This is a genomic window from Pseudomonas sp. MYb118 (assembly GCF_040947875.1).
GTDB lineage: Bacteria > Pseudomonadota > Gammaproteobacteria > Pseudomonadales > Pseudomonadaceae > Aquipseudomonas.
The window spans coordinates 793803-909145 of the sequence record NZ_JBFRXN010000003.1; the positions used below are offsets into that span (position 1 = coordinate 793803).

Consider the following 115343-nt stretch of genomic DNA (forward strand, 5'->3'; position numbering starts at 1 on the left):
GACGGCCTGAGCTACGCGCAAATCGCCCGGGAACTGGGGATCGGCGAACGGTCGGTCAAGCGCCACATGGCCAGCGCCTTTGAAGCCTGCATCCTCAACGACGTGACGCTGTGATGCACGCGCAAGCCCCGATCAGTCGTGAAATCGCCCGTCAGGCCGCCCAGTGGCTGGTGCTGATGCACGAGCAGCCGCTCAGCGCCACCCAACAGCAAGCCTGTGCGCGCTGGCGGCAAACCGACCCGGAGCACGAGCGCGCCTGGCAGCGTGTGGTCCACGTGCAGCAACAACTCGGCGGCCTGCCACCAGGCATCGCCATCGGCACACTGAACCGCCAGCGGCGTCAGGCGCTCAAGGCATTACTGGTACTGGCAGCCATCACACCGGCCGGTTACCTCGGTTACCGCATCAGCGCACAACAGGGCTGGATGGCCGACTTCCATACCGCCCTGGGCGAACGTCGACAAATGACACTCGCCGACGGCACGGTGCTCAACCTTAATACCGATACTGCCGTCGACGTCAGCTACGACGACAGCCAACGAATGATCCGCCTGATCCGCGGCGAGATCCTGGTGACCACCGCGCCGGATCCTGCCGGCCGGCCGATGCGAGTGACAAGCGCACAGGGGCTCATGGAGCCCTTGGGCACCCGTTTCAGCGTTCGCCAGTTCGATGGCACCACCCAATTGGCCGTGTTGCAGGGCAGGGTGCGCGCCACGCCTGTGCACGCGACGGCGCAGATCGTCGAGGCCGGCGAACAACGCTCGTTCAGCGACACCTCATTCGGGCCGTTACGCATGACCAGCGCACTGAACGCGTCCTGGACCCAAGGGCAACTGGCGGTCGACAACATGCCGCTGCGCGATTTCTGCGAGGAATTGACCCGTTACCGTCCCGGCCGGCTGCGCTGTGACGACACTGCCGCCGACCTGCGCATCAGCGGCGGCTTCCAACTGGATGACACCGACGCGATCCTGGCGGCGCTGCCCAACACACTGCCGGTCAACGTGGCTTATCGAACCCGCTATTGGGTCACGGTGAGCAAGGCTTGAAAATTTTTGGCCCGTTTTTTCAAGGCGTCCGTCCTTAGTAGTAATCGGTCATCTCCTAAGGACACCTCGCTCCATGGCTCATCCTCGTTTCCCGCGCACAGCATTGAGCTGCGCGCTCGCCGTATCCCTGTTGACGCTGGCCCTGGCTGCCCAGCCGCAAGCTGCCCACGCAGACCAAGCCACCCATCATTACAGCGTCCAGCCCACCAGCCTGAGCCAGGCCTTGACCGGTTTCAGCGCCCAGGCCGGCATCACCGTGCAGTTCACCCCGGCCATGGTCCAGGGCTTGAATTCCAAGGGCGTCGAGGGTGACTACAGCGTAGAGCAGGGGTTCGCCGTGCTGTTGGCCGGTTCCGGGTTGCAAGCGGTGAAACTCTCGGAACGGATTTACGGACTGGTGCAAGTCAGCCCCGACTCGGCAGGTTCAATGACACTGCCGGACATCAATATCAATGGCCAACGCGCAGCAGACGGTTCGGAAGCGGCGGGGTACGTGTCTGAAAACATCAGCAACGTCGGCGCCCTGGGCGGCATGAAGCTGCAGGACACGCCGTACTCCATGAGCGTGGTGCCCCAGGCCCTGCTCAAAAACATGCTGGCGACCTCCACCGACGATGTACTCAAGCGCAATCCGTTCACCCAGCTGTACTCGCCCAAGAGTGCCGGTTACGCCAGCGCCGTGACCATCCGTGGTTTCGGCAGCTCCGCCAGCCTGAACATCGCCAACGATGGCCTGCGTTTCAGCACCCTGGCCGATGCCGGCAACTTCATCGAAGACACCGAGCAGCTGGAAGTGGTGACCGGGCTCACCGGTTTCCTCTACGGCCCGGCGTCCCCGGGCGGTCTGGTCAACTACGTGCTCAAGCGCCCGACCTATCAGCGCTACAACAGCGTCACGCTTGGCAATGCCGGCGGCGAGAACTACTACCTGCACGGCGATTTCGGCGGCCCGATCGACAGCGAAGGTAAATTCGCCTACCGCCTCAACCTGCTGACCCAGGACGGCGAGACCGCCATCGACCTGCAAAAGCGCCGTCGGCAGATGATCAGCCTGGCCCTGGACTGGAACGTCAGCGACGACCTGCAAATCCAGTTCGACGCCTCGCACAAGGAAAGCCAGACCCGCGGCCTGACCAGCTACTGGTACTTCGCCAACCAGGCCTATCGCCCAAGCGCTTCCTCGCTGGACACCGACAAGCTGTACAGCCAGAAATGGGCCTTCGCCGACAACGAAACCGACAAGGCCGGCGTGCGCGCCAAGTGGCGCCTGAACGACACCTTCAGCCTGCGCGCAGCGTTCGCGGCGCAGCAATACACCCAGGAATACACCTACACCGGCCCACAAGTGGATGCGCCTGGCCGCTACACGCAACCGCTTTACGCCTTTGCGCCGCTCGATACCCAGGAGTATTCCGGCTACCTGTTCCTCGATTCACAGTTCGCCACCGGCCCGATCGACCACAAGGTGACCCTGGGTTACCAGGGCAACACCGCGCGCAGCCTGATGTACGAGGACCATATCCCGTCGCAACAATACGTCTCGGTGACCGGCCCGGCCATTCCCCTCGATGATCAACCGCAGGTCAGCAAGCCAGGCTACTCGGTCGGCCACGGTGCCCGGCACATCTCCAGCACCACCGACACCCACAACCTGTTGATCGGCGACATCATTACCTTCAACGAACAGTGGTCGACGATCCTCGGCGCCACCCATACCCAGATCAAGGCGTACAACAACGACTTCGTCTATTCAGCCGTTGCCCGCAAGACCGAGTACGACAAGAGCACCACCTCGCCGAGCGTGTCGCTGATCTACAAACCCGTGCCCTGGCTGACCACCTACGCCACCTATATCGAAGGCCTGCAAAGCGGCGGCGTCGCCCCGGCACGCGCCATCAACGCCGGCACGGCATTGGCACCGCAGATCAGCGAGCAGTACGAAATCGGCGCCAAGGCCACCCTCGGCGACACGCTGGTCACACTGGCGCTGTTCAACATCGACAAACCCAATGCCTACACCAACAACGCCCGGGTATTCGTCCAGGACGGGCGCCAGGAGAACAAGGGCCTGGAATTCAGCGTCACCGGCAAGGTCACCTCGCAGCTGACCCTGGTCAGCGGCTTCACCTTGCTCGATCCGGAAGTGAAGAAGGGCGCAACCGCCGCCAACGACGGCAATGCGCCGATCAACGTGGCCAAACAACTGGCCAAGGTCTACGCCGAATACGATATCGCCTCGGCACCGGGTTTTGCCGTCACTGGCGGGGCGTTCTACACCGGCAAGCAATACACCGACGAGGCGAACAACTACGAGTTGCCGTCGTTCACCACCTATGACGCAGGTGCCCGCTACCGTCTGCCTATGGGTGAAAACACCCTGACGCTGCGGATGAACGTGAGCAACCTGACTGACAAGAAGTACTGGCTCAACAGCAGCTACCTGGGAGACCCGCGCACGGTGGCGTTCTCGGCGCAGTTGGAGTTCTAAACAGTCAGAACCGCCAGGTCGCGCCGCCCCCGATGATGTGCAGCGCGGCATTCTTGTAGGTGCCCGACAAGGTGGTGCCCGAGCGCGACTTGGTCTGGTCGACGTCCATGTCACCCAGCCAGACCAGGGTGTACGCGGCGTGCACGTCCAGGCCTTCGTCGACCTGGTAATTCACCCCGGTCGCCACACGCCAGGCTTCACCCATGGGGTTATCGACCGTGCGGTCCTTGTCATCGACGGCCGAGCTGTCGTAGCCCAGGCCGACGCTCCAGCGCCATTGTTTGGTGGCTTGATACTGGGCACCCACCGAGGCGTGCCAGGTGTCCTTGTACTTGCGGTCGGCGGTGCGGCTGACATCGGCGGCGCCGGCGTCGACTTCTACGCCGATGTCGCCAAACTCACTCCAGTCCTGCCAACCGAGGCTGCCGAGCAATTTCCATTGCGGGTCGAGGTCGTGGGCGATGCTGAGCAACACGGTTTGCGGCACCGACATATCCAGCTCCAGCGAATCGACGTCCAGGCGGCGCAGCGCGGCGTTGATGATCGGGTTGTCGACCTTGCGCACGCTGGGGCTGTCCTTGAATTCCAGGTCGATCTTGCTGGTGTACGCCAGGCCGATCTGCGTGCGCTCGCTCACGCGGTAGAGCAGGCCGAGGTTGATGCCGGCGCCGACGTCGGTGTCCTTGTATTCGAGCTGGCCATCGGGGCTGTCGCGCAGGCCGAGCAGATTGTTGTTGATCGCCGTTTCGTTGCGGTAATAGGCGTACATGATGCGCGGGCCGATGCCGACAGACAGATCATCGGTGAACTTGTGCGCCAGGGTGGGCTGAAACGACACACCAATGATCGCCGCCTCCTGGTTGAAGTAGCGCCCGGCCCAGTCGTCGTCATAATCCAGGGCCAGGCCGAAGTTGCCATACATGCCAAAGCCGATGGCCGAGCGTTCGTCGATCTGATGGCTGACGAACAAACTGGCACCCGGCAGGTATTGCAGGGCATTGCCACCTTCGTTGCCGTCAAACTGGTTGTTGCTGTCGCGGGAGAAACGCATGTCACCGAGGATCACCTGGGCGTTGGCACTGATCTGCGTGCCCTTGAGTTCGGTGAGCCCGGCGGGGTTGCTCATCAGCACGCTGGGGTCGGTGGCCAACGAAGCGGCCCCGGCGTTGGCCAGACCGTTGCCTTCCTGGCCAGCCTCGTAGATCAGGATGCCGCCGGCCCAGGCGTTGCCGGTCAGCAGGCCCAGGCCGAGCGCCAGGGAAGATGCATGGAGTTGGCGAACGTAGTGGCGTGTGTGCATGACGCGTCCTCTGCGAAACCATCAACCCATCGACTGTCTGGAAACACGGCCACACGCCAGGCAAAGCACGGTGGCCGTGGCGCGGGTTACTTCTTCAATTGCTGGTAGGACTTGACCATGTCTTGCGCCCAGACATCGAGCACCGCCTTGAAGTCCTTGGCCTGCAGCACCTGATCGGAATTTTCGAGGTCCGCACCGGCGCCTTTGCGCACCACTTGCGCCACCAGTTTATTGTTGCTGCCATCGAGGAACGCCGCTTCGGTGGCGAGGCTGGTGTCCTGGTCGCGAATACCGGTGGCGGCACTGACGCCGGCGGCGACCAGCGCGATCGGAATCACTTCATACGGGGCCAGCCCCTTGGTCTTGGCGCTGGCCGCGGTGATGGCGGGGCGCACCACCAACACTCCCGGGCCAGGACCGGTGGCCAGGGGCAGGGCCTTGACGAAGGCATTCTTCAAGGTCTGGTCGTAATAGGTCGTGATGCCGTTAAGCGTGCTCTGCGGGATTTTCTCGGTGGGTTGCGGCTTGGGGTACAACTGGCTCGGTTCGACGTAGACGCTGGTGAATTTGCGGACATCCACCTTCGGATCGATCCAGCGCATCACGTCGGCACCCGAAGGCGATTTCTCTTCCTTCAGGTTGCTGTAGTCCTTGAGAAACCCGGAGTACTGCGCGGGGTCGACATACTTGCTGGCGCAACCGGAAAGCGCCAGGGACAACACACACAACGGTACAGCCAGTGCTTTTAATTGCATGGGAACGCTCCATTGTCGAAACCTGGGTAAAGCCGACCTTGGGCAGCATCGGCGGACACCGCCCAAGGCCGGCCTGACTCGAACCGTTACGGCGTGACGATGTTGAACCAGAAGTCGAAGTCATCCATGTAGGACACCAGCTCTTCGAGCTTGCCCTGCGTGCCATCGACCTTGATGTCGCCTTTGGCCAGCGCATCCTTCAGGGTGGTTTCCTTCAGCACGATCTTGTTCAGGGTGTCGCGGGTCAGGGTCACTTTGCCGTCGGCTTCCTTGGCTTCCACGCCTTCGGTGTGGTTGAGCACGCCGTTCTCCATTTCCACCGCATACTTCTGGTTCAGATCGGTGAAGTCGAAGTTCAGCGACAAGCGCTTGCCATCGGCTTTCGGACCGTTGAGGCGCATGGCCAGGAAGTCGAAGAACAGGTCCAGGTCCATCGCCCGCACCGTGTCGGGGCTGGCGGTGTCCGGGGTCGGCAGTTTTCTCACGCCATCGCGCAGTTCCTGTGCGCCGGTGAGGTAGAAGTTGCGCCAAGGGCCGCTTTCGGCTTGATAGCCCATTTGCTCGAGCGCATCGGCTTGCAGATTCTTCGCCGCCTGATTGTTCGGGTTGGCAAACACCACATGGTTGACCACTTCGGCGACCCAACGGAATTCGCCTTTGTCCATGTACTCTTTGGCTTTTTTCAGCACGGCGTCTTCGCCGCCCATCATTTCCACGTAATGCTTGGCGCCTTCTTCCGGTGGCAGTTCATTGAGCGTGGCCGGGTTACCGGTGAACCAGCCCATGTACAAGACGTAGGTGGCCTTGACGTTGTGATTAACCGAGCCGTAGTAGCCGCGGTTGGAGAACTTGTTGGCGATCTCCTTGGGCAGTTTGAACTGCTCGGCGATCTCCACCATGGTGTAACCCTTGTTGATCATGCGCAGGGTTTCATCGTTGATGTAGCGGTACATGTCGCGCTGCGAAGACAGTTGCTCACGCACTTCCTTGTTGCCCCAGACCGGCCAGTGGTGCATGGCATACATCACCTGGACATCGTCACCCCACAATTTCAGCGCCTCATTGAGGTACTTGGACCATGGCAGCGGCTCGCGGATCTTCGCGCCGCGCAATGAGTAGGTGTTGTGTAGCGTGTGAGTGGAGTCTTCGGCGGTGTTGAGGGCTTTTTTCTCCTTGATGTAGTAGAGCATTTCCGCTGGTGCTTCACTGCCCGGCGCGTACAGGAACTGGTAGGTCAGGCCGTCGATGATGTGGGTTTCACCGGTGGTCTTGATGATGTCCGTCGGCGGGATCAACGTCACCGTACCGGCTGACGTGGTGGTGCCCAGGCCTGCGCCCAACTGACCAGTTGCCGAAGGTGGCAGCAGGTTGCCGTACATGTAGCTGGCGCGACGGCTCATGGCGGTGCCGGCCATGACGTTTTCCGCCACCGCGTGCTCGACGAAGCCCAGCGGCGCATACACCTTGACCTTGCCAGCCTTGACGTCGTCTTCGTTGATCACGCCGCGTACGCCGCCGTAATGGTCAACGTGGCTGTGGGTGTAAATCACCGCCACCACCGGTTTTTTCGGCCGATGCTGGTAATAGAGGTCGAGGGCAGCCTTGGCGGTTTCAGTCGAAATCAGCGGATCGAAGATGGTGATGCCGTCCTTGCCTTCGACGATGGTCATGTTCGACAGGTCGTAATTGCGCACCTGGTAGATGCCTTCGGTGACTTCAAAAAGCCCGGAAATGTTGATCAGTTGCGACTGACGCCACAGGCTCGGGTTGGTGGTGTCCGGCGCGGCTTCGCCTTCCTTGATGAACGCATACTTGGCCGGGTCCCAGATCACATTACCCGAGGCTCCCTTGATGACTGCGGAGGGCAGGGGAGCAATGAAACCCTTGTGCGCGAGCTCAAAGGACGTCTTGTCGTCGAACGGCAGCTCCTTGAGCAGCGCGTTATTCGCCGATTTGGTGGCGTCCGATGCGGGTTTGGCTTTTTCCGCCTCGGCGGCGATGGCCTGGGTGGCTATCGCCACGGCCATCACCAACGAGCAAATCCCGCCTGCCACCTTCAGGATTTTCGATTTACGGGTTGGGAAAGTTTGTGCTGTCGAAGTCATTTCCAAAGCCATCTTTCACGCTCCTTCATAGTCGGAAATGCGCTAGAGCAAAAGCGCTAATACCAAGCTCAGGTAACGGTAGACGTGTTTAAGAATCAGTCTAAAAAATACCGCTACAGAACTATGAAGATGGCTAATAGTTAGGTGGATAACGACATCAGAAAAATCGAAAATCCTAGATAGATATTGTTCGGTGGGCGTTGACGAAAAGAATGGAAAATCTGCACAAATACAATCGTTTGATTCTGCTTGTACGACCTTTATACAAACTGGAAACCGTGGTGAAAGTTTTGGTCGCCATCGACTCGTGAAACCCCGCATGCCCCGGCCAGCATGGCCCGGTGAGGCGACGAGCGGTACTTAGCCGATGTAGATAACAGTAAATTTGGACGCTGGAATTGATTGCACTTCGCCAGCAGTGACAACTTCCAGGGAGGTCGGCCTATGTATAACGAGACTCGAGTTTTTGAACGTACGGATTAATCAACGCTGGCTGGGGATACTGACTAGTCAATCTCATCACAAGCATTCGAACCGTACTGAGGTTGCTGAGCCTGACGAATTAGTGTTTAACGCTTGGCGGGACTCCCAGTAACTGTTCGTGCAATATGCGACTGAGCGTGTTGTGCGCCAATGTCCAGACGTTTTCAACGGATGCGGTGTACAGATCATGTCGATGCCTTTAGCTGGAGGATCCCGAGGAAGAGACACGAGTGCCCGTGGAAAACTGATTCATGGGACCGACACGGAAGGGTCGATTTGGTCGATTGAGCTTGGAGCGAGGTAGGAGATGATCCAGGTGAGTCATTACTTAAACATCCTGTTTAACATAATATACATTACACGTAACAACGTATTACCAAATCCCCCGGTTACCCACGGCTTTTCACACAGCAAATCACCGCTCCAACCTCAATCCTCAGTCATCCGTTCAATCAACCCTCGATGCTGCACAAACGCCTCAATCAACGTTTCCCTGTCACCCATCTGCATATCCGCAAAATCAAAACCCGGTGTGACCGCTTCACTGATCAAACCGAATCCTGCCGAACCCTCCATCAACAGCGAAGCCTTCCACACGCCACCCGGCACATGCAGCTGCAAACATTCGCCAGCCATCACGTTGTTGCCCATCACCACAGTCTTCAATGTGCCGTCCGCCAATATCAGGCTGTACTCGATGGCGTCGCCCAGTTGGTAGTAATGCACGATGTCGGATTTGTTCAGATGAAAACGTCCGATCGGCGATTCGGCAGTCAGCAGGTAAAAAATCGACGTCATTGCGTAGCGTGATCCGCCCGCGGTTTCGACCAGGGGCTGTTGGTCGGCCTGGAATGTTCGTCTGTAGTAACCACCTTCAACGTGCGGTTCCAGGTTCAGCGCCGCGATGACGTCTTCACTGTTTGGCTGCATGGACGACTCCCGTCGTAATGATGGCTCAGAGCTATACACCATAGCGCTTCAATTAGTTTATTCAATAAAACCGGCATGCCCGGTTTGAGGCTGGCAAGTCTGCAAGCCGTCTATGCTCCTTTGAACTCAATCCACTGGCATACACGCATGCACCTGACGCGACCGGGCCGATTGCTTTTGCTGGGTGTGCTGGGCCTGACTGGCTGCGTGCGCCTGGGGCCGGATTTTCAGTCGCCGAAACAGCCGTGGATTGATCAGTGGAAGTCCCCTGCCCTTGAACATTCCAGCCAGCGCGCCAGCGATCCGGATTTGCAGCGTTGGTGGCAGGTGTTCGGCGACCCGGTGCTGGATCGCTTGATTGCCGACGCCGATGCCAACAATTCGGACCTGAAGATCGCCGGCCTGCGGGTGATGGAAGCCCGGGCGCAGTTGGGTATTGCCTTGAGTGGGCGTTATCCGCAGGTGCAGCAGGCCAGTGCCGACAGCCTCTACGTCAACCGCCGGCAATTCGGCGGTAATAACCCGCAGGACGCGCATTTCTGGCAGTACAGCGCCGGTTTCGACGTGGGCTGGGAGCTGGATTTCTGGGGGCGTTTCAGTCGGGCCATCGAGTCGGCGGACGCCAGTTATTTCGCCGCGCAGGCCAACTATGAAGACGTGCTGGTGCTGCTGCGGGCCCAGGTGGCGGACACCTATTTCTCCCTGCGCACCACCGAGGCGCGTTTGCGGGTGGCGCAGGCCAACGCCAAGCAACAGAAGCGCAATTTCGAGATCACCGAGAAGCTGTTCACCAGTGGCCAGCAGGCCGAACTCGATTTGCAGCAAGCCCGGACTCAGTACCTGGGCACCTTGAGCACCATCCCCAACTTCGAGGACCAGGTGCTGCGCCTGCGCAATGCCTTGGCGGCGTTGATCGGGCAGCCACCAGGGGCTTTGCCGCAGTTGCTGGAGAACCAGGGGCTGATACCGCTGGTGGATCGTGCCGTGTTGCAGGATGTGCCGGCCAATCTGTTGCTGCGCCGGCCCGATGTGCGCGCCGCTGAATTGAATGTCGCGGCGCAGTCGGCGTTGATTGGTGTCGCCGAGACCGATTTCTACCCGTCACTGACCTTGCTCGGCAGCATCGTCTGGTCCGCCGATACGCTCAATGGCACCTCGCGCAACCTGGATTTTGTCGGTGGGCCGAGCCTGCGCTGGAACCTGTTCGACCACGGCCAGATCAGCAACAACGTGCGGGTCCAGGATGCGCGCCTGCAACAACTGATCGAGGCCTATCGCGACAAGGTACGCCAGGCCGCCCGCGAGGCCGATGATGCCGCCAGCGGCTTGATCAAGTCCCTGGAGCGCGAACGCATCCTGCGTGAAGCCGAGGTCGCGGCGAAACGCTCGCTGGTGCTGGCCGACGCGCAATACCTGGAGGGTTACTCGGACTTCCAGAGGGTGCTGGACGCCCAGCGCGCCTTGCTCGAGCAACAGGACAATTACCTGGTCAGCCGCAGCAACGCGGTCAGCAACGTGATTGCCCTGTACAAGGCCCTGGGCGGTGGCTGGTACAGCCCGCAGCCGAAGGTCGACGCGGCGACCCGCGAGCAAATGGAGCAACGCACGGACTGGGGTGATCTGCTGGCAGAACCCAGGCCTGCCCACGTGAAAAAGGTCGAGTCCCATGAGTGAAGCGCTACCCCCCTCCCCCAAACCCGCCAAGGCAGCGGCGGATCCGGCAAAAAAAGGCATCCGCTGGGTGTTGCTGGTGATCCTGCTGAGCCTGGCCTGGTACCTGGCGGCGGACCGCGTCACGCCCTACACGCAGCAGGCGCGGGTCGGGGCTTTTGTGATTCCGGTGGCGGCTGAGGTGGCAGGCCGGGTGGTGCGCGTGAACGTACGCAACAACCAGGACGTCAAGGCCGGTGACCTGCTGTTCGAAGTGGATCCGCAGCCGTACCAGATCGCCGTCGACCGCGCCCGTGCCGACCTCGAATCGACGCGCCGGCAGATCGGCGCCAGCACCGCCGGCATCGCCTCGGCGCAAGCCAATTTGCGCGCAGCCCAGGCCAACGAACTCAAGGCGCGCCAGGACAACCAGCGCCTGGAAGGCTTGCATCGCAACGACCCCGGGACGATTTCCGTGCGCCTGCTGGAAGTGTCCCGCGCCAATCGCGAACAGGCGGTCAGCCAGGTCGCCGCCGCCCGCGCCGAAGTGCAGCGCGCCCAGGAACAGGAAGGCGGCAGCGCGGAGGACAACGCCCTCTTGCGCAGCGCCGCCACGGCCTTGTCGAAAGCCGAACTGGACCTGGCCAACACGCAGATCCGGGCGCGCTCGGCGGGCTTGATCACCGACCTGCGCACCGACGCCGGGCAGTTCGCGGCGGTGGGCAGCCCGGTCATGACCCTGATCGCCATCCATGACATGTGGATCAGTGCCGACATGACCGAGAACAACCTGGGGCGAATCAAGCTCGATACGCCGGTGTCGATCGTGCTCGATGCGCTGCCGGGCCAGGTGTTCGACGGGCGGGTGCGCAGCATTGGCTATGGGGTCAGTGTCGGCCAACCCACCCAGCCCGGTAGCCTGCCCACGGTGCAGAACAGCCGCGACTGGCTGCGTCCGGCCCAGCGTTTTCCAGTGATCATCGAGTTTTCCGCAGAGGCCGAGGCGCGCCTGCGTGACAGCCGTGCGGTGCGCGCCGGCGGCCAGGCGGAAGTCATGGCGTTTCCGTCCGAAGGCAGCCTGTTGAACCCGTTGGGTCGGCTGTTCTTCGCGCTGATGAGCTGGCTGTCGTATGCCTACTGAGCGCTCGCCACGGGTCCAGCGCGCCCTGCGCCTGGCGACGGGCACGGCGTTGTGCCTAGCGGCGAGTTTTGGCCTGGCGTTGCCGATTCCGTTCCTCGCGCCGGTGCTGGCACTGGTGCTGCTGGCCAGCGTCAATCGCCCGTTGCCGCTCAAGGCCGGCCTGGTGTTGGCACTCGCCGCCCTGTTGACCACCGGTGTCGGCCTGCTGTTGATCCCGGTGCTGCGTTATTACCCGGTCAACGGCGTGTTGCTGGTGGGCGTCTGCCTGTTCCTGTTGTTTGGTTATGGTCTGCGCGGCGGCAACAACCTGATCGTGACCTTCCTGGTGATCGGCCTGACCATGATTCCCGCCGCCGGCGTCGCCGATTTCGACCTGGCGGCAACGATCATCGGCGCGCTGGTCAAGGGTTTGCTGCTGGTGGTGCTGATCGTCGCCGTCAGCCACTGGCTGTTTCCCGACCCGCCCAACGCGCCCTCCCCACCCTTTGCCCCGCCGCTGCCGCCTGAGGAAACCGGGCGGGTGGCGCTGCGGGCGACGTTGATCGTGCTGCCGACCTTCCTGTTGGTGCTGGTGGACCCGGCAAGCTACCTGCCGATCATCCTCAAGGCCGTGAGCCTGGGCCAGCAAAGCTCCACCACCGCCCGCCACGCCGGGCGCGAACTGGTGGGCTCGACGTTATTGGGCGGTGTACTGGCCGTACTGTTCTGGTGCGCGCTCAGCCTGTTCGTGCATCTGTGGATGTTCTTTCTGTGGATGCTGCTGTTCGGGCTGGTCCTGGCGCGCAAGCTCTACGCCCTGAGCCCGAGCCGTTTCAGCCCGGGCTTCTGGCTCAACACCTTCATCACCCTGATCATCCTGCTCGGCCAGTCGGTGCAGGACAGCGCGGCAGGCAAGGACGTCTATACCGCGTTCGCGATCCGCATGGGCCTGTTCCTGCTGGTGACGTTATATGCGTGCCTGATGGTGCGCCTGCTGGACCGTCGAGCCACGCGCCCCGCTCACGGATTGACCTGATAGCCCTTGCCTTGCAGGCAACTGCTGTAGGCCGTCGCACTGGCCGCTTCATTGCTGTTGCGCTGGGCACGACGCTCCTGGCGCTGGCGTGAACCACCGACTACCGCGCCCGCCGCGGCCGTCTGTTTGGCGCGGTCCTGGCGGTAATCCTGTTTGCGATCGTCATCGACACGATCATAGATCTCGTCATGCTGGTTGCCACGAATCTGCGCCGCCGTCGCCCCGGCCGCAGCACCGGCCGCCGCCCCTTTGAGCCGGCCGCCGGAAGGTGTCGAAGTGGTGGTTTGACCGGCCGCGATGTTCTGGCACTCAGCCATGTCGGACTGGGTCTGCTGCGAACTCTGGCCCTTCATCGGCACCACGGACTGGGCCGCTGCCTGGGTGGCGACCAGCGAGAGCGCGACACACAGGCCAAGGGAAGACAATCTGCACATGATGACCTCCGGGCATTGGGGAGCCATCAAGAGTTTAGATCAGCGCGTCCGCCCTCTCTCGACAGGTGACTGACGGCCATTGGCGCGCTTGAGGGTTTCGCTCGGCAGTTCCCGGAACAGCGCGTGATAGCTGCTGGAAAAGCGCCCCAGGTGCCAGAACGACCACTGCATCGCCACCTCGGCCACCGTGGTTTGCAGCGGCGAACTGCTGAGCAATTGACGGTGGGCGCTGTTGAGGCGGCGCAGGCGCAGCCAGTGGGTCGGGGTCATGCCGGTGTAGGCCTTGAACGCGTGTTGCAACTGGCGCAGTGACACGCCCGCGACCTGGGAGAGTTCCAGCAGGTTGAGGGTTTCTTCCGGGGAATCCGCCGCCCATTCGCCCACACGTTTCATCACCGCACGCTCTTCGGTACGACGCTGCAAGCCGCCACGATCCAGGCAGATGCACGCGTTATCGAGGATGTACAGGCAGTCTTCGAGCAACTGCTGGGTCAGGGCTTCGCGGCTTGGCGGGTCGATGGTCTGCGCCAGTCGGGTCAGGGTCCCGCTCAGCCAGCGACTGAACAGCGCGTTCTGCCCGGAATTCAGTGGCGCCATGAACAACCCTTCCAGCCGGGCGACGTTCAAGCCATGACGCTGAACAAATTCCGGGCCGAACACCACGGCGATTTCCTGGTAGTTCTCCGGGGTGATCCAGATGTTGCGGCTTTCTTCATTGAGCACGTACAGCGCGTCATCGCTGCGATCGAAACAGAACGCCAGGGCGCCTTCCGGCGCACCGAAATTCTGCTCGACCCGGGTGTTCATGTGTTCTTCGTAGATTTCCACGCCTTGCAGGTCGAGGTAACGCACCCGCCCGGCGAAATGCCCTGGCGACATCTGCTGGTAATGCTGGACCCAGCCCGGTGTGGCGCGGATCTGCTCGGCTACGTCGGTGGTGTCGAACGCCTGGACCTGTAACGAATTGCACGCTGTCATGGGTGACCTTTCGCACTCTTTTGGTGCGTTTTGGTGCTGCTGAAAGTGGATAGATGGAACCTCGGGGCTCGACCAAGATAGTCGTCAACGCGTCTCAGGGGAAGTGTGCGGCGGATGAAACCGGCCTCCCCGGCGTTAATAAAACCAACAACGAGGTCTTTATGAATGTCCCTTTCGATCAGCTGCTGACGTGGCTGAAAGATCACAAGATTACCGAAGTCGAGTGTGTCGTCAGCGACCTGACCGGCATTGCACGCGGCAAGATTGCACCGACCAACAAGTTCCTGCATGAGCGAGGCATGCGCCTGCCGGAAAGTGTGCTTTTGCAAACGGTAACCGGGGACTTCGTCGTCGACGACATCTACTACGACCTGCTCGACCCGGCCGACATCGACATGGTCTGCAAGCCGGTGTCCGATGCCGTGTACGTGGTGCCGTGGGCCATCGAACCGACCGCCATCGTGATCCACGACACCTTCGACAAGTTCGGCAACCCCATCGAGCTGTCGCCGCGCAACGTGCTGAAGAAAGTCTTGCAGCTGTACACCGACAAGGGTTGGAAGCCGATTGTCGCGCCGGAAATGGAGTTCTACCTGACCCAGCGCTGCGAAGACCCGGACTTGCCGCTCAAGGCGCCGCTGGGCCGTTCGGGCCGCGCGGAAAGTGGCCGGCAGTCGTTTTCCATCGACGCCGCCAACGAATTCGACCCGCTGTTCGAGGACGTCTACGACTGGTGCGAACTGCAAGGCCTGGACCTCGACACGCTGATCCACGAAGACGGCCCGGCGCAGATGGAGATCAACTTCCGTCACGGCGACGCCCTGGACCTGGCAGACCAGATCACCGTGTTCAAGCGCACCATGCGTGAAGCGGCGCTCAAGCACAACGTCGCGGCGACCTTCATGGCCAAGCCGATTGGCGACGAGCCCGGCAGCGCCATGCACATTCACCAGAGCGTGGTGGACATCGCCAGCGGCAAGCCGATTTTCGCCAATGAAGACGGGCAGATGAGCGAGCTGTTCCTGCACTACATCGGCGGTTTGCAGAAGTACATCCCGAAAGTGCTGCCGATGTTCGCCCCCAACGTCAACTCGTTCCGCCGCTTCCTGCCGGACACCTCGGCACCGGTGAACGTCGAATGGGGCGAGGAAAACCGCACCGTGGGCCTGCGCGTGCCGACCTCCAGCCCGGAAGCCATGCGCGTGGAAAACCGCCTGCCCGGCGCCGACGCCAACCCGTACCTGGCGATTGCCGCCAGCCTGTTGTGCGGCTACATCGGCATGGTCGAGGGCATTACGCCAAGCGCGGCGGTCCAGGGCCGGGCCTATGAGCGGCGCAACCTGCGGCTGCCGATCACCATCGAGGAAGCGTTGACCCAGATGGAAGAATGCACGGCCATCGAGCGCTACTTGGGCAGCAAGTTCGTGCGCGGCTATGTCGCGGTCAAGCGCGCCGAGCATGAGAACTTCAAGCGGGTGATCAGCTCGTGGGAGCGGGAGTTTTTGCTGCTGAGCGTCTGATATCTGCGGTGTCTGCTATCGCGAGCAGGCTCGCTCCCACAGTTCTGGATTTGTGAACACCTGACCATTGTGGGAGCGAGCCTGCTCGCGAAGCGGCCGCCAGAACAACAAACAATCACCTGAAGAACTCCAAAAAATCCAAGAGGTGTCGAAATGCGTCTACTCAAATCCCTGGTCCCCACCGCCCTGGTCGTGCTCTGCAGTACCCTGGCCCACGCCGAACCCACCGTCAGCGTCTACAACTGGACCGATTACATCGGCGAAACCACCCTCGCCGACTTCCAGGCGAAAACCGGGATCAAGGTGATCTACGACGTCTTCGATTCCAACGAAACCCTGGAAGGCAAGCTGCTCGCCGGCCGTACCGGCTATGACGTGGTCGTGCCGTCCAACCACTTCCTCGGTCGCCAGGTCAAAGCCGGTGCGTTCCTCAAGCTGGATCGCGAACAGCTGCCAAACTTCAAGAACCTCGACCCGAAACTGCTGAAATTGCTGGAACAGAACGATCCGGGCAACCAGCACTCCGTGCCGTACCTGTGGGGCACCAACGGCATCGGCTACAACGTCGACAAGGTCAAGCAGGTGCTGGGCGTCGACCACATCGACTCCTGGGCCGTGCTGTTCGAACCGGAAAACATCAAGAAGCTCAGCCAGTGCGGCGTGTCGATGATGGACTCGCCGGATGAAGTGTTCCCGGCCATCCTCAACTACATGGGCATGGACCCGCGCAGCGAGAAGGCCGACGACTACAAGAAAGCCGAAGCCAAGCTGTTGAGCATTCGCCCGTACGTCACCTACTTCCACTCCTCCAAATACGTGTCGGACCTGGCCAACGGCGATATCTGCGTGGCCTTCGGTTACTCCGGCGACGTGTTCCAGGCCGCCAACCGCGCCAAGGAAGCCAAGAACGGCGTGAATATCGCCTACGCGATCCCCAAGGAAGGCAGTAACCTGTGGTTCGACCTGCTGGCCATTCCCGCCGACGCCAGCAACGCCAAGGAGGCCCACGCCTTCATCAACTATCTGCTCGACCCGCAGGTGATCGCCAAGGTCAGCGCCTACGTCGGTTACGCCAACCCGAACCCGGCAGCCAAGCAGTACATGGACGCCGAGCTGGTGAACAATCCCGAGGTCTACCCGCCCCAGGAAGTGCTCGACAAGCTGTACATCTCCACCACCCCGCCCCAGGCGATCATGCGCTTGATGACCCGTTCCTGGAGCAAAGTGAAGTCGAACAAATGAATCAGTACACCCAAGAACATGCCCGCTCCTACTATGCCGCTTCGGCCAACGGGCTGGCACCCTTGCCTGCCCTGTCCGGCGACCTGACGGCGGATGTCTGCGTGATCGGCGGTGGGTTCACCGGGGTCAACACCGCCATCGAACTGGCGCAGCGCGGGCTTTCGGTGATCCTGCTGGAGGCCCGGCGCATTGGTTGGGGCGCCAGCGGGCGCAATGGCGGGCAGTTGATTCGCGGTATTGGCCATGACGTCAGTGGCTTTGCCAAGCATGTCGGCGTTGAAGGCGTGCGTTACATGGAACGCGCCGGGGTCGAGTCGGTGGAATTGGTGGGCCAGCGCATCCGTGAACACGGCATCGACTGCGACCTGCGCTGGGGGTTTTGCGAACTGGCCAACACGGCGGCGCAGTTCGCTGCGTTCAAGGATGAGCAGCAGCATTTGCTGGAAAGTGGTTACGCCCATGAAACTCGCCTCGTTCCGCCCGAGCAGATCCGCGAACAAGTGGTGAACTCCGGGGTGTACGCCGGCGGGCTGATCGACATGGGCTCCGGGCATTTGCACCCGCTGAACCTGGTACTGGGCGAAGCGCACGTGGCGCAAGGCCTTGGCGTGCGGATTTTCGAGCAGAGCGAGGTTTTGGAGCTGATCCATGGCAGCACGGTGCAGGTCCGTTGCGCTGCGGGTACGGTGCGTGCGGGTAGCCTGGTGCTGGCGTGTAATGCGCACCTGGATGAACTGGAGCCCAAACTCAGTGGCAAGGTGCTGCCGGCGGGAAGCTACATCATTGCCACCGAGCCGTTGGCGGCCGATGTAGCGGCCAGCCTGATTCCGCAGAACCTGGCGTTGTGCGACCAGAAAGTCGGTCTGGATTACTACCGGCTCTCGGCTGACCGGCGTCTGTTGTTCGGGGGTGCCTGCCATTACTCCGGGCGCGATCCGGCGGACATCACTGCCTACATGCGCCCGCAGATGCTCAAGGTGTTTCCGCAATTGGCGAATATGCGTATCGACTACCAATGGGGCGGCAAGATCGGCATCACCGCCAACCGCTTCCCCCAGGTCGGCCGCTTGCGCCAGCAGCCGAACGTGTTCTACGCCCAGGGCTATTCCGGCCACGGCCTGAACGTCACGCACTGGTGCGCGAAATTGCTGGGTGAAGTGATTCACGCGGGGCAAAGCCAGGGTTTCGACGTCTTCAGCGCCGTCCCGCACATGACCTTCCCCGGCGGCCCAATGCTGCGCTCGCCGCTGCTGGCCCTCGGTATGCTCTGGTACAAAATGCGCGAAGCCTTCGGCTGATCCCCTCCCGCGTCATCGTTGACGACCATCGCGAGCAAGCTCGCTCCTACAGGGACCCCGCCAAACCTGTGGGAGCGAGCCTGCTCGCGATAACGACCCAGACAACGCAGACATCCAGGCAGACTTTCGCGCGGGATGTCGGATTTAACGCGTGATCGGGCCCAACACCGGGAAACGTCCGACACCTTTTTAAGGTTGCCGGTCAGAAACCCAAAGTTTAGCGTGGTGCCTTCCTTCAGCGACGGCCTCTCACCATGAACGACCTGTGCGAAATCCCCGCCCGGCAGTCAGGGCAACCAAGACAAGATTCAACATCACGAATAGACTGGCGGGCACCCATTCTGGAGATTTCCATGTGCCCCCAACGCCCTACATTTGATCCATCGCTCGATACCGAGGAACAGGTGGCCAGCTATGACCGCTGGTTCCGTGCAAAGGTCCAGTCCTCCATTGACGATCCGCGCCCGAGTATCCCGCACGATCAGGTAATGGCCGAAATCCGCGCACTCATCGAGTCCAAACGTAACAGGAGCGATGCGGATTAAATGGCGGCCCGAAGCGCGGGCTGGATTACTGGAAATACTCGACTACATCAGCGAGCACGATATCACCGCATCCAGCAAGCTGAGCCAAACCATCGACACTGCTATCTCCGCACTGTCACAACACCCTTTTCTGTATCGACCCGGCCGGGTATCCGGCACCCGTGAAATCGTTGTGCATCCCAATTACCTGGTGGTTTACCGCGTGACGGACCGGATAGATATCCTCAACATCCTGCACGCCAGACGTGAATACCCCTGAACGAATACGCCCCATTGCGCCTTTCGATTTGCTCAATCGCAAGGCACTTCTATATTGAGGAAGTGCTCTGAACTTCCTGTCTCCCGGCGAGAGCGGCCTATGGCTTCGACCGATCAACTGATCATCTGCGAGCACTGCGACGGCGTGTACCAGAAAGCCATGCTCGCCAAGCATCAGAAAACCCTCTGTGTGCGCTGCGGTGGCGTGCTTCAGCGCTATAACGGGCTGACGGTGCAGCAGCGTCTGGCGTTGACGCTCACGGCGTTGATGCTGTGGATCTTCGCCAATTTCTACCCGGTCATGAGCATCAGCCTCCAGGGCCTGAAAAACAGCGCGACGCTGTGGGATTCGGTGCTGGCCTTGAGCCTGGGGCCGATTACCTTCATTGCCCTGGTGGCGGCGATTTCCATGATCATCGCGCCGATCTTCCAGTTGGTGCTGCTGTTCTGGGTGCTGGTGCATGCCCTCGTCGGTCGTCGTTCGCCAGGGTTCAGGTTCTGCATGCGCTGGCTGGAGACGTTGCGGCCCTGGAGCATGCTGGAAGTGTGCCTGCTCGGGGCGATGGTGGCGGTGATCAAGCTGGCCGGTTTTCTCGATGTGCTGCCGGGCATCGGCCTGATCGCCCTGGCCATCCTCAGCCTGATGATGATCCGCATCGCCGGGCGCGATGTGCGTGATTTGTGGGAGTTGCCATGAGCACACCCCCAAGCGCCAGCGAACTCAACCTGTGCCTGTGCCACACCTGCGGCCTGGCCTGTGACATGACCCACGAACCCCACGAATGCGAGCGCTGCGGCGCGCCGTTGCATCGGCGCAAGACCAACGCGCTGACGCGGACCTGGGCCTACCTGATTACCTCTCTGGTGTTCTACGTGCCGGCCAATCTGTTGCCGGTGATGAACACCAAGATGGTCGGCAACGGCGCCGACAGCACCATCATGAGCGGCGTCATCGACTTCTGGTCGCATGGGGCGTGGGATATCGCCCTGATCATCTTCATCGCCAGCATCGCGGTGCCTGGCATCAAGTTCATCGCCCTGGGCATGCTGCTGGTGACCGTTCAGCGCAATAGCCAATGGGCGCGCAAGGAACGTTCGAAGCTGTACCGTTTCGTCGAGGTGATCGGCTACTGGTCGATGCTCGATGTGATCGTGGTCGCGCTGGTGGCCTCGCTGGTGAAGTTCCAGGCCTTGGCCGACATCGAACCGCGCACCGGCATTCTGTTTTTTGGCCTGGTGGTGGTGTTCACCATGCTGGCGGCGATGAGTTTCGATCCGCGGATGATCTGGGACAATCCAAACAACGAGGAGGTCATGGATGAAGTCGCAAGCCACTGACGGGCCGCAGGCCCCGGGACAGGCGCCGATCAAGACCCGGCGCTTCAGCGTCTCGCTGGTGTGGATCGTGCCCATCGTCGCCGTGCTGGTGGGCATTTCCCTGGTGGTGCACAGCATCATGCAGGAAGGCCCCACCATCGTCGTGACCTTCAAGACCGGCAGTGGCCTGATCGCCAACAAGACCGAAGTCAAATACCGCAACGTGGTGATCGGCCATGTCTCCGACGTCGAATTGAGCGACGACCAGAAGAGCGTCAACGCCACCATCAAGCTGTCCAAGCAGGCCGAGAGTTTTACCCGCAAGGATTCGCAGTTCTGGGTGGTGCGCCCGCGTATTGGCGCCGGCGGCGTCTCGGGTATCGACACCTTGCTCTCCGGTGACTACGTGGGCGCCGATATCGGCGCCGACAACGCCCGCGCCAAGCATTTCACGGGGCTGGAGAACCCGCCGCCCATCACCTACGGCGAGCCCGGCAAGCGCTTTACTCTGCACACCGAGGACCTGGGTTCGCTGGATATCGGCTCACCGGTCTACTACCGCAAGATCCCGGTCGGCCAGGTGGTTGCCTACGCCCTGGACGCCGACGGCAAAGGGGTGAACATCGAAGTGTTCGTTCAATCACCCAATGATGCCTACGTCACCGAAAATACCCGTTTCTGGAACGCCAGCGGCATTGACGTGAATGTCGGCGCCAACGGTTTTGCGGTGAAAACCGAGTCATTGTCGTCGATGCTCGTCGGTGGCATCGCCTTCCGCGCCCCGGAATTCAGCCCCAACGATGTGGCGGCCGCGGAAGGTAAATCCTATGACTTGTTCGAAGACCAGCAGACCGCCCTCGCCCCTCCCGCCGGGAAAGCGCAGTACCTGGTGCTGCGCTTCGATCAGGCATTACGCGGGCTCAAGGTCGGTGCGCCGGTGGAATTCCTCGGCGTCGAATTTGGCCGGGTGGTTTCGGTCAACCTGGATTTCGACGCCGAGAAACGCAGTTTTCCCATCAACGTCGGCATCCTGATCTACCCGCAGCGGCTCGGTCAGGCCCACGTCAAAATGCTCAAGGTCCTGAAGCACGATCCGGAAGACGAAGCCGCCGGCATCCGGCTGATCGGCACCTTCATCGACAACGGCCTGCGCGCCCAGGCCCGCAGCGGCAACCTGCTGACCGGTCAGTTGTATATCGCCCTCGATTTCTACCCCAAAGCCGAGAAAGTCGCGTTCGACCCCACTGCGCGTCCGCCGTCGATCCCCACCATCCCCGGCAGCCTGGAGCAATTGCAGGAGAAACTCGAAGGCATGGTCAACAAGATCAATGCGCTGCCGATCGAACGCATCGCCAGCAACCTGGACGGCAACCTGGTCGAATTGCGCAAAGGCCTGGTGCAGTTCAACGCCAAGACACTGCCCGGCGTGCAGACCACCCTGGGCGATGTCAGCAAGACCCTGCAATCGGCCACCTCGACCCTGGCCGAGGACTCGCCGCAACGCGAACAGTTGACCCGCACCCTGGACGAACTTGGCCGTATGTCGCGCTCCCTGCGTGAACTCTCGGATTACCTGGGCCGGCATCCGGAGTCGCTGATCCGCGGTCGCCCCGACAATGCCGCACCGCTGGACCTGAAAGCGCCGCCGCGCAACTGACCACAGGAGCTTCACCCATGGCTGCTATGCCCAAGTTCATGCTGCTCGCTGTGTTGGCGCTGCTGGCTGCCTGTCGCAGCGACCCGATTCAATTCCATACCCTGACCCCGGCGCAAATGAACGGTGCAACACGGGGGCACGGCGCAGACATCCAGATCGAAGGCCTGAGTGTGCCGCCCCAGGTGGACCGGCCGCAGATCGTCATTCGCCAGGGCAACAGTGGCCTGGCCATTCTGGAAACCGACTGGTGGGCCGCCAGCCTGGTGGACGAGTTGCGCAGTGCGTTGGCCGATCAGCTCGCCAATAGCGCCCCCAGGCAGAAAGTGTCGGTGCGCCTGGACGTGCAGCGTTTCGATTCGATTCCCGGCCAATATGCGCTGATCGACGTGCAATGGCGCCTGCGCAGCGCCGGTGATGGCGACAACACCCTGTTGAGTTGCCACAGTACGTTGCGGACACCGTCGGGGCCGACCGTAGACGAGTTGGTGATCGCCCAACAGGGCAACGTCAAGCGCCTTGCCGAGCTGATCAGCCAGGCGGCCAACGGCAACCGCAAAACTTGCCCACCGGCCTCATGAATTCACGTTTTTTTCGCATTTGGCCGATTACATTTGCCGGCGTTTGAGCTGCAAACGATTCGCATTGACCTACACTCATTGACGACCCTCTTTGGTCTGTCCGTGCACGATTCCAAACATAACTGGAGCTGCCGCCGCATGAATCACCGCATCCCCGCAATCCTCAAGCACACCCTGCTGGCCACTGCCCTGCTCGGCGCTGGCCACGTCTACGCCGCCGACGCCGATGGCATCGTGGTCTACAACGCCCAGCACGAAAGCCTGACCAAGGCCTGGGTCGAGGGTTTCACCAAGGAAACCGGCATCAAGGTCACGGTGCGCAACGGCGATGACACCGAGATGGGCAACCAGATTGTCCAGGAAGGCGCCGCCTCCCCGGCGGACGTGTTCCTCACCGAGAACTCTCCGGCCATGGTGCTGGTCGACAACGCGGGCCTGTTTGCACCGGTGGCACCGACTACCCTGGAACAGGTGGATGCGGCCTACCGCCCGGCCCACGGCAAATGGGTAGGGATTGCGGCGCGCTCCACGGTGTTTGTCTACAACCCGAGCAAGTTGCCGGAAGCCGAGCTGCCGAAATCGCTGATGGACCTGGCCGATCCGAAATGGAAAGGTCGCTGGGCCGCTTCGCCGGCCGGCGCCGACTTCCAGGCGATCGTCGCCGCCGTGCTGGAGCTCAAGGGCGAAGCGGCCACACTGGAATGGCTCAAGGGCATGAAAGCCAACTACGCCCCTTACCGCGGCAACAGCTCGGTGCTCAAGGCGGTCAACGCCGGGCAGGTCGACAGCGGCGTGATCTATCACTACTACCGTTTTGGCGACCAGGCCAAGACCGGTGAAAACAGCAAGAACACTGCCCTGTACTACTTCAAGCACAAGGACCCGGGTGCGTTCGTGAGTATCTCCGGTGGCGGCGTCCTCGCGTCCAGTCAACACAAGGAACAGGCCCAGGCCTTCCTCAAGTGGGTGACCGGCAAGGACGGCCAGGCGATTCTCAGGACCGGCAACTCGTATGAGTACGCGGTCGGCAAGAACGTTGAATCCAACCCTAAACTGGTGCCTTTGCAGCAGCTCGATGCGCCGAAAGTCGACGCGTCCAAACTCGACAGTAAAAAAGCCGTGGAGCTGATGACTCAGGCCGGATTGCTTTGAATTGATGCCTGAAACACTGCCGGCGGGGGTCGCCGCACCGATCCCCGCACCATTGCGCCGCCACGCCCGGGGTTTGTTTGCCGGGCGTGGCGGCGCGTGGGTGATTGGCCTGTCGGTGCTGGTGTCGGTGCTGTCGCTGCTGCCGATCGCCTTTGTCGTGGGGGTGTCGTGGCAAACCGGTTGGGTCCGGCTGGTGGAACTGGTGTTCCGCCCGCGGGTGGGCGAGCTGCTGCTCAACACCGTGTTGCTGGTGGTGATCACCCTGCCCCTTTGCGTGGCGCTGGGTGTGACACTGGCCTGGCTGACCGAGCGCAGCAATTTGCCGGGTCGTCGTGTCTGGTCGTTACTGGCCATCGCGCCGCTGGCAGTGCCGGCGTTCGTGCACAGTTATGCCTGGGTGAGCCTGGTGCCACCGATCCATGGGCTGTTTGCCGGCGTGTTGGTGTCGGTGATCGCCTACTTCCCTTTTCTCTACTTGCCGGTGGCCGCAACCCTGCGCCGTCTCGACCCGGCCATCGAGGATGTCGCGCAGTCGATGGGGCTCAAGCCATGGGCGGTGTTCTTCCGGGTGGTGGTGCCGCAATTGCGCCTGGCCATTTGCGGCGGCGCCCTGCTGGTTGGATTGCACCTGCTGGCCGAATACGGCCTGTATGCGATGATCCGCTTCGATACGTTCACCACGGCGATCTTCGATCAGTTCAAATCCACCTTCAACGGCCCGGCCGCCAACATGCTCGCCGGTGTGCTGGCGCTCAGTTGCCTGGCGATGCTGACGGTCGAATCGGCGGCCCGTGGGCATGCGCGTTACGCCCGGGTGGGCTCGGGCAGTGCGCGCGAACAGCGCCTGGTCAGGCTCAAGACTGGCCAGACGCTCCTTGCCCTGACCTTGCTGATGCTGACCTGCGCCCTGGCCCTGGGCGTGCCGTTGATTACCCTGGGCAAGTGGCTGGTCGCCGGTGGCGTGCAGGTCTGGCAGATGGCCGAGTTGCTACCCGCGTTGCAACAGACCCTGCTGTTGGGTGCCGCGGGTGCCGCGCTCACCACCCTGGCGGCGATCCCGATTGCCTGGCTGTCGATCCGCTCGCCGGGGCGCTTGCAGCGGGTGCTGGAGAGCTGCAACTACATCACCAGTTCGTTGCCGGGGATTGTCGTCGCCCTGGCGCTGGTGACCGTCACGGTGCATTTCGCCCGGCCGATCTACCAGACCACCATTACCGTGCTGCTCGCCTACTTGCTGATGTTTCTGCCCCGCGCGCTGGTCAGCCTGCGGGCCGGTATCGCCCAGGCGCCGATCGAGCTGGAAAACATGGCGCGCAGCCTGGGGCGTTCGCCCGCCAAGGCGTTGTGGCTGATCACCCTGCGCCTGGCTGCACCGGGTGCCGCGGCGGGCGCGGCGCTGGTGTTTTTGGCGATCACCAATGAATTGACCGCCACCTTGCTGCTGGCACCCAACGGCACTCGCACCCTGGCCACCGGCTTCTGGGCGCTGACCAGCGAAATCGACTATGCAGCGGCCGCGCCCTACGCGCTGCTGATGATTGTGCTGTCCCTGCCGTTGACCGGCCTCCTCTACCACCAATCCAAACGCACGGCGGGCCGATGAACGCGCTTGAACTGCAGTCGATCAGCAAATCCTATGGCTCACAACGGGTCCTGCATGACATCAGCCTGGCGGTGCCGACCGGCAGTCGCACGGTGATCGTCGGCCCTTCAGGGTCGGGCAAGACCACCTTGCTGCGGATGATCGCCGGTTTTGAGTTTCCCGACGCCGGCAGCCTGTCGCTCAATGGCCAGACCCTGGTCGACGACACCCGTGAAGTGCCGGCGCATCAACGCCAGATCGGTTACGTGCCACAGGATGGCGCGCTGTTTCCGCACATGAGCGTGGCGGCCAATATCGGTTTCGGCCTCGCAGCCAAGGGCACGGACAAGCGCGAGCGTATCGCCCAGTTGATGGACAGCGTGGCATTGCCGCTCAACATGGCCGAGCGCTGGCCCCACGAACTGTCCGGCGGGCAGCAGCAACGGGTGGCGCTGGCCCGGGCGTTGGCGCAGCAGCCACGGTTGATGTTGCTGGATGAACCTTTCTCCGCGCTCGATACCGGTTTGCGCGCGGCCATGCGCAAGATGGTCGCGCGTTTGCTGGCCGATGCAGGCGTGACCACCATCCTGGTCACCCATGACCAGAGCGAAGCGTTGTCGTTTGCCGATCAGTTGGCGGTGATGCGTGACGGGCGGCTGGTGCAGTCCGGGCACCCGTTGGACCTGTATCGCTACCCGGACGATGAGCAAACCGCGCTGTTCCTCGGCGACGCCGTGGTCATGCCCGCCAGGATCGAGGCCGGCTGGGCCCATTGCGAGCTGGGGCGGATCCCGGTCAACAACCATCGCAACAACAGCAGCGCCCAGATCATGCTGCGCCCTGAGCAATTGCAGGTGGTGGGCGTGGTCGCCAACAGCCTGGAAGTCGCCGGCTGCCGCGCCGTGGTGACCGACCGGGACTTCAGCGGCAACACCTGCACCCTGACCGTCGAACTCGACCCCCAACCCGGCCGCTCCCTGATGGTCCGCAGCTCCGGCCTGTACGCCCCACCGACCGGCAGCGCGGTGCACGTCACCACCATCGGCCATGCGCACGTGCTGAGTGGCCCATAACCCCGCCCCCTGTAGGAGCGAGCTTGCTCGCGATGCGGTGTATCAGGTACCCCGCGTCATCGTTGACGACCATCGCGAGCAGGCTCGCTCCCACAGAGACAGCCCCAATCCTGTGGGAGCGGGCTTGCCCGCGATGAGCCTGAGGGCGCCGAGGGGTGTCAGGTGCCCCGCGTTATCGTTGGCCTCCATCGCGAGCAAGCTCGCTCCTACAGACACAGCGCCAACCCTGTGGGAGCGGGCTTGCCCGCGATGAGCCTGAGAGCGCCGCAGGGTGTCAGGTACCCCGCGTCATCGTTGACCTCCATCGCGAGCATGCTCGCTCCTACAGACACAGCGCCAACCTGTGGGAGCGGGCTTGCCCGCGATGAGCCTGAGGGCAGCGCGGGGTGTCAGGTGCCCCCCCATACAGATGACCGCAATCCTTGTGGGAGCGAGCCTGCTCGCGATGAGCCTGAGGGCGCCGCGGGGTGTCAGGTGCCCCGTATTATCGTTGACCTCCATCGCGAGCAAGCTCGCTCCTACAGGGGGATGTGGTTGTCGTTTGATTGGATATAAACCAACTAACAACTGAAATATTTCTCATATAACGCGGGCAACTTCCGTAGGACTTTTCTGGATGAACGGCAGAAGTCTGAACATAGGCTTAATAACGTTCAGATAGACGATTCTCTTACCGCTTTTTGATGTTTCTTTCACAAAAAAACGCCTACCCTCAGTCCTACCCATAACGCCTGGACGGGCTACTGGCCGCGCCCTTGGGGGCGAACCATTCGTTGAACATTATTGATTTCGGCACTTTTGTCGAAGGAACTCTTACGCCCTGAGGTTTTCCATGGATGAAGTTTTTCTGCCCTTCTCCCGACCCAGTATCGGTGATGAAGAAATAGCTGCCGTAGAACAAGTCCTGCGCTCCGGCTGGATCACTACCGGGCCAAAGAACCAGCAACTTGAACAACACTTTGCCAACTATGTCGGTTGCCGCCACGCCGTGGCCTTGTCCTCGGCGACCGGGGCCATGCACGTCACGTTGCTGGCCCTGGGCATCGGCCCCGGCGATGAAGTCATCACGCCGTCGCAGACCTGGGTGTCGACCGCCAACCTGATCTGCCTGCTGGGCGCGACGCCGGTGTTCGTCGATGTCGACCGCGATACCCTGATGAGCAGCGCAGAACTGATCGAAGCCGCCATCACCCCACGCACCCGGGCAATCATCCCGGTGCACTACGCCGGGGCTGCGTTCGATCTCGACCCGCTTTACCTGCTTGCCGAGAAACACGGCATCCCCGTCATCGAGGACGCCGCCCACGCCGTCGGCACCCGCTACAAGAACCGCCATGTCGGCGCCCAGGGCACGGCGATCTTCTCGTTTCACGCGATCAAGAACATGACCTGCGCCGAAGGCGCGATGTTCGTCACCGACGATGAAGCGCTGGCCAACCGGGTGCGCATGCTCAAGTTCCACGGGCTGGGCGTTGACGCCTACGACCGCCTGACCCACGGCCGCAAGCCCCAGGCCCAGGTCATCGAGCCGGGTTTCAAGTACAACCTGGCCGACATCAACGCCGCCATCGCCCTGGTGCAACTGGAGCGCATCGAAGCAATCAACGCCAGGCGCGCCGCACTGGCAAAAGCTTACCTGCAACGACTGGAAGGCCTGCCAGTGCAACCGCTGACAGTGCCGACGTATCCGCAGCACCACGCCTGGCACCTGTTCATCCTGCGCATCGACGCCGAGCGCTGCGGGCTGGATCGCGAAGCCTTCATGAAAGCCTTGCAGGCACGGAACATCGGTACCGGCATCCACTTCATCGCGACACACCTGCACACCTACTACCGCCAGCGTTTCCCCAACCTCTACCTGCCCAACACCGAATGGAACTCGGCACGCCTGTGCTCGATCCCGTTGTTCCCCGACATGACCGAGCGCGATGTCGATCGCGTGGTCAGCGCCATTGAACAGACACTGGACACCCGCCCGTGAAACCCTATCCGATCCGTTGCGTGTCGATTGTCATCCCGGTCTACAACGAACAGGACAGCCTGCCCGAACTGCTCAGGCGCACCGAAGCGGCGTGCCAGCAACTGCACCATGACTACGAAATCGTCATGGTCGACGACGGCAGCCGCGATCAATCGGCACAGATCCTCGAAGAAGCCGCCAACCGCGAGTGCAGCCCGGTGGTGGCGGTCATCCTCAACCGCAACTACGGCCAGCACGCGGCGATCATGGCCGGCTTCGAGCAATGCAAGGGCGATGTGGTCATCACCCTCGACGCCGACCTGCAGAACCCGCCGGAAGAAATCCCGCGCCTGGTGGCCCAGGCCGAACTCGGCTACGACGTGGTGGCCACGGTGCGCAACAACCGCCAGGACTCGGCCCTGCGCCGCTGGCCATCGAAGCTGATCAACCTCGCCGTGCAACGCTCCACCGGTGTGGCCATGACCGATTACGGCTGCATGCTGCGCGCCTACCGTCGCTCGATCGTCGAGGCGATGCTCGCCTGCCGCGAACGCAGCACCTTCATCCCGATCCTCGCCAACAGCTTTGCCCGGCACACCACGGAAATCCTCGTGCCCCACGCCGAACGTGAACACGGCGAATCCAAATACAGCCCGATGCGCCTGGTCAACCTGATGTTCGACCTGATCACTTGCATGACCACCACACCGCTGCGGCTGCTGAGCATCGTCGGTTTCGCCATGGCCGGGCTCGGCCTGGCCTTCGCCACCGCGCTGATCGTGCTGCGCCTGGTGTTCGGCGCCGGCTGGGCCGGTGACGGCACCTTCGTGCTGTTCGCCGTGCTGTTCGTGTTCACCGGTGGCCAGTTCATCGGCATGGGCCTGTTGGGCGAATACCTGGGGCGCATGTACAGCGATGTGCGCGCCCGCCCGCGTTTTTTCATTGAAAAAGTCCTGCGCAGCCAACCCGCCGCCCCTGTGGCGGGGGTCACCGTCGACGGCCTCCCTTCCCTTTCTCCCGATCAGGTTCATCCATGAGCGCAAAAGCTGTTGTCTTCGCCTATCACGATATCGGTTGTGCCGGCATCGAAGCCCTGCTGGGCAGCGGTTACGAGATTGCCGCGGTGTTCACCCACGCCGACGATCCCCAGGAAAACACCTTCTACGCCTCGGTGGCGCAACTGTGCGCGCGCAAGGGCATCACCGTGCATGCGCCGGAAGACGTCAACCATCCGCTGTGGATCGAGCGCATCAGCCAGCTCAACCCCGACTACCTGTTTTCGTTCTACTACCGCAACCTGCTGAGCGAACCGTTGCTGGCCACGGCCAGTAAAGGCGCCTTCAACCTGCACGGCTCGAAACTGCCGCGCTATCGCGGGCGCGCCCCGGCCAATTGGGTGCTGGTCAACGGCGAAAGCGAAACCGGCGTGACCCTGCACCGCATGGTCAAACGTGCCGACGCCGGTGCGATCGTCGCCCAGCAACCCGTCGCCATCGAGCGCAGCGACACCGCCCTGAGCCTGCACGGCAAGCTGCGGGTGGCGGCGGCCGACCTGCTGCGCGACACCCTGCCGGCATTGTTGGCGGGCAAGGTCAACGAAACCACGCAGGATGAAACGCAGGCCACGGTGTACGGGCGCCGCACCCCGGCGGACGGCCAGTTGTTCTGGAAACAGCCGGCAGAAGCGCTGTTCAACCTGGTGCGCGCGGTCACCCAACCGTATCCGGGGGCGTTCTGTGCCGTCGGCGAGCACAAGTTGATCGTCTGGAGCGCGGACGTGATCAAGGGCAACGACGGCCTGGCGCCGGGCCGGGTCATCAGCATCGACCCGCTGCGCATCGCCTGTGGCGAGGATTCTCTGGTGATCCACGCCGGCCAGCGCAACGACAACGGCCTGTACCTGAGCGGGCCGCAACTGGCGGCCGAGCTAGGGCTGGTCGAGGGCTCGGTGTTGCGCGGTGCCGAAAGCGGCCGCGCGCCACGCCGCACGCGGGTGCTGATCCTCGGCGTCAACGGTTTCATCGGCAATCACCTGTCCGAGCGCCTGCTGCGCGATGACCGCTACGAGATCTACGGCCTGGACATCGGCAGCGACGCCATCGAGCGCCTGCGCAGCCACGCCAATTTCCATTTCGTCGAAGGCGACATCAGCATTCACTCCGAATGGATCGAGTACCACATCAAGAAGTGCGACGTGATCCTGCCGCTGGTGGCCATCGCCACGCCGATCGAATACACGCGCAATCCGCTGCGGGTGTTCGAGCTGGACTTCGAGGAAAACCTCAAGCTGGTGCGCTACTGCGTCAAGTACAACAAGCGGGTGATCTTCCCGTCGACGTCGGAAGTCTATGGCATGTGCCAGGACGAAAAATTCGACGAGGACACCTCCAACCTGGTGGTCGGCCCCATCAACAAACAACGCTGGATCTACTCCACGTCCAAGCAGTTGCTCGACCGGGTGATCTGGGCCTACGGCCAGAAAGGCCTGAACTTCACCCTGTTCCGCCCCTTCAACTGGATGGGCCCGCGCCTGGACCGTCTCGACTCGGCGCGTATCGGCAGCTCCCGGGCGATCACCCAGTTGATCCTCAATCTGGTGGAAGGCACGCCGATTCGCCTGTTCGACGGCGGCGAGCAGAAACGCTGCTTCACCGACATCGCCGACGGCGTAGAGGCTCTGGCGCGGATCATCGACAACCATGACGACGCCTGCAACGGTCAGGTGATCAACATCGGCAACCCGGACAACGAAGCCAGCATCCGCCAGTTGGGCGAAGAGCTGCTACGTCAGTTCGAGGCCCATCCATTGCGCGATAACTTCCCGCCGTTCGCCGGCTTTCGCGAGGTGGAAAGCAAGGCGTTCTACGGCAGTGGTTACCAGGACGTGTCCCACCGCAAGCCGAGCATCGACAACGCCCGGCGCCTGCTGGACTGGGCGCCCACGGTGCAGATGAGCGAAACCATCGGCAATACCCTGGATTTCTTCCTGCGTGAAGCCATGCGCGAAATCGCGAGTAAAGCCTGATGCGGGCGGGGTTGCGCATTGATGTCGACACTTACCGCGGCACCCGCGAAGGCGTGCCGCGCCTGCTGGACCTGCTCGATGAGGCGCAGGTCAAGGCGACGTTTTTCTTCAGTGTCGGGCCGGACAACATGGGCCGCCACCTGTGGCGCCTGATCCGCCCGCAATTCCTCTGGAAAATGCTGCGCTCCAATGCCGCCGGCCTGTATGGCTGGGACATCCTGCTGGCCGGTACCGCGTGGCCGGGCAAGCCGATCGGCCGGGATCTGGGGCACCTGATGCGCCGGGCTCGGGACGCCGGTCACGAAGTGGGCCTGCATGCCTGGGATCACCATGGCTGGCAGGCCAACGCCGGGCGCTGGAGCAGCCTGCAACTGATCGAGCAACTGCGTCGGGGTGTGGACAGCCTCAGCGACATTCTCGGCCAGGACGTGCCGTGTTCGGCCGCCGCCGGCTGGCGTGCGGACGAACGGGTGATCGAGGCAAAGCAGGCCTTCGGCTTTCGCTACAACAGCGACTGTCGCGGGCATCGGCTGTTCCAGCCGAAATTGCCCAGCGGCGAATTGGGGGCACCGCAAATTCCGGTGGACCTGCCGACCTTCGACGAAGTGGTCGGCCCGACAGTCGCTGCCGCGGATTTCAATCGCTTCATCCTTGACCGCTTCACGGCGGCAAACCTTAACGTCTACACAATCCACGCCGAAGTCGAAGGGATTCTGATGGCCGACCCCTTTCCGTCAATTGCTGGCCGCTGCGGGCCAACGCGGCATTCGCTTCCAGCCCCTGGGCGACTTACTCCCATCCACACCCGGCGAGCTGCCGACTGGCCGGATACACCGAGGCACCCTGGAGGGTCGTGAGGGCTGGCTGGGAGTGCAAGGCGCATGAGCAAACGCTGGGCGTTGCCGTGTTCTGGGCCTTTGTCTGCTGGCCTATCTCCTGCCCCTGGGCAGCCATGGTCTGTGGATTCCGGACGAAACCCGTTACACGCAGATCAGCCAGGGCATGCTGCTGAGCGGCGATTGGGTGTCTCCGCACTTCATGGGCCTGCGTTACTTCGAGAAACCGGCGGCGGGTTACTGGACGATCGCCCTGAGCCAGGCGATTTTCGGCCACAACCTGTTTGGCGTGCGGTTTGTCTCGGCCCTGAGTGCCACCCTCAGCGTGCTGTTGTGCTACCTGATCGCCCAACGGTTGTGGCATGAGCCGCGCAAAAGCTTCGTCTGCGCGCTGCTGTACATGAGTTTCACCGTCGTTGCGGGACAGGCCGGCTATGCCAACCTCGATCCGCAATTCACCTTCTGGGTCAATCTGAGCCTGGTGGCGCTGTGGTTTGCCCTGGACAGCGCCCGTCGCGGCCAGCGTCTGTTCGGTTGGGCCGTACTGGGCCTGGCGTGCGGCATGGGCTTCATGACCAAGGGCTTTCTGGCCTGGCTGCTGCCGGTATTGATCGCCCTGCCCTGGATGCTCTGGCAGAAACGTTGGCGTGAACTGCTGGGCTACGGCCCGCTGGCGATCGCCGTGGCCATCGTCGTGAGCCTGCCATGGGCCCTGGCGATTCATGCCCACGAGCCCGATTACTGGCGATTCTTCTTCTGGCACGAGCACATCCGCCGTTTCGCCGGGGACGATGCCCAGCATGACGCGCCGTGGTGGTTTTACCTGCCGTTGCTGGTGGCGTTCAGCCTGCCCTGGGTCGGCATGCTGCCGCCGGCCTTGCGCCAGGCGTGGCACGCACGGCGGCAGGCGCCTGTGGGTTTTCTGCTGCTGTGGTTGCTGATGCCGCTGCTGTTTTCAGCCTGAGCAAGGGCAAATTGCCCGCGTACATCTTCCCCTGCCTGTTGCCGTTGGCGCTGTTGCTGGGCCATGCCCTGGCGGACCGCCTGCGCCTGGAGCAAGGCCGGGCGCTGCGGCTCAATGGCCTGCTCAATCTGTTCCTGGGCCTGGTCACCCTGCTGGCGCTGGTTTACCTGCAACTGAAAAAGCCGCTCTACGACCACGAACTGCACAGCCTGGTGCTGGTGTTCATCGGCCTGATCGGCTGGATCATGGCCAACCTGCTGCAAGCCTTCCGACCGCTGCAATGCTGGGCGGCGCCGAGCGATTGGCAGCCTCCTGTTGATCGGCCTGCTGCCAGGAGCGCTGCCCGAATCGGTGGTGGCCAACAAGATGCCCGACCAGTTCGTGCTTGAACATGTCGAGGAACTGGGCCAGTCCGCCGCGTTGCTGAGCAATGACCTGGGCGCCGCCTCGCGCTGGCCTGGCGCCTGAAACGCCCGGATATCGCGTTGTACAACACGATAGGCGAACTGAAATATGGCCTCGCCTATCCTGACGGCGCACAACAGCGCGTCGACCCCGAGCGCGTGCAACAGTGGATGCGCGACGCCCGCCAGCGGGGTTCCGTAGGCGTGCTGATGCGGGTCAAGGGTAAAGATGAATTGGGTGAGATCGAACGCCTGCCCAAGGATGGCAAACGTTATGAGCGCGGCAACCTGGTGATTCTGATCTTTCCTCAGGAGGCCTCATGAGCCTGATCCTGGTATTGGCCGCCTGCCTGCTGACCTGCCTGGGCCAGATTGCCCAGAAATACGCCGTGGAAAGCTGGCGCGGCGTGCCGTCCGGCCTGGCCTTCAAGCTGCGTACACCGTGGCTCTGGCTGGCGTTCGTGGCGTTGGGCGCGGGGTTGCTGGTGTGGCTGCTGGTGTTGCAGCGCCTCGAGGTGGGTATCGCCTACCCGATGCTGAGCCTGAATTTTGTCCTGATCACCCTGGTTGCCCGTTTTCTCTTCGATGAACACATCGACCGCCGCCACTGGATGGGCGTCGTGCTGGTGATCGGCGGCGTGGCGCTGTTGGGGGCGCACGCATGAACCTGCGCCGTGGCCTGTCTTTCGCCCTTGCCAGCGTGCTGCTGGTCAGCCTGGCGCAACTGGGCATGCGCTGGAGCGTGACCCGCCTGCCGCTGCCCCAACACTGGTTCAGTGACGCCATCGAGCCCCTGGCGGTGGCCGTGGTGCTGGCCGCCATCCTCGCCTACGCCCTGTCGATGCTCTGTTGGCTCATGGCCCTGCGCGACCTGCCGTTGGGCCGGGCCTATTCGCTGCTCAGCATCAGCTACGCGCTGGTGTACCTGCTGGCCGCCACGCTGCCGGTGTTCAACGAAGTCTTCAGCCTTGGCAAAAGCATCGGGGTGGCGCTGGTCGTCCTCGGTGTCATCACCATCCATTCTCAACCCGCTCACGCGCCGCAAACTCAGGAGTGACCCATGAAGATCAGTGTATTTGGTAGCGGTTACGTAGGCCTGGTGCAGGCTGCTGTGCTGGCAGAAGTCGGCCACGACGTGGTTTGCATGGACATCGACGAGAAAAAAGTCGAGTTGCTGCAACAGGGCCACGTCAGCATTTTCGAACCGGGGCTGGCCAGCCTGGTGCGCGAAAGCCTGGAGGCCAGGCGCCTGCAATTCACCACCGATGAAAAACTTGCGGTGCAACATGGCCAGGTATTGTTCATCGCGGTCGGCACGCCATCGCGGGACGATGGCTCGGCAGACCTGCGTTACGTGCTATCCGTGGGGGAAGCGGTGGCCCGTCATCGGGAACAACCGGTGATTCTGGTAGAGAAGTCCACCGTGCCGGTCGGCACCGGTGACGCACTGCGCACGCACATCGACAAATGCCTGCTCAAGGTCGGGCGCCTGCTGCAATTCGAGATCGTTTCCAACCCCGAATTCCTCAAGGAAGGCTCCGCCGTGGCCGATTGCCGGCGGCCGGACCGGATCGTCATCGGCTGCGACAGCGACGAGGTGCGCGATGTGATGCGCGACCTGTATGCACCGTTCAACCGCAACCATGACCGCATCATGTTCATGGACCTGCGCAGCGCCGAACTGACCAAGTACGCGGCCAACTGCATGCTGGCGACCAAGATCAGCTTCATCAACCAGATCGCCGAGCTGGCCGAACACCTGGGCGCCGACATCGAATCGGTGCGCCTGGGCATCGGTGCCGACTCGCGCATTGGCTACCACTTCATCTACCCCGGCTGCGGCTATGGCGGTTCGTGTTTCCCCAAGGACATGCGCGCGCTGATCCACAGTGCCGAACAAGCCCATTGCTCCAGCGATCTGTTGCAGGCGGTGGAAGCCATCAACCAGCGGCAGAAACACAAACTGTTCGACCGTATCAATGCGTTCTTCAAGGGCGACCTGCGGGGCAAGACCTTTGCCGTGTGGGGCCTGGCGTTCAAGCCCAACACCGACGACATGCGCGACGCCCCCAGCCGCGTGCTGCTCGAATCCCTGTGGGCCGCCGGGGCCAACGTGCGGGCATTCGACCCGGAAGCGATGCAGGAAACCCAGCAATTGTATCCCGAGGAAAGCAAGCTGATGCTGATGGGAACGCCCGAATCGGTACTGGCCGGCGCCGATGCCTTGATCATCTGCACCGAATGGCAGCAGTTCAAGGCCCCGGATTTCAACCTGATCCGCCAGCGCCTGAAGGCCCCGGTGATCTTCGACGGTCGTAACCTCTACGACGCCGAACGCCTGGCCCGCAACGGCTTCACCTACTTCCCCATGGGCCGTGGCGAGTCGCGCAAACTGCCGATACCCCTGCAGCAGTGGCCGGCGAGGCAGGGCGTGGCCTGATCCCCCTGTAGGAGCGAGCTTGCTCGCGATGAGGCCGGCAAATCCGGCATTGATGTCGCCTGACACACCGCATCGCGAGCAAGCTCGCTCCTACAGGAGGTTGGGTTTCACATGGCAGATTTGTGGTCAACCAAGATTCCCTGTGGGAGCGGGCTTGCTCGCGATGGGGCCAGCACATCCGGCATTGATGTCGCCTGACACACCGCTTCGCGAGCAAGCTCGCTCCTACAGTAGGTTCGGTTTCAAATGGCAGATTTGTGGCCGGTGATCAGTGGGCGCTTCGATAAAAATGATTTTGTGTTGTTGTGGCTGGAGGGGGTGCAAAAGTAGCTGGGGGGCTTGGTATTGTGGTGGCTGGGCGGCTCGATCGCGAGCAGGCTCGCTCCCACAGGGATATCCGTCGCTCCTGTGGGAGCGAGCCTGCTCGCGATAGGGCGCGACTCGGTCCCAAAACCAGAATAAGGACATCACCCCCACCGTGTTCAGTTACTCCCTCGTCATCCGCCGCCTGATGATCGCCTCGCTGACCATCGTCATCAGCCGCGCCATCACCAGTCCCCTGCTCACCCTGTTCCTGAGCAACAAACTGGGCCTCAACCAGCAGGACGTCGGCCTGCTGCTGGGCATCGCCGTGTTCATCGCCACCCTGCTGGCCCTATACGGCGGTTACATCATTGACCGCCTGGAAAAGCGCCGGCTGCTGATCCTGACCATGCTCTCCAGCGGCATCGGCTTCGTGCTGCTGACCTTCGCCGAAAACCTCTACCTGACCACCCTGACGCTGCTGGTGACCGAGACGGCGTCGGCGTTGTTCCTGATCGGGTCCAAGGCGATCCTCAGCGAACACCTGCCCGTGGGCCTGCGCGCCAAGGCGTTTTCCCTGCGCTACACCCTGACCAACATCGGCTACGCGGTCGGCCCCATGCTCGGCGTGGCGATTGCCAAGGTCTACCCGATTGCCCCGTTCCTGATGGCCGGCGCCATCGCCCTGGCCAGCGTCCTGCTGATGAGCGGGATTCCCAGCGATGCGCCCAGGGACGCCAGCACGGGCCAGCCGCAGAGTTTCCTGAAAACCTTGGTCACCCTGAAAAACGACCGCACGCTGATCATCTTCACCTTGGGCTGCCTGCTCACCACGGTAGTCCACGGGCGCTTCACCCTGTACCTGTCGCAATACCTGCTGGTGGTGGCCAACCCGCAGCGCACCCTGGACACCATGGCCGCGCTGCTCGCCTGCAACGCCATCACGGTGATCCTGCTGCAATACCAGATCGGCCGTTTCCTCAAGCGCGAGCAGTTGCGCTACTGGATCGCCCTGGGCACGGGCCTGTTCATCCTCGGCCTGATCGGTTTCAGCCTGGCCGACAGCCTGGTGTCCTGGTGCGTGGCGATGTTCGTCTTCACCCTCGGCGAAATGATCATCTTCCCTGCCGAGTTCCTGTTCGTGGACACCCTGGCCCCGGACGAACTGCGCGGCAGCTACTACGGCGCGCAGAACCTGGCGGCCCTGGGCGGCGCATTGAGCCCGGTGATCTGTGGCTTCCTGCTGGTGCACACCCCCGCACCGACCATGTTCTACGCCTTGATTACCCTGGCAGGCCTGGGCGGTTGGCTGTGCTACCTGAGTTGTCGGCGCGTGGCGTTACAGCAAAATTAGTGCACTCAAGCTGCATTAATATGAATTAGTAAGCATCCGTAATGATCGGCACACTGTGATCCGTTCCTCCCCCAATAGTTGGAACTCCTTCAAGGGCTTTCTGGATATCCCAGTTAAGCCTTTTTTTTGCCTCGATTTTTGTTTTGGATGCCCAATGTTCGCTCGCTGGTTTCCCGCTGCCATCAATACCCGCCCTTCGGAATGGAGCCGCGCTGCCATCGGCATGGCGCTGGGTACGCTGTTCAGTGTCTGGCTGTGTGCGCAGTTCTTCGGCATCGAAGTGGCGCAGCACTGGATCGGGCCCCTGGGCGCCTCGGCGGTGTTGTTGTTCGCGGTGTCTTCGGGAGCACTGGCGCAGCCTTGGTCGATCGTCGGCGGCTACCTGACTGCTGGCGTGGTCGCCCTGCTGGCCGCCCATGTGCTCGGGCGCACCTTGAGCAGTGCGTGCCTGGCCGCCGGCATGGCGCTGATCCTGATGTGCTGGCTGCGCTGCCTGCACCCACCGGCGGGCGCCGTGGCGCTGCTGATGGTGCTGGCTGACCCAGGCACCATCGCCATGGATTGGAAAGGCCTGGCGCCGCTGATGCTCTGCGCAGCCACCATGCTGGTCAGTGCCATTGCCTACAACAACCTGACGCGGGTGCGTTACCCCAAGAACGCCAGCGAACCCGCCGCCCGGGTGCCTGCCGACATGCCGGTGGACAGCCAGGCGATCACGGCCGATGACCTCAAGCATGCGCTGGCGGAGATGGAAGCGTTCATCGACGTGACGCCGGAAGACCTGGAAAAATTGATTCACACCAGTGAGTTGCACGCTAAACGTCGCAGTATTGGTGAAGTGTTGAGCCGCACGACGGTTTAACACCTTCCGACTATTTCCTATCCCCTGTAGGAGCGAGCATGCTCGCGATGGTGGTTAACGGTGACGTGGGCTGTCTGAATGCCCGCGGTGCCTGGACTACCATCGCGAGCAAGCTCGCTCCTACAGGTATGTGGTTGTCTTCGCTCATGCAAAAATGCAGTGAGCACCTGCATTTATCCCGGTTGTACATCACAAAATTGCACTGTTACGATCCATGATCGCTCGCGCGTGAGCTACTGTATAAAAACAAATAAAAGCAGGGAGTTACTGATGACTGCTCAGGTTTCTTCTCCGAGGACTCCGTCCATGGATGCCATGCCACAAGACGTGCTGGCCGAGGTTCGCAACCACATTGGTCACCTGACCCTCAATCGGCCCGCCGGCCTCAACGCCATCACCCTGGACATGGTCCGCCTGCTGCAACGCCAGCTCGATGTCTGGGCCAGGGATCCCGCCGTCCACGCCGTGGTCCTGCGCGGCGCCGGTGAAAAAGCCTTCTGTGCCGGTGGCGACATTCGTTCGCTGTACGACAGCTTCAAGAGCGGCGACACGCTGCACGAAGATTTCTTCGTCGAGGAATACGCCCTCGACCTGACCATCCACCGTTATCGCAAACCGGTCCTGGCGCTGATGGACGGTTTCGTCCTGGGCGGCGGCATGGGCCTGGTGCAAGGCGCCGACCTGCGGGTCGTCACCGAGAAAAGCCGTCTGGCGATGCCGGAAGTGGGCATCGGTTATTTCCCGGATGTCGGCGGCAGCTACTTCCTGCCGCGCATTCCCGGCGAGCTGGGCATTTACCTGGGCGTCAGCGGCGTGCAGATACGTGCTGCCGATGCGCTGTATTGCGGGCTGGCCGACTGGTACCTGGACAGCGACAAGCTGGGCACCCTCGACGAGCGTCTCGACCGCCTGCAATGGCGCGACTCGCCACTCAAGGACCTGCAAAGCCTGCTGGCGCAACTGGGCGTGCAGCAATTGCCCGATGCGCCATTGAGCAAACTGCGCCCGGCCATCGACCACTTCTTCGCCCTGCCCGACGTGCCGAGTATTGTGGAGCAACTGCGCGAAGTCACCGTCGCCGACAGCCATGAGTGGGCAATCACCACCGCAGACCTGCTGCAAACCCGCTCCCCGCTGGCCATGGGCGTGACCCTGGAAATGCTCCGCCGCGGCCGCCAGCTGAGCCTGGAAGACTGCTTCGCCCTAGAACTGCACCTGGACCGCCAGTGGTTCGAGCGCGGCGACCTGATCGAAGGCGTGCGCGCCCTGCTGATCGACAAAGACAAGAACCCGCGCTGGAACCCGCCGACCCTGCAGGCGCTGGACGCCGAGCACGTGGCGAGCTTCTTCACCGGCATTGACCCGATCGGGAACTGAACCATGCACGATATCGAATTGAGTGAAGAGCAGATCATGATCCGCGGCATGGCCCGGGACTTTGCCCGCGGCGAGATCGCGCCCCATGCCCAGGCCTGGGAAAAGGCCGGTTGGATCGACGACGCCCTGGTGGCGAAAATGGGTGAGCTCGGCCTGCTGGGCATGGTGGTGCCCGAGGAATGGGGCGGCACCTACGTCGATTACGTCGCCTATGCCCTGGCGGTGGAAGAGATTTCTGCCGGCGACGGCGCCACCGGCGCGTTCATGAGCATCCACAACTCGGTGGGCTGCGGCCCGGTGCTCAACTACGGCAGCGAAGAACAGAAACAGACCTGGCTGGCGGACCTGGCCAGCGGACAAACCATCGGCTGCTTCTGCCTGACCGAACCCCAGGCCGGTTCCGAAGCTCACAACCTGCGCACCCGCGCCGAATTGCGGGATGGCCAGTGGGTGATCAACGGTGCCAAGCAGTTCGTCAGCAACGGCAAACGCGCCAAGCTTGCCATTGTGTTCGCCGTGACAGACCCGGACCTGGGCAAGCGCGGCATTTCCGCGTTCCTGGTGCCGACCGACACTCCGGGTTTCATCGTCGACCGCACCGAACACAAGATGGGCATCCGCGCTTCCGACACCTGCGCAGTGACCTTGAGCGACTGCACCATCCCTCAGGACAACCTGCTCGGCGAGCGCGGCAAGGGCCTGGCGATTGCCCTGTCCAACCTCGAAGGCGGCCGCATCGGCATCGCCGCGCAAGCTTTGGGCATCGCCCGCGCGGCGTTCGAAGCGGCCTTGGCCTATTCCCGTGACCGCGTACAGTTCGCCAAGCCGATCATCGAGCACCAGAGCGTGGCCAACATGCTCGCCGACATGCAGGTGCAGATCAACGCTGCGCGCCTTCTGATTCTGCACGCCGCGCGCCTGCGCAGCGCCGGCAAGCCGTGTTTGTCGGAGGCCTCGCAAGCCAAGCTGTTCGCCTCGGAAATGGCCGAGAAGGTTTGCTCATCGGCTGTGCAGATTCATGGTGGGTATGGGTATCTGGAGGATTACCCGGTGGAGAAATACTACCGGGATGCGCGGATTACCCAGATTTATGAAGGGTCGAGCGAGATTCAGCGGATGGTGATTGCGCGGGAGCTGAAGAATTACCTGATCTGAAACCCTGAAAAGCATCGCGAGCAAGCTCGCTCCTACAGAGATCTCCTTAACACTGGAGATCCCCTGTGGGAGCGAGCCTGCTCGCGATGGCGTCAGCAGCAACGCTACATCACTTCCCCTGGAACTGCGCCTCACGCTTGCCAATAAACGCCGCCATCCCTTCCTTCTGATCCTGGGTGGCAAACGCCGCATGGAACACCCGACGCTCGAAGCGCACGCCTTCGGACAGGCTCACTTCAAAGGCGCGGTTGACGCTTTCCTTGACCATCATCGCAATCGGCAGCGACTTGTTGGCAATCACCGCTGCAACCTTCAGCGCTTCATCCAGCAGCTCATCACTTGGCACGATGCGCGCGACGATCCCGCAACGCTCCGCTTCGACGGCGTCGATCAAACGCCCGCTCAGGCACATTTCCATGGCCTTGGCCTTGCCCACGGCGCGGGTCAGGCGCTGGGTGCCGCCCATGCCTGGCAGCACGCCGAGGTTGATTTCCGGCTGGCCGAATTTGGCGTTGTCGCCGGCCAGGATGAAGTCGCACATCAGCGCCAGTTCACAGCCACCACCCAGGGCAAAACCGTTGACCGCGGCGATGATCGGCTTGCGGCGGTTGGCCACGCGATCGCTATCGCTAAACAGGTCGTCGATGTAGATCTGCGGGTAGGTCAGCTCAGCCATTTCCTTGATGTCGGCACCGGCGGCAAAGGCCTTTTTCGAGCCGGTCAGGACGATGCAGCCGATGTTCGCGTCTTTCTCCAGACCGTCGAGGGCGTGGTTCACCTCGCTGACGATCTGCGCGTTCAGCGCGTTGAGCGCCTGCGGGCGGTTCAGGGTGATCAGGCCGACGCGGCCGTGGGTTTCCAGCAAAATCGTTTCGTAGCTCACAATGGACTCCTTCTTAAAGATTGCGCGAAATGACCATGCGCTGAATGTCGCTGGTGCCTTCGTAAATCTGGCACACCCGCACGTCGCGGTAGATGCGCTCCAGCGGGAAGTCGTTCAGGTAACCGTATCCGCCCAGGGTTTGCAATGCCGCCGAGCAGACCTTCTCGGCCATTTCCGAGGCGAACAGCTTGGCCATCGAGGCTTCCACCAGCGCCGGTTTGCCGCTGTCACGCAGGGCCGCCGCGTAATGCACCATCTGCCGGGCGACAGCGATCTGGGTGGCCATGTCGGCGAGGCGGAAGGCTACCGCCTGGTGTTCGATGATCGGTTTGCCGAAGCTCTCGCGCTCACGGGCATAATCCCGGGCCGCTTCGAACGCGGCGCGGGCCATGCCCACCGATTGCGAGGCGATGCCCACGCGGCCGCCTTCGAGGTTGGCCAGGGCGATCTTGTAGCCCTCACCTTCCTCGCCCAAACGGTTGGCCACTGGCACCTTGACGTTTTCGAAGAGGATCTGGCAGGTGTCCGAGGCGTGCTGGCCGAGCTTGTCCTCGACCCGTGCCACGCTGTAGCCCGGTGAATCGGTGGGCACGATCAGCGCGGTGATCCCGCGTTTGCCGGCACTCGGGTCGGTCACCGCGAACACGATCACCACCCCGGCGTTCTGCCCGGAGGTGATGAACTGCTTGCTGCCGTTGAGCACATAGTGATCGCCTTCCAGGCGTGCGCGGGTCTTCAGGCCGCTGGCGTCGGAACCGGCCTGGGGTTCGGTCAGGGCAAAGGCACCGAGCATGACACCGCTGGCCAGAGGCTTGAGGAAACGCTCCTTCTGGTCATCGTTGCCGTAGTTGAGGATCGGCACGCAACCCACCGAGTTGTGCACGCTCATGATGGTCGAGCAGGCGCCGTCGCCCGCGGCGATTTCTTCCAGGGCCATGGCGTAGGCCAGGTAACCGGTGTCGCAACCGCCCCACTGCTCCGGCACCAGCATGCCGAAGAAGCCAAGCTCAGCCATCTCGCCGATGGCTTCCTTGGGGAAACGATGCTCGCGGTCCCACTCGGCGGCGAAGGGTTTCAGCCGCTCCTGGGCAAACTGCCGGGCGGCGTCGCTGATTTGTTGTTGTTCGTCATTGGGGATCATGACTGGTCCTTAAAATTTCGTACAAATTCTGAAAACACCGCTGCCCCCTGTAGGAGCGAGCTTGCTCGCGATGAGGCCCGGTCAGTCGACACAGCGTTGAATGACACACCGCAATCGCGAGCAAGCCCGCTCCCACAGGGGTAGGTGTTTACCTCAGGCGAGGCATTCCACCGCCATCGCCGTCGCTTCGCCGCCACCGATGCAGATCGCCGCGACGCCGCGCTTCAGGCCTTTCTGGCGCAGGGCCGAGAGCAGGGTCACGAGAATGCGCGCGCCGGAGGCGCCGATCGGGTGGCCGAGGGCGCAGGCGCCGCCGTGTACGTTGAGTTTTTCGTGGGGGATTTCCAGGTGGGTCATCGCCGCCATGCCGACCACGGCGAAGGCTTCGTTGATTTCCACCAGGTCCACTTCATTCAGCGACCAGCCGGTTTTCTTCAGCAGCTTCTTGATCGCGCCAATCGGTGCCACCGGGAACAACCCCGGAGTGTCAGCGAAAGCCGCGTGGCCGTGGATCACCGCCAGGGCCTTGAGGCCGCGCTTGTCCGCTTCGCTGCGGCGCATCAACACCAGCGCGGCGGCACCGTCGGAAATCGAACTGGAGTTGGCTGCCGTCACGGTGCCGCCCTCACGGAACGCCGGTTTGAGCGAAGTGATCTTGTCCAGCTTGGCCTTCGGCGGCTGTTCGTCGTTGCTGATCAGCACCTGCTCCTTGCCGAACGTCACGGTCAGCGGGACGATTTCGTCTTTGAAACTGCCGTCCTTGATCGCCTGCTGCGCGCGGGTGGTCGAGGCGATGGCGAATTCATCCTGGGCCTGGCGGGTGAAGCCGTTGGTTTCGGCGCAGTCCTCGGCGAAGGTGCCCATCAGGCGGCCCTTGTCGTAGGCGTCTTCCAGGCCATCGAGGAACATCGAGTCGAGCACGCGGCCATGGCCCATGCGATAACCGCTGCGGGCGCGGTCCAGCAAGTACGGCGCGTTGGACATGCTTTCCATGCCGCCAGCGATCACCACCTCGGCACTGCCGGCCAGCAGCATGTCGTGGGCCAGGATCGCCGCTTCCATGCCGGAACCGCACATCTTGTTCAGGGTGGTGCAGCGGGTCGATTTATCCAGACCGGCGCCCAACGCCGCCTGGCGGGCCGGCGCCTGGCCGAGACCGGCCGGCAGTACGCAGCCCATCAGCACTTCGTCGACGCTATCGGTGGCGACGCCGGCGCGCTCGACCGCCGCGCGAATCGCCGCAGCGCCCAGTTGCGGCGCGGTCAGGCTCTTGAGTTCGCCCTGGAAGCCGCCCATCGGGGTGCGCACGGCGCTGACGATAACGATTGGGTCGTTGTTCATGACAAATCCTCTTACTTGGCGGCCATGCGCAAGGCGCCGTCGAGACGGATCACCTCGCCGTTGAGCATGCTGTTTTCAATGATATGCCGCACCAGCGCGGCGTACTCGTCCGGCTTGCCCAGGCGCGGCGGGAACGGCACGCCGGCGGCCAGGGAATCGCGCACTTCCGGGGTCATCCCGGCCATCATCGGCGTTTCGAAAATGCCCGGGGCGATGGTCATCACACGGATGCCGAAGCGCGCCAGTTCGCGGGCGGCGGGCAAGGTCAGACTGACAATCGCGCCCTTGGACGCGGCGTAGGCCGCCTGGCCGATCTGGCCGTCATAGGCCGCCGCCGAGGCGGTGTTGATGATCACGCCGCGCTCGCCATCGGCATCCGGCTCGGTTTCAGCGATGGCCTGCGAGGCCAGGCGCAGCATGTTGAAGCTGCCGATCAGGTTGACGTTGATCACCTGGCTGAAGCTGCCCAGCGCGTGCGGGCCGTTCTTGCCGAGGATCTTTTCGCCGCGCACGATGCCGGCGCAGTTGACCAGCCCATTGAGGCCGCCAAAGGCTTTGACCGTGGCCTGCACCGCCGCTTCCGCGGCGGCTTCGTTACTGATGTCGGCCACCACGCTCTGCGCGCCGAGACGTTCGGCCTGGGCCGCGACGGCCTCGGCGTTCATGTCCACCAGCATCACTTTGGCGCCGGCGGCCACCAGCATCTGCGCCGTGGCCGCACCGAGGCCGGAAGCGCCGCCGGTGACGAGAAAAACCTTGTTTTCGATCCGCATCATGGTTTCCTTGGATTTCAAGCTGAAACGTTCTTCGCCGCGGCCTCTTGAGCCTTGGCGATTTCCTGGTTGCGCAAGATAAAGCGCTGCAATTTGCCGCTTGGGGTTTTCGGCAACTCGCTGACAAATTCGATTTCACGGGGGTACGCATGCGCAGCCAGGCGCTTGCGCACGTGCTGGCGCAGTTCTTCGGCCAACTCCGGCGCGGCGCGGTACTGCGCGCTGAGCACCACAAAGGCTTTGACCAGTTCGGTGCGCTCCGGGTCCGGCTTGCCGACCACCGCCGCCTCGACCACGGCCGGGTGCTCGATCAAGGCGCTCTCGACGTCGAACGGGCCAACGCGATAGCCCGAGGTGGTGATCACGTCATCGCTGCGTCCGACGAAGCTGATGCTGCCGTCCGGGTTCCATTCCACGGTGTCGCCGCTCAGGTAGTAGTTGCCGACGAAGGCCTTGGTCGGCGCGCCTTCGTAACCGGCGAACCAGCACATCGGCGACTGGCTGCGGTCGATGGCGAGGATGCCGGGCTGGCCGACGCCCAGTTCCTGGTGATTGTCGTCCAGCACCACGATGCGGTGGCCCGGCGAGGCAAACCCGGCGGCGCCCAGGTGGATCGGGTGTTCCAGGCCATGGTGGTTGCACAGGACCATGCCCAGTTCGGTCTGGCCGTAGTGGTCGTGAATGACCACGCCGAGGTTGTCGGCAAACCAGCGGATCACTTCCGGGTTGAGCGGCTCGCCAGCGCTGCTGACGATGCGCAGCTTGCCCTTGATCGACCTGGCGAACTCGTTGCCCCCGGCGATCAGCAGCCGGTAGGCGGTCGGCGACCCGGTGAGGTTGGTGATGCCATATTTGTTGATCACCCGGCAGGTGCTTTCCAGGGTGAAGGGGCCATCGTAGAAGGTGATCGGGTGGCCCATGCCCATGGGGCCGGTGACGCCGAAATAGATGCCGTAGGCCCAGCCCGGATCGGCGACGTTCCAGAACGCGTCCTCAGGGCGCAGGTCGACGGCGTCACGGGTGTAGCTCTGGAACGCGACAATCGCCTTGAGTGGCACCGACAGCGCCTTCGACGGCCCGGTGGTGCCCGAAGTGAACATCAGCAGGAACGGGTCTTCGCCCGTCAGCATGACCGGCGCGCATTCCGCGGAATAATTGGCCAGTTCGGCCCAGAAACTGAAATCGCCGCGCACGATGCCCTGGCCTTTCGGGCCGCCGACACTGACGATGGTCGGGCAATCGGCGACTTCGGCGAGTTTCGGCCGGTTGACGGCATCGGTGACCACGACCTTGGCGCCGGAGCAGCCCAGGCGGTGCTCGATGGCCTTGGGCCCGAATGCGGTGAACAGCGGCTGATACACCGCGCCGACGCGCCAGGTGGCGAAGACGGTGATCAACAGCTCGATATTGCGCGGCAGCAGGCCGGCGACCTTGTCGCCCTTGCCCACACCCTGGGCCAGGAGGAAATTGGCGAAACGCGCGGCCTGCTCCTGCAACTCGCTGAAGGTGTACGTCGCGCTGGATCCGTCGCGACCCTCCCAGAACAAGGCGATGCGCCCGGGCAACGCATGCCGGTCGCAACACTCGACACAGGCGTTGAGGGCCGTCAGGTCACCCGCCAGTGCGGCGTCGACGGTGTGCTGATAATTGAACTGTGAGGTGGCAGACAAGTAATCGCGCATCGGCAGAATCCCTCTGTATTTTTATTAGGTTGGGGGAACCGTAAAAACCAGGGAAATACTCGCTCCGTGCGGGGTGACGGGCAATGGTCAAAGCTTTCAAGTTGGTTGACTGGTTTGGCCAAGGGTTGGGAACACCACCGTCCCTGTGGGAGCGGGCTTGCCCGCGATGAGGCCGCCAGCCCTCACACAAAACTCGATTCAATCCGCCTCATTCAAAATCAAACTCCGGTAATGCCCCGGGTTGGACCCCGACCACTTGCGAAACGCCTTGTAGAACGAACTGGTGTCGGCAAACCCCAGCCGGGTGGCGATCTCGGCGAAGCTGATGCTCGGTTCCGCCAGCCAGACAATCGCCAGTTCCTTGCGCACGCTGTCCTTGAGCCCCTGATAGGTCTGCCCTTCTTCCGCCAGGCGCCGGCGCAGGGTCGAGGCCGACATGCACAGTTGCTGGGCCAGCGGCTCGGTTTCCGGCCACTGCTGCGCGGGCAGTTGCCGCAGGTCGTGCTTGATGCGGCTGGCCAGGCTCTGCGGGTCGCGGTACTTGACCAGGATGTTCGCCGGCGCCTGGGCGAGGAAGCGCTTGAGTTCATCGCTGCTGCGCTTGATCGGCAGGTCCAGGCAGTCGGCCGAGAAGATCATCCGCGTGCGGGGCCGGTCGAAGCGCAGGTTTTCCGAGAACATCACCTGGTAGTCACCGCAGAAATCCGGCTGCGCGCAGCGCAGTTCGATGGCGAGGATGGGAATGCGTCGCCCGGCCAGCCAGCAGGCCACGCCGTGCACGATCATCCAGTAGGTGAAATAGGTGAAGGCGCGACGCGGTTCCTGCTCGTCTTCAAGCAGGACGATCTCCGCCAGGCTTTGCTGGCGCACCAGTTGCGCCGGCAGGTGTTCGAGCATCAACGACAAAAATTCCAGGGCCGAGCCCAGGCCTGCCGCCAGGCTTGGCTGGATCATCGAACTGCGACACAGGAACGCCAGGCTCCCCGATTTGAGCTTGCGCGGGTCCATGCCGAAAAATTCATCATCGCGCCGCCGCGCCAGCAGCCGCCACAAACGTGCGTAAGCCGTGGCCGGGACGCGGGCGTCGGCGCAGTCGAGCAACGCCGGGTCGATGCCGACCTTGGTCAACACCTCAAAGGTGGCAGCCCCCGGCGCGCAGCTTTGCAGCAGCGCTTCGCGCACCAGTTGCATGGAAATGCTGTCTTTCTGCGACATTCAGCTCACTCAGATACCGGGGACGATCTGTCGGCCATCTTAGGCAGCGCGCCATAAAAAGCCAGCCTTGAGCCTGCCGATGGCTCAATAACCGGGGTTTGTGGCCGATAGGCTGGGGGCATGAATCCGTAAATGACCTGGAGTTGTAAGCGTTATGATCGTCGGCATTGATTTGGGGACCACCAACAGCCTGGTTGCGGTGTGGCGCGAAGGCGCCGCCGAACTGGTGCCCAATGCGCTGGACAACCTGCTGACGCCCAGTGTGGTCGGGCTCGACGATGAAGGCCGGATACTGGTCGGGCTGGCCGCCAAGGAACGCTTGCAAACCCACCCGCACCTGACCGCCGCGCTGTTCAAGCGGCACATGGGCAGCGCCCACGAGTTGCAACTGGGCCACCGGCGCTTCCGTCCGGAAGAGTTGTCGTCGATGGTGCTGCGCAGCCTCAAGGAAGATGTCGAACGCCGTTACGGTGAACCGGTTACCGAGGCGGTGATCAGCGTGCCGGCGTACTTCAACGATGCCCAGCGCAAGGCCACCAAGATCGCCGGTGAGCTGGCCGGGCTCAAGGTCGAGCGCCTGATCAACGAACCCACCGCTGCCGCCCTCGCCTACGGCCTGCACCAGCGCGACGCAGCCAGTTCGTTCCTGGTCTTCGACCTCGGCGGCGGCACCTTCGATGTGTCGATCCTCGAGCTGTTCGATGGCGTCATGGAAGTGCGCGCCAGTGCCGGTGACAACTACCTGGGCGGTGAGGATTTCGACGATCTGCTGGTCCAGGCCTTCGTCGCCGCACAGGCCGGCAGCCAGGACCTGCCGCCCCTGACCGAACCCGACATCGCCCATCGCCTGCGCCGCGAAGCCGAGCGCGTTCGCCATGCCCTGGGGCAGTCCGACAGTGCCACCTTCGTGCTGCGCCACGGCGACCGGCAATGGCAGCAGGTGTTTACCCAGACCCAGTTGGCCGACCTCTACGGCCCGCTGCTCGCGCGCCTGCGCACGCCCATCGAAACCGCCCTGCGCGACGCGCGTATTCGCCCCTCGGAACTGGACGAAGTGCTGCTGGTGGGCGGCACCACGCGCATGCCGCTGATTCGGCGGATGGTCGCCGGGCTGTTCGGGCGTTTTCCCTCGATCACCCTCAACCCCGATGAGTCGATTGCCCTCGGTGCCGCCGTGCAGGCCGCGCTCAAGGCGCGCGATGCGGCGCTGGAAGAAGTGGTGCTGACAGATGTCTGCCCCTACACCCTCGGTATCGAAACCGCACTCAATGTCGGCGAAAGCGTGGAAGTCGGCCACTACACGCCGATCATCGAACGCAACAGCGTGGTGCCGGTCAGCCGGGTCAAATCGTTCAGGACCGTGCATGACCATCAGCGCCACGTGATCCTGCGCGTCTACCAGGGGGAAAGCCGCTGGGTGAAGGAAAACATTCACCTGGGTGAAATGGAGATCGACGTCCCCATGGCGCCGGCCGGCGAGATCGAACTCGAAGTGCGCTTCACCTATGACAACAACGGCCTGCTGGAAGCCGAGACCCTGGTGTCGCGCACCGGTGAACGGCGCTCGCTGGTGATCGAGAACAACCCCGGCGTGCTCAGCCCCGAAGAGATCCAGGCGCGCCTGGCTTCCCTGGCGCAACTCAAGGTTCACCCGCGCGACCAGCAGGTCAACAGCCTGCTGACCGCGCGCCTCGAGCGCCTGTACCAGGAAAACCTCGGCGAGCTGCGCCAGCAGCTCGATCACATGGCCAACCGTTTCAAGCAGGTGCTCGACAGCCAGGATGACCGGGCCATCCGCGATTTGCGCGTGCAACTGATGCGCCAGCTCGATGAGCTGGAACAGGGTGTGTGGCAGTGAGTTGCTGGACCATCCTGGGGCTGGAAGCCGACGCCGATGCGCGCAGCATCAAACGCCAGTACGCCGCGCTGCTCAAGGTGCATCGTCCAGATGAAGATCCGAGCGCTTTTCAACGACTGCGCGAAGCCTACGAGCAGGCGATGGAGTGGAGTCGTCGCGCGCCGGTGATGGCCAGCGAGCCGGACGTTGAGGCGCATGGCACCCTGGAGACCGAGTTTGACGCCACGCCCGCCGGCCCGAATGCCGCGCAGCTGCGGGCGGCGCAGTTGCTGGAAGACCTGACGCCCGAGCAACTCGACCAGCGTCTGGCCCAGGCGCGCGTCTCCCATTGCACGAGGGAGTTCGAAGAACAGCTGCTGATGCTATGCCTGCAGCCACGAGATGACGCCATGTCGCTCGCCGACTGGGGCATGCAGCAGTTCAACTGGCTGACGATGTGGCAGCGCCAGGACCTGCCCGCCCACGCCCTCGACTTGCTGGATCAAGCTTACGGGCAGGCGGTGAAGCAACGTCTGCGCGAGCAGTTGGACGCAGGCCTGGAGGACGCTTTCATTGCGAGCTTCCTGGCGCTCAAGCGTGCCGACTGGTTGCAACCCTTCGACCGGCACGAGTGGTTCAATACCACGCTGGCCCAGGTGCTGGTGGAGTCGCCGTTCTGGTCTTCGCAAGTGTTCGAAACCCTGTGCGAGCAGCAACATTGGAAACCGCAAAAAGGCCTGCCCGGACGTTGCCCGCAACCTTATTGGTCGATGCTGGAGGAACGCCACCCTTATCAGGCCTTTCTCGACGAGCAGCGACAACTTGCCCGCGTGGATGATCACGACCCGAAAAGCCGGGCGGCGAAACTGTTTTTCACGCCGATGACCGCTGACGAGCGCGCTGCGTTCGCCCGGCGCTTTTTTGCCCAGGACTGGAACGAGTGCCGCTTCCTCAGCGAGCGGGCCCGACGCGTGCACCCACAACTGTGTCGGGAGTTGCCTGACGCAGATCCGTACTTCTGGAAGGCACTGATGCCGACCTGGCCAACCTGGCAGGTCTACGTGGCGTTTATCGCCGCCGCGCTGGCCTGGGCCGCAGGCAGTGACGGTGGCAAGGCCGGCACGGTGTTCGAGGTTTACGCGCGAGCGATTCCCAGCGCCATCATGCTGACGATCATTGGCGCCTTCGTGCTGGCCTTGTGTCGTCGGGTAGCCGATCGACTCTGGCCGCTGGATGTACGCCTGAGCCGGTCGTTGACCCATCAGCTCAGTTTCAGAAAGCCGGCGCCCCTGTTGTTGAGGGATTTTGTTCCTTGCTGGCTCATGGCTGGGTTCACCGCAATCACGTGCGGCGCCGCCGCCCTGGCTGCCTATGCCGCGACACTGGTGGCGTTGAGTGCCCTGAGCCGCCTGCGATGGCCCTCGACCTGGCGTGTCTCGCTGCCCAGACCGCGGTTGCCGAAACTGTCGTCGGCCAAGTCGATTGTGTCGATGGTGCTGGTCATCGGCCTGACCGTACTGTTTTATGTGGTTGCCCGCAGCCAGTTGATGGGGCCTGACCAGGGCTTGCAGCCGATGGCCACCCGCGCTTGCAGCGGCACGCTGGACAGTCGCGTGCAATGCCGCCCGCCCGCCACGGCGCAACACTGGTATGGCGCGTCGAGCGCGGCGAAGGTGCGCCCATGAAAAAACTGACGATGCTGATCGTGGCATTGCTGACCGTGATGTTCCTGGGGCAGTTCAGCGGCGCGAAAGACGCGATGCTGACGCCCGTGCAACGCTGGATCGACCAACCGGATCTCGCCGAACGGGAAAAGGCCCGGGCCCTGCGGCCGATGATTGACTGCATCAATGTGGCCGACAGTCGCTGGCGGGCTGCCTACGCGCGCTACCTCAATCGCGACCGGCAACCTGATCCGACCCTGCAACAGCGTTTTCCCGAGGACTTCGATCCGGCGATGCAAGTGCGTCAGCGCTTGAACAACCTGACGCGCAACGATGCCTATGGCTGCCGGCTGAACCTGCTGCAAAAAGACCATTTGCAGCGTTGGGCGCCGCAACTGCTGGCGTTGCAGAACCAGTTCGAAACGTCCCTGACGCTGGCCAACGAAGCGGCGCAAGGGTTTGATTTCTTCAATGCGGTGCCCGCCTACTCGCTCAGCCCCGCGGAAAAAGCCGAGCGTGACGCCGGCTTCATCCCTTTGGTCGAGGCCTATCTGAAGGCGTCCGATGCCTTGCGTCGGCAACTGGACATCGAGGACATCGCACTGCGCCAGGTGCAACTCGAACAACTCATGGGCCGCGGCGAGCTCAAATACGCCCATGTGCTGACGTACATGCTGCAAGCGCGCAAGCTGATGCTCAGTCTCGACCACGCCGTGACTGAGAACACCCTGACGCCCGCAGACCTGGACCCGCAACCCCTGCAACAGGCCTGGGACGATGGCACGGCTTACATGGCGGCCAACCCGGCCACCAGCAACGCCGATTACCCGGAGAAAATCTGGGCCTACGTGCGCGACCCTGGCAGCCGTTATGTCAGCGCCGTGGCGCAACTGCGTGACGACTGGGCCGCCAAGGCACCACCGCAGCAGCTGAGCGATGACGTTGAACGCATCGGTCGTCGCTATGACGAATTGCTCCAGGTCTACAACCGGCAAGTGGAACCGGTCTTTTAGCGGTGCGTTCAGCTTAGGTTCAGGTAAATGTCAATGATTGCCATTTGGGAATGAGTGTCAACATGTTACAAATTAGCACCCTATCTATTTGTGACGCGGTGCTGAATGCTTGTTCCCTTTCTGATCATGTTGCGCGAAGGCATTGAAGCCGCGCTGATCGTTGGCATCATTGCCAGTTACCTCAAGCAGACCGGCCGTGGCCAGTGGATGCCTGCCGTGTGGATCGGCGTATTCCTCGCCGCCGCCCTGGCCTTGCTGGTCGGTGGCGGTCTGGAACTGGTCAGCGCCGAATTCCCGCAGAAACAACAGGAACTGTTCGAGGGCGTGGTCGGTCTGGTGGCCGTCGGCATCCTCAGCTCCATGGTGTTCTGGATGCGCAAAGTCGCGCGTTCGATCAAGCATTCCCTGCATGAATCCCTGGATCACGCGCTGACCGGCTCGAAACACCAAGTCACCGCCCTGATCGCCATGGTGTTTTTCGCCGTCGCCCGCGAAGGGCTGGAAACGGTGTTCTTCCTGCTGGCGGTATTTCAACAGAGCGAAGGCCCGGGCGCGCCCATTGGTGCCCTGCTCGGCCTGATTCTGGCGATCGTCATCGGCTTCCTGATCTACAGCGGCAGCATGCGCCTGAACCTTGGGGCGTTCTTCCGCTGGACCGGCCTGTTCATCCTGGTGGTGGCCGCCGGCATCCTCGCCAACTCGGTGCAGGCCCTGCATGAGGCTGGCGTGTGGAACCACCTGCAAACCGTGCTCTTCGACTTCAGCGCCGCCCTGCCGATGGACAGCCCGCTGGGCTCGGTGCTGGCCGGCATGTTCGGCTACCAGGAAGCGCCGACGGTGAGCACGTTGGGCGCCTATCTGATCTATCTGGTTGTGGCGCTGGTGATGTTTTTCCTCCCCGGCCTCCGCAGTCGCCTCCGGTGGGAGCGAGCCTGCTCGCGATAATCGTCAACGATAACGCGGAATACCTGATGCACCGTGGTGACTGTGGCCCCATCGCGAACAGGCTCGCTCCCACAGATGACCGCATTCCCATGTCTGGGCGGTGATTTTTTGAATTTCAATCTGTAAGGGCCCTCATGCCAAACCAAGCCCCATCCCAAGCCTCCCCTCCCCGCGCCCTGCGCTGGGCGGTGGCCGGTTCGGTGATCGTGATGATCGCCGCCGGTGGCCTGTTTTATTACGCCTCGAAGATGGCCGCGGCCAAGCGTCAGGCCAACCATGACGAAGTGCTGGTGACCATCCACCCCCACAGTTGCGAGCCCAATGCCCTGACGGTACCGGCCGGTCGCGCCAGTTTCCGTATCGTCAACCGCTCGGACCGTGCCGTCGAATGGGAAATCCTCGACGGCGTGCTGGTGGTCGAGGAGCGCGAGAACATCGCCCCGGGCCTGAGCCAGGTGATCAACGCCAACCTGCTGCCCGGCGATTACGCGATTACTTGCGGCCTGCTGAGTAACCCGCGCGGCACCCTGCACGTGACGCCGACCGCCGCGTCCGATGCCGCCGCCAAGGCCAAGCCGTCGATGGTCGCATTCGTCGGGCCGTTGTCGGAGTTCCGCGTGTACCTGAGCAGCCAGGGCACGGCGCTGATCAAATCGGTGACTGCGCTGGAACAGGCCATCGAAGCCGGTGACCTGGCCCAGGCGCAGGCCCTTTACGTCCCGGCCCGCGTCGCCTATCAACGCCTGGCCCCAGCCGCGCAACGCCTGGCCGAACTCGACAACCGCATCAACGCCCGCGCCGACTATTTCGAAAAACGCGAGCAGGACCCAGGCTTCAGCGGCTTCCATCGCCTGGAATATGCGCTGTTCCAGCAACGCAACCTCGACGGCCTGACGCCCATCGCCCAGCAACTGCTGACCGACGTCACCACACTCAAGCAACAACTGCTGGCCCAGTCGCTGCCACCCGAGCAACTGGTGAGCATCCTGGTGCGCAATCTCAACAACCTCGGTGACGTGCGCGCCAGCAGCGGCGAAGAAGAACGCTACAGCCACACCGACCTCGCCGGTTTCGCCGGCAACCTCGACGCGGTGCGCAAGGTCGTCGACCTGCTGCGGCCGTTGCTGGGCAAATCCGCCGCCGACCTGCTGCCGCAGATAGACAACGCGCTGACCAGCCTCGATAGCGAACTCAATGGCCTGAAGGTCAAGGACGGCTACGCCAGTTACGACAGCGTCAGCAGCGAGCAACGCAAACAGATCGCCGACAAGGCCAAGGCACTGGCCCATGCACTCGACGCCATCGACCCCGCCCTCGGCCTTTCCGGCCTGTAGCAGAAGACTTGAAACAGATGAACGAACTGAACCTTCAACGTCGCCGAGTACTGATGGGCATGGGCGCCGCCGGTGTCGCCCTCGCAGGCTCGGCACTGAGTTGCCCGGCCATGGCCGCCAGCCCCGCGCAAGTCACCGAGGCGCCGAGCAGCGACCGCACCGAAGACCGCCACGATTTCCATGGCCTGCACCAGAGCGGCATCGTCACCCCGCGCCCGGCCGCCGGCATGCTGGTCGCGTTCGACGTGCTGGCCAGCGACCGTGACGACCTGGAGCGGCTGTTCCGCACCCTCAACGCGCGCATTGCCTTCCTGATGAAGGGTGGTCCGGTGGCCCAGGTCGACCCAAAACTGCCGCCGGTAGATTCCGGCATCCTCGGCCCGGTGGTGACCCCGGACAACCTGACCATCACCGTGTCGGTCGGCGACTCGCTGTTCGACGAGCGTTTCGGCCTGGCTGACGCCAAGCCCAAACGCTTGAGCCGCATGGTCGGCTTCCCCAATGACGCGCTGGAAGCCGATTGCTGCCATGGCGACCTGAGCCTGCAGTTCTGCGCCAACACCGCCGACACCAACATCCACGCCCTGCGCGACATCGTGAAAAACCTGCCGGACCTGCTGCTGGTGCGCTGGAAACAGGAAGGCAGCGTGCCGCCACAGGCCCCGGCGAAACCCGGTGTACCCGCGCAAAGCGCACGCAACTTCCTCGGTTTCCGCGACGGTTCGGCCAACCCGAACTCCAACGACGCCAAGACCATGGACCGCGTCGTCTGGCTGCAACCCGGCAGCGACGAGCCGTCCTGGGCCGCCCATGGCAGCTACCAGGCGGTGCGGATCATCCGCAACTTCGTCGAGCGCTGGGACCGCACGCCCTTGCAGGAACAGGAAAGCATCCTCGGCCGGGTCAAGAGCACCGGCGCGCCCATGGGGGGCGCCCATGAGACCGAAGTGCCGGACTACACCCGCGACCCCGAAGGCAAGCTGACCAAGCTCGACGCGCACATCCGCCTGGCCAACCCGCGCACCGCCGCGAGCCAAGCCAACCTGATCCTGCGCCGGCCGTTCAACTATTCCAACGGCGTGAACAAGAACGGCCAGCTGGACATGGGCCTGCTGTTCATCTGCTACCAGGCCGACCTGGAAAAAGGCTTCATCACCGTACAGACCCGACTCAACGGCGAGCCGCTGGAGGAATACCTCAAGCCAGTCGGCGGCGGGTACTTCTTCACCCTGCCGGGTGTCACGGGCGACCAGGACTTCATCGGTCGCTCGCTGCTGCAAGCCACACAACCAACAAAAACCGCCTGACACACAGTCCCCAACGGAGCCCGCTCATGAAAAAGTCGCCACTCGCTGTATTGCTGACCCTCGGTTTGCTCAACACCCCGTTCTCGGCTTTCGCGGCGACGGCGCCGCTGGAGCTGGTCGGGCCGATCTCGGACTACAAGATCTACGTCACCGAGCAACTGGACGAACTGGCCAGCCACACCCAACAATTCACCGACGCGGTGAAAAAGGGTGACCTGGCCACCGCACAGAAACTCTACGCGCCGACCCGCGTGTACTACGAGTCGATCGAGCCGATTGCCGAACTGTTCAGCGACCTCGACGCTTCCATTGACTCCCGCGTTGACGACCACGAGAAAGGCGTGAAGGCCGAAGACTTCACCGGTTTCCACCGCCTCGAGTATTCGTTGTTTTCCGAGAAGAGCACCAAAGGCCTGGGCGAGTTGGCCGACGGCCTGAACAAGGACGTCCTGGACCTGCAAACCCGCGTGGCCGGCCTGACCTTCCCGCCGGAGAAAGTGGTGGGTGGCGCCGCCGCACTGCTCGAAGAAGTGGCCGCGACCAAGATCTCCGGCGAGGAAGATCGCTACAGCCACACCGACCTGTATGACTTCCAGGGCAACATCGACGGCGCGAAGAAAATCGTCGACCTGTTCCGTCCGCAGATCGAGAAACAGGACCCCGCCTTCATCGCCAAGGTCGACAAGAACTTCGCCACGGTGAACAAGACCCTGGCCAAGTACAAGACCAAGGACGGGGGTTTCGAAACCTACGACAAGGTCAAGGAAAACGACCGCAAGGCGCTGGTCGGACCGGTCAATACCCTGGCGGAAGACTTGTCGACGTTGCGTGGGAAGTTGGGGTTGAACTGATTATCTAATCCAACCCAAACCCCTGTGGGAGCGAGCCTGCTCGCGAGGTTTTTCAGCAGCCACTGATTAACCTGACAGACCATCGCGAGCAGGCTCGCTCCCACAAAGGGTCAGGATCAAGCTTTTACAGAATGCGGTAAAGCAACCGCTCAATCCGCACCCGGCTCACCCGCTTGAGAAACTTGGCCACCCCGGCCGGGTACTCCGGCAAGGTCTCCAACGCCTGATAGCGCTCGATGCGCGTGGTGTGCTGGAAAATCTCCCCCAACTCCTTGCGGCGCGGCTCCAGCAATTCCCCTTTCGGGTCGTCGATCAGCAAGGCATTTTCCAGATCGAGGCGGAACGCCCTCGGGTTGAGGTTGTTGCCGGTCAGCAAGGTATAGCGCTGGTCGATCCACATGCCCTTGAGGTGATAGGTGTTATCGCCGTCCTTCCACAGGTGCAGGTTCAACTGCCCACTGTCGATGCTGCGATGGTGACGCTTGGCGAAACGCCGCAGGCTGATCTCGTACAGGTACGGCAGCGCCGCGATCACCTTGAACGGCTCGCTCGGCGGGATGTAGAAATCGTTGGCGGTCTTGTCGCCGACCACGATGTCGATCTTCACCCCCCGGGCCAGCGCCCGGTTGATTTCCCGGGTCACCGCCAGCGGCAGGTTGAAGTACGGCGTGCAGATGGTCAGTTGCCGCTGGGCGCTGGCGATCAGCTCGCAGATCACCCGGTTCAACGGGTTGTTCTTGCCCACGCCCAGTAGCGGGCTGACCGACAACTCGCCCTTTTCCGTGGTGCCCGCGGTGGTGTCGTACGTCGCGTGCTTGAGACGGCTGCGCAAATCGCCGATGTCGTTGCGCAGGCTGCGAGTGGTGGGCAGGTTCGGCAGGTCGAGGCGATGCACCGCCTTGGAGGCCACCAGGCCGTGCTTGACCAGGTGATGCATCGAATCGGCCAGGGCGCGGTTCTGCAGCAACTGATAGCGATCGTAGCGGTACTTGTCGAATTTGTGCAGGTACACGTTGTTCAGGCTGGCGCCGCTGTAGACCACGCAATCGTCGATCACGAAGCCCTTGAGGTGCAGCACCCCGAACAGCTCGCGGGTTTGCACCGGCACGCCGTAGATCGGCACCACGCTTTCGTGGGTGCGGGTCATTTCCTGGTACCAGGCCGAATTGCCCGGCTGCTTGCCGGCACCGATCAGGCCACGCTGGGCGCGCAGCCAGTCGACGACCACCACCACTTCCAGTTCCGGACGGGCCAGTTTGGCGGCGTGCAGGGCATCGAGGATTTCCTGGCCGGCTTCGTCCTGTTGCAGGTACAGCGCGACGATATAGATACGCTGGGTCGCGGCGGCGATTTTATCCAGCAGGCAACGACGGAACTCGGCCGCGCCGGACAGGAAGGTCACAGACTCGGCGGTCAGCGGGAAACTGCGCAGTTTGGGCAGCAGGGAGCGTTTGAAAAGCGACGGCATAGGACTCGCAATGGGTCGAATTCACAGAGGGGGTGAGCTTACACCATGGAGGGGCTGGGGTCTGCCCGATGTCGGTCTTGACCGCATCGCGAGCAGGCTCGCTCCCACAGGGGGCATGGGTGATTAATCTATTGTGTTCACACCGATCACTGTGGGAGCGAGCCTGCTCGCGATGAGGCCCTCCCAGACAAAACAAAAATAAAATTTGACCAAGGAGAACGATCGTTCTACTGTATCTCCCATGAACGAAATCACCAGCAACGACACACGCGACATCATCCTGGACGTCACCGAAAAGTTGATCTACAAAAGTGGCATCGCCGCCACTGGCATGGACCTTCTGGTGAAAACCGCCGGCGTCTCCAGGAAGAGCATCTACCGCTACTTCGCCAACAAGGAGGAGCTGGTCGTCGCCGCCCTGCAACGGCGCGACGAACGCTGGATGCTCTGGTACCGAACCGCTGTCGACCAGGCCCCGACCCCGGCCGAGCGCCTGCTCAACCTGTTTACCGTGCTAGGCAGCTGGTTCGCCTCCGAAGGCTTCCGCGGCTGCGCTTTCATCAACACCAGCGGCGAAACCGGCGACCCGCAAGACCCGGTGCGGCTGGTGGCCAAGGAACATAAACAGAAACTGCTCGACTACGTGTGCGAGCTGTGTACCGAACATGGCGCCACAGACCCGGAAACGCAGGCCAAAGAGCTGCTGATCTTGATCGACGGTGCCATTACCCTCGCGCTGGTCATGGGTGATCTCAGTGCCGCCGATAATGCGCAATGCATGGCGCGTAAGTTATTGGACCTGTAACACTTTCACCGAGCCCGACAACTTGCTTCAACTTACTTTGAATAAGGAGCACTGTTATGTCTAACGCTGAAGTTCGTCCGCCATTGCCGCCCTTCACCCGTGAATCGGCCATCGAAAAAATCCGCCTGGCCGAGGATGGCTGGAACTCCCGCGACCCGGCGCGTGTGTCCCTGGCTTACACCCTCGATACCAAGTGGCGTAACCGCGCGGAGTTCGCCAACAACCGCGAGGAAGCCAAGGCCTTCCTGACCCGCAAATGGGCCAAGGAACTGGACTATCGCCTGATCAAGGAACTCTGGGCTTTCACCGGCAACCGCATTGCCGTGCGCTACGCCTACGAATGGCACGATGATTCGGGCAACTGGTTCCGGTCCTACGGTAACGAGAACTGGGAATTCGACGAAAACGGCCTGATGGCCCACCGCTTCGCCTGCATCAACGACATGCCGATCAAGGAAAGCGAGCGCAAGTTCCACTGGCCGCTGGGGCGTCGCCCGGATGATCATCCGGGGCTATCCGAGCTCGGACTCTAAGCGACATAAACTGTGGGAGCGAGCCTGCTCGCGATGAGGGAGTGTCAGTCGCGAATATTGTGACTGACACTCCGCTATCGCGAGCAGGCTCGCTCCCACATTGATTGCTTTCGTGATCAAGCCACCTCAGCCTGCCTCACCTGCGCCTCCAACTCCCGCACCAACGGCAACACCCGCCGCCCGAAATACTCCACTTCTTCCTGGAAGTGCAGGAACCCCGCCAGCACCAGATCCACGCCCACCGCCTTCAACGCGACGATCCGCTCGGCAATCTGCTCGGGCGTGCCGATCAGGTTGGTCTTGAAGCCGTCGTTGTATTGCACCAGGTCCTCGAAAGTCGATTTCGCCCAGTTGCCCTCACCCTCCGGCGACGCCCTGCCCGCTTGCTTCGCCGCGTCACCAAAGGCGTTCACCGCTTCCGGGTCGGCCTGGTCGATGATTTGCGCGAGCACGGCGCGGGCTTCTTCCTCGGTGTCGCGGGCGATGATGAAAGCGTTCACGCCGATTTTCACCGAGTGCTGGTTCGCCGCGGCCTTGCTGCGAATATCGTCGACCTGGGCCTTGATGCCTTCCGGGGTGTTGCCGTTGGTGAAATACCAGTCCGACACGCGTGCCGCCATGTCCCGCGCCGCACGGGAGCTGCCGCCCTGGAAGATTTCCGGCGTACCCAGTGGCTTGGGCTTGAGGGTGTAGTTGTCGAAGCGATAGAAGTCACCGCGGAAGGTGAAGTTGTCCTGGCTCCAGATGCCCTTGAGCGAACGGATGAACTCTTCCGAGCGACGATAGCGCTCGTCGTGCTCCAGCCAGTGCTCGCCGATGGCCTGGAACTCGCCCTTGAACCAGCCGCTGACGATATTCACCGCGATGCGCCCGTTGGTCAGCTGGTCGATGGTCGCCAGTTGCTTGGCCGCCAGCGCCGGTTGCCAGGGGCCGGGCAGGATCGCTGCGATGACTTTCAGCGTGGTCGTTGCGCCCAGCAGCGCATGACTGAAGGCGACGGACTCGTGCTGGTATTCCGCACCATAGCCGGCGGTGAAGCGAATCTGCGTCAGGGCATAGTCAAACCCCGCCGCCTCGGCCAGTTGCGCCAGCTTGCGGTTGTAGTCGATGCCCCAGTGGGTCCGTTGCTCGATCTTGCTGACCACCAGCCCACCGCTGACGTTCGGCACCCAGTAGGCAAATTTGACGGCTTGCTGACTCATTGGCATGTCCTCGGGATGTTGGGGATGTGCCAAGAGATAGAGCAGCAAGTGTGCCATTGAGGATTGCACCTCCCTGTAGGAGCGAGCTTGCTCGCGATGGACGTCAACGATGACGCGGGGTGCCTGCGAGCCAGCGGTGTCTGATCCACCATCGCGAGCATGCTCGCTCCTACAGGGAGGGGCTGTGGTGTGTCAGGGCAAATTGTGTTGCGGCTGTTGGTGGAGCAACAGTTGGGGGCGTTTGCGGGGCTGCGAGCCCTGTAAACCCTGCCCCTCCCCACCCGGCATGGACCCTGCAATCCCCTCGGCATCCACTGCCGACCCAAGGAGCTGTCCCCATGACCGAACACCAGATCATCAACCCGCTGTCCACCGGCACCGACTACCCCACCCTCGCCGCACGCTTTCGCCCGATCTTCCAGCGCATCGCCGAGGGCGCGGTTGAACGTGAACACTCGCGCAGCCTGCCGTACGAGCCGATCCAGTGGCTCAAGCAGGCCGGGTTTGGCGCGGTGCGGGTGCCTGTGGAGTACGGCGGTGGCGGTGCATCGCTGCCGCAGTTGTTCGAGTTGCTGATCGAGCTGGCCGAAGCCGACTCCAACGTGCCGCAAGCCCTGCGCGGGCACTTCGCTTTTGCCGAAGACCGCCTCAACGCCACGCCCGGGCCGGCACGGGACCTGTGGTTCAAGCGCTTCGTCGACGGCGACATCGTCGGTTGCGCCTGGACCGAAATCGGCACCGTGGCCATCGGCGACGTGGTGACCAAGGTCTCGCCCCAGGGCGACGGCTGGCGTCTCAACGGCGAGAAGTTCTACAGCACCGGCAGCCTGTTTTCCGACTGGATCGACGTCTATGCCCAGCGCAGCGACACCGGTGGCGACGTGATCGCGGCGGTGCGCACCCGCCAGCCGGGGATCGTGCAGAGCGATGACTGGGACGGCTTCGGCCAGCGCACCACCGGCAGCGGCACGTCGCGCTTTGTCGATGCCGAGGTCGACGCGGACCACATCATCGACTTCGCCACACGCTTCAAATACCAGACGGCGTTCTACCAATTGGTGCTGCTCGCCACCCTGGCCGGCATCGGCCGCGCGGCGCTACGCGATGTGGCGCAGCAGGTCCGTGCACGCCAGCGCATCTACAGCCATGGCAACGCCCCGCGTGTCAGTGACGACGCGCAGATCCAGCAGGTGGTGGGTGAAGTGGCGGCGCTGGTCTATGCCGCCGAGGCCAGCGCCTTGAAGGCTGCACAGCCGGCGCAACGGGCATACCTGGCGCGGTTCTCGGGAGATGAGGCGCTGGAACGCGCGGCCAATGTCGACGCCGAAATCGAATCGGCGACTGCTCAGGTGGTGGTTTCGGAGTTGATCCAGCGGGCCACCAGCCAGTTGTTCAATGCGCTGGGGGCGTCGGATGTGCGCCAGGGCAAGGCCCTGGATCGGCATTGGCGCAATGCGCGCACGGTGTCGTCGCATAACCCGGTGATCTACAAGGCACGGATTGTCGGCGATTGGGCGATCAACGGCACCGAGCCGCCGTATGTGTGGCAGATTGGGAATGGGCCTGCCACAAACTGATAAAAACACACCCCCTGTAGGAGCGAGCTTGCTCGCGATGAGGCCATGCCAGCCACCATAGGTGTGAATGACACACCGCCATCGCGAGCAAGCTCGCTCCTACAGGGAAGGCATACAGGTCGCTGCAATCTTTGGATACAGGTAGACTATCGGCCCTTCCCCGCAGCCCCTTGCTGTACACCCTGCCGAATTAAGCCGATTCCATGCCTTTCGAACTCAGCGTTGACCTCACTACCCTGGCCATCCTGGCCCTCGTCGCTTTCATTGCCGGTTTCATCGACGCCATCGCCGGTGGTGGTGGCCTGTTGACCACGCCGGCATTGCTCACCGCCGGCCTGCCGCCGCACCTGGTGCTGGGCACCAACAAACTCAGTTCGACCTTTGGCTCGGCCACCGCCAGTTTCACCTTCTATCGGCGCAAGCTGTTCCATCCACGCCAGTGGATGCACGCCATCATCGGCACCCTGGTCGGGGCGCTGTCCGGCGCCATCGTCGCGCACTACCTGCCCGCCGAGTGGCTGAACAAGATGCTGCCTGTGATCGTCTTCGCCTGCGGCATCTACCTGTTGTTCGGTGGCACGCCCAAGGCGCCGCTGGACGCTGATGCGCCGATCAAGAAGAAGTGGCAATCGACCCAGGGCTTCACCCTCGGTTTCTACGACGGCGTGGCCGGGCCTGGCACCGGCGCGTTCTGGACCGTCAGCAGCATGCTCATGTACCCCATCGACCTGGTGAAGGCCAGTGGCGTGGCGCGCAGCATGAACTTCGTCAGCAACATTGCGGCGCTGTCGGTGTTCGTGTTTTCCGGGCAGGTGGACTGGATCATCGGCCTGTGCATGGGCCTGTCGGTGATGGTCGGGGCGTTCTTTGGCGCCCGCTCGGCCATCAGCGGCGGCGCCAAGTTCATTCGCCCGGTGTTCATCACCGTGGTGCTGGGTCTGACCGTGCGCCTAGCCTGGCAGCACTGGTTCAGCGTGGCCTAAGCGGCGCGCCACATAGACGTCGATCAGGTAACGGGCAATCGAGCGTGACGCCGGCAACGGCGGCAGCTCGTGCACGTTGAACCACTGGGCGTCTTCGATCTCGTCTTCCTGACAGACGATCTCGCCCCCGGCGTACTCGGCGTGAAAGCCGAGCATCATCGAATGCGGGAACGGCCAGCACTGGCTGCCCATGTATTGGATGTTCTTCACCTCGATGCGCACCTCTTCGCGCACCTCGCGAATCAGGCAGTCCTCAGCCGATTCGCCAGGTTCGGCAAAGCCTGCCAGCGTGCTGTAGACCCCGGTGACGAACCGTGGTGAACGGGCCAGCAGGATTTCATCGCCGCGGGTGATCAGCACGATCATGCTCGGCGAAATGCGCGGGTAATAACGCAGGTCGCAGGGCGCGCAGTACATGGCCCGCTCCAGGGTGACCTGTTGCGTGGGCTGCCCGCAATTGCCGCAAAAGCGGTGTTCACGGGCCCAGGTGCCAATCTGCGCGGCATAACCGAGCACTTTGTAGATCACGTGGTCGCCGTCGAGCATGAACGCACGCAGGCCCTTCCAGTTACAACCGGGCACATCGGCGGCGCTGCGCAGCTCCAGCAGGTACACCGGCTCGCCGTCGAGGTGGCCGATGCCATGCTCGGAAATGACCGACAATTCCTGGCGTTTGAGCCAATCACGGGGAAACAAGGCGCCATTGTCGTCGAACAGGAAGCCTTCGGGGCTGCGCGCAACGGCCCAGCCGCCCGCTTGATCGGTGTCCAGTACTGCGGTGGTCCAGCGTGAAATCATTGTCAATCAATCCAGAAATTCGGGTTTCTGTTTGCTCATGTGGGCGGCCATGGCCACGCGCAGGTCATTGGATTGCAGCATGGCGGCGTTCCACGTGGCGACGTATTCGAGGCCGTCGTCGATGCGATGATCGCGCATGTAGCTGATCATCTCCTTGGTGCCGGTGATGGCGATCGGCGACTTGCTGGCGATCTCGCGGGCGATGCCCATGACCCCATCGAGCAGGCTGGCGGCATCGCTGTAGACACGATTGACCAGGCCGATGCTGCGCGCTTCCTCGGCGCCGAACGAGCGCCCCGTGTACGCCAGCTCACGTAGCATGCCGTCCCCGACGATCCGCGGCAAGCGTTGCAGGGTGCCGACGTCGGCCGCCATGCCGATGTCGATTTCCTTGATCGAGAACTGCGCGTCCTCGGCGGCGTAACGCATGTCACAGGCGGCGATCAGGTCGATGGCCCCGCCCAGGCAGTAGCCCTGAATGGCGGCGAGCACCGGCTTGCGGCAGTTGTCGACGGCATTGAACGAGGCCTGCAACGCGAGGATCTTGCGGCGCAGCAGGCGCGCATTGCGGCCCACGTCCTTGCCCAATTCGTTGGCGACATTGGCCAGCATCATCAGGTCGATGCCGGAAGAAAAGTGTTTACCGGCACCGCTGAGCACCACCACCCGCACTTCGTCGGTGTCATCGACCCACTGGAAGATCTCGATGATTTCGCTCCAGAACGCCGCATTCATCGAATTGATCTTCTCCGGACGATTGATTTGCACGTGGGCAATGTTATCGGCCAGTTCGACGGTGAACGCGCTGTATTGGGACATGGCAGTGATCCTTTTTTACCGGGCAAAAATGAGGCCCGAACTATAACAAGGCAGGCCCGGTGACCGTCAGGCAGCGGTTCGGCCAAAAGCGGGACCCGTGCGCACCACCGCGGTGCAGGCACAGCTTACGGCCTTGCACATTGATGTGACGACCCGGTGACTTTTCAGGGCCTTTTTAGCGAAAAAAGTGCACTTCGTCGGAACATTTTCCGCGCTCTGCGGAACGTTCGTACCGCTTCGGACCGATTGTCGAACAATTTTGCTATCCGCACTTCACCGCTCTAAGTTCTGGCCTAGACTCATTTTCGCGAAGCAAAACCGGTCGGTCACAAAGCGCAAAAATAATCGAAACTTTTGCCATTTGTGGCCGGTCATCTGACAGGTAGGTGCGTTGCGACTGGTGCATTCCTTGCAGCGTCCATCCCAGCCAATCTGCTTGAACGCATGGCCAGCACTTGCTTGCCGATGCGTCGCGCGTTTGCGCCTGGCCACAGGATTTGGCCACGAAATACCGTTTGCCAGATTAGGAACAGATCAACAACACGGGAGATTCAGATGATTAGTGCGGCATTAGATATTCAGGGAGAGCGTGCTCATCAGCCGGTCGGGGAATCGAGCACTGTCAGCACTCCGAGTGCCCAGTCGATCAGCGTACCGGCCAACCGGCCAATGACGCCGGTGGCTCATCAGAATCCCAACAGAAAGCGCGTGTTGTTCGTGACCTCGGAAATCGCCGACCTGGTCAAGACCGGCGGCCTGGGTGACGTATCGGCGGCACTGCCCCGGGCGATGGCACACCTGCACGACGTGCGCGTGTTGATCCCCGGTTATCCGCAAGTGCTGCACAGCGAAAACCCGATTCACATCATTGGTGAGCTCGGCGGGCATGCCGCCTTGCCACCGTGCAAGATCGGGCGCATGGACATGCCCGACGGCCTGGTCATCTATGTATTGATCTGCCCTGAACTCTACGAGCGCGAAGGTTCGCCCTACGGCGCCAACAACGGCCGCGACTGGCCGGACAACCACATCCGCTTCGCCCGCCTGGGCCTGGCCGCCGCCGATATCGCCGCCAACCTGGCGCAGATTCACTGGTGCCCGGACCTGGTCCACGCCCACGACTGGCCCGCCGGCCTGGCGCCGGCCTACATGCACTGGCGCGGGCAGCGCACACCGACCCTGTTCACCATTCACAACCTCGCCTATCAGGGCGTGACCAGCCTGGGCTGCTGCCCGGAGCTGGGCATACCCGCCCATGCCCTGCAACAGGAAGGCATGGAGTTCTACGGCAAGATGTCGTTCCTCAAGGCCGGCATGGCCTATTCGAGCCACATCACCACGGTCAGCGCCACCTATGCCCAGGAAATCACCACCCCGGCGTTCGGTTGCGGCCTGGATGGCTTCCTCGCGTCCAAGACCCAGCAAGGCCTGCTCAGCGGTATTCCCAATGGCATCGACGAGAGCTGGGACGCCGCCACCGATGCGCACCTGTTCCGCCCGTTCGCCATTGGCGACTGGGAAGGCAAGGCGGTCAACGCCGCCCACGTGCGTGAGCTGTTCGGCCTGGCGGACTCCGAAGGCCCGCTGTTTGCCGTGGTGTCACGCCTGGTCTACCAGAAAGGCCTGGACCTGACCGAAGCGGTGTCTGAGTACATTGTCAAATCCGGCGGGCAGATCGCGATCATCGGTCGCGGCGAGCCGGAAGAAGAACAGTCGATGCGCGAACTGGCCCTGCGTTTCCCCGGGCAGATCGGCGTGCGCATTGGCTTCAACGAAACCGATGCGCGGCGCATGTTCGCCGGCAGTGACTTCCTGCTGATGCCGTCGCGTTACGAGCCTTGCGGCCTGAGCCAGATGTACGCCCAGCGCTTCGGTTCGTTGCCGGTGGCGCGCAATACCGGCGGCCTGGCCGACACCATCGAAAACGGCGTGACCGGTTTCCTGTTCGACGAATCCACCGTGGAAAGCTACCAGGAAGCCCTGAGCCGGGCCTTCAAGGTGTTCGAGTTCCCCGGCCTGCTCAACGCCATGCGCTGCCGCGCGATGGCCGCGCCATTCAACTGGTGCAAAGCCGTCGAACCCTATGCCGAACTCTATGAACAACTGGTCGCCAAGGCCTTGGGGAAAGCGCACAAACAATAAGAGGTTTTCAACAATGCCGTTACGGACCCTCGAGACCTGGCCCCACGGCGCAATCATGCTGGACGCAGAGCACACGCGTTTTGCCTTGTGGGCGCCTGATGCGTTTTTTGTCAGTGTCGAACTGGAAAACGGACAATCCTTGCCGCTGCTGCCTCAGGCTGATGGCTGGTTCGTGATCAAGACCCGCTGCAAGGCGGGTACGCGTTACCGCTACAACATCGACGGTGAAATCGAAGTCCCCGACCCCGCCTCGCGGGCACAGGATGGCGATATCACCGGCCACAGCATCGTGGTCGACCCCCAAGCCTATGCCTGGCAGAACAGTCATTGGCTGGGGCGGCCGTGGAATGAGGCGGTCATCTACGAGTTGCACGTTGGCGCGCTGGGCGGTTTCGCGGCCGTCGAACAGCAACTGGCGCGCCTGGTGGAACTGGGCATCACCGCCATCGAGCTGATGCCGATCGCGCAATTTCCCGGTGAACGCAACTGGGGCTACGACGGGGTCCTGCCCTACGCGCCCCAGGCGTCCTATGGCACCCCCGAACAACTCAAACACCTGATCGACACCGCCCACGGCCACGGCCTGGCGGTGATCCTCGACGTGGTCTACAACCACTTCGGCCCCGACGGCAATTACCTGCATCGTTACGCCAAGGGCTTTTTCAACGAAGACAAGCACACCCCCTGGGGTGCGGCGATCGACTTTCGCCAGCGCGAAGTGCGGGACTTCTTCATCGACAACGCGCTGATGTGGCTGCTGGAATACCACTTCGACGGCCTGCGCTTCGACGCGGTACACGCCATCCAGAGCCCGGACTTTCTCCAGGAGCTGGCGCGCCGGGTGCGGGACCACGTCGACCCGGCGCGGCATGTGTGGCTTACCCTCGAGAACGAACACAACCAGGCGAGTCTGCTGGAGCAAGGCTACGACGCGCAGTGGAACGACGACGGCCATAACGCCCTGCACGTGCTGCTGACCGGTGAAACCGACGCCTATTACGCGGATTACGCCGACAACCCCACCGAGCAACTGGCCCTTTGTCTGAGCCAGGGTTTTGTCTTCCAGGGGCACATCAACCACCATGGCGAAGCTCGCGGTGAGCCCAGCGGACATTTGCCGCCCAACGCCTTCGTGCTGTTTTTGCAGAACCATGACCAGATCGGCAACCGCGCCTTTGGTGAACGCCTGCACCAGTTGGCTCACCCCGATGCCTTGAAAGCCGCCACGGCGCTGTTGCTGCTGTCGCCGATGATTCCGCTGCTGTTCATGGGTGACGAGTTCGCCGCCCCGGAGCCGTTCCTGTTCTTCACCAGCCACCACGGTGAGCTGGCCAAGCTGGTGCGTGAAGGACGGCGCAGCGAGTTTGCCGCGTTCAGTGCATTTGCCGACCCGCACAAGCGTGAGCAGATCCCCGACCCGAACGACCCGCAGACCTTTGAAGCTTCGCGGCCGGATTTGACAGCGGAGCAACAATCGCCGGTTTATCAGCTGTATCGACAATTGCTGCGCTTGCGCCACGAACACCTGGTCCAACACCTGCCCGGCACCCAGGCGCTGGGCGCGGACATCCTCGGCCCAGGTGCAGTCTCGGCACGCTGGCGGCTGGGCAATGGCCGTCAACTGCGAATCGACCTGAACCTCAGCGACCGGCCCGTAGTCCACTCCCCACAGGCCGACGCAGCGTTGTTGTTCGAACACCCGCCGCAATCCGCCGGCCTGCTGGAACGGGGCACCCTGGCCCCTTATAGCGCGCTCGTCAGCCTCACGGCTGCAGCCCCTTTGCAACCCCCGGATGGAGAGCGCCCATGAGCGATGCACAACTGGAAATACTGGCGACCCAGGCGGGCCTGGCGGTGGACTGGATCGACGCCAATGGCCGAGCGCAAAAAGTCGAGCCGGCGGTTTTACGCAACGTACTGATTGGCCTGGGTCACCCGGCCGCCACCACCCAGGAAATCGACGCCAGCCTGCTGGAATTGCAACAGGTGCAACTGACCCGGCACCTGCCGCCGCTGTTGACCGTCGACTTTGGCGCAGGCCTGGATCTGTCGCGCTACTTCGCGCCTGAAACCCCGTGCGAGGTTCACCTCGAAGACGGCGCCCGCCTCAACCTGAAACTCAACGGCGAGGCCGTATTGCCCGGGTTGATCCCGGTCGGTTACCAGCACGTCGACATCGACGGCCAGTCGTTTACCCTGGCCGTGGCACCGACCCGCTGCTACAGCGTCGGCGATGCCGTGGACAATCCGATCCCGCGTGCCTGGGGCCTGAGCGTGCAGTTGTATTCGCTGCGCCGGCCCGGCGACGGCGGATTCGGCGACACCCAGGCCCTGGAAGATCTGGTGCGGGTGGCCGGTGAACGCGGTGCCGAAGCGGTAGCGATCAGCCCGCTGCACGCGATGTTCAGCAGCGACACGCAACGCTACAGCCCCTACTCGCCCTCCAGCCGCCTTTTCCTCAACAGCCTGTACGCCGCCCCCGGAGCGATCCTCGGTGAACGTGCCCTGCGTACGGCCATCGACAGCACCGGACTGGCGGCCGACCTCAAGCATCTTGAAGCGCTGCCGCTGATCGACTGGCCCGTTGCCGCTGAAGTCAAACAGCGCGTGTTGCAGGCGTTATACGAAGGCTTCGTCCACGGCGAACACCCCCTGCACGCCGACTTCAGCAGTTATCGCCATGCCGCCGGCGAAGCCCTGGAAAATCACTGCCGCTTCGAAGCGATTCAGGAAATCCGTGCAGCCAAGGGCGAATCGCTGGACTGGCGCGAGTGGCCCGAACAATGGCGCGACCCGCGCAGCGCCGCATTGGCGGCCTTCGCCGAAGAGAACGCCGGGCGCATCGGTTACTTTGCCTTCTGCCAATGGCTGATCACCCGCTGCCTGGAACGTGCGCAAGCGGCGGCCCGCAGCGCCGGCATGAGCATCGGCCTGATCGCCGACCTTGCGGTCGGGGCCGACGGCGGTGGCAGCCAGGCCTGGAGCCGCCAGGATGAATTGCTCGCGTCACTGACCGTGGGTGCGCCGCCGGATATTCTCAATCGCCAGGGTCAGGGCTGGGGCATTTCCGCGTTTTCCCCCGAAGGCCTGGTGCGCAATGGCTTTCGCGCGTTCATTGAAATGCTGCGGGCCAACTTCGCCCACGCCGGCGGCCTGCGCATTGATCACGTCATGGGCCTGCAACGACTGTGGGTGATTCCCAATGGCTCGCCGCCCGCTGACGGGGCCTACCTTTATTACCCCATCGACGACCTGTTGCGCCTGTTGGCGCTCGAATCCCATCGCCATCAGGCCATCGTCCTCGGTGAAGACCTGGGCACAGTGCCCGACGGCCTGCGGGAAAAACTCATAGCCCGCTCGATCCTCGGCATGCGCGTGATGCTGTTCGAGCAGGACAACGCACACTTCAAGCCGATACTCGACTGGCCCGACAGCGCCCTCGCCACCACCAGCACCCATGACCTGCCCACGCTCAATGGCTGGTGGCATGGTCGCGACATCGACTGGAACTCCAGGCTTGGCCTGGTCGATGGCCAGGGTGAAATCGACTGGCGCCAGCACCGCGAACGTGAACGCGAGGGGCTGCGCCGGGTGCTCAGCGAAGACCCGCAGAACTTTCGCGAGGAACACAACGAAACCGACCAGGTGCTCGACGCGGCCATTCGCTTTCTCGGCCACACCCGTGCGCCGCTGGTGTTGCTGCCGCTGGAGGATGCCCTGGGCATTGAGCAGCAGGCCAACCTGCCAGGCACGGTGCACACTCACCCGAACTGGTCGCGCCGCCTGCCCGGCGACAGCGAAACCCTGCTCGACGGCGACGACGCCGCCCGACGCCTGGAGTTGCTGGCCTGTGCGCGCCTTCAGGCTGCCGAGCGTGACCGATGAGTGCGCCTCGCGCCACGCTGCGCCTGCAATTTCATAAGGGCTTTACCCTCGATCAGGCGGTGCCGCTGGTGCCCTACTTCGCCCGCCTGGGCATCAGCCATGTCTACGCCTCACCCTTGCTCAGCGCCCGCGCCGGTTCCATGCACGGCTACGACGTGGTCGACCCCACCCGGGTCAACCCGGAACTGGGCGGCGAAGCGGCACTGCGGCGGCTGGTCGATGCCCTGCGCGCCCACGATATGGGGCTGATCCTCGACATCGTCTCCAACCACATGGCCGTCGGTGGCGGCGACAACCCCTGGTGGCTGGACCTGCTGGCCTGGGGCCGGTTGAGCCCTTACGGCGAGTTCTTCGACATCCAGTGGCATTCCCCCGACCCGCTGATGGAAGGCCAGTTGCTGCTGCCGTTCCTGGGCAGCGATTACGGCGTTGCCTTGCAGGACGGCACCCTGCCCTTGCATTTCGATGCGCAGCGCGGTGCCTTTCATGTCGAGCACTACGACCACCATTTCCCGATCTGCCCGATGCACTACGGTGAATTGCTGCGCGCTGACCACGAGCAGCTCAAGGCATTGGCCGACCGCTTCAGCACCTTGAGCTACCAGACCGACGCCCACAGCCTGGCGAGACCGCTGCAAGAGGAACTGCGCGAGCTGGCCCGCGACCCGGCGGTGTTGCAAACCATCGAGCGCAACCTCAAGAGCTACGACTCTCAGACCGCGGACGGTTTCCAGCGTCTGCACCAGTTGCTGGAGCAGCAGAGCTACCGACTGGCCAGTTGGCGCACGGCGGCAGACGACATCAACTGGCGGCGCTTTTTCGATATCAACGAACTGGGCGGCCTGCGCGTCGAACGCCCCGCGGTGTTCGAGGCGACCCACGCGAAAATTTTCGAGCTGATCGCCCAGGGCCTGATCGACGGGTTGCGCATCGACCACATCGACGGCCTGGCCGACCCTCGCGGTTACTGCCGCAAGTTGCGCCGTCGGGTCGACAGCCTGTCGCCGCAGCGGCACTTGCCGATCTACGTCGAGAAGATTCTCGGTGAAGGTGAAACCCTGCACCGCGACTGGTCGGTGGACGGTACCACCGGCTATGAATTCATGAACCAGTTGTCGTTGCTGCAACACGACCCTGCCGGCGCCGACACGCTTGGCCAGTTGTGGCAGCGCGTCAGCGAGCGGCCCGCGGACTTTGCCCAGGAAGCGCAACTGGCACGCCAGCAGATCCTCAACGGCTCGCTGGCCGGTGATTTCGAGAGTGTCGCCCAGGCTCTGTTGCAGGTGGCCCGCGACGACCTGATGACCCGCGACCTGACTCTTGGCGCGATCCGCCGGGCGTTGCAGGAACTGATCGTGCACTTCCCGGTGTACCGCACCTACATCAGCCCCTGTGGTCGCTCGGCGCAGGACGAAGTATTTTTCCAGCAGGCCATGGACGGCGCCCGACAAACCCTCGGCGAAGCCGACTGGCCGGTGCTCGATTGCCTGGCCCGCTGGCTCGGCGGCGAGACCTGGCGCCAGCGGCCAAGGGGGCGTTCGCGCAAGATCCTGCGGCATGCCTGCGTGCGTTTCCAGCAACTGACCTCGCCAGCGGCGGCCAAGGCCGTGGAAGACACCGCGTTCTACCGCTCGGCGGTGCTGTTGTCGCGCAACGACGTGGGATTCAGCACCGAACAGTTCAGCGCTCCGCCCGCCGACTTCCATGCCGAGTGCCTCAATCGTCTGCAAACTTTTCCGCACAACCTGCTGGCCACCGCCACCCATGACCACAAACGCGGCGAGGACAGCCGCGTCCGGCTGGCGGTGTTGAGCGAGCGCAGCGCCTGGTTCGCCGAGCAAGTGCCGCTGTGGCAAACCCTGGCCCGACCGTTGCGCGAAGACGACCACATGCCCTCGGCCGGCGATGAGCTGATTCTGTATCAGGCCCTGCTCGGCAGCTGGCCATTGGATCTGCACAGCGACGACAGCGCCGCCCTGAAGGACTACACCCAACGGGTGTGGCAGTGGCAGCAGAAAGCCTTGCGCGAGGCCAAACTGCAAAGCAGCTGGAGCGCGCCCAATGACGCCTACGAACAGGCCAGCCGGCAGTTTCTCGAACGGTTGCTGCAAAGCACCGAGGGCGAATGGTTGCGCAGCGCCCTGGAAAAAGCCGCGATGGCCATCGCCGTGCCTGGCGCCCTCAACGGCCTGGCGCAAACTTTGCTGCGCATGACCGTGCCGGGCATACCTGATCTTTACCAGGGCAACGAGTATTGGGACTTCTCGCTGGTCGATCCGGATAACCGGCGCCCGGTGGATTACGCCAGCCGCCAGCAGGCCATCGCCAGCGATCTCGAGCCGCAGGCGCTGCTGGCCAACTGGCGGGACGGGCGCATCAAGCAAGCCTTGATTGCCCGCACATTACGCCTGCGCGCCGAGCATGCCGAGCTGTTCAGTCGTGGCAGCTACGAGGCGCTGGAAGTGGTCGGCAGTGAGGCCCATCGGGTGCTGGCGTTTGCCCGTACCCATGGGCAACAACGGGCCATCGTGATCGTGCCGATTCGCTGCGCCGGGCTGCTGAAAAACAGTGCCGAACCCCACGTTGACGCGCCCCGTTGGGGCGATACGCGGGTGCAATTACCGTTCACCTCCCCTGAAGAAAATCTGAAGGGACTTTTTGCAAGCGTCGCAGTCACAAAAAACAGGGAACTGACGATTGGCGCTGCGCTGGGAGACTTCCCGGTCAATCTCTTTATCCAATCCTTGAGTTCGGTTCAGGAGCATGGCGATGAGTACAGACGATAAACGCATTCGCGAATTTGCCTATCAGATCTGGGAGTCGGAGGGCAAACCGGAAGGCCATGAGGCCCGCCACTGGGAAATGGCGCGCAAACTGGCTGAAGCCGAAGCCCTCGCCCCGAAAAAATCGCCCAAGGCCAGCGGCAGCAAAACGCCCGCCACCAAGACGGCCACCGCCAAGGTCGCGAACGGCAAGGCGGGCGAGCCGAAGGCCAAAGCCAAGGCCAAGCCGGCCGCGGCGGCGAAGGTCGTGCCGCCTGGGGAAAAGTCCGCCGAAAAGAAACCCCGCGCAGCACGTAAACCGCCGGCGGTCTGACGTTTAACCCGTGAACCGAGCGTGGCGAGTGATCTCGCCACGGTGGACGAATTCGTCCCGAAAAAAACCAACTCAACTCTATACCTGTAGGAGCGAGCTTGCTCGCGATGGAGTCACAGGCACCGCAGGGTGTCAGGTATCCAGCGTCATCGTTGGCGACCATCGCGAGCAAGCTCGCTCCTACAGGGATGGCAACATCGCCCTTGCAGGAGCCCCTATGAGCAGTGCAAAAAAATCCGCGCCAGAACCGCTCGCCGAGCCAACGCGCATTCGGGAGGGCCTGCCCTTCCCGCTGGGCGCCACCTGGGATGGGCTGGGGGTCAATTTTGCGTTGTTTTCCGCCAACGCCACCAAGGTCGAGCTGTGCATCTTCGATGACAGCGGCGAGGTGGAACTGGAGCGCATCGAGCTGCCGGAATACACCGACGAGATCTACCACGGCTACCTGCCCGACGCCCATCCGGGGCTGATCTACGGCTACCGCGTCTACGGCCCGTACGACCCGGCCAATGGTCATCGCTTCAACCACAACAAACTGCTGATCGACCCCTACGCCAAGCAACTGGTCGGCCAGTTGAAATGGTCCGAGGCGCTGTTCGGCTACACCATCGGCCACCCCGACGCCGACCTCAGCTTCGACGAACGCGACAGCGCGCCGTTCGTGCCCAAGTGCAAGGTCATCGACCCGGCGCACACCTGGGGCCACGACCATCGGGTCAGCGTGCCGTGGGACAAGACCATCATCTACGAGACCCACGTGCGCGGCATCAGCATGCGTCACCCCTCGGTACCGGACAACGTACGCGGCACCTTCGCCGGCCTGATGGTCGACGACGTGCTGGAGCACATCCGCAAGCTCGGCGTGTCGTCCGTCGAGCTGCTGCCGATCCACGCCTTCGTCAATGACCAGCACCTGTTGCACAAGGGCATGACCAACTACTGGGGCTACAACAGCATCGCCTTCTTCGCCCCCGACCCGCGCTACCTGGCCAGCGGCAAGATCGCCGAGTTCAAGGAAATGGTCGCGCACCTGCACGAAGCCAACCTGGAAGTGATCCTCGACGTGGTCTACAACCACACCGCCGAGGGCAACGAACAGGGGCCGACCCTGTCCATGCGCGGCATCGACAACGCCTCGTATTACCGCCTGATGCCTGACGACAAGCGCTTCTACATCAACGATTCCGGCACCGGCAACACCCTGGACCTGAGCCACCCGTGCGTGTTGCAGATGGTCACCGACTCGCTGCGCTACTGGGCGTCGGAGATGCACGTCGATGGTTTCCGCTTTGACCTGGCGACCATCCTCGGCCGTTATCACGACGGTTTCGACGAACGCCACAGCTTCCTCGTCGCCTGCCGCCAGGACCCGGTGCTGCGCCAGGTGAAGATGATCGCCGAGCCCTGGGACTGCGGCCCCGGCGGCTATCAGGTCGGTGGTTTCCCGCCCGGCTGGGTCGAATGGAACGACAAATTCCGCGACACCGTGCGCTCGTTCTGGAAAGGCGACGACGGCCAACTGGCCGATTTCGCCAGCCGCATGACCGCCTCCGGCGAGATGTTCAACCAGCGTGGCCGTCGCCCCTATTCGTCGGTGAACTTCATCACCGCCCACGACGGTTTCACCCTCAACGACCTGGTCTCGTACAACGACAAGCACAACGAAGCCAACGACGAAAACAACCAGGACGGCAGCAACAACAACCTGTCCTGGAACCACGGTGTCGAAGGCCCGACCGACGACCCCGAGATCAATGCGCTGCGTCATCGGCAGATGCGCAACTTCTTTGCCACGCTGCTGCTGGCCCAGGGCACGCCGATGCTGGTGGCCGGCGACGAGTTCGCCCGCACCCAGGACGGCAATAACAATGCCTACTGCCAAGACAGCGAAATCGGCTGGGTCAACTGGGATCTCAGCACCGATGGCAAGGCCTTGCTCAAGTTCGTCAAGCGCCTGATCAAGTTGCGCCTTTCCTACCCGATCCTGCGTCGCGGGCGCTTTCTTGTCGGCAGTTACAACGAGGACATCGGCGTCAAGGACGTCACCTGGCTGGCGCCGGATGGCAACGAGATGAGCACCGAACAATGGCAGGAATCCCACGGTCGTTGCCTGGGCATGCTGCTCGACGGTCGCGCCCAGGAAACCGGCATTCGTCGCAAAGGCGCGGATGCGACGCTGCTGTTGGTGGTCAACGCCCACCACGACATCGTCAATTTCACTCTGCCGGAGGTGCCGGAGGGCATCGACTGGACCTGTCTGGTCGATACCAACCAGCCTTCCATCCGTGGCCAGGAGCGCTTCGAGTTCGGCCACCAGTATTCGGTGACCGGCCGTTCGCTGCTGTTGTTCGAATTGCAGCGTGAGGAAGAGGAATGAGATGGAGCTTCAGGCGTTTCTTCAGCGACAGCCGACGCACTACCCCGACACCGAGGCGCTAGGCCGTGGCTTGCGTGCCCTGGTCGAGGCCGGTCTGGATCAGTTGCCGCTGCCGGGCCGTGGACAAACGCTGGAGCGTTTCCAGTGCCTGACCGTCGTCGGCGGGCATGATTTGGGGTTGTGCAAGCTGTACGAAGGCCATACCGACGCCCTGGCGATCATCCGGCAACTGGGTGGCCCGACGCCCTCATCCGGCACCTGGGGCATGTGGGCCGCCGAACCGCCGCATGCCCGGGTTCGGGTCAGCCGGGAAAATGGCCGTGTCAGGTTGTTCGGGCGCAAGGCCTGGTGTTCCGGCGCCGCAGTGCTGAGCCATGCCCTGCTGACCGCATGGGACGAACAGAATTGTCAGCAACTGGTTGCGGTGGCGCTGGATCAACCCGGCGTTACCGTCACGGACCAGGGCTGGCAAGCGGTCGGCATGGGCACCACCGGCAGCGTTGAAGTGCAGTTCGACGGCGCCGAGGGACAGGCCGTCGGCAACCCCGGGGACTACCTCCAGCGCCCCGGATTCTGGCAAGGCGGCATCGGTATTGCCGCCTGCTGGTACGGCGCCGCGCAAAGCCTCGCCGAGCGCTTGCGCCAGCATTGCGCGCAACGCGAAGAACCCCACGCCCTCGCCCACCTCGGTGCGGTGGACCGTGAGCTGCATGGCGCGGCCAGCGTGCTGCGCGCCAGTGCCGCCAGCATCGACGCCGCGCCGCAGGCCAACGCCGAACGACTGGCGCGCCGGGCCCGAGCGGTGGTTGAAGACGCCGCCGAACAGGTGCTCCGACATGTCGGTCGCGCCCTCGGCGCCGGCCCCTATTGCAAGGACCCGCAGTTCGCGCAGCTGAGCGCCGACCTGCCGGTGTTCCTGCGCCAGAGCCACGCGGAACGAGACCTGGCCGCCCTTGGCCAGCATGCCATCAAGGACACATGGACGTTATGAAAACCAATCCCATCGTCGGTCAGGGCACGTCCCTGCATCAATGGCAGAACTCCAGCCATCTGGCGCAATTGCCGGCGATCGACATTCTCGACCTGGTGCCCGCAGGGAAACGCGCCGTGATCGTCGCCCCGCATCCGGATGATGAAGTGCTGGGTTGCGGCGGCTTCATGCAACTGCTGGCGGCGGCCGATCGGCCCTTGCAATTGATCTCGGTGACCGATGGCAGCGCCAGCCACCCCGGCTCCCGGCGCTGGCCGGTAGAGCGACTGAGTGTGGTGCGCCCGCAGGAATCGGCCGAGGCACTGCGCCGGCTCGGCTTGCCGCTGTACAGCCTGAAATGGTTGCGCGGAGGTTTCACCGACAGTCGCGTCGCCGCCCAGGAAGCGCAACTGGCCGACTTCATCGAACGTTACCTGCACGCCGACGACGTGGTGTTCACCACCTGGCGCGAAGACGGCCATTGCGACCATGAAGCGGTCGGCCGCGCCACCGTCGTGGCGGCACAACGGGTGGGCGCGACGGTGCATGAACTGCCCGTCTGGACCTGGCACTGGGCGACGCCCGAGGACCGCCTGGTGCCGTGGCAGCGGGCGCGCAAAATCCCCCTGAGCCCAGCCGTGGTCGCACGCAAGCGTCACGCGATTCACGCGTTCGCCGGCCAGCTGGAAGGTGACCCGCAGATCGGCTTGCCGCCGGTGTTGGCTCCCTATGTGATCGACCGGCTGCTGCAACCGTTCGAGGTGGTGTTCGTATGAGCGTTGAAGATCGCTATTTCGAGGGTTTGTTCGCGGGCAGCGACGATCCCTGGGCATTCCGCCAGCGCTGGTATGAACAACGCAAGCGGGCGATCACCCTGGCGTCCCTGCCCCGGCGCCGTTATCGCGCGATCTTCGAGCCGGGCTGCGCCAACGCTGAACTGAGTGCCGCACTGGCCGAATGCTGTGACCGCCTGCTGTGCTGCGACACCGCAAGCGCCGCCGTGGCGCTGGCCCGCACCCGCCTGAGCCTGTTCGATCATGCCGAGGTCCGGCATGGGCGCCTGCCTGGCGACTGGCCGGACGAATCCTTCGACCTGATCGTGCTCAGCGAAATCGGTTACTACCTGGACGCCGATGACCTGCAACAGGTAATCCGGCGTGCCGCGCAATCGCTCACGGCCGATGGCCAATTGCTGGCCTGCCATTGGCGCCCGACCATTGATGGCTGCCCGCTGAACGCACGCCAGGTGCATGACCTGCTGCACGAGCATTTGCAACTGCCGCGCCTGGTGCTGCATCAGGAAGCCGATTTCATCCTTGAACTGTGGAGTCGTGAACCGCGCTCCGTGGCGGCGCTGGAGGGGTTGCGATGATCGGCATCCTGATCCCGGCACACAACGAAGAGGATTTGCTCGAAGACTGCTTGCGCGCGGCCCTTCGCGCCGCGCAACACGAAGCGCTTGGTGGTGAAGCGGTCGAGGTGCTGGTGGTGCTCGACAGTTGCACCGATCGCTCGTCGGCCATTGTCGGCAGCTACCCGGTGCACGGCCTGGAAATCCAGGCGCGCAATGTCGGCCAGGCCCGAGCGCTCGGCGCGCATTTCCTGCTGGATCGCGGCGTGCGCTGGATCTCCTGCACCGATGCCGACAGTCGTGTCGCCCAGGACTGGCTGGTTGCCCAACTGGCCCTGGATGCCGACGCGGTGTGCGGTACGGTCACCGTGGCGCAGTGGGATGCCGCGTTCAGTGAATCAGCGCAAATTCGCTATCACCAGCATTACCAGTACCGCGAGGGCCACCGGCATATCCACGGCGCGAACCTGGGCGTCAGCGCCGAGGCCTACCGGCGCGCCGGCGGTTTCGAGCCGCTGGCGTGCGATGAAGACGTGCAACTGGTGCGGCAACTGGAGCGCTGCGGCGCGACAATCGCCTGGAGCCAGCGCCCCCAGGTGCTGACCAGTGCACGCCTGGACAGCCGGGCCAGGGGCGGCTTTGGCGACTACCTGCGCGACTTGTCGCAGGTCGGATAAATACAGATCGGCACGAACAAGCACGCGACGAATAGCCTGACTTGAGCAATACTCTTGCACGCTGCAATCCAAGGTATGGAGCGCGGCACATTGCTATCAACCAGAACAAGGACGTAGCCTGATGAAACCTGTATCGCTCATCGACAGTGGTCTGTCAGCCCAGATCTGGAACAGTGCACCTCAACTGGATAACGTTCCGGTCATCAATACCCAGACCCTCGTCCCGCCCGGCGCCCGCGCCGTGGTGATCGCCCCGCACCCTGGCGACGAAGTCGTGACCTGTGGCGGCCTCCTGCAATTGCTCAGCACCCTGGGCCACCCCTTGCAACTGATCTCGATCACCGACGGCAGCGCCAGCCATCCGGGCTCGCAACAATGGTCGGAAAAACGCCTGAGCGTGTTCCGCCCCCAGGAAAGCGTCGAGGCCCTGCGCCGCCTCGGTCTGCCCATGCACAGCCTGAAATGGCTGCGGGGTGGTTTCACCGACAACGCGCTGGGCGAACGCGAACGCCCGATGAGTGAGTTCATCGCGCGCTACCTGCGCCCCGGTGACGTGGTGTTCAGCACCTGGCGCGAGGACGGCAACATCGACCATGAAGCCGTCGGCCGCGCCGCCGCCCATGCGGCAGCCCTGGTCGGTGCGGCATTCAACGAGGTGCCGGTCTGGGCCTGGCACTGGCCAACGCGCGACAGCGGCCTGTTCCCCTGGCACCGGGCGCGCAAGCTGCGGCTCGACACCTGGACGGTGGCGCGCAAGAGCCACGCCACCCACGCCTATGCCAGCCAGCTCGATGGCGAGCCCGCGGTGGGTCTGCCGCCGTTGCTGCCGCCGGTGTTGCTGGAGCGGATGCGCTTGCCCTATGAAATCGTTTTTGTCTGAGGTGCCGGACTGAACTGCCCGCCGTCGCATCAGTCGCATACATAGGCAACCCTGATTCAGAGGAGTGAACGTGACCAGTGATTCCAAGCGGCAGGCCGCCCACTCGATGCCTTTGGACACGCCACCGGTGGTTCATCGGCTCAGAGTGCTGACGGTCAACACCCACAAGGGGTTCACCGCGTTCAACCGGCGCTTCATCCTGCCCGAACTGCGCGAGGCGGTGCGCAGCACCTCGGCAGACCTGGTCTTCCTGCAGGAAGTGGTCGGTGAGCACGAGCGTCATTCCTCGCGGCTCAACAATTGGCCACAAACCTCGCAATACGAATTTCTCGCCGACAGCATGTGGAGCGACTACGCCTATGGGCGCAATGCGGTCTACCCCAACGGTCACCACGGCAATGCACTGCTGTCCAAATACCCGATCCGTGAATACCGCAACCTTGACGTGTCCATCACCGGCCCCGAGCGCCGCGGGCTGCTGCATTGCATTCTCGATGTGCCGGGGCACACCGAGGTCCACGCCATCTGCGTGCACTTGAGCCTGCTGGAAAGCCACCGTCAGTTGCAGCTGGAACTGCTCTGCCAACTGCTCGAATCGCTGCCCGACGATGCGCCGGTCATCATCGCCGGCGACTTCAACGACTGGCAGCTACAGGGCAACGCGACCCTCGCCCGCCGCGACTACCTGCACGAAGCATTCGAACGTCACCATGGACGCCCGGCGAAGACCTATCCAGCGCGTTTTCCGTTGCTGCGCCTGGATCGCGTGTATCTGCGCAATGCCAGCAGCCACGAGCCAAAAATCCTCGGCAGCAAGCCGTGGACGCACTTATCCGATCACTTGCCGCTGGCGGTTGAAGTGCATTTGTAACAACGCCAGCCCGGTAAAAAAATCGCCCAACCTGTTATTTATGACAGTAGCCGACGCGCGAATCTGTTGTTACGGTTGGCCTGTCTGTATCTGCGGCTGATACGGACGGGATCGTAGCGCAAGTATTGCCAGGGTTTTCAGCAGGGAGCTGCATTTGTCGTCAATCCGCGCTGCCATGGGCGCCTGAAACGACGTCACCGCCCGAGGGGTGACCGGATCAGGCGCAATACGATGCGTGGAGACGAAGATGACCCATTCGACGCTGCGGCCTGCGCGCCGCTATCCTGCCTGCGCCCTCACTTTCCTGCTGTGTATCGGCGGTTCCCAGACCGCAGCGGCTGCCTGCACCCTAGTGCCCACGGCCGGCAACGACAGCTTCACCTGCGACAGCGCCAGCAGCGGTTCGCTGACCGACACCCAGGGCAACAACACCCTGACCTTCCCCGCCAACGGCACCGGTTCGATCAATGGCAACGTGACCTTCGGCGCAGGTGCCGACACGGTGATCATGAATTCGGGTTTCATCAGCGGCTTTCTCAATGTCGGTGACGGCACCAACACCGTCACCATCGCCGGCGGCACAGTGACCGGAACGGTCATCCAGGGCAGTGGCGTGGACAGTTTCATCATGAACGGCGGGACGATCGGCGCTTTATCGCAAGGCGACAGCCACGACAAATTCCTGATGACCGCCGGCACCATCATTGGCGCCTTCGAGGATGGCGACGAGGCGAAAATGACCGGCGGCGCCATCGGCCGGGTCGACATGAAACTCGACGACAATATTTTCGAGCTGCTGGGCGGCACCATCCTCGGCAACCTGGTCACCGGTTTCGGCCGGGACACCATCATCGTTGCCGGCGGCAGGATCGGCGGTAACCTCAGCGTCAGCGGTGGCAACGACATCATCACCGTCACCGGCGGTGAGATCGTTGGCGAAGTGCGCGCCAGTATCGGCGATGACATCCTGACCTGGAACGGTGGCGGCATCATCCGCTCAGCCATCCTGATGGACCTGGGCAACGACCGCGTCACCCTGCGCAACCTCACCGACAGCATCCTGGCCATTACACCGAACGTCGATGGCGGTGCCGGCAACGACCGCCTGACGTTCGACCAGACCACCTCCTCCGGCGCCGGCCGTTACACCAACTGGGAAACCGTCAACCTGACCAATACCTCGCGTTTCGACCTGCAGAATGACGTGTTCCGCCTGGGAGACAGCAACATCGGCACCGGTGTTTTCAACGTCGACGGCAGCAGCACGCTGACCTCCGTCCAGGGTGGCATCTCACCGCTCAACGCCGCGCTGCTGGCCACCCTCAACAACAGCGGGACCATTGACCTGGCCAGTGGCAACAGCCGCACCGACGACAGCCTCACCGTTCTGGGCAACTACGCGGGCAGCGGCGGCAAGTTGTTGCTGCAAAGCGCGCTGGGTGACGACGCCTCCCCCAGCGACAAACTGGTCGTGAACAACGGCACCCTGACCGGCAACACGCTGATTACCGTCAGCAACGAAGGTGGCGCGGGCGCCCTGACCCAGCAGAACGGCATTCAGGTCGTGCAGGCCCTGGGCAGCGCCGTCAGCGAAAACGGCGCGTTCGCCCTCCAGGCCCCGGTCTCGGCCGGTGCCTACAGCTACAACCTGTACAAGGGCGGCATCACGCCAGGCAGCGAAAACAGTTGGTACCTGCGCTCGTCGGTGGTCGCGCCGCCCGTCGTCGCCGTGCCTGACGCGGACCCGAGCCTGCCGCCGACCCTCGAACCGGTGGTGCCGATCCCGGTGGTGGCCGCGGTGGCAGGCGTGGTTCCGGAGTTGCCAGCGGTGCAACCGGGTGCCGCGCCGATCCCCACGTTCAGGCCGGAAGTCCCGGTCTGGTCGGCCATGCCGCCCGTTGCCGCACAAATGACCCTGAATGCCCTCGGCACGTTCCACGATCGCCAGGGCAAGCAACAACTGCTAAAGGGCAGCGACTCCCTGAGTGCCGGCTGGGGACGGGTGTATGGCAAAAACTTCGACCAGACCTGGGCCGGCACCGTCAACCCGAAGGTGGATGGATCGCTGTACGGCTTCCAGGTCGGCACCGTGCTGCACAGCTCGCAATGGGACAGCGGCCAGATCCAGCAAACCGGTTTCTTCGTCGGCCACAGCCGCCTTCGCGGTGACGTCGACGGTTTCAACGGCGGCTTTGAGGGCAAACACGCCGGCAAGGTCGACCTGCGGGGCGACAGCGTCGGGCTGTCCTGGACACTCACCGACACCCAGGGCGCCTACCTGGACACCGTGGCCATGTACACCCGCCTTGACGGTGACAACGAGTCGGATCGCGGCTTGAAAATCGACAATGACGGCCATGTCGCGACACTGTCGGCGGAAGTCGGCTACCCCATTGCCCTGGGCGCAAACTGGCAGGCGGAACCCCAGGCGCAAGTGATCTACCAGAAAGTCGACCTCGACAGCCAGGACGATGGCATCTCGCGGGTATCGTTCGACTCCGACAGCGCCTGGACCGGCCGCATCGGCGGGCGGCTCAAGGGGCGTTATCAGGTCATGGGCAAGCCTGTGGAGCCGTATGTGCGGGCGAATGTCTGGCACACCGCTTCGGCGGAGGATACGGTGACCTTTGCCGGCACCGACAAGATCACCACCGAACAACGATCATCATCCCTCGACCTGGGCATCGGTGTGGTGCTGAGCCTGTCGCCCGACATCGCCGTATATGCCAGCACCGACTACAGCAGCAATATTGACAGCAATCAGCTGCGCGGAACCCAGGCGAATCTCGGCGTGAGAGTGAGTTGGTAAGCCGATAGGAGGCTATGCAAACCCCTCTAATCCGCGGGTGGCGAGACGTTTTTGCGTACAAACAAGAACTTATAGTCGCGTTCGAAATCAGTGAGTTGCAATCGCTAAAATATGCATACCACTTATCGGCCATTTTCTTGACGCAGTCTTGCCATTCTTCTTAGCTTCACGTTACTACCCCCGAAGTACCTCAGGGGGCACCCCACCAGACACCCGTAACAACGGGCGGCCAGCGGCTTGCCCCACTCCATTCGGTCGCCCCTCTTTCGGGGTAGGAGAGACGCCACAGCGAGATACCGCATGCGATTGCAAGGTAGACCTCCATGAAAACCTCATTCACCCAACAAGAGATAAAAGTCACTTTCTGCACAGTTTCGAGCTCACTCCTGCTGTGTTCATCCATGGAAGTACAGGCCTCGCCTGCCGAGGAAGAAACCGCCCCCTGGTATGACCAGCAGGTTCCTGTGCTCAGTTTGCCCGCCCTTGCCACGAGTTACCCGGGCCGCTTCAGCGCCGCGTCCGATATACGAAGTTCACGCCTGACCACTCAAGAGGCCGCGCCCTCGGCCTGGGATCAACTCTATGGCCAGGCCGCACGCCAGGCCCAGACCGATTATGAATCCCAGGGCAGTGGCCTCGTCGGCGCCAATCAGTACAAAGGCCCGGCGATCCTCACCCTGCAAAGCGGCAGTGGCCACGTCCAGCAAGTCGGTTTGATCGGCGGCACCAGCCAGATCCAGGCCAACGGCAACGGCCCGCTGACCAATCGCGCGCTCTCCGATCCCAATGCCGACACCCTCAATCTGCAGGGCCAGAGCCTTGGCGCCTACTGGAGCCTGACCGGTCCACAGGGCTGGCACGTGGACTTGACGGCCAGCGGCGGACGGGTAAATGGCTTCAGTCGCAACCAACAAGGCGCCCGGCAAGCGACGGAAGGCAGTGCAGTGACACTCTCGGTTGAAGGTGGTTTTCCCATTGGCCTGACCGAAAACTGGGTGGTTGAACCGCAAGCCCAGTTGATCAACCAACGCATTACCCTGGACACGCCCTACGCCGGTTCCGGCAATGCGTCGTCCAGCGATCTCACCTCGTGGAGCGGCCGGGTCGGTGCCCGATTGAAAGGTAGCTACGACATCAACGGCCTCGGGTTCGAACCCTATGTGCGAACCAACTTGTGGCACACCGTGTACACCGGCAACACCGTGAGCCTGGATCAGGTCGACAAGATCAGCAGCAGTCGCAAGTCCTCCACCGTGGAAGTCGGACTGGGCCTGGTGGCCAGGGTCACCCCCGCCGTCAGCCTGTACGTCAGCGCCGACTACAGCAGTGACGTCGATGACAACGACCTGAACGGCCTGATCGGCAGCCTGGGTGTGCGCATGCGTTGGTGAAATACTTGCGCGAACTGTTATTTCTAACAGTAGGCAGCCTGGTGAGCGTCATGCATTGTGAGCGGCAAGTCCGTTTGATTGAGGCTTGCACTGATGACGCTCGGCATCCCCTCATGCGCGCATTTCGGCACACCGACGCTTCAGGTGGCGGATGCGCGCGGGTTGCCGGTCCGGGTGGTGCAGTTTCATCGACGTGATGCGGCGGACCCGGTCGATACGCGGGTGACGCAGCAACGTTATGACGCGGCCGGACGTTTGGTCGCCAGCCGGGATCCTTATCTGTTCGGGTTGGCACAGGCGGATGCTGCAACGCCGTACAACCTTCTGCAAGTGCCGAGTTTGTCCGGTGTTACGCTGTTGACGGTGAGTGTGGATGCAGGGTGGCGCGTTGGTCTGCGGGGTCAGGCCGGGCAAAATCTTGAAGCCTGGGATGGTCGTGGCAGCGATAGACGGGCGGAGTTTGATGAGTTGCTGCGGCCGGTCATGTTGCGCGAAGGAGGCGTCGGGGTAACTGAACACGTACTCGAGCGCTTCACCTATGCCGATGCCGGCCCGGAAGCCGCCGCGCATAACCTGTGCGGACAGTTGGTTCGTCATGATGATCCGGCTGGAACCGTACTTGTTCAGGAAGCCGGTCTGTCCGGACTACTGCTAAAGCACACGCGCCAGTTTCTGACTGGCACCGAACCGCCCGATTGGCCGTTGGCAATTGCCGACAGGGACGCGTTGCTCGAATCCGGCGCAGGCCTGACCACCTTCGATGCCTACGCCGCAAGCGGTGACGCTCTCAGCCAGACTGATGCGATGGGCAACATCCAGTCTTCTGGTTACACCCGAGCCGGCCAACTGAAGGATGCTCGCTTGACCCTGGCCGGCGCGGGTCAAAGCGAAAAGCTGCTGGTCAGCGATTTGCACTACAACGCCATAGGTCAGATCGAAGCGGAAACCGCCGGCAATGGCGTCATCACCCGTCATCGTTACGACGAAGCCAACGGTCGATTGATCGAGCTGAGCGCACACAAGTCAGATGGAACCCCACTGCAACAACTGCAATACGCGTACGACGCCGTCGGCAATGTGCTGAGCATCGAAGACGCTGCGCAGCCCATTCGTTACTTCAACAACCAACGTATCGAACCGATCAAGACCTACCGCTACGACACACTCGATCAACTGATCGAAGCCACCGGCAGCGAAGCCGTGAACGGAAGCGGCGGTCCCACCCTGCCCGACCTGCAGCCCTTGCCAGTGGACCCCAGCCAGATCGCCAATTACACCCAGACCTTTCATTACGATTCAGGCGGCAATCTGCTGAACCTTGTACATGTCGGCGCCCAATCCCAGGGCCGCACCTTGACCCGAGCGAAGTACAGCAACCGCTGCCTGCCCGAACACGACGGCCGCCCGCCTACCGAAGCCGAACTGGCGGCGGGGTTCGATGCCAATGGCAACTTGCAGGAACTCCAGCCGGGTCAGCGGCTGGTTTGGGATCTGCGCAACCAGCTGCGCGAAGTCAAACCGGTGGTTCGTGAAGATGCTGACGATGATCGAGAGTGTTATGTCTACGACGGCAGCGGCCAGCGAGTGCGCAAGGTGCGGTCGAGTGTGACCAAGGCCCGCACGATGCTGAGTGAGGTCCGCTACTTACCGGGCCTGGAAATACGCAGCCACGGTGGGACCGGAGAAATACTCCACGTCATCAACGCCAGCGCAGGCAGCAACAGCGTGCAGGTGTTGCACTGGGTCGCCAATCCACCCGATGAGATTGCCCAGAACCAACTGCGTTACAGCCTGAATGACCAGGTCAAGTCCAGCACGCTGGAACTGGATCAAAACGCCGATGTGATCAGTTGGGAATGGTATTACGCATTCGGTGGAACGGCACGCTGGGCTGGGCGGAACAATATCGAGGCCAAGTACAAGACCGTGCGCTACTCAGGCAAGGAGCGTGACGCAACCGGACTTCTTTATTACGGCCTACGATATTATGCGCCGTGGCTACAGCGCTGGATTAATCCTGACCCTGCCGGATACACGGACGGGATCAACCTCTACTCAATGGTAGGCAACAGTCCCATTGTCAATTTCGACAACCAAGGGCGTAATGGAGAAAGATTTAACCACGAGCAGTACCTCAGCGATTTCAAGCAGATACTGCGCCGCTTTCAGTTAAAAGATAATTACGTCAAAGGGTTCGCCCTCAACGATTACAAACGTTACAAGAAAAAGCTCTTGAAAATGGACTCGCTCGAAACTGACGAGCAAAAACTATTTTTCCGAAGACAAGTGCTAAAGCTCGGTAAAACGCTTCGCTCCAGCCAAAGCGTCCTCAATGACACTCTTCCCTATCGAGATACCTCAGACATTGAGGGCTATCGAGCATTTCTGGGTAATTTACGCAAAGCCTCCTATTTCCAACCCTTTGCTGAGTCTGCCCACGCGACACGCGCAGAGAGCTCAGGCCACCCCGAGTGGTGGGAAGATGTATTTGACTTTGATTGGGAAGCGCAATGGGACGCCCCTACTGGTACAAGTGACTTCAGCGCAGGAGCACCGCCGCAACCCAGCCCTTCCAGTACTTCCCGACATGCACCCCAGGCGGGACCCAGCCGCGCGCGCACCTTCCGCGAAGAAACGCAGCCAGGTCGCGCCACCTCACCCAACCGGGGACGTTCACGCACGGGCGCCGGGCAGGCGACTGCCGCGCAACAACCCAATGCGCCAACGCCTCTGCATAGTTTCCCCATGTTACCCACGGGCACCGACTCCAGGATCATCGAAGGTTACGAACTGGCACTTCGTATCATGGCGAATGAAGGGAATGAGCGAGCCATATTCCCCGAGGGTTTTAAACGTAATGAATTCATGCAGATTTCAAGAAAAATCCATCCCGACAGACTTAAATTGGAAGGGGCATCCCATGTCAGCGAAGCCGCGACGAGAGCCTTTCAAATCATCGGCAACTGGAAGGTACGCTCAGGCAATTGACTCGACGCTGGAGGCAATCTGAATGCCAGCAGGAGTTTCGGCCCACGCGCACTCGGCCACACCCATCCTCGCGGTGTCTGATGCGCGGGGGTTGTCAGTCAGGGCCGTAGGGTATCACCGCCGTGAAGCGAATGACCCGATAGACACCCGGGTCACCCAACAACGCTACGACGCCGTTGGGCGGTTGATCGCCAGTCGCGATCCCTACCTGTTTGATTTGGCACAGACGGATGAAGGCGCGCCCTTCAACCTCAATCAGGTGTTGAGCTTGTCCGCCACAGCGCTCCTGACCGAAAGCGTGGACGCCGGCTGGCGTGCTTCACTTTTGGGCGATTCCGATCAAGACCTTCAGTCCTGGGATGGCCGTGGCAGCAGCAAACGGGCTGAATATGATGAATTGATGCGCCCGGTAGCTCTGTGTGAAGCAGGCATCGGCATTGCCGAGCATGTGATCGAACGCTTCACCTACGGCGATGCTCGCCCAGAAGCCGCCGCGCATAACCTGTGCGGGCAGTTGGTTCGTCATGATGATCCAGCAGGAGCCGTGCTTGTTCAGGAGGCCGGTCTTTCCGGGCTTCTGCTAAAGCACACGCGTCGGTTTCTCACAGGTACTGAAGCACCCGATTGGCCGCTGACAATCGCCGACAGGGACGCATTGCTCGAATCCGGCGCAGGCCTGACCACCTTCAATGTCTACACCGCAAGCGGTGAAGCTCTCAGCCAGACTGATGCCATGGGCAACACCCAGTCTTCTGGCTACACCCGAGCCGGCCAACTGAAAGATGCTCGCTTGACCCTGGCCGGCGCTGGTCAAAGCGAAAAGCTGCTGGTCAGCAATTTGCACTACAACGCCATGGGTCAGATCGAAGCGGAAACTGCTGGCAATGGTGTCGTTACCCGCCATCGTTACGACGAAGCCAACGGTCGATTAATTGAACTGAGCGCACACAAGCCTGATGGCGCGCAACTGCAACAACCGCAATACCAGTACGACGCCGTTGGCAATGTGCTGAGTATCGAAGACGTCGCTCAACCGATCCGCTACTTCAACAACCAACGTATCGAACCGATCAAGACGTACCGTTACGACACACTCGATCAATTGATTGAAGCCACCGGCAGCGAAGCCGTGAACGGAAGCGGCGGCCCTGCCCTGCCCGACCTGCAACCGTTGCCGCTGGACCCGAGCCAGATTGCCAATTACACCCAGACCTTTCATTACGATTCAGGCGGCAATCTACTGGACCTTGTGCATGTCGGCGCCCAAGCTCAGGGCCGCACCTTGACCCGAGCGAAGTACAGCAACCGCTGCCTGCCCGAACGCGACGGCCGCCCGCCCACCGAGGCCGAACTGGTGGCGGGGTTCGACGCCAATGGCAATTTGCAGGAACTTCAGCCGGGCCAGCGACTGGTTTGGGATCTGCGCAACCAGCTGCGCGAAGTCAAACCGGTGGTTCGTGAAGATGCTGACGATGATCGAGAGTGTTATGTCTATGACGGCAGCGGCCAGCGAGTGCGCAAGGTGCGTTCGAGTGTGACCAACGCCCGCACTATGCTGAGTGAGGTCCGCTACTTACCGGGCCTGGAAATACGCAGCCACGGTGGGACCGGAGAAATACTCCACGTCATCAACGCCAGCGCAGGCAGCAACAGCGTGCAGGTGTTGCACTGGGTCGCCAATCCACCCGATGAGATTGCCCAGAACCAACTGCGTTACAGCCTGAATGACCAGATCAAGTCCAACACGCTGGAGCTGGATCAAAACGCCGATGTGATCAGTTGGGAATGGTATTACGCATTCGGTGGTACGGCATTCTGGCTTGGTCGAAGCAGCATAGAGGTCGGCTATAAAACTGTGCGTTATTCCGGAAAAGAGCGGGATGCGTCAGGACTTCTGTATTACGGGCTCCGCTATTACCCTTCGTGGCTGCAACGCTGGATCAACCCGGATCCTTGGGGTTATACCGATGGACTTAATTTATATGCGATGGTCGGAAATAACGCTGTGACCTATTTCGAGCTGAATGGAACAAATGGTGAAAAATTCAACCCAGAGCAGTACTTGAGCGACATTAAGACGATAATTAAAAAAAACTTTCCTATAGCCCCCGAGCTGACATGGAACACAAAGCGCGCCAATCACTACGCGAACAAGATTATAAAAATAAAATCAATAGCCAGCACAAAAAACACCAAATATTTCCAACGACAGATATCAAAACTTAAAGCCGACTTAAAAGAAGACTCAGAATTAGGAAATTATCATGACGAAACATCGGAAGATACTCGACCGGACCACCGTTTGCTTCTACACAACCTGGAAAGAGCTTATATATTTGAGAGTCTGATCATGACAAATACCGAGGAAGAACGAGAAAGGGATCTGGAATTTTTATTCGGCGCAGGTGGTCAGTTCCAACAGGCTTTTCATAAGGAAATGCTTGAATCTGCAGGACACGTTTCGAAGTTTGATACAGATTTTAACTACGAAAATTTCGCAGGACGACATCGTTCCCGTACTCCGCTTGCAACTCCCCATTCGCATACGGGTTTTACCCACACCAATGGCAGACGACTATCGAATGACAGCAACTTCGCAACTGATAATTTTGGATTACCGATAGGAACATCTGAAAAAATTGTAGACGGCTTAAAACTGGCACACCAAATAATTAAAAATGAGGCGAATGAAAAAAATATATTCGAAAATGGTTTTGATCCAGCGAAATTCAGAGAGTTCTCACTGAAAATTCACCCAGACAAATTGAATCTTGAAGGGTTTCCGCACGTGAGAGAGACGGCCGCGACTGCGTTCAAGATTATTTCATACTGGAAAGATCGTGCAGATTCATGACCGCCCCGGGTGGAGAATGACTCGTTTCTTCCTGTCACTTATGACAGTAGCCAGAACACGTCAAAACGCGCATGTTGAGCAATCCCTCAACTTCGTTCGAGGCTGCCTGATATGCCAACAGGAGTTTCGACCCACGCGCACTCAAGCACGCCGACCCTCGCCGTGTCTGACGCGCGGGGATTGTCGGTCAGGGCCGTGGGGTATCACCGCCGTGAAGCAAATGACCCGATAGACACCCGGATCACCCAACAACGCTACGACGCCGTTGGGCGGTTGATCGCCAGTCGCGATCCCTACCTGTTTGATTTGGCACAGACGGATGAAGGCGCGCCCTTCAACCTCAATCAGGTGTTGAGCTTGTCCGCCACAGCGCTCCTGACCGAAAGCGTGGACGCCGGCTGGCGTGCTTCACTTTTGGGCGATTCCGATCAATACCTTCAGTCCTGGGATGGCCGTGGCAGCAGCAAACGGGCTGAATATGATGAATTGATGCGCCCGGTGGCTCTGTGTGAAGCAGGCATCGGCATTGCCGAGCATGTGATCGAACGCTTCACCTACGGCGATGCTCGCCCAGAAGCCGCCGCGCATAACCTGTGCGGGCAGTTGGTTCGTCATGATGATCCAGCAGGAGCCGTGCTTGTTCAGGAGGCCGGTCTTTCCGGGCTTCTGCTAAAGCACACGCGTCGGTTTCTCACAGGTACTGAAGCACCCGATTGGCCGCTGACAATCGCCGACAGGGACGCATTGCTCGAATCCGGCGCAGGCCTGACCACCTTCAATGCCTACGCCGCCAGCGGTGAAGCTCTCAGCCAGACTGATGCGATGGGCAACACCCAGTCTTCTGGCTACACCCGAGCCGGCCAACTGAAAGATGCTCGCTTGACCCTGGCCGGCGCTGGTCAAAGCGAAAAGCTGCTGGTCAGCAATTTGCACTACAACGCCATGGGTCAGATCGAAGCGGAAACCGCCGGCAATGGCGTCGTCACCCGTCATCGTTACGACGAGGCCAACGGTCGATTGATCGAGCTGAGCGCACACAAGTCCGATGGAACCCCGTTACAACAACTGCAATACCAGTACGACGCTGTCGGCAATGTGCTGAGCATCGAAGATGCCGCACAACCCATCCGTTACTTCAACAACCAACGTATCGAACCGATCAAGAGCTACCGCTACGACACCCTCGATCAACTGATCGAAGCCACTGGCAGCGAAGCCGTGAGCGGAATCGGCGGCCCCGCCTTGCCCGACTGGCAGCCCTTACCAGTGGACCCCAGCCAGATTGCCAATTACACCCAGACCTTTCATTACGATTCAGGCGGCAATCTGCTGAGCCTTGTGCATGTCGGCGCCCAAGCCCAGGGCCGCACCTTGACCCGAGCGAAGTACAGCAACCGCTGCCTGCCCGAACGCGACGGACGCCCGCCCACCGAAGCCGAACTGGCGGCTGGGTTCGACGCCAATGGCAATTTGCAGGAACTTCAGCCGGGGCAGCGGCTGCTTTGGGATCTGCGCAACCAGCTGCGCGAAGTCAAACCTGTGGTCCGCGAAGACGCTGATGATGATCGTGAATGCTATGTCTATGACGGCGGCGGACAGCGAGTGCGCAAGGTGCGTTCGAGTGTGACCGTTACCCGCACGATGCTGAGTGAGGTCCGCTACTTACCCGGTCTGGAGATACGCAACCACGGCGGGACCGGAGAAACACTCCACGTCATCAACATCAGCGCGGGTAGTAACAACGTGCAGATTTTGCACTGGGCCCACGGGTTACTTGGTGAAGCTCTCCAGAACCAGATGCGCTACGGATGCGCCGATCATCTGAAATCCAATACGCTGGAACTGGACCAGCATGCCGATCTGATCTGCCAGGAAGCATTTTATCCCTACGGAGGAACGGCCTTTCAGGCGGGTCGCAACATGATCGAGGCCAAATATAAACTCCGACGTTATTGCGCCAAAGAGCGCGACTTTACCGGATTGCTGTATTACGGATTCCGCTATTACGCACCCTGGTTGCAACGTTGGATCAATCCAGACCCAGCGGAAGATGCGGATGGGCTAAATCGTTTCAGAATGGTCGGTAATAGCGCAATTATGCTGGTTGATGCTAACGGTCTCTGCGGCAACTCTGGGATCGACACTAAAAACGCAGAAGGCAAACTAGACAGCAGCGCCTATCATATTTCCTATATAGATATAAATCTGGAGAAAAAACTCACCAGCGATACTGGAAAATCCAAGAGAATTGAGTTTGTAAGGACAAATTTAACGCACACCCGCAAAAGAAACCAAGTTGACAGCCGTTTCAAGACAGATACTTTTATAAATTATTTCAGACCGAATATCTGGATCTTCACCGAAAATTTTAAGTATCAGCCTGATTACTTTGCGAGTGATGTAGCGGAGCATCAATACACCCTGCAGGCGAAAGCCAAAGGTTTTTATGGTGAGTTGCCGTCGCGCATCGCTCGGACAAAGATGAGAAATCAGTCGACATTGGATAAGACCAAGGATCTACCCAGTGGGTCCGACGCGCTACTGGCAGTCTTCATGAAAGAGACATCAAATGGGAAGTCCACCCAACAGATACTCAACGTCTTCGGTCTTAGAGCCATCAGTGTGAAAAAGGCTATTAAGGGTACTGATGTTGATTTTATTATCACCGTCGAGCCGGCTCCAAATGAAGAAATGACCACCAAGTTAACACCCATGAAACCCAGAAAAAAGCAGGCGAGAGTTACTACATCTGCAACAGCGCCTATCCATCCAAAAAACCATTTACCGCATTTGCCCGTGAGTAGCATCAAAGTCAGCCAGCCAAAACGAGTTCAGACTTCAACTCGGCAACACAATTGACGCCCAGATGCTTTTTGATCTCTCATCGACCTGTCACTTATGACAGTAGCCAGAACACTGCAAAACGCGCATGTTGAGCAAACCTTCAACCTCGTTCGAGGCTGCCTGAAATGCCAGCAGGAGTTTCGACCCACGCGCACTCGGCCACTCCCACCCTCGCCGTGTCTGACGCGCGGGGATTGTCGGTCAGGGCCGTGGGGTATCACCGCCGCGAAGCGAATGACCCGATAGACACCCGGATCACCCAACAACGCTACGACGCCGTTGGGCGGTTGATCGCCAGTCGTGATCCCTACCTGTTTGATTTGGCACAAACGGATGACGCCGCGCCCTTCAACCTCAATCAGGTGTTGACCTTGTCCGCCACAGCCCTCCTGACCGAAAGCGTGGACGCTGGCTGGCGACTCGGGCTGTCGGGTGAAGCCGGGCAAAGCCTGGAAACCTGGGATGGTCGTGGCAGTCGCAGACGGATTGATCACGATGAACTGCTGCGACCGGTGGCCCTTCGGGAAGCAGGCACCGGCATTGCCGAGCAGGTGATCGAACGCTTCACCTATGCCGATGCCGGCCCGGAAGCCGCCGCGCATAACCTGTGCGGGCAGTTGGTTCGTCATGATGATCCGGCTGGAACCGTGCTTGTTCAGGAAGCAGGTCTTTCCGGGCTACTGCTCAAACACACGCGCCAGTTTCTTAAGGGCACCGAAGCGCCTGACTGGCCACTGGCAATTGCCGACAGAGACGCATTGCTCGAGCCCGACAACGGCATGACCACCGCAAACACGTACGCTGCGAGCGGCGAGGCGCTGAGCCAGACCGATGCAATGGGCAACATCCAATCCACACGTTACACCCGAGCCGGCCAATTGAAGGACACCCGCGTGACCCTGACAGGTGCCGGCCAGAGCGAAAAGCTGCTTGTCACCGATCTGCACTACAACGCCATGGGCCAGATCGAAGCGGAAACCGCCGGCAATGGCGTCGTCACCCGTCATCGTTACGACGAGGCCAACGGTCGGCTGACTGAATTAAGCGCACACAAGTCAGATGGCACGCCACTGCAACAACTGCAATACGCATACGACGCCGTGGGCAATGTGCTGAGCATCGAAGACGCGGCGCAGCCGATCCGTTACTTCAACAACCAACGTATCGAACCGATCAAGACCTACCGCTACGACACACTCAATCAACTGATCGAAGCCACCGGTAGTGAAGCCGTGAGCGGAAACGGCGGTCCCGCCCTGCCCGACTTGCAGCCCTTACCAGTGGACCCCAGCCAGATTGCCAATTACACCCAGACCTTTCATTACGATTCAGGCGGCAATCTGCTGGATCTGGTGCATGTCGGCGCCCAATCCCAAGGCCGCACCCTGACCCGAGCGAAGTACAGCAACCGCTGCCTGCCCGAACGCGATGGCCGCCCGCCCACCGAAGCCGAACTGGCGGCTGGGTTCGACGCCAATGGCAACTTGCAGGAACTTCAGCCGGGCCAGCGGCTGGTTTGGGACCTGCGCAACCAGTTGCGCGAAGTCAAACCGGTTGTCCGCGAAGATGCCGATGATGATCGAGAGTGTTATGTCTATGACAGCAGCGGGCAACGAGTGCGCAAGGTGCATTCAAGTGTGACCAATGCCCGCACGATCCTGCGCGAAGTGCGTTACCTGCCCGGCTTGGAAATACGTAGTCATGGTGGGACCAGGGAAATACTCCACGTCATCAACGCCAGCGCGGGCAGCAACAGCGTGCAGATCCTCCATTGGTTGCAGGGCTTACCTGATGAGGTGCCTCAAAATCAGTTGCGTTACAGCCTCAACGATCACCTGAAATCCAATACGATCGAGCTGGACCAACATGCGGATTTGATTGGTATGGAGTGGTACTACGCGTTTGGGGGTACTGCCCTGCGGGCGGGCCGCAACATCATCGAAGCCGAATACAAGACTTTGGGGTATTCAGGCAAGGAGTGTGATGGAACCGGGCTTGTCTACTATGGGTTTCGCTACTACGCGCCATGGCTGGCGAGATGGATCAACCCAGACCCGGCCGGAGATGTGGATGGTCTCAATAGATTCAGAATGGTTAGAAACAACCCGATTGCCTATTTTGATCCGGACGGTTTAGCGCCTCCGGATCAGCAAGACAGCGATGACCCTGCAGACAAGCTCGCGGCTAGTTTCTTCAACCCGACTCTTCAAATGCAATTCGACTCCACAAGTGATGCAGCCAAAGCCAGGTTTGAATTTGTTAAAAACAGAATGAAGCACACACGAGAGTCGAAAGCCGAATTTTACTCTGCCTATAAAAATGATGAATTTGGTAACACCTTCAGAAAGGGATTCTGGTTACTAGAGCATAATTTCAGACCTAGCAAGACCACCAGGTACTACGCCAGCGACGTATTGACATATCAATACCTGGAAATTTCGAAATCAAATGGATTTTTCGGCCACCTCCCTTCGATGATCGGTTTTTCACACGTCATCAACGAGGCAACCTTACGAAAAACCAAACATCTGGAAAACAAATCAGAGGCATTGTTCGATTATTTTATGGACAAAACTCCAATTGGAAAATCGCTCAAAAGAAGTTTGGATTTTCTGGGAATGGAGGCTGTCGGAGTGGAGAGGCAGCACAAATTCGAAGGCAAACACGAGATAGTGAACTATGTGGTCCATATAGCCCCCACTGCCGCACGCCCTGATATCGTCCGGGTTTCTCAACATTCAACTACCGCAACTAAGAAACCCTCGCCGGTTACACAACAGGACGCGGGTAGCCTCCCTGGCCCGTCAAGCCGTCACGGCCAAGCAAGCACATCTGCTTCGCCGCCAGTAAGTTTACAGTCAAGCATCTCTGCTTATATGAATGCACAGCAACGTTTTGGTCGCAGCAGACATCGTGCAGCACCAACAGCTATGCGAAGCCAAACACCGCCGCCCGACTACTAAGGTTTATCTACAGCCTACGATAACCTGTTACTTCTAACAGTAGGCACATTCGCGCAAATCGTGCATTGTCTTTTACAGCCAATCGTGTTCAAGGTCTGCGACGATGTCCACTGGAGCCTCAGCTACCGTACACAGGGGATCGCCGACTCTTCAGGTGTTCGATTCACGTGGGTTGGTGGTGCGGGGGGTGCAATTTCATCGACGTGCAGCGCAAGATACGTTCGATACGCGAGTGACTCAGCAGTGTTATGAGGCGGTTGGCCGTTTGTTCGCCAGCCGGGATCCACATTTGTTTGATTTGACACAGACAGATGCTTCAACGCCGTACAACCTTCACCAGTTGGCGAGTTTGTCAGGCGTAGCGCTGCTGACCGTTAGCGTGGACGCCGGGTGGCGTGTTGGCCTGCTTAGGGAGGCCGGGCAAAATCTGGAAGCCTGGGATGGTCGTGGCAGCCATAAAAGAACTGCGTACGATAAATTGCTGCGCCCCATCGAACTGCGGGAAGCAGGTATCGCAATTGCCGAGCAGGTGATCGAGCGCCTTACCTACGCGGATGCGGGGACAGAGTCTGCCGCGCATAATCTGTGCGGGCGGGTGATTCGCCATGATGACCCGGCGGGAACGGTGCATGTTCAGGAAGCGGGGCTGTCAGGGCAAGTGCTCCAACATACGCGCCGGTTTCTCAACGGTACCGAAGCGCCAGACTGGCCACTGGCAATCGCCAATAGAGATGCGTTGCTCGAAACCGGCGCGGGCATGTGCACCGCAAACTCCTATGCACCATGCGGCGATGCACTGAGCCAGACTGATGCAATGGACAACTTCCAAACCTTTGGCTACGACCGAGCCGGACAACTGAAACACAGCCGATTGACCCCGGCTGGCGCTGGCCAGTGCGAAAAGCTGCTGGTCAGCGATCTCCACTACAACGCGATGGGCCAGATCGAGGCGGAAGCCGCCGGCAATGGCGTAATTACCCGACATCGCTACGATGCCGCCAATGGCGAGTTGATCGAACTGAGTGCTCATAATGCAAGCAAGCACGTATCAATACGACGCCGTCGGCAATGTGCTGAGCATCGAAGACACCGCGCAACCTATCCGCTACTTCAACAATCAGCGCATTGAGCCGATCAAAACCTTTCGTTACGACACGCTGGGTCAACTGATTGAAGCAACGGGCGGCGAAGCGGTGGTCGGCAGCAGCGGCCCCGCCCTGCCCGATCTTCTGCCGCTGATGCCCGACCCCAGCCAGATCGCCAACTACACCCAGACCTTCCATTACGACGGAGCCGGCAATTTGGCGAAGCTGGTCCATGTGGGGGCTCAAGCTCAGGGGCGGACATTGACCCGACTCCGCTACAGCAACCGCTGCCTACCCGATCGCGATGGCCGTCCACCGACCGAAGCCGAATTGGCCAGTGGTTTCGATGCAAACGGTAACCTGCTGGAGTTACAGCCTGGGCAACGGTTGAACTGGGACATGCGTAACCAGCTTTGCGAGGTTTGCCCCGCGACATGTGAAGACACGGAGGAGAGTGGCGAACGCTACATCTATGACGGCGCAGGCCGACGAGTGCGCAAAGTACTTTCAAGCCGGACAAACGCCCGCACGATTTCAGGGGAAGTACGCTACCTGCCTGGACTGGAGCTGCGCAGCCACGGCGGTACCGGAGAAGTCCTCCAAGTCATCACCGTCAACACCGGCAGCAACAACGTGCAAGTGCTGCACTGGGTTTCGTCACCTCCTGACGAAATGGTGCAGGATCAGGTGCGCTACAGCCTCACCGACCCGGTGAGGTCCTGCACAGTGGAGCTGAATCAGCAGGCGAATGTGATCACCCGGGAATGGTTTTACCCGTTCGGCGCCACGGCACTCTGGGCCGGTCGAAACGCGGTCGAAGCCAAGTACAAGTTCGTTCGGTATTCGGGCAAGGAACGAGATGCAACCGGCCTCATTCATTACGGATTCCGCTACTACGCTCCCTGGATTCAGCGCTGGATAAATACAGACCCTTCCGGCTATGCCGATGGGATGAATTTGTACCAGTTTGCGGGAAATGATCCAATAAACAACATTGATATTGCTGGTCTGAAAAATGAGCGATGGAGAGGTCTGGTCCATAAGTATGTGTACAAACCACCGCACATCGGCCAGTCAAATGGCCTGAGGGCAGAGTATGTAGACGAACATATACTTGACATCTCCAGGCAAGTAAGTGGCTCGATGAAATACATGGGGGTTTTATACTACAGTCAACAACAGCGAATCGAAAAATCCACTCACTCGATAGAAACTGTTTCCATGACATTGCCGGACAAAACAAAAATACCCGTCAATGGAGTTGTTGTAACACCTGGCGGAATAGACGCCCATTACTTCAACAATACTGCAACGACGGACGTTACCGTCTCGAGTAATTGGCTGTCTGATGAAGGACGTGTCGGCTATGTGCTTGGAATGAATGAAAATAAGCAGCCAGAGCTTGCCATCTATTCTCCGCAATTGAATGTCGTTCACCACTCCAGCCCCTTCGCCGGTCGACCGGTACTGGACTCCGGCATGATGAGTATTTCCAATGGCGGCGTGGCATTTATAGAAAATAGCAGTGGGCACTACCAGCCGTTGATCGAACAGAAACTACACACACTTAATTTCCTCAGGAAAAATGGCATCAACCTGGAAGATACTTTTCTCTCAGAGTTCATACCACCCGAAATTCGCTTTTCAGACGCGCAAAATGCCCAGGATGAGTTGGAAAACTTCTTTAAAAGCAACCTTTACAACGCCGAAGACTTTTATGCCTTCCACTTGGACAAATCCGTGCAGAAAGCGCCAGGTGAACGACCGGTGATTGTCATTCCCGCCGCAGGCAAAGAGCATTTGTCGCCCATGGAAACAGCTACTTATCGCGACTGGTCGGTGCGTAGTTCAAAAACGTACAGGCCGCAAAAATTTCAGGCATCGGTATTGCGATATACAACGAGGAGATGAGTAAAGCCACGCTACAAGGTGGTTGGCTGCTGGATCGCCAGCCTGTTCGCGGTGGTGGCTAGATGACGGTAGGGTGTCAGGTGTCCCGTGTCATCGTTGACCACCATCGCGAATGAATTCGCTCCTACAGGGCTCACCCCTCCGGCCGCAACATCAACACAGCCAACGGCGGCAAATTCAGCACCAACGACAACGCCTGCCCATGGCTCGCCTCTTCCTCGGTCGATGCACCGCCCCCATTCCCGTAATTCGACCCGGCATAGGTCGCCGAATCGCTGTTGATCACCTCATTCCAGCGCCCGGCAAACGGCACGCCAATGCGATATTCCGCCCGCGGCACCGGGGTGAAGTTGGCGACAACCAGCAAAGGCCGGCCGTCCTTGCTCCAGCGCAGGAACGCATAAACGCTGTTGATCGCATCATCACCAATCAACCACTGGAAGCCTTGCGGCGCATCGTCCTGGTCGTGCAATGCCGGTTCGGCGCGGTACAACTGGTTGAGGTCGCTGACCAGTTTCTGTACGCCTTTGTGTTCCGAGTACTGCAACAGGTACCAGTCCAGTTGCTGGTCGTGGTTCCACTCGCGCCACTGGCCGAATTCGCATCCCATGAACAGCAGTTTTTTGCCTGGGTGCGCCCACATGAAGCTCAGGTAGGCCCGCAGGTTGGCGAATTTCTGCCAGCGGTCGCCGGGCATCTTGTCGATCAGCGAGTGCTTGCCGTGCACCACTTCGTCGTGGGAGATCGGCAGGATGAAACGCTCCGACCAGGCGTACACCAGACCGAAACTCAGCTCGTTGTGGTGATGGGCGCGGTAGACCGGGTCCTGCTGGATGTAGTGCAGCGAATCGTGCATCCAGCCCATGTTCCATTTGTAGTCGAAGCCCAGACCGCCCTGCTGGGTGTTCTGGCTGACGCCGGGCCAGGCCGTGGACTCTTCGGCGATCACCAGTGCGCCAGGGGCTTCGAGGTTGACCACGTCGTTGAGGTGCCGCAGGAAGTCGATGGCTTCGAGGTTCTCGCGGCCACCATGGCGGTTGGGCACCCACTCACCGGCCTTGCGCGAATAATCGCGGTACAGCATCGACGCCACGGCATCGACGCGCAGGCCATCGACGTGGAAATGCTTGAGCCAGTGCAGGGCCGAAGCCAGCATGTAGCCATGCACTTCGGTGCGGCCCAGGTTGTAGATCAGCGTGTCCCAGTCCTGGTGGAAGCCCTCCTGCGGGTTGCCGTATTCGTACAGCGCGGTGCCGTCGAACTGGGCCAGGCCATGGGCGTCGGTGGGGAAATGCGCCGGCACCCAGTCGAGGATGACGCCAATCCCCGCCACGTGGCAGGCGTTGACGAAGGCGGCGAATTCGTCCGATGTGCCGTAACGGGCGCTCGGGGCGAATTGCGCCAGCAACTGATAACCCCAGGAGCCTCCAAACGGGTGCTCCATGATCGGCATCAGCTCGATGTGGGTGAACCCCAATTCCTTGACATAGGGAATCAGCCGTTCGCCCAGCTCGGGCCAGGTGTACTGGCGAGCCACTTCGCCCAGGTCGTCCAGCTCGCACTGCCAGGAACCGGCGTGCAACTCGTAGATCGACAGCGGCTGGTTCGGCTGAGAACGCTCCAGCCGCGTTTGCATCCACTCATGATCCTGCCAATCGACCTGCAACGGCGAGGCGACTTTCGACGCGGTGTCCGGCGGCAACGAGGTCGCCAGGGCCATCGGGTCGGCCTTCAGCGGCAGGATGCCGTGGGCGCCAAGGATTTCGTATTTGTACGCCTCACCGGCGCCCAGGCGCGGAATGAACAACTCCCAGACCCCGGTCGGGTGGCGCTGGCGCATCGGATGGCGGCGGCCGTCCCAGTTGTTGAAGTCGCCGACCACCGACACCCGCTTGGCATTCGGTGCCCACACGGCAAAACGCACGCCGTCGACACCCTCGACGTTCTTCAGTTGTGCGCCCAGGCAGGCGCTGAGGTCGCGGTGATTGCCTTCGGCGAACAGATACAAGTCCATCTCGCCGAGCAACGGGCCGAAGCTGTAGGGGTCTTCGGTGACCTGTTCGCCCCCGGCCCAACGGGTGCGCAGCAGGTAAGGCTGGGCCCGTTCGAAATGCCCGACGAACAAGCCCGGCTTGTCGGTGGCCTCAAGCGCGCCGATCTCTTCGCCGGTGTTGCGGTCCAGTACCTGCACGCTCAGCGCGTCCGGCAGATACACACGAATGAATTGCCCGCCGGCACCATCGCCATGGGGGCCCAGAATTGCGAAGGGATCGTGATGCTCGGCGCGAACCAGCGCGTCGATGTCCCGCGATCCTGGTAGTAACGCCTCTTTGGCGTGACCCTGTTCCTTGTTCGAGAAACTCATGACTACTCTCCACCAAGATCGGAAAAGGGTTTAAGCCCACTCAATAATCCATATAAACCGTGCAACGGCACGGGCAACCAGGTGGGCCTGTTCTCTGCTTCGTAGGCCACCTCGTACGCCGCCTTTTCCAGTCCGAACAACGCCAGCGCAGCGTCCTCGCCCTCCGGATCTTGCCACGCATGACCCAGACTAGCTGCTGCCAGCCGATAAGCGTCGATAAATGCCTGTTTCGCTTCCATCAGGTAGCGCTCGGCCACGCGCTGGCGTGCAGCCTGGGCCTCATCGGTGTTGTCGACGTTGTGCACGTTGATCGCCATCGCCGCCGCGTAATCGAACGAGCGCAACACGCCGCTGACGTCCTTGTACGGGCTGTGCTTGCCACGTCGCTCGACCAGTGGCCGCGCCGGTTCGCCTTCGAAGTCGATCAGGTAGGCATCGCCCTTGATCACCAGCACTTGCCCCAGGTGCAGGTCGCCATGCACGCGGATGCGCAAGCCACCAGCGGCCTTTTTGCCCAGGTCGTCAACATGGGCAGTAATGGCTTTAGCGTTGGCCAGCAGGTGACTGACCAGCGTTTGGTCCGAAGGGTTCAGTTCATTTTTATGTTGTTTGAGCAGCGCCAACGCCCGCTCGACTTGCACCGCCACGTCCTTGGCTGAAGTCCGGGCGTCCTTGGCCGTGGTGACCTGCGGGGCAAAGTCGGGGTTGTCGGTCGGCGCGGCGAGCACTTGATGCATCTCGCCCAGGCGCTGGCCGAGCATGCCGGCGAAATCGCGCAGTTCGCCGAGGGCGTTGTAATGCTGTTCCTGCTCGGACATGGCGCCGGCCAGTTCGTCGCGCAAGGCCCGCTCGAGGTTGTTCTGCGTCCACTCCCAGGCATCGCCCTGATTGCTCAGGTAGCCCTGAGCGATCATCAGCAGGTTGTCTTCGCCCTGGGCATCGCGGCGCACCACCGAACCGAGCAGCGGTGAGATGTTGGCGAAACCGGCGGCGGTCAGGTAGGCGCTCATTTCCAGTTCCGGGTGCACGCCCGAGGCGACCTTGCGGATCAGCTTGAGCACCAGGCTGCCACCGATCACCACCGAGCTATTGGACTGTTCGGCGGACAGGTAACGCACTTCGGACTCACTCGTCAGCCCCAGCGCGGCCAGCGCCGGCGTCGGCTCGAAGCGGATTTCGCCACCCTCGCAGGTCAACACGTTGCTGGCCTGGATGTCCTGCAACACGCTGCGGATGAAGTGCTCCAGGGTAAAGGCATCGGTGATCAAGCCCACCTGCGGGCCGCGCCGGACCCGTGACAACGCCAGTTGCTGCGGCAGCGCCGGGCCCAGTTGATCTTCGGCAATGAAGCCGAACGGCAACTGGTAGCGACTGGTCTGGCCGCCACTGGTGACTTCGATCTCGCTGAGCAGCACCGGATGCTGCGCATCGCCGAAGCGTACGCCGTAAGCGAGGTTGACCTCGTCGATCGCCGCGCCCTTGCCGGCGAACCAGCGCCGGTTGTGCAACCAGTCCGGCAGGATGCCTTGCTCCAGGGTCGTGCGTGAGGGCGCTTCGAGCAGTTCTTCCATGCGTTTCTTCAGCACCAGGGTGGTGAAGTCCGGCAGGCTCTGTGCCGGTTCTACGTGCCAGGTAGGCATTTGATTCTCCAGGGCCAGTGCAAACCAGTAGAAGCCATACGGCGCCAGGGTCAGCAGGAAGTTGAGTTGGCCGATGGGCGGGAAGGCATTACCGCCGAGCATTTCCACCGGCACCATGCCCACATAGGCCGACAGGTCCAGTTCCGCCGCCTGGGCGCTGCGCGACACGTTGGCCACGCACAGGATGATTTCCTGCTTGCCGTCCTCACCGGTGAATTCACGGGTATAGGCCAGGATCCGCCGGTTGCTCGGCGAGAGCATTTTCAGCGTGCCGCGACCGAACGCCTTGGACTGCTTGCGCACCGCCAGCAGGCGCCTTGTCCAGTTGAGCATCGAGTGCGGGTCGCCGGACTGGGTTTCCACATTGACCGACAGATAGCCGTACAGCGGGTCCATGATCGGCGGCAGCACCAGGCTGGCCGGGTCGGCCCTGGAAAAACCGCCGTTACGGTCGATCGACCACTGCATCGGCGTGCGCACACCGTCGCGGTCGCCCAGATAGATGTTGTCGCCCATGCCGATTTCGTCACCGTAATACAGGGTCGGCGTGCCGGGCATCGACAGCAGCAGGCTGTTGAGCAACTCCACGCGGCGGCGGTCGCGCTCCATCAGTGGCGCCAGGCGCCGGCGGATGCCCAGGTTGATCCGCGCACGGCGGTCGGCGGCGTAGTAATTCCACAGGTAGTCACGTTCCTTGTCGGTGACCATCTCCAGGGTCAATTCATCGTGGTTGCGCAGGAAGATCGCCCACTGGCAGTTGGCGGGAATCTCCGGGGTCTGGCGCAGGATGTCGGTAATCGGGAAGCGGTCTTCCTGGGCCAGCGCCATGTACATGCGCGGCATCAACGGGAAGTGGAACGCCATGTGGCATTCGTCGCCATTGAGCCCGCTCTTGTCGGTGTCGCCGAAGTACAGCTGGGTGTCTTCCGGCCACTGGTTGGCTTCGGCCAGCAGCATGCGGTCGGGGTAGTTGGCGTCGATCTCGGCGCGGATCTGCTTGAGGACGTCGTGGGTCTCCGGCAGGTTCTCGTTGTTGGTGCCGTCGCGCTCGATCAGGTAGGGAATGGCGTCCAGGCGCAGGCCGTCGATGCCCATGTCCAGCCAGTAGCGCATCACCGCCAACACCGCCTTCATTACTTGCGGGTTGTCGAAATTCAGGTCCGGCTGGTGCGAATAGAAGCGGTGCCAGAAGTACTGCCCGGCGACCGGGTCCCAGGTCCAGTTGGACTTCTCGGTGTCGAGAAAGATGATGCGCGTGCCATCGTATTTGCCATCGTCGTCGGACCACACGTAGAAATCCCGCGCCGCCGAACCGGGCTTGGCCTTGCGTGCGCGCTGGAACCAAGGGTGCTGGTCCGAGGTGTGGTTGATGACCAGCTCGGTGATCACCCGCAGGCCGCGTTTGTGTGCCTCGGCAATGAAGCGCCGGGCGTCGGCCAGGGTGCCGTAATCGGGGTGTACGGCGCGGTATTCGGCGATGTCGTAACCGTCGTCGCGCCGTGGCGAGGGGTAGAACGGCAGCAGCCAGATGGTGTTCACACCGAGGTCGGCGATGTAGTCGAGCTTGGCGATCAGGCCGGGAAAGTCGCCGATACCGTCGTTGTTGGAGTCGAAAAAGGATTTAACGTGGACCTGGTAGATCACGGCATCCTTGTACCAGAGCGGGTCCTTGATGAACGTGGCTGCCTTGGGTTTCTTCGCCATGGAATAACTCCTGTTGAGCGCCGCCGCGCGCGCCTTTGTCGCGCGCACGGCGGTTCCGATCATCGGTTAAACGGTAATCCGCCAGATGCCGAACGGCTGGTACGCCGGGTCGATGCGCATGAACTGGTGCTTGCCGTGCCACGTCCAGCGGTGGCCGTTCATCAGGTCTTCGCCCTGGGTGCTGGCGTCGTCGGGCAGGCCCATTTCCCACAGCGGCAACTCGAAATTCGCTTCCTGTACGTTGTGCGGGTCGAGGCTGACCGCCGCCAGGATGAAGTTGCTGCCGTCAAAGCTGCGCTTGCCGAAATACAGGATGTTGTCGTTCCAGGCGTTGTAGATCGACAGGCCCAGGTGCGTGTGCAGCGCCGGGTTCTGCCGGCGGATGCGGTTGAGCTGGGCGATCTCGGCAATGATGTTGCCCGGTGCGTTGAAATCCCTGGGGCGGATCTCGTATTTCTCCGAGTCCAGGTACTCCTCCTTGCCCGGCACCGGCGCCGACTCGCACAGCTCGAAGCCCGAATACATGCCCCACAGCCCCGAGCCCATGGTCGCCAGCGCGGCGCGGATGAGGAAACCGGCTCGGCCCGAGTCATGCAGGAATGCCGGGTTGATGTCCGGGGTGTTGACGAAGAAATTCGGCCGATAACACTCGCGCCACGGTGACTGGTTGAGCTCGGCGAAGTAAGTCGCCAGCTCATGCTTGGTGTTGCGCCAGGTGAAATAGGTGTAGCTCTGCGAGTACCCGACCTTGCCCAGGCGCGCCATCATCGCTGGCGTGGTGAAGGCTTCGGCAAGGAAGATCACTTCCGGGTGCAGCGCCCGCACATCGGCGATCAGCCATTGCCAGAACGGCAAGGGTTTGGTGTGCGGATTGTCGACGCGAAAGATCTTCACGCCCTCTTCCACCCAGCCAACCACGATGTCGCGCAGCTCGATCCACAGGCTCGGAATGGCATCGGCGGCGTAGAAGTCGACGTTGACGATGTCCTGGTATTTCTTCGGCGGGTTCTCGGCGTATTTGATCGTGCCGTCCGGCCGCCAGTTGAACCAGCCAGGGTGCTGCTGCAGCCACGGGTGGTCCTGGGAACACTGGATGGCGAAATCCAGGGCGATCTCCAGGCCGTGAGCCTGGGCGGCGGCGACCAGGCGGCGGAAGTCATCGCGGCTGCCCAGTTGCGGGTGGATCGCCTCGTGCCCGCCTTCGGGGCTGCCGATGGCGTAAGGGCTGCCCGGATCATTGGGTCCGGCGGTCAGGGAATTGTTCGGGCCTTTGCGGAAACTGCGGCCAATCGGGTGGATCGGCGGGAAGTACAGCACGTCGAAACCCATGTCCTGGATCATCGGCAGCCGTGAATGCACGTCGTTGAAGGTGCCGTGGCGCGCCGCATCGTCGGTGATCGAGCGGGGAAACAGCTCGTACCAGCTGGCGAACTCGGCCAGTTCACGTTCGACGTCCAGCGGATACTCGGGACTGAAACTGATGTAGGCGCGGTGATCGGCCTGGGCCATCAGATCGGCGCTGCGCGGCTGCAAAAACAGCGCGACCTGCTCGGTTTCGAGCAGCGTTGCCAGTTCATGGTGCAACGCCGCCAGTGCTTCGCTCAGCGGTCCGTCGGCGCGCTCAGCGGCGTGCTGGACCATGTTGCGGCCTTCCTGCAGCTCCAGACTGACCGGCACCGCCGCCACGTGCTTCTTCTGCAATTCGTAACAGAAGCTGGCGAAATGATCGACCCAGGCTTCGATGCAGAACACATAACGGCCCTGGGTATGCACGGTGAATTGGCCGCGCCAACTATTGTTGCCCAGGTCCTTCATCGACTCGCGCTGCCAGGTCTCCTCGCCCTCGGCCCGCCAGCGCACCTGCACCGCCAACTTGTCGTGCCCGTCGGCGAACACCTTGCTGGTGACCACCACGTCCCGGCCCACCACCGACTTGACGGCAAACTGCCCGCCGTCGAGGGTCGGCATGGTGTTTTCAATCGCGATACGCGGCAGCAGCAACGCCTGCGACAGCGGCATGTGAGCGTTGTAGCTCAGCTCTGTCGGTTTTTCGCCAGTCATCGAGCCTCTCTCCTGTACGCCCCGTGGACGCTCTCGTGCAGGGCTTCGCGCGAAGGCACCAGCCCCGGAATGAACTCACTTAGGTTCCGAGCGACAGCCCCGGACAAAAGTTCAGGTGAATTGCGGCGGAATCAAATCCCGAGCCTTGTGGTCAACCAACTTAAGCACGACTCACGCCATGTGCCACCGGAGGCCTCGCCCATGAGTATCCCAATCCCGGCAGAAACGCCCGATCCGAACATCGACAAACCCACCATCCCACCGACCGATCCGCAGCCCGTGCCCGAGAAGGATCCGCCAGGCACAACCCCACCGCCGATGGAAGAACCACCGACGACCATGCCACCGGTGATCGTTACGCCGGAATGATGAAGTGTTGATGATGGTCGTTCCCCCGTTCGGCGGGGAACGATCAAAAAACAGAAATGAATGAATAATCCGACCGTGCCGTAGGATCGTTCGGATAATGAAATTCCTGCCTTGATCTGCGCTTTACCGACAGGACTGGCGTGCTCTTACATAGCGCTGTTCCCCTTTGTCGGAGTGCCGCCATGTCCATCCAATTTCTCAATGCCAGCAATTCCCCCCAGAACACAAGCGCCCCTGAGACGGCGCTCGTCCGCGAACAAATGAACGGCTGGCCTTCCCTTGAAACTCTTCAATTACCAACTGCTGCATTTCGTGGACGTACACGAGCCCGAAAAACAGAACCCCAACAATTCACTGCGCAGCGACATTGAACAGAACCAAAATCTCGATTTCTCCAAAAACGAGCTAGGCACCCCGACCACACCAGTACACCGCAACCCCTGTAGGAGCGAGCTTGCTCGCGATGAAATCCCAGACACCGCGGAGTAACCTGATCCCCCGCGTCATCGTTCACGACCATCGCGAGCATGCTCGCTCCTACAGGTGCAGCGCCGGCCTTGTGGGAGCGGGCTTGCCCGCGATGGATTCACAGGCACCGCGGGGAGTCAGATAGTCCGCGTTATCGTTCACGATTATCGCGAGCAGGCTCGCTCCCACGGGGTTAGCGTTGGCCTGGTGGGAGCGAGCCTGCTCGCGATAGGTTTCCAGACGCAGAGGGGAATCAGGTGCCCCGCGTCATCGTTCACCACCATCGCGAGCAAGCTCGCTCCTACAGGAAGCACGTCGGCTATGGCGTGTGCTTATCCTTATCAAACAAATCGACGATCCGCGGCATCACACTGAACACCGCCAGCGCCAGCACTGTGCTGAACACCGCCGTCGCCTCACGGCCCAATCCGGCCGAGACGCCGATGGCGGCGGTCATCCACAGGCCGGCGGCGGTGGTCAGGCCCTTGACGTGGCCTTCGTCGCCTTCGTGGTTTTTCAGGATGGTGCCGGCGCCGAGGAAGCCGATGCCGGCGATCACGCCCTGCACCACCCGGCTCATGGCATCCGCCTGGGCGCCGGCGGTTTGCGGGACCAGTACGAACAGCGCCGCCCCCAAAGCCACCAGCATGTGGGTGCGCACCCCGGCGGCCTTGCCCTTGTGTTCACGCTCGAACCCCAGAATGGCCCCTAACAACGCCGCGATCAGCAACCTGACGGTGATGCGTGTCAGTTGCGCGGCGTCGCCGATGTCGGCGAATTCCGCTTGCAGGGTTACCCAAACCTCATGCCACCAGGCGTCCATGGCGTAATCCTTGTGATTGACCGATAGACGATGGACCGCGCCGACCATTAATCAGTTGCACAGAACGATGGCCGCAACTTGTGCCCTAACGCGTTAGAACCCGCCCGAAAAGGATCGCTGCCATGACTGTTCGCATCGAAAACCAGACCTGTTTCTTCACCACCGAAAACGGCGAGGAAATTCGCCTGTGTTCCGACGTGACCGTGATCACTGACGGCGACAAGGCGATGTCGGCGGTGGATGTAAACGGCCAGCGCATTTACATCACCGAAGCAGAAGCCGATGCATTGACCGTAGCAGGCGCAGAGGACGGTCGACGGCACCTGAAGGCCACGGACGGTGATTCGGTGATTTGACTGACCCGCATCAACAATCCCGGCGGGCGCCTGAGGTAGGTGCCCGCGTGCCGCAACACCAGGTGCTTCAAGTTGTCGCAGGGTGCGGCACAAACCGCATCTGATCCGCTTTTTATTAAAATACCTGAGTCTGTTATGCAAACAGTTCGACGCTCATAGTGACCCGGCCTGATGGAGGCTGATGAGCGAAAGACCATGAGCGATAGAATCCCCGTCCGAACCATTGAAGTTTTTGAGCCTTCGCGTCCGAAGATGAAGGCCAAGTCCACCGACACCCAAGTCCACACCCGCAGTTTCACCGGCAGGTTCCGCAATCTGCGCCTGCTCGGGGCGGGCTTTTTGTATCTGCTGTTCTTTGGCACCGCCTGGTTGAACTGGGGCGATCGCCAAGCCGTGCTGTGGGACCTTTCCGAAAGCAAATTCCACATTTTCGGCGCGACCTTCTGGCCACAGGATTTCATCCTGTTGTCGGGCTTGCTGATCATTGCCGCGTTCGGCCTGTTCGCGATCACCGTGTTTGCCGGCCGGGTATGGTGCGGCTACACCTGCCCGCAGAGTTCCTGGACCTGGGTGTTCATGTGGTGCGAGAAGATCATCGAAGGTGAACGCAACCAGCGGATCAAGCTGAAAGCCGCGCCCTGGAGCCTGAACAAACTGATCCGGCGCTCGACCAAACACACCGCCTGGCTGGCGATCAGCCTGCTGACCGGCCTGACCTTCGTCGGCTATTTCACCCCGATCCGCCCACTGGCCGCCGAACTGCTGACCTTGCAGATCGGCGGTGTCAGCCTGTTCTGGGTGCTGTTCTTCACCGGCGCCACTTACCTCAACGCCGGCTGGCTGCGTGAAGCGGTGTGTATCCACATGTGCCCGTACGCCCGCTTCCAGAGCGTGATGTTCGACAAGGACACCCTGGCCATTTCCTACGACGTGGCCCGCGGCGAAAACCGTGGCCCACGCAAGCGTGAGGTGAAACCGGCCGAAGTCGGCCTGGGCGACTGCATCGACTGCCAGGTGTGCGTGCAGGTCTGCCCGACCGGCATCGACATCCGCGACGGCCTGCAGATGGAATGCATCGGCTGCGCGGCCTGTATCGACGCCTGTGATTCGATCATGGACAAGATGAACTACCCGCGCGGCCTGATCCGCTACACCTCCGAACGCGAGTTGCAGGGTGGCAAGACGCACCTGCTGCGCCCTCGCCTGATCGGCTACACCGTGGTGCTGGTGGCGATGATCGGCGCGCTGGTGCTGGCATTGGCCGAACGGCCGATGGTCTCGCTGGACGTGACCAAGGACCGTGGGCTGTTCCGCGAGAACGGCCAGGGCCAGATCGAGAACATCTACACCCTCAAGATCATCAACAAAACCCAGGTGCGCCAGGATTACCGGCTGAGCCTGGTCGACAGCGACGGCTTCCAGCTGCAAGGCAAGACCGAGCTGAGCCTGGCGGCCGGCGAGATTGTCGATGTACCGGTGTCGGTGGTGATGACCACCGAGCGCGCGGCCAGCAGTTCCCAGAGCCTGAGCTTCAAGGTGGTCGACAGCGACGAGCCTGAAATAGAAAGCGTGGCGAAGAGCCGGTTTGTTGCGCCGATGAATCGTTGATCCCTTAGACTGCGGTGACCGCATCGCGAGCAGGCTCGCTCCCACATACCCCCCTGTAGGAGCGGGCTTGCCCGCGATAAAGTCCCCCCGATTTCACTAAAAGACACCTTGCGGGCTTTAAATGAAACGCTACGAAAAATTCGCCGATGACATCGCTGAACTGATCCGCTCCGGCGTCCTCGGCCCCGGCCAGCGCGTGCCGTCGGTGCGCTACGCCAGCCAGACCTACGGCGTCAGCCCTTCCACGGTGTTCCAGGCTTATTACCTGCTGGAGCGCCGCGGGCTGATCCGCGCGCGGCCGCGCTCCGGTTACTTCGTCAACACCCATGCACCGAGCCCGTTTTCCGAGCCGGTGATCAGCAGCCAGGTCAACGAGTCCACCGAGGTCGACGTCAGTGAGCTGGTGTTCTCGGTGCTCGATTCGATCAAGGACCCGACCACCGTGCCTTTCGGTTCGGCGTTCCCCAGCCCGACCCTGTTCCCCTTGCACCGGCTCTCGCGTTCGCTGGCCAGCGCCACCCGCGACATGGACCCGCGCATGGTTGTCACCGACATGTCCCCGGGTAACCCGCAACTGCGCCGCCAGATCGCCCTGCGCTACATGGTTGGTGGCCTGATGCTGCCCATGGAAGAGCTGCTGATCACCAACGGCGCACTCGAAGCCCTGAACCTGTGCCTGCAAGCCGTCACCGAGCCCGGCGACCTGGTGGCCATCGAAGCCCCGGCCTTCTACGCCTGCCTGCAGATTCTCGAACGGTTGAAGCTCAAGGCCGTGGAAATTCCTGTGCACCCGCGTGATGGCATGGACCTCGATGTGCTCGCGCAGACCCTGGAGCGCCATCCGATCAAGGCCTGCTGGACCATGACCAGTTTCCAGAACCCGATGGGCGCGACCATGCCCGAGGCGAAGAAACAGGAGCTGGTGGAGTTGCTGCGTCGGCATCAGGTGCCACTGATCGAAGATGACGTGTACGCCGAACTGTATTACGGCCAACAGGCGCCGAAACCCGCCAAGGCGTTCGACACCGAAGGTCTGGTGATGCACTGCGGTTCGTTCGCCAAGAGCCTGGCGCCGGGCTATCGGGTGGGCTGGGTCGCGGCCGGGCGCTATGCGCAGAAGATCGAGCGATTGAAGCTGATGACCTCGTTGTGCGCCTCGATGCCGGCCCAGGCGGCGATTGCCGACTACCTGCAACACGGCGGCTACGACCGGCATCTGCGCAAATTGCGTTATGCGCTGGAAGAGCAACAAAGCGCCATGCTGGCGGCGATTGCCCGCTACTTCCCGCCGCAGACCCGCGTCAGCCAGCCGGCCGGTGGCTACTTCCTGTGGCTGGAGCTGCCACCGCAGATGGACTCCCTGAAGCTGTTCCAGATGGCGTTGGCCCAGGGCATCAGCATTGCGCCGGGGCCGATCTTTTCACCGACCCAGCGATTCAGGAACTGTATTCGCCTGAACTATGGCAGCCCGTGGAATGAAGCGGCGGAACGGGCGATGGAGACGTTGGGGCGGATTGTGCGGTCGTTCTGAAGGTTGGTCGTTGCCTGTTCTGGCCCCATCGCGAGCAGGCTCGCTCCCACATCGGGACTGTGGCATTCACAAATCCCCTTGTGAGAGCGAGCCTGCTCGCGATGGGGCACTAACAGCCACCCAAAATCCGGCCCCTACCGCCCCCCACCCAAATCCACAAACGTCCCCGTCGCATAGGACGCCTTGTCCGACAACAACCACACAATCGCCTCGGCCACTTCATCCGGCCGGCCGCCGCGGGCCATGGGGATGGCCGATTCCAGCTTGCTGACCCGATCCGGATCACCGCTCAGCGCATGGAAATCGGTGTAGATGTAGCCAGGACGCACGGCATTGACGCGAATGCCCTCACCCGCCACTTCCTTGGACAGGCCCAGGGTGAAGGTATCGAGTGCGCCCTTGGACGCGGCGTAGTCCACGTATTCGTTGGGCGAGCCGAGGCGTGCGGCGACCGAGGAGACGTTGACGATGCTGCCGCCCTGCCCGCCATGCTTGGGCGACATGCGCAGTATGGCGTGCTTGGCGCAGAGGATCGGCGCCAGGACGTTGGTCTTGAGGGTTCTGAGGATGCGGAATTCGGACATTTCATCAATGCGCGACTTTTGCCCGACGGTGCCCGCATTGTTGACCAGCGCGGTCACCCGGCCCAGCTCGGCATCGACCCGGTTGAACAGCGCAATCACTTCATCTTCGATACTGACATCGGCACGTACGGCGATCGCCTGGGCGCCAAGGGCACGCACTTGTTCCAGCACGCGATGCGCCGCCTCTTCATCGGACTGGTAGTTGATGCAGATGCGGTAGCCCTGTTCGGCCGCCAGCTGCGCCGTGGCGGCACCAATACCGCGGCTGCCACCGGTGATGACAATGACTTTGTCCATGCGAGCATTTCCCCGTTCAAGCGTATGCGGTCGGGGCCAAGAATAACCGTCATTCGCCGCTTTTGCATGAGCTGTGGCAGGTTACCCGTTGATCGCGATCACAATCCTCGGGTTTTCAGCTCGTCGCCAGTCGCTCGGCGTTATGAATGTCTGCCATGAAACGTTCGGCCGGCAAAGGATGACCCAGCAGGTAGCCTTGCAGGGAGTCGCAGCCCAGTTGCGTCAGGAAGTCCTGTTGCACATCAGTTTCCACGCCTTCGGCGACGATGCGCAGGCCCAGCGCCTGGCCGAGCGCGACAATCGCTGAAACAATTGCTGCGTCGTCACTGTCCCGTTCCAGGTCGCGCACGAAGCCGCGATCAATCTTCAGCTCGTTGGCGGGCAATCGCTTGAGGTACATCAGGCTCGAATAACCGGTGCCAAAGTCGTCGATGGACAGGTCGACGCCCATTTCCGACAGCTCATTGAGCACCGTCATGCTGGCATCCGCATCGCTCATCGCCGTGGTTTCGGTGATTTCCAGGGTCAGGCAGTTGGCAGGCAGGTTGTGCGTGGCCAGGGCCTTGGCGACACTTTGCACCAGGCCGGCGTGGCAGAACTGCAAGGCCGACAGGTTCACTGCGATGCGCCAATGGGTATAGCCCAGCACGTACCACTCGCGCATCTGGCGGCAGGCTTCGTTGAGCACCCACTCACCGATGGAAATGATCAGCCCGGTCTTTTCCGCCAGGTCGATGAACTTGTCCGGCAGCAACAGGCCCTGGGTCGGGTGTTCCCAACGCAACAACGCCTCGGCGCCGATGGCCCGGCGGCTGCCGGCAGCGAACTTCGGCTGGTAATGCAGGCGCAACTGTCGCTGCTCCACGGCGCTGCGCAGGTCCTGGAGCAATTGCAGCTGTTTGCGCGCGTTGCTGTTCATCGACGCGTCAAAGAAGCTGTAGCCATTCTTGCCGGCACCCTTGGCGTGATACATCGCCGCGTCGGCGTTCATCAGCAACTCTTCGGCGCTGTGGCCATTACCTGGGTAGAGGGCAATGCC

The 115343-nt window shown here is 61.8% G+C and carries 85 protein-coding genes and 4 pseudogenes (2 of these 89 cut by a window edge); 65 read left to right on the forward strand and 24 right to left on the reverse strand.

All coding sequences use genetic code 11. The annotated features are described in order from the left end of the window. From ABVN20_RS24950 to ABVN20_RS24960, 3 genes are all read left to right on the forward strand, one after another. Positions 1 to 114, forward strand: the final stretch of a protein-coding gene (locus tag ABVN20_RS24950) for a sigma-70 family RNA polymerase sigma factor (protein ID WP_368558422.1). 393 nt of this gene lie to the left of the window's left edge; only the last 114 of its 507 coding nucleotides appear in the window; its start codon lies beyond the left edge, outside the window; the stop codon is at positions 112 to 114. Further along, positions 114 to 1052 carry a FecR domain-containing protein gene (locus ABVN20_RS24955; protein WP_368558423.1) on the forward strand — a complete coding sequence of 313 codons (939 nt, stop codon included), beginning with the start codon at positions 114 to 116 and terminating at the stop codon, positions 1050 to 1052. The genes ABVN20_RS24950 and ABVN20_RS24955 overlap by 1 nt, the downstream gene beginning before the upstream one ends. Before the next feature lie 73 nt (positions 1053 to 1125). Beyond that, entirely contained in the window at positions 1126 to 3540 is a 2415-nt protein-coding gene (locus ABVN20_RS24960; protein ID WP_368558424.1) for a TonB-dependent siderophore receptor, read from the forward strand. Positions 3541 to 3544: 4 nt separating this feature from the next. Here the strand turns inward: ABVN20_RS24960 and ABVN20_RS24965 are convergent, their stop codons facing one another. The 4 genes from ABVN20_RS24965 to ABVN20_RS24980 form a co-directional block, all read right to left on the reverse strand. Then, the gene (locus ABVN20_RS24965) at positions 3545 to 4840 is read right to left on the reverse strand and encodes an OmpP1/FadL family transporter (RefSeq protein ID WP_368558425.1); all 1296 of its coding nucleotides are present in this window, start codon (positions 4838 to 4840) and stop codon (positions 3545 to 3547) included. Between the two features lie 86 nt (positions 4841 to 4926). After that, on the reverse strand, positions 4927 to 5595 hold the full coding sequence (locus ABVN20_RS24970; protein ID WP_368558427.1) for a DUF3313 domain-containing protein: 669 nt from the start codon (positions 5593 to 5595) through the stop codon (positions 4927 to 4929). Between the two features lie 86 nt (positions 5596 to 5681). After that, positions 5682 to 7712 (reverse strand): alkyl/aryl-sulfatase, encoded by a 2031-nt coding sequence (locus tag ABVN20_RS24975; RefSeq protein ID WP_368558428.1) that lies wholly within the window; start codon positions 7710 to 7712, stop codon positions 5682 to 5684. A gap of 900 nt (positions 7713 to 8612) precedes the next feature. After that, positions 8613 to 9113, reverse strand: a complete 501-nt coding sequence (locus ABVN20_RS24980) for a cupin domain-containing protein (protein ID WP_368558429.1) — start codon at positions 9111 to 9113, stop codon at positions 8613 to 8615. Positions 9114 to 9260: 147 nt separating this feature from the next. Here ABVN20_RS24980 and ABVN20_RS24985 point away from each other — a divergent pair, with 147 nt between their 5' ends. The 3 genes from ABVN20_RS24985 to ABVN20_RS24995 are packed head-to-tail and all read left to right on the forward strand — an operon-like array spanning position 9261 to position 12919. Then, the gene (locus ABVN20_RS24985) at positions 9261 to 10787 is read left to right on the forward strand and encodes an efflux transporter outer membrane subunit (RefSeq protein ID WP_368558431.1); all 1527 of its coding nucleotides are present in this window, start codon (positions 9261 to 9263) and stop codon (positions 10785 to 10787) included. Beyond that, entirely contained in the window at positions 10780 to 11904 is a 1125-nt protein-coding gene (locus tag ABVN20_RS24990; RefSeq protein ID WP_368558432.1) for an HlyD family secretion protein, read from the forward strand. The genes ABVN20_RS24985 and ABVN20_RS24990 overlap by 8 nt, the downstream gene beginning before the upstream one ends. Then, the gene (locus ABVN20_RS24995; RefSeq protein ID WP_368558433.1) at positions 11894 to 12919 is read left to right on the forward strand and encodes a DUF2955 domain-containing protein; all 1026 of its coding nucleotides are present in this window, start codon (positions 11894 to 11896) and stop codon (positions 12917 to 12919) included. The genes ABVN20_RS24990 and ABVN20_RS24995 overlap by 11 nt, the downstream gene beginning before the upstream one ends. Here ABVN20_RS24995 and ABVN20_RS25000 read toward each other — a convergent pair. Together ABVN20_RS25000 and ABVN20_RS25005 are read right to left on the reverse strand one after the other, a co-directional pair. Then, positions 12904 to 13353 (reverse strand): hypothetical protein, encoded by a 450-nt coding sequence (locus ABVN20_RS25000; RefSeq protein ID WP_368558434.1) that lies wholly within the window; start codon positions 13351 to 13353, stop codon positions 12904 to 12906. The two genes, ABVN20_RS24995 and ABVN20_RS25000, sit on opposite strands and share 16 nt — an antisense overlap. 39 nt (positions 13354 to 13392) lie before the next feature. Continuing rightward, positions 13393 to 14331 carry a helix-turn-helix domain-containing protein gene (locus ABVN20_RS25005; protein WP_368558435.1) on the reverse strand — a complete coding sequence of 313 codons (939 nt, stop codon included), beginning with the start codon at positions 14329 to 14331 and terminating at the stop codon, positions 13393 to 13395. A gap of 161 nt (positions 14332 to 14492) precedes the next feature. Between ABVN20_RS25005 and ABVN20_RS25010 the strand changes: the two genes are divergently transcribed. The 12 genes from ABVN20_RS25010 to ABVN20_RS25065 all read left to right on the forward strand — a co-directional run bounded on the left by ABVN20_RS25010 (position 14493) and on the right by ABVN20_RS25065 (position 26553). Further along, positions 14493 to 15851, forward strand: coding sequence for a glutamine synthetase family protein (locus tag ABVN20_RS25010; protein WP_368558436.1), 1359 nt, complete (start codon positions 14493 to 14495; stop codon positions 15849 to 15851). A 153-nt stretch (positions 15852 to 16004) separates the two neighbouring features. Beyond that, positions 16005 to 17093 carry a polyamine ABC transporter substrate-binding protein gene (locus tag ABVN20_RS25015; RefSeq protein WP_368558437.1) on the forward strand — a complete coding sequence of 363 codons (1089 nt, stop codon included), beginning with the start codon at positions 16005 to 16007 and terminating at the stop codon, positions 17091 to 17093. Next, entirely contained in the window at positions 17090 to 18391 is a 1302-nt protein-coding gene (locus tag ABVN20_RS25020) for an NAD(P)/FAD-dependent oxidoreductase (protein WP_368558438.1), read from the forward strand. The genes ABVN20_RS25015 and ABVN20_RS25020 overlap by 4 nt, the downstream gene beginning before the upstream one ends. Before the next feature lie 353 nt (positions 18392 to 18744). Next, positions 18745 to 18936, forward strand: a complete 192-nt coding sequence (locus ABVN20_RS25025; protein ID WP_368558715.1) for an antitoxin — start codon at positions 18745 to 18747, stop codon at positions 18934 to 18936. Next, the gene (locus ABVN20_RS25030) at positions 18926 to 19195 is read left to right on the forward strand and encodes a type II toxin-antitoxin system RelE/ParE family toxin (protein ID WP_368558439.1); all 270 of its coding nucleotides are present in this window, start codon (positions 18926 to 18928) and stop codon (positions 19193 to 19195) included. The genes ABVN20_RS25025 and ABVN20_RS25030 overlap by 11 nt, the downstream gene beginning before the upstream one ends. A gap of 99 nt (positions 19196 to 19294) precedes the next feature. Continuing rightward, complete coding sequence (locus tag ABVN20_RS25035; protein WP_368558440.1) at positions 19295 to 19891, forward strand: paraquat-inducible protein A; 597 nt, start codon at positions 19295 to 19297, stop codon at positions 19889 to 19891. Continuing rightward, positions 19888 to 20532, forward strand: coding sequence for a paraquat-inducible protein A (locus ABVN20_RS25040; RefSeq protein ID WP_368558441.1), 645 nt, complete (start codon positions 19888 to 19890; stop codon positions 20530 to 20532). The genes ABVN20_RS25035 and ABVN20_RS25040 overlap by 4 nt, the downstream gene beginning before the upstream one ends. Beyond that, the gene (locus tag ABVN20_RS25045; protein WP_368558442.1) at positions 20513 to 22168 is read left to right on the forward strand and encodes an intermembrane transport protein PqiB; all 1656 of its coding nucleotides are present in this window, start codon (positions 20513 to 20515) and stop codon (positions 22166 to 22168) included. The genes ABVN20_RS25040 and ABVN20_RS25045 overlap by 20 nt, the downstream gene beginning before the upstream one ends. Positions 22169 to 22185: 17 nt before the next feature. Next, positions 22186 to 22746 (forward strand): membrane integrity-associated transporter subunit PqiC, encoded by a 561-nt coding sequence (locus tag ABVN20_RS25050; protein WP_368558443.1) that lies wholly within the window; start codon positions 22186 to 22188, stop codon positions 22744 to 22746. 138 nt (positions 22747 to 22884) lie between these two features. Beyond that, on the forward strand, positions 22885 to 23898 hold the full coding sequence (locus tag ABVN20_RS25055; protein ID WP_368558444.1) for an iron ABC transporter substrate-binding protein: 1014 nt from the start codon (positions 22885 to 22887) through the stop codon (positions 23896 to 23898). A 4-nt stretch (positions 23899 to 23902) separates the two neighbouring features. Beyond that, complete coding sequence (locus ABVN20_RS25060; protein WP_368558445.1) at positions 23903 to 25501, forward strand: ABC transporter permease; 1599 nt, start codon at positions 23903 to 23905, stop codon at positions 25499 to 25501. Continuing rightward, positions 25498 to 26553: an ABC transporter ATP-binding protein gene (locus tag ABVN20_RS25065; protein WP_368558446.1), complete on the forward strand. Its 1056-nt coding sequence runs from the start codon at positions 25498 to 25500 to the stop codon at positions 26551 to 26553. The genes ABVN20_RS25060 and ABVN20_RS25065 overlap by 4 nt, the downstream gene beginning before the upstream one ends. Positions 26554 to 26664: 111 nt before the next feature. On the opposite strand, the pseudogene ABVN20_RS25070 reads toward ABVN20_RS25065, so the two are convergent. Together ABVN20_RS25070 and ABVN20_RS25075 are read right to left on the reverse strand one after the other, a co-directional pair. Beyond that, a pseudogene (locus tag ABVN20_RS25070) lies at positions 26665 to 26742 on the reverse strand (outer membrane lipoprotein carrier protein LolA); the annotation flags it as partial. A gap of 234 nt (positions 26743 to 26976) precedes the next feature. Continuing rightward, a pseudogene (locus ABVN20_RS25075) lies at positions 26977 to 27054 on the reverse strand (outer membrane lipoprotein carrier protein LolA); the annotation flags it as partial. Between the two features lie 331 nt (positions 27055 to 27385). Here ABVN20_RS25075 and arnB point away from each other — a divergent pair. From arnB to ABVN20_RS25135, 12 genes and pseudogenes are all read left to right on the forward strand, one after another. Next, positions 27386 to 28534: a UDP-4-amino-4-deoxy-L-arabinose aminotransferase gene (gene arnB / locus ABVN20_RS25080; RefSeq protein ID WP_368558447.1), complete on the forward strand. Its 1149-nt coding sequence runs from the start codon at positions 27386 to 27388 to the stop codon at positions 28532 to 28534. Continuing rightward, positions 28531 to 29550, forward strand: coding sequence for an undecaprenyl-phosphate 4-deoxy-4-formamido-L-arabinose transferase (gene arnC, locus ABVN20_RS25085; protein ID WP_368558448.1), 1020 nt, complete (start codon positions 28531 to 28533; stop codon positions 29548 to 29550). Before arnB ends, arnC begins: the two co-directional genes overlap by 4 nt. Continuing rightward, positions 29547 to 31538, forward strand: a complete 1992-nt coding sequence (gene arnA, locus ABVN20_RS25090) for a bifunctional UDP-4-amino-4-deoxy-L-arabinose formyltransferase/UDP-glucuronic acid oxidase ArnA (protein WP_368558449.1) — start codon at positions 29547 to 29549, stop codon at positions 31536 to 31538. The genes arnC and arnA overlap by 4 nt, the downstream gene beginning before the upstream one ends. Then, a pseudogene (gene arnD, locus ABVN20_RS25095) lies at positions 31538 to 32423 on the forward strand (4-deoxy-4-formamido-L-arabinose-phosphoundecaprenol deformylase). The gene arnA and the pseudogene arnD overlap by 1 nt, the downstream one beginning before the upstream one ends. Further along, positions 32420 to 34066 (forward strand): annotated as a pseudogene (arnT, locus tag ABVN20_RS25100) (lipid IV(A) 4-amino-4-deoxy-L-arabinosyltransferase). The pseudogenes arnD and arnT overlap by 4 nt, the downstream one beginning before the upstream one ends. Next, on the forward strand, positions 34063 to 34407 hold the full coding sequence (arnE, locus tag ABVN20_RS25105; protein WP_368558450.1) for a 4-amino-4-deoxy-L-arabinose-phosphoundecaprenol flippase subunit ArnE: 345 nt from the start codon (positions 34063 to 34065) through the stop codon (positions 34405 to 34407). The pseudogene arnT and the gene arnE overlap by 4 nt, the downstream one beginning before the upstream one ends. After that, on the forward strand, positions 34404 to 34799 hold the full coding sequence (gene arnF / locus ABVN20_RS25110; protein ID WP_368558451.1) for a 4-amino-4-deoxy-L-arabinose-phosphoundecaprenol flippase subunit ArnF: 396 nt from the start codon (positions 34404 to 34406) through the stop codon (positions 34797 to 34799). Before arnE ends, arnF begins: the two co-directional genes overlap by 4 nt. A 3-nt stretch (positions 34800 to 34802) precedes the next feature. Then, positions 34803 to 36182 (forward strand): UDP-glucose/GDP-mannose dehydrogenase family protein, encoded by a 1380-nt coding sequence (locus ABVN20_RS25115; RefSeq protein ID WP_368558452.1) that lies wholly within the window; start codon positions 34803 to 34805, stop codon positions 36180 to 36182. A gap of 478 nt (positions 36183 to 36660) precedes the next feature. Next, the gene (locus ABVN20_RS25120) at positions 36661 to 37839 is read left to right on the forward strand and encodes an MFS transporter (RefSeq protein WP_368558453.1); all 1179 of its coding nucleotides are present in this window, start codon (positions 36661 to 36663) and stop codon (positions 37837 to 37839) included. Positions 37840 to 37993: 154 nt separating this feature from the next. Beyond that, positions 37994 to 38701 (forward strand): HPP family protein, encoded by a 708-nt coding sequence (locus ABVN20_RS25125; RefSeq protein ID WP_368558454.1) that lies wholly within the window; start codon positions 37994 to 37996, stop codon positions 38699 to 38701. A gap of 270 nt (positions 38702 to 38971) precedes the next feature. Beyond that, the gene (locus ABVN20_RS25130; RefSeq protein ID WP_368558455.1) at positions 38972 to 40078 is read left to right on the forward strand and encodes an enoyl-CoA hydratase/isomerase family protein; all 1107 of its coding nucleotides are present in this window, start codon (positions 38972 to 38974) and stop codon (positions 40076 to 40078) included. Positions 40079 to 40081: 3 nt separating this feature from the next. After that, entirely contained in the window at positions 40082 to 41233 is a 1152-nt protein-coding gene (locus tag ABVN20_RS25135) for an acyl-CoA dehydrogenase family protein (protein ID WP_368558456.1), read from the forward strand. Positions 41234 to 41342: 109 nt separating this feature from the next. Here ABVN20_RS25135 and ABVN20_RS25140 read toward each other — a convergent pair whose 3' ends face one another. The 6 genes from ABVN20_RS25140 to ABVN20_RS25165 form a co-directional block, all read right to left on the reverse strand. After that, entirely contained in the window at positions 41343 to 42116 is a 774-nt protein-coding gene (locus ABVN20_RS25140) for an enoyl-CoA hydratase (RefSeq protein ID WP_368558457.1), read from the reverse strand. Between the two features lie 13 nt (positions 42117 to 42129). Then, entirely contained in the window at positions 42130 to 43257 is a 1128-nt protein-coding gene (locus ABVN20_RS25145; RefSeq protein ID WP_368558458.1) for an acyl-CoA dehydrogenase, read from the reverse strand. A 153-nt stretch (positions 43258 to 43410) separates the two neighbouring features. Then, entirely contained in the window at positions 43411 to 44598 is a 1188-nt protein-coding gene (locus ABVN20_RS25150) for an acetyl-CoA C-acyltransferase (RefSeq protein WP_368558460.1), read from the reverse strand. An 11-nt stretch (positions 44599 to 44609) separates the two neighbouring features. Continuing rightward, complete coding sequence (locus tag ABVN20_RS25155; RefSeq protein WP_368558461.1) at positions 44610 to 45371, reverse strand: SDR family NAD(P)-dependent oxidoreductase; 762 nt, start codon at positions 45369 to 45371, stop codon at positions 44610 to 44612. Positions 45372 to 45388: 17 nt separating this feature from the next. Then, positions 45389 to 47053 (reverse strand): AMP-binding protein, encoded by a 1665-nt coding sequence (locus tag ABVN20_RS25160; protein ID WP_368558462.1) that lies wholly within the window; start codon positions 47051 to 47053, stop codon positions 45389 to 45391. 198 nt (positions 47054 to 47251) lie between these two features. Continuing rightward, positions 47252 to 48268: an AraC family transcriptional regulator gene (locus ABVN20_RS25165; protein ID WP_368558464.1), complete on the reverse strand. Its 1017-nt coding sequence runs from the start codon at positions 48266 to 48268 to the stop codon at positions 47252 to 47254. 154 nt (positions 48269 to 48422) lie between these two features. Here ABVN20_RS25165 and ABVN20_RS25170 point away from each other — a divergent pair, with 154 nt between their 5' ends. The 7 genes from ABVN20_RS25170 to efeO (ABVN20_RS25200) all read left to right on the forward strand — a co-directional run bounded on the left by ABVN20_RS25170 (position 48423) and on the right by efeO (ABVN20_RS25200) (position 57219). After that, positions 48423 to 50126, forward strand: coding sequence for a molecular chaperone HscC (locus ABVN20_RS25170; protein WP_368558465.1), 1704 nt, complete (start codon positions 48423 to 48425; stop codon positions 50124 to 50126). Then, on the forward strand, positions 50123 to 51790 hold the full coding sequence (locus ABVN20_RS25175) for a J domain-containing protein (protein WP_368558466.1): 1668 nt from the start codon (positions 50123 to 50125) through the stop codon (positions 51788 to 51790). Before ABVN20_RS25170 ends, ABVN20_RS25175 begins: the two co-directional genes overlap by 4 nt. Further along, positions 51787 to 52782 carry a hypothetical protein gene (locus ABVN20_RS25180; protein WP_368558467.1) on the forward strand — a complete coding sequence of 332 codons (996 nt, stop codon included), beginning with the start codon at positions 51787 to 51789 and terminating at the stop codon, positions 52780 to 52782. The genes ABVN20_RS25175 and ABVN20_RS25180 overlap by 4 nt, the downstream gene beginning before the upstream one ends. A 105-nt stretch (positions 52783 to 52887) precedes the next feature. Next, positions 52888 to 53727, forward strand: a complete 840-nt coding sequence (gene efeU, locus ABVN20_RS25185) for an iron uptake transporter permease EfeU (RefSeq protein WP_368558468.1) — start codon at positions 52888 to 52890, stop codon at positions 53725 to 53727. Positions 53728 to 53861: 134 nt separating this feature from the next. Next, positions 53862 to 55061 (forward strand): iron uptake system protein EfeO, encoded by a 1200-nt coding sequence (gene efeO, locus ABVN20_RS25190; RefSeq protein WP_368558469.1) that lies wholly within the window; start codon positions 53862 to 53864, stop codon positions 55059 to 55061. A 17-nt stretch (positions 55062 to 55078) separates the two neighbouring features. Continuing rightward, positions 55079 to 56368 (forward strand): iron uptake transporter deferrochelatase/peroxidase subunit, encoded by a 1290-nt coding sequence (gene efeB, locus ABVN20_RS25195; RefSeq protein WP_368558470.1) that lies wholly within the window; start codon positions 55079 to 55081, stop codon positions 56366 to 56368. 26 nt (positions 56369 to 56394) lie between these two features. Continuing rightward, positions 56395 to 57219: an iron uptake system protein EfeO gene (efeO, locus tag ABVN20_RS25200; protein ID WP_368558471.1), complete on the forward strand. Its 825-nt coding sequence runs from the start codon at positions 56395 to 56397 to the stop codon at positions 57217 to 57219. A gap of 124 nt (positions 57220 to 57343) precedes the next feature. Here the strand turns inward: efeO (ABVN20_RS25200) and pssA are convergent, their stop codons facing one another. After that, entirely contained in the window at positions 57344 to 58687 is a 1344-nt protein-coding gene (gene pssA / locus ABVN20_RS25205; RefSeq protein WP_368558472.1) for a CDP-diacylglycerol--serine O-phosphatidyltransferase, read from the reverse strand. Between the two features lie 241 nt (positions 58688 to 58928). Between pssA and ABVN20_RS25210 the strand changes: the two genes are divergently transcribed. Beyond that, positions 58929 to 59492 carry a TetR/AcrR family transcriptional regulator gene (locus ABVN20_RS25210; RefSeq protein ID WP_368558473.1) on the forward strand — a complete coding sequence of 188 codons (564 nt, stop codon included), beginning with the start codon at positions 58929 to 58931 and terminating at the stop codon, positions 59490 to 59492. A 56-nt stretch (positions 59493 to 59548) separates the two neighbouring features. Continuing rightward, complete coding sequence (locus ABVN20_RS25215; RefSeq protein WP_368558475.1) at positions 59549 to 60025, forward strand: DUF1348 family protein; 477 nt, start codon at positions 59549 to 59551, stop codon at positions 60023 to 60025. A 116-nt stretch (positions 60026 to 60141) separates the two neighbouring features. On the opposite strand, the gene sfnG is transcribed toward ABVN20_RS25215, so the two are convergent. Further along, positions 60142 to 61233, reverse strand: coding sequence for a dimethylsulfone monooxygenase SfnG (gene sfnG / locus ABVN20_RS25220; protein WP_368558477.1), 1092 nt, complete (start codon positions 61231 to 61233; stop codon positions 60142 to 60144). A gap of 332 nt (positions 61234 to 61565) precedes the next feature. Between sfnG and ABVN20_RS25225 the strand changes: the two genes are divergently transcribed. Both ABVN20_RS25225 and ABVN20_RS25230 read left to right on the forward strand, forming a co-directional pair. After that, positions 61566 to 62804, forward strand: a complete 1239-nt coding sequence (locus tag ABVN20_RS25225) for an acyl-CoA dehydrogenase family protein (RefSeq protein ID WP_368558478.1) — start codon at positions 61566 to 61568, stop codon at positions 62802 to 62804. Positions 62805 to 63007: 203 nt separating this feature from the next. Next, complete coding sequence (locus ABVN20_RS25230; RefSeq protein WP_368558479.1) at positions 63008 to 63787, forward strand: TSUP family transporter; 780 nt, start codon at positions 63008 to 63010, stop codon at positions 63785 to 63787. On the opposite strand, the gene nudC is transcribed toward ABVN20_RS25230, so the two are convergent. Next, the gene (nudC, locus tag ABVN20_RS25235; RefSeq protein ID WP_368558480.1) at positions 63755 to 64585 is read right to left on the reverse strand and encodes an NAD(+) diphosphatase; all 831 of its coding nucleotides are present in this window, start codon (positions 64583 to 64585) and stop codon (positions 63755 to 63757) included. The two genes, ABVN20_RS25230 and nudC, sit on opposite strands and share 33 nt — an antisense overlap. A 6-nt stretch (positions 64586 to 64591) precedes the next feature. Continuing rightward, the gene (locus tag ABVN20_RS25240; protein WP_368558481.1) at positions 64592 to 65404 is read right to left on the reverse strand and encodes a crotonase/enoyl-CoA hydratase family protein; all 813 of its coding nucleotides are present in this window, start codon (positions 65402 to 65404) and stop codon (positions 64592 to 64594) included. A gap of 555 nt (positions 65405 to 65959) precedes the next feature. On the opposite strand from ABVN20_RS25240, the gene glgA reads away from it, so the two are divergent. The 20 genes from glgA (at position 65960) to ABVN20_RS25340 (ending at position 100498) form a co-directional block, all read left to right on the forward strand. After that, complete coding sequence (gene glgA / locus ABVN20_RS25245) at positions 65960 to 67546, forward strand: glycogen synthase GlgA (protein ID WP_368558482.1); 1587 nt, start codon at positions 65960 to 65962, stop codon at positions 67544 to 67546. Positions 67547 to 67559: 13 nt separating this feature from the next. Beyond that, a complete protein-coding gene (gene treZ, locus ABVN20_RS25250) occupies positions 67560 to 69356 on the forward strand; it encodes a malto-oligosyltrehalose trehalohydrolase (protein WP_368558484.1) in 1797 nt (598 codons plus the stop codon). Beyond that, on the forward strand, positions 69353 to 71431 hold the full coding sequence (malQ, locus tag ABVN20_RS25255) for a 4-alpha-glucanotransferase (protein ID WP_368558485.1): 2079 nt from the start codon (positions 69353 to 69355) through the stop codon (positions 71429 to 71431). The genes treZ and malQ overlap by 4 nt, the downstream gene beginning before the upstream one ends. Then, positions 71428 to 74217, forward strand: a complete 2790-nt coding sequence (locus tag ABVN20_RS25260; RefSeq protein WP_368558486.1) for a malto-oligosyltrehalose synthase — start codon at positions 71428 to 71430, stop codon at positions 74215 to 74217. Before malQ ends, ABVN20_RS25260 begins: the two co-directional genes overlap by 4 nt. Further along, the gene (locus ABVN20_RS25265; protein WP_368558487.1) at positions 74201 to 74527 is read left to right on the forward strand and encodes a DUF2934 domain-containing protein; all 327 of its coding nucleotides are present in this window, start codon (positions 74201 to 74203) and stop codon (positions 74525 to 74527) included. Before ABVN20_RS25260 ends, ABVN20_RS25265 begins: the two co-directional genes overlap by 17 nt. Positions 74528 to 74744: 217 nt before the next feature. Beyond that, positions 74745 to 76904, forward strand: a complete 2160-nt coding sequence (glgX, locus tag ABVN20_RS25270) for a glycogen debranching protein GlgX (protein WP_368558488.1) — start codon at positions 74745 to 74747, stop codon at positions 76902 to 76904. A 1-nt stretch (position 76905) separates the two neighbouring features. Beyond that, positions 76906 to 77895 (forward strand): acyl-CoA dehydrogenase, encoded by a 990-nt coding sequence (locus tag ABVN20_RS25275; protein WP_368558489.1) that lies wholly within the window; start codon positions 76906 to 76908, stop codon positions 77893 to 77895. Further along, entirely contained in the window at positions 77892 to 78650 is a 759-nt protein-coding gene (locus ABVN20_RS25280) for a PIG-L deacetylase family protein (protein ID WP_368558490.1), read from the forward strand. Before ABVN20_RS25275 ends, ABVN20_RS25280 begins: the two co-directional genes overlap by 4 nt. Continuing rightward, positions 78647 to 79246: an SAM-dependent methyltransferase gene (locus ABVN20_RS25285; protein ID WP_368558491.1), complete on the forward strand. Its 600-nt coding sequence runs from the start codon at positions 78647 to 78649 to the stop codon at positions 79244 to 79246. The genes ABVN20_RS25280 and ABVN20_RS25285 overlap by 4 nt, the downstream gene beginning before the upstream one ends. After that, the gene (locus tag ABVN20_RS25290) at positions 79243 to 79902 is read left to right on the forward strand and encodes a glycosyltransferase family 2 protein (RefSeq protein ID WP_368558492.1); all 660 of its coding nucleotides are present in this window, start codon (positions 79243 to 79245) and stop codon (positions 79900 to 79902) included. The genes ABVN20_RS25285 and ABVN20_RS25290 overlap by 4 nt, the downstream gene beginning before the upstream one ends. Positions 79903 to 80023: 121 nt before the next feature. Beyond that, complete coding sequence (locus tag ABVN20_RS25295) at positions 80024 to 80782, forward strand: PIG-L deacetylase family protein (RefSeq protein ID WP_368558493.1); 759 nt, start codon at positions 80024 to 80026, stop codon at positions 80780 to 80782. Between the two features lie 70 nt (positions 80783 to 80852). Beyond that, positions 80853 to 81653 (forward strand): endonuclease/exonuclease/phosphatase family protein, encoded by an 801-nt coding sequence (locus tag ABVN20_RS25300; RefSeq protein WP_368558495.1) that lies wholly within the window; start codon positions 80853 to 80855, stop codon positions 81651 to 81653. Between the two features lie 247 nt (positions 81654 to 81900). Continuing rightward, on the forward strand, positions 81901 to 84462 hold the full coding sequence (locus ABVN20_RS25305; protein WP_368558497.1) for an autotransporter outer membrane beta-barrel domain-containing protein: 2562 nt from the start codon (positions 81901 to 81903) through the stop codon (positions 84460 to 84462). A gap of 323 nt (positions 84463 to 84785) precedes the next feature. Further along, positions 84786 to 85853 carry an autotransporter domain-containing protein gene (locus ABVN20_RS25310; RefSeq protein WP_368558498.1) on the forward strand — a complete coding sequence of 356 codons (1068 nt, stop codon included), beginning with the start codon at positions 84786 to 84788 and terminating at the stop codon, positions 85851 to 85853. Between the two features lie 93 nt (positions 85854 to 85946). Then, a complete protein-coding gene (locus ABVN20_RS25315) occupies positions 85947 to 88841 on the forward strand; it encodes an RHS repeat domain-containing protein (protein WP_368558500.1) in 2895 nt (964 codons plus the stop codon). A gap of 22 nt (positions 88842 to 88863) precedes the next feature. Next, complete coding sequence (locus ABVN20_RS25320) at positions 88864 to 91695, forward strand: RHS repeat-associated core domain-containing protein (RefSeq protein WP_368558501.1); 2832 nt, start codon at positions 88864 to 88866, stop codon at positions 91693 to 91695. A gap of 162 nt (positions 91696 to 91857) precedes the next feature. Next, positions 91858 to 94554 carry an RHS repeat-associated core domain-containing protein gene (locus tag ABVN20_RS25325; protein WP_368558502.1) on the forward strand — a complete coding sequence of 899 codons (2697 nt, stop codon included), beginning with the start codon at positions 91858 to 91860 and terminating at the stop codon, positions 94552 to 94554. Positions 94555 to 94748: 194 nt separating this feature from the next. Continuing rightward, a complete protein-coding gene (locus tag ABVN20_RS25330) occupies positions 94749 to 97502 on the forward strand; it encodes an RHS repeat domain-containing protein (protein ID WP_368558503.1) in 2754 nt (917 codons plus the stop codon). 154 nt (positions 97503 to 97656) lie between these two features. Next, positions 97657 to 98631, forward strand: a complete 975-nt coding sequence (locus ABVN20_RS25335; protein ID WP_368558504.1) for a hypothetical protein — start codon at positions 97657 to 97659, stop codon at positions 98629 to 98631. Then, positions 98534 to 100498 (forward strand): RHS repeat domain-containing protein, encoded by a 1965-nt coding sequence (locus ABVN20_RS25340; protein WP_368558505.1) that lies wholly within the window; start codon positions 98534 to 98536, stop codon positions 100496 to 100498. The genes ABVN20_RS25335 and ABVN20_RS25340 overlap by 98 nt, the downstream gene beginning before the upstream one ends. 133 nt (positions 100499 to 100631) lie before the next feature. Here ABVN20_RS25340 and glgB read toward each other — a convergent pair whose 3' ends face one another. The 3 genes from glgB to ABVN20_RS25355 all read right to left on the reverse strand — a co-directional run bounded on the left by glgB (position 100632) and on the right by ABVN20_RS25355 (position 108268). Next, the gene (gene glgB, locus ABVN20_RS25345) at positions 100632 to 102863 is read right to left on the reverse strand and encodes a 1,4-alpha-glucan branching protein GlgB (protein ID WP_368558506.1); all 2232 of its coding nucleotides are present in this window, start codon (positions 102861 to 102863) and stop codon (positions 100632 to 100634) included. 2 nt (positions 102864 to 102865) lie between these two features. Beyond that, a complete protein-coding gene (gene treS / locus ABVN20_RS25350; RefSeq protein ID WP_368558507.1) occupies positions 102866 to 106207 on the reverse strand; it encodes a maltose alpha-D-glucosyltransferase in 3342 nt (1113 codons plus the stop codon). Positions 106208 to 106273: 66 nt separating this feature from the next. Continuing rightward, positions 106274 to 108268, reverse strand: a complete 1995-nt coding sequence (locus ABVN20_RS25355; protein ID WP_368558508.1) for an alpha-1,4-glucan--maltose-1-phosphate maltosyltransferase — start codon at positions 108266 to 108268, stop codon at positions 106274 to 106276. Between the two features lie 201 nt (positions 108269 to 108469). Here ABVN20_RS25355 and ABVN20_RS25360 point away from each other — a divergent pair, with 201 nt between their 5' ends. Continuing rightward, complete coding sequence (locus ABVN20_RS25360) at positions 108470 to 108637, forward strand: hypothetical protein (RefSeq protein ID WP_368558509.1); 168 nt, start codon at positions 108470 to 108472, stop codon at positions 108635 to 108637. Between the two features lie 787 nt (positions 108638 to 109424). Here the strand turns inward: ABVN20_RS25360 and ABVN20_RS25365 are convergent. After that, complete coding sequence (locus ABVN20_RS25365) at positions 109425 to 109928, reverse strand: MgtC/SapB family protein (protein WP_368558510.1); 504 nt, start codon at positions 109926 to 109928, stop codon at positions 109425 to 109427. A 122-nt stretch (positions 109929 to 110050) separates the two neighbouring features. Between ABVN20_RS25365 and ABVN20_RS25370 the strand changes: the two genes are divergently transcribed. The 3 genes from ABVN20_RS25370 (at position 110051) to mapR (ending at position 113423) form a co-directional block, all read left to right on the forward strand. Then, entirely contained in the window at positions 110051 to 110284 is a 234-nt protein-coding gene (locus ABVN20_RS25370) for a DUF3203 family protein (protein ID WP_368558511.1), read from the forward strand. Between the two features lie 195 nt (positions 110285 to 110479). Next, complete coding sequence (gene ccoG, locus ABVN20_RS25375; protein ID WP_368558513.1) at positions 110480 to 111892, forward strand: cytochrome c oxidase accessory protein CcoG; 1413 nt, start codon at positions 110480 to 110482, stop codon at positions 111890 to 111892. A gap of 121 nt (positions 111893 to 112013) precedes the next feature. Beyond that, positions 112014 to 113423: a GntR family transcriptional regulator MpaR gene (mapR, locus tag ABVN20_RS25380; protein ID WP_368558514.1), complete on the forward strand. Its 1410-nt coding sequence runs from the start codon at positions 112014 to 112016 to the stop codon at positions 113421 to 113423. A gap of 134 nt (positions 113424 to 113557) precedes the next feature. On the opposite strand, the gene ABVN20_RS25385 is transcribed toward mapR, so the two are convergent. Both ABVN20_RS25385 and ABVN20_RS25390 read right to left on the reverse strand, forming a co-directional pair. After that, positions 113558 to 114304, reverse strand: a complete 747-nt coding sequence (locus ABVN20_RS25385; RefSeq protein ID WP_368558515.1) for an SDR family oxidoreductase — start codon at positions 114302 to 114304, stop codon at positions 113558 to 113560. 115 nt (positions 114305 to 114419) lie between these two features. Then, on the reverse strand, positions 114420 to 115343 hold the end of the coding sequence (locus ABVN20_RS25390) for a putative bifunctional diguanylate cyclase/phosphodiesterase (protein WP_368558517.1). 1158 nt of this gene lie beyond the right edge of the window; 924 of the gene's 2082 nt are visible here — the last part of the coding sequence; its start codon lies off the right edge, out of view — the gene reads right to left on this strand; it ends in the stop codon at positions 114420 to 114422.

Coding starts and splice junctions, on each gene's coding strand:
- ABVN20_RS24955 (WP_368558423.1), top strand. CDS start 114: ATGCACGCGCAAGCCCCGATCAGTCGTGAAATCGCCCGTCAGGCCGCC.
- ABVN20_RS24960 (WP_368558424.1), top strand. CDS start 1,126: ATGGCTCATCCTCGTTTCCCGCGCACAGCATTGAGCTGCGCGCTCGCC.
- ABVN20_RS24965 (WP_368558425.1), bottom strand. CDS start 4,840: ATGCACACACGCCACTACGTTCGCCAACTCCATGCATCTTCCCTGGCG.
- ABVN20_RS24970 (WP_368558427.1), bottom strand. CDS start 5,595: ATGCAATTAAAAGCACTGGCTGTACCGTTGTGTGTGTTGTCCCTGGCG.
- ABVN20_RS24975 (WP_368558428.1), bottom strand. CDS start 7,712: ATGGCTTTGGAAATGACTTCGACAGCACAAACTTTCCCAACCCGTAAA.
- ABVN20_RS24980 (WP_368558429.1), bottom strand. CDS start 9,113: ATGCAGCCAAACAGTGAAGACGTCATCGCGGCGCTGAACCTGGAACCG.
- ABVN20_RS24985 (WP_368558431.1), top strand. CDS start 9,261: ATGCACCTGACGCGACCGGGCCGATTGCTTTTGCTGGGTGTGCTGGGC.
- ABVN20_RS24990 (WP_368558432.1), top strand. CDS start 10,780: ATGAGTGAAGCGCTACCCCCCTCCCCCAAACCCGCCAAGGCAGCGGCG.
- ABVN20_RS24995 (WP_368558433.1), top strand. CDS start 11,894: ATGCCTACTGAGCGCTCGCCACGGGTCCAGCGCGCCCTGCGCCTGGCG.
- ABVN20_RS25000 (WP_368558434.1), bottom strand. CDS start 13,353: ATGTGCAGATTGTCTTCCCTTGGCCTGTGTGTCGCGCTCTCGCTGGTC.
- ABVN20_RS25005 (WP_368558435.1), bottom strand. CDS start 14,331: ATGACAGCGTGCAATTCGTTACAGGTCCAGGCGTTCGACACCACCGAC.
- ABVN20_RS25010 (WP_368558436.1), top strand. CDS start 14,493: ATGAATGTCCCTTTCGATCAGCTGCTGACGTGGCTGAAAGATCACAAG.
- ABVN20_RS25015 (WP_368558437.1), top strand. CDS start 16,005: ATGCGTCTACTCAAATCCCTGGTCCCCACCGCCCTGGTCGTGCTCTGC.
- ABVN20_RS25020 (WP_368558438.1), top strand. CDS start 17,090: ATGAATCAGTACACCCAAGAACATGCCCGCTCCTACTATGCCGCTTCG.
- ABVN20_RS25025 (WP_368558715.1), top strand. CDS start 18,745: ATGTGCCCCCAACGCCCTACATTTGATCCATCGCTCGATACCGAGGAA.
- ABVN20_RS25030 (WP_368558439.1), top strand. CDS start 18,926: ATGCGGATTAAATGGCGGCCCGAAGCGCGGGCTGGATTACTGGAAATA.
- ABVN20_RS25035 (WP_368558440.1), top strand. CDS start 19,295: ATGGCTTCGACCGATCAACTGATCATCTGCGAGCACTGCGACGGCGTG.
- ABVN20_RS25040 (WP_368558441.1), top strand. CDS start 19,888: ATGAGCACACCCCCAAGCGCCAGCGAACTCAACCTGTGCCTGTGCCAC.
- ABVN20_RS25045 (WP_368558442.1), top strand. CDS start 20,513: ATGAAGTCGCAAGCCACTGACGGGCCGCAGGCCCCGGGACAGGCGCCG.
- ABVN20_RS25050 (WP_368558443.1), top strand. CDS start 22,186: ATGGCTGCTATGCCCAAGTTCATGCTGCTCGCTGTGTTGGCGCTGCTG.
- ABVN20_RS25055 (WP_368558444.1), top strand. CDS start 22,885: ATGAATCACCGCATCCCCGCAATCCTCAAGCACACCCTGCTGGCCACT.
- ABVN20_RS25060 (WP_368558445.1), top strand. CDS start 23,903: ATGCCTGAAACACTGCCGGCGGGGGTCGCCGCACCGATCCCCGCACCA.
- ABVN20_RS25065 (WP_368558446.1), top strand. CDS start 25,498: ATGAACGCGCTTGAACTGCAGTCGATCAGCAAATCCTATGGCTCACAA.
- arnB (WP_368558447.1), top strand. CDS start 27,386: ATGGATGAAGTTTTTCTGCCCTTCTCCCGACCCAGTATCGGTGATGAA.
- arnA (WP_368558449.1), top strand. CDS start 29,547: ATGAGCGCAAAAGCTGTTGTCTTCGCCTATCACGATATCGGTTGTGCC.
- arnE (WP_368558450.1), top strand. CDS start 34,063: ATGAGCCTGATCCTGGTATTGGCCGCCTGCCTGCTGACCTGCCTGGGC.
- arnF (WP_368558451.1), top strand. CDS start 34,404: ATGAACCTGCGCCGTGGCCTGTCTTTCGCCCTTGCCAGCGTGCTGCTG.
- ABVN20_RS25115 (WP_368558452.1), top strand. CDS start 34,803: ATGAAGATCAGTGTATTTGGTAGCGGTTACGTAGGCCTGGTGCAGGCT.
- ABVN20_RS25125 (WP_368558454.1), top strand. CDS start 37,994: ATGTTCGCTCGCTGGTTTCCCGCTGCCATCAATACCCGCCCTTCGGAA.
- ABVN20_RS25130 (WP_368558455.1), top strand. CDS start 38,972: ATGACTGCTCAGGTTTCTTCTCCGAGGACTCCGTCCATGGATGCCATG.
- ABVN20_RS25135 (WP_368558456.1), top strand. CDS start 40,082: ATGCACGATATCGAATTGAGTGAAGAGCAGATCATGATCCGCGGCATG.
- ABVN20_RS25145 (WP_368558458.1), bottom strand. CDS start 43,257: ATGATCCCCAATGACGAACAACAACAAATCAGCGACGCCGCCCGGCAG.
- ABVN20_RS25150 (WP_368558460.1), bottom strand. CDS start 44,598: ATGAACAACGACCCAATCGTTATCGTCAGCGCCGTGCGCACCCCGATG.
- ABVN20_RS25155 (WP_368558461.1), bottom strand. CDS start 45,371: ATGCGGATCGAAAACAAGGTTTTTCTCGTCACCGGCGGCGCTTCCGGC.
- ABVN20_RS25160 (WP_368558462.1), bottom strand. CDS start 47,053: ATGCGCGATTACTTGTCTGCCACCTCACAGTTCAATTATCAGCACACC.
- ABVN20_RS25165 (WP_368558464.1), bottom strand. CDS start 48,268: ATGTCGCAGAAAGACAGCATTTCCATGCAACTGGTGCGCGAAGCGCTG.
- ABVN20_RS25170 (WP_368558465.1), top strand. CDS start 48,423: ATGATCGTCGGCATTGATTTGGGGACCACCAACAGCCTGGTTGCGGTG.
- ABVN20_RS25180 (WP_368558467.1), top strand. CDS start 51,787: ATGAAAAAACTGACGATGCTGATCGTGGCATTGCTGACCGTGATGTTC.
- efeU (WP_368558468.1), top strand. CDS start 52,888: ATGCTTGTTCCCTTTCTGATCATGTTGCGCGAAGGCATTGAAGCCGCG.
- efeO (WP_368558469.1), top strand. CDS start 53,862: ATGCCAAACCAAGCCCCATCCCAAGCCTCCCCTCCCCGCGCCCTGCGC.
- efeB (WP_368558470.1), top strand. CDS start 55,079: ATGAACGAACTGAACCTTCAACGTCGCCGAGTACTGATGGGCATGGGC.
- efeO (WP_368558471.1), top strand. CDS start 56,395: ATGAAAAAGTCGCCACTCGCTGTATTGCTGACCCTCGGTTTGCTCAAC.
- pssA (WP_368558472.1), bottom strand. CDS start 58,687: ATGCCGTCGCTTTTCAAACGCTCCCTGCTGCCCAAACTGCGCAGTTTC.
- ABVN20_RS25210 (WP_368558473.1), top strand. CDS start 58,929: ATGAACGAAATCACCAGCAACGACACACGCGACATCATCCTGGACGTC.
- ABVN20_RS25215 (WP_368558475.1), top strand. CDS start 59,549: ATGTCTAACGCTGAAGTTCGTCCGCCATTGCCGCCCTTCACCCGTGAA.
- sfnG (WP_368558477.1), bottom strand. CDS start 61,233: ATGCCAATGAGTCAGCAAGCCGTCAAATTTGCCTACTGGGTGCCGAAC.
- ABVN20_RS25225 (WP_368558478.1), top strand. CDS start 61,566: ATGACCGAACACCAGATCATCAACCCGCTGTCCACCGGCACCGACTAC.
- ABVN20_RS25230 (WP_368558479.1), top strand. CDS start 63,008: ATGCCTTTCGAACTCAGCGTTGACCTCACTACCCTGGCCATCCTGGCC.
- nudC (WP_368558480.1), bottom strand. CDS start 64,585: ATGATTTCACGCTGGACCACCGCAGTACTGGACACCGATCAAGCGGGC.
- ABVN20_RS25240 (WP_368558481.1), bottom strand. CDS start 65,404: ATGTCCCAATACAGCGCGTTCACCGTCGAACTGGCCGATAACATTGCC.
- glgA (WP_368558482.1), top strand. CDS start 65,960: ATGATTAGTGCGGCATTAGATATTCAGGGAGAGCGTGCTCATCAGCCG.
- treZ (WP_368558484.1), top strand. CDS start 67,560: ATGCCGTTACGGACCCTCGAGACCTGGCCCCACGGCGCAATCATGCTG.
- malQ (WP_368558485.1), top strand. CDS start 69,353: ATGAGCGATGCACAACTGGAAATACTGGCGACCCAGGCGGGCCTGGCG.
- ABVN20_RS25260 (WP_368558486.1), top strand. CDS start 71,428: ATGAGTGCGCCTCGCGCCACGCTGCGCCTGCAATTTCATAAGGGCTTT.
- ABVN20_RS25265 (WP_368558487.1), top strand. CDS start 74,201: ATGAGTACAGACGATAAACGCATTCGCGAATTTGCCTATCAGATCTGG.
- glgX (WP_368558488.1), top strand. CDS start 74,745: ATGAGCAGTGCAAAAAAATCCGCGCCAGAACCGCTCGCCGAGCCAACG.
- ABVN20_RS25275 (WP_368558489.1), top strand. CDS start 76,906: ATGGAGCTTCAGGCGTTTCTTCAGCGACAGCCGACGCACTACCCCGAC.
- ABVN20_RS25280 (WP_368558490.1), top strand. CDS start 77,892: ATGAAAACCAATCCCATCGTCGGTCAGGGCACGTCCCTGCATCAATGG.
- ABVN20_RS25285 (WP_368558491.1), top strand. CDS start 78,647: ATGAGCGTTGAAGATCGCTATTTCGAGGGTTTGTTCGCGGGCAGCGAC.
- ABVN20_RS25290 (WP_368558492.1), top strand. CDS start 79,243: ATGATCGGCATCCTGATCCCGGCACACAACGAAGAGGATTTGCTCGAA.
- ABVN20_RS25295 (WP_368558493.1), top strand. CDS start 80,024: ATGAAACCTGTATCGCTCATCGACAGTGGTCTGTCAGCCCAGATCTGG.
- ABVN20_RS25305 (WP_368558497.1), top strand. CDS start 81,901: ATGACCCATTCGACGCTGCGGCCTGCGCGCCGCTATCCTGCCTGCGCC.
- ABVN20_RS25310 (WP_368558498.1), top strand. CDS start 84,786: ATGAAAACCTCATTCACCCAACAAGAGATAAAAGTCACTTTCTGCACA.
- ABVN20_RS25315 (WP_368558500.1), top strand. CDS start 85,947: ATGACGCTCGGCATCCCCTCATGCGCGCATTTCGGCACACCGACGCTT.
- ABVN20_RS25320 (WP_368558501.1), top strand. CDS start 88,864: ATGCCAGCAGGAGTTTCGGCCCACGCGCACTCGGCCACACCCATCCTC.
- ABVN20_RS25340 (WP_368558505.1), top strand. CDS start 98,534: ATGCAAGCAAGCACGTATCAATACGACGCCGTCGGCAATGTGCTGAGC.
- glgB (WP_368558506.1), bottom strand. CDS start 102,863: ATGAGTTTCTCGAACAAGGAACAGGGTCACGCCAAAGAGGCGTTACTA.
- treS (WP_368558507.1), bottom strand. CDS start 106,207: ATGGCGAAGAAACCCAAGGCAGCCACGTTCATCAAGGACCCGCTCTGG.
- ABVN20_RS25355 (WP_368558508.1), bottom strand. CDS start 108,268: ATGACTGGCGAAAAACCGACAGAGCTGAGCTACAACGCTCACATGCCG.
- ABVN20_RS25360 (WP_368558509.1), top strand. CDS start 108,470: ATGAGTATCCCAATCCCGGCAGAAACGCCCGATCCGAACATCGACAAA.
- ABVN20_RS25365 (WP_368558510.1), bottom strand. CDS start 109,928: ATGGACGCCTGGTGGCATGAGGTTTGGGTAACCCTGCAAGCGGAATTC.
- ABVN20_RS25370 (WP_368558511.1), top strand. CDS start 110,051: ATGACTGTTCGCATCGAAAACCAGACCTGTTTCTTCACCACCGAAAAC.
- ccoG (WP_368558513.1), top strand. CDS start 110,480: ATGAGCGATAGAATCCCCGTCCGAACCATTGAAGTTTTTGAGCCTTCG.
- mapR (WP_368558514.1), top strand. CDS start 112,014: ATGAAACGCTACGAAAAATTCGCCGATGACATCGCTGAACTGATCCGC.
- ABVN20_RS25385 (WP_368558515.1), bottom strand. CDS start 114,304: ATGGACAAAGTCATTGTCATCACCGGTGGCAGCCGCGGTATTGGTGCC.